Annotated in this window: 99 protein-coding genes and 2 pseudogenes (1 of these 101 running past the window's edge); 34 read left to right on the forward strand and 67 right to left on the reverse strand. The window is 67.9% G+C overall.

Annotation, left to right across the window (positions count from 1 at the left end):
- Positions 1-305: 305 nt before the first annotated feature.
- The 14 genes from ACIBCN_RS09370 to ACIBCN_RS09435 all read right to left on the reverse strand — a co-directional run bounded on the left by ACIBCN_RS09370 (position 306) and on the right by ACIBCN_RS09435 (position 17779).
- Positions 306-3266, reverse strand: coding sequence for a hypothetical protein (locus ACIBCN_RS09370; RefSeq protein ID WP_396991178.1), 2961 nt, complete (start codon positions 3264-3266; stop codon positions 306-308).
- Positions 3267-3356: 90 nt separating this feature from the next.
- Positions 3357-4568, reverse strand: coding sequence for a methionine adenosyltransferase (gene metK, locus ACIBCN_RS09375; protein WP_396991002.1), 1212 nt, complete (start codon positions 4566-4568; stop codon positions 3357-3359).
- Positions 4569-4782: 214 nt separating this feature from the next.
- Positions 4783-6006 carry a bifunctional phosphopantothenoylcysteine decarboxylase/phosphopantothenate--cysteine ligase CoaBC gene (coaBC, locus tag ACIBCN_RS09380; protein ID WP_396991004.1) on the reverse strand — a complete coding sequence of 408 codons (1224 nt, stop codon included), beginning with the start codon at positions 6004-6006 and terminating at the stop codon, positions 4783-4785.
- A 40-nt stretch (positions 6007-6046) separates the two neighbouring features.
- Positions 6047-6328 (reverse strand): DNA-directed RNA polymerase subunit omega, encoded by a 282-nt coding sequence (gene rpoZ / locus ACIBCN_RS09385; RefSeq protein ID WP_396991005.1) that lies wholly within the window; start codon positions 6326-6328, stop codon positions 6047-6049.
- Positions 6329-6354: 26 nt separating this feature from the next.
- Positions 6355-6939 (reverse strand): guanylate kinase, encoded by a 585-nt coding sequence (gmk, locus tag ACIBCN_RS09390; RefSeq protein ID WP_396991007.1) that lies wholly within the window; start codon positions 6937-6939, stop codon positions 6355-6357.
- A gap of 8 nt (positions 6940-6947) precedes the next feature.
- Complete coding sequence (gene mihF / locus ACIBCN_RS09395) at positions 6948-7268, reverse strand: integration host factor, actinobacterial type (protein ID WP_014986450.1); 321 nt, start codon at positions 7266-7268, stop codon at positions 6948-6950.
- A gap of 611 nt (positions 7269-7879) precedes the next feature.
- Positions 7880-8704: an orotidine-5'-phosphate decarboxylase gene (gene pyrF, locus ACIBCN_RS09400; RefSeq protein WP_396991179.1), complete on the reverse strand. Its 825-nt coding sequence runs from the start codon at positions 8702-8704 to the stop codon at positions 7880-7882.
- Between the two features lie 19 nt (positions 8705-8723).
- The gene (gene carB / locus ACIBCN_RS09405; protein WP_396991008.1) at positions 8724-12050 is read right to left on the reverse strand and encodes a carbamoyl-phosphate synthase large subunit; all 3327 of its coding nucleotides are present in this window, start codon (positions 12048-12050) and stop codon (positions 8724-8726) included.
- Positions 12051-12055: 5 nt separating this feature from the next.
- Positions 12056-13222, reverse strand: a complete 1167-nt coding sequence (carA, locus tag ACIBCN_RS09410; RefSeq protein WP_396991009.1) for a glutamine-hydrolyzing carbamoyl-phosphate synthase small subunit — start codon at positions 13220-13222, stop codon at positions 12056-12058.
- Complete coding sequence (locus tag ACIBCN_RS09415) at positions 13219-13728, reverse strand: transporter (RefSeq protein ID WP_396991011.1); 510 nt, start codon at positions 13726-13728, stop codon at positions 13219-13221. Before ACIBCN_RS09415 ends, carA begins: the two co-directional genes overlap by 4 nt.
- Positions 13729-15114 (reverse strand): dihydroorotase, encoded by a 1386-nt coding sequence (locus tag ACIBCN_RS09420; RefSeq protein ID WP_396991012.1) that lies wholly within the window; start codon positions 15112-15114, stop codon positions 13729-13731.
- Positions 15111-16067, reverse strand: a complete 957-nt coding sequence (locus ACIBCN_RS09425; RefSeq protein WP_396991013.1) for an aspartate carbamoyltransferase catalytic subunit — start codon at positions 16065-16067, stop codon at positions 15111-15113. The genes ACIBCN_RS09420 and ACIBCN_RS09425 overlap by 4 nt, the downstream gene beginning before the upstream one ends.
- A gap of 67 nt (positions 16068-16134) precedes the next feature.
- Positions 16135-16767, reverse strand: a complete 633-nt coding sequence (gene pyrR, locus ACIBCN_RS09430; RefSeq protein WP_396991014.1) for a bifunctional pyr operon transcriptional regulator/uracil phosphoribosyltransferase PyrR — start codon at positions 16765-16767, stop codon at positions 16135-16137.
- Between the two features lie 157 nt (positions 16768-16924).
- Entirely contained in the window at positions 16925-17779 is an 855-nt protein-coding gene (locus ACIBCN_RS09435; RefSeq protein WP_396991015.1) for an SAM-dependent methyltransferase, read from the reverse strand.
- A 95-nt stretch (positions 17780-17874) separates the two neighbouring features.
- Between ACIBCN_RS09435 and ACIBCN_RS09440 the strand changes: the two genes are divergently transcribed.
- The 5 genes from ACIBCN_RS09440 (at position 17875) to ACIBCN_RS09460 (ending at position 21469) form a co-directional block, all read left to right on the forward strand.
- A complete protein-coding gene (locus ACIBCN_RS09440; protein WP_396991017.1) occupies positions 17875-18429 on the forward strand; it encodes a TetR/AcrR family transcriptional regulator in 555 nt (184 codons plus the stop codon).
- Positions 18430-18485: 56 nt separating this feature from the next.
- Entirely contained in the window at positions 18486-19112 is a 627-nt protein-coding gene (locus ACIBCN_RS09445) for an alpha-ketoglutarate-dependent dioxygenase AlkB (protein ID WP_396991018.1), read from the forward strand.
- A gap of 61 nt (positions 19113-19173) precedes the next feature.
- Complete coding sequence (locus tag ACIBCN_RS09450) at positions 19174-19623, forward strand: SgcJ/EcaC family oxidoreductase (RefSeq protein WP_396991020.1); 450 nt, start codon at positions 19174-19176, stop codon at positions 19621-19623.
- Positions 19624-19859: 236 nt separating this feature from the next.
- Entirely contained in the window at positions 19860-20573 is a 714-nt protein-coding gene (locus ACIBCN_RS09455) for an HD domain-containing protein (protein WP_396991021.1), read from the forward strand.
- A gap of 83 nt (positions 20574-20656) precedes the next feature.
- Entirely contained in the window at positions 20657-21469 is an 813-nt protein-coding gene (locus ACIBCN_RS09460; RefSeq protein WP_396991022.1) for a lysostaphin resistance A-like protein, read from the forward strand.
- 14 nt (positions 21470-21483) lie between these two features.
- On the opposite strand, the gene ACIBCN_RS09465 is transcribed toward ACIBCN_RS09460, so the two are convergent.
- Positions 21484-22059 (reverse strand): TetR/AcrR family transcriptional regulator, encoded by a 576-nt coding sequence (locus tag ACIBCN_RS09465; protein WP_396991023.1) that lies wholly within the window; start codon positions 22057-22059, stop codon positions 21484-21486.
- Positions 22060-22140: 81 nt separating this feature from the next.
- Here ACIBCN_RS09465 and ACIBCN_RS09470 point away from each other — a divergent pair, with 81 nt between their 5' ends.
- The gene (locus ACIBCN_RS09470) at positions 22141-23121 is read left to right on the forward strand and encodes a zinc-binding alcohol dehydrogenase family protein (RefSeq protein WP_396991024.1); all 981 of its coding nucleotides are present in this window, start codon (positions 22141-22143) and stop codon (positions 23119-23121) included.
- Between the two features lie 241 nt (positions 23122-23362).
- Here the strand turns inward: ACIBCN_RS09470 and ACIBCN_RS09475 are convergent, their stop codons facing one another.
- The 3 genes from ACIBCN_RS09475 to ACIBCN_RS09485 all read right to left on the reverse strand — a co-directional run bounded on the left by ACIBCN_RS09475 (position 23363) and on the right by ACIBCN_RS09485 (position 31133).
- Positions 23363-24595 carry an FAD-dependent oxidoreductase gene (locus tag ACIBCN_RS09475; RefSeq protein ID WP_396991025.1) on the reverse strand — a complete coding sequence of 411 codons (1233 nt, stop codon included), beginning with the start codon at positions 24593-24595 and terminating at the stop codon, positions 23363-23365.
- A 151-nt stretch (positions 24596-24746) separates the two neighbouring features.
- A complete protein-coding gene (locus ACIBCN_RS09480) occupies positions 24747-25307 on the reverse strand; it encodes a DUF4334 domain-containing protein (RefSeq protein WP_396991026.1) in 561 nt (186 codons plus the stop codon).
- Positions 25308-25394: 87 nt separating this feature from the next.
- Entirely contained in the window at positions 25395-31133 is a 5739-nt protein-coding gene (locus tag ACIBCN_RS09485) for a TIR domain-containing protein (protein WP_396991027.1), read from the reverse strand.
- Between the two features lie 27 nt (positions 31134-31160).
- Between ACIBCN_RS09485 and ACIBCN_RS09490 the strand changes: the two genes are divergently transcribed.
- Together ACIBCN_RS09490 and ACIBCN_RS09495 are read left to right on the forward strand one after the other, a co-directional pair.
- Positions 31161-32417, forward strand: coding sequence for an SLC13 family permease (locus tag ACIBCN_RS09490; RefSeq protein ID WP_396991029.1), 1257 nt, complete (start codon positions 31161-31163; stop codon positions 32415-32417).
- Positions 32418-32443: 26 nt separating this feature from the next.
- The gene (locus ACIBCN_RS09495; protein ID WP_396991030.1) at positions 32444-32962 is read left to right on the forward strand and encodes a Clp protease N-terminal domain-containing protein; all 519 of its coding nucleotides are present in this window, start codon (positions 32444-32446) and stop codon (positions 32960-32962) included.
- 1 nt (position 32963) lies between these two features.
- Here ACIBCN_RS09495 and ACIBCN_RS09500 read toward each other — a convergent pair whose 3' ends face one another.
- The 7 genes from ACIBCN_RS09500 to ACIBCN_RS09530 form a co-directional block, all read right to left on the reverse strand.
- A complete protein-coding gene (locus ACIBCN_RS09500) occupies positions 32964-33839 on the reverse strand; it encodes an inositol monophosphatase family protein (protein ID WP_396991031.1) in 876 nt (291 codons plus the stop codon).
- Positions 33821-34507: a hypothetical protein gene (locus ACIBCN_RS09505; protein WP_396991032.1), complete on the reverse strand. Its 687-nt coding sequence runs from the start codon at positions 34505-34507 to the stop codon at positions 33821-33823. The genes ACIBCN_RS09500 and ACIBCN_RS09505 overlap by 19 nt, the downstream gene beginning before the upstream one ends.
- Positions 34507-35397 (reverse strand): hypothetical protein, encoded by an 891-nt coding sequence (locus tag ACIBCN_RS09510; RefSeq protein WP_396991033.1) that lies wholly within the window; start codon positions 35395-35397, stop codon positions 34507-34509. Before ACIBCN_RS09510 ends, ACIBCN_RS09505 begins: the two co-directional genes overlap by 1 nt.
- Positions 35398-35695: 298 nt before the next feature.
- Positions 35696-35959 (reverse strand): YciI family protein, encoded by a 264-nt coding sequence (locus tag ACIBCN_RS09515; protein WP_396991034.1) that lies wholly within the window; start codon positions 35957-35959, stop codon positions 35696-35698.
- Positions 35956-36462, reverse strand: a complete 507-nt coding sequence (gene nusB, locus ACIBCN_RS09520) for a transcription antitermination factor NusB (protein WP_396991035.1) — start codon at positions 36460-36462, stop codon at positions 35956-35958. Before nusB ends, ACIBCN_RS09515 begins: the two co-directional genes overlap by 4 nt.
- 106 nt (positions 36463-36568) lie before the next feature.
- Positions 36569-37132: an elongation factor P gene (gene efp, locus ACIBCN_RS09525; RefSeq protein ID WP_396991036.1), complete on the reverse strand. Its 564-nt coding sequence runs from the start codon at positions 37130-37132 to the stop codon at positions 36569-36571.
- Positions 37133-37179: 47 nt separating this feature from the next.
- Positions 37180-38307 (reverse strand): M24 family metallopeptidase, encoded by a 1128-nt coding sequence (locus ACIBCN_RS09530; RefSeq protein WP_396991037.1) that lies wholly within the window; start codon positions 38305-38307, stop codon positions 37180-37182.
- 233 nt (positions 38308-38540) lie between these two features.
- On the opposite strand from ACIBCN_RS09530, the gene ACIBCN_RS09535 reads away from it, so the two are divergent.
- From ACIBCN_RS09535 to aroB, 4 genes and pseudogenes are all read left to right on the forward strand, one after another.
- On the forward strand, positions 38541-39008 hold the full coding sequence (locus tag ACIBCN_RS09535; RefSeq protein WP_396991038.1) for an A24 family peptidase: 468 nt from the start codon (positions 38541-38543) through the stop codon (positions 39006-39008).
- Between the two features lie 332 nt (positions 39009-39340).
- Positions 39341-40552, forward strand: a complete 1212-nt coding sequence (gene aroC / locus ACIBCN_RS09540) for a chorismate synthase (protein ID WP_396991180.1) — start codon at positions 39341-39343, stop codon at positions 40550-40552.
- Positions 40549-41067, forward strand: a pseudogene (locus tag ACIBCN_RS09545) (shikimate kinase); the annotation flags it as partial. The gene aroC and the pseudogene ACIBCN_RS09545, both read left to right, overlap by 4 nt.
- Before the next feature lie 693 nt (positions 41068-41760).
- Positions 41761-42879: a 3-dehydroquinate synthase gene (gene aroB / locus ACIBCN_RS09550; RefSeq protein WP_396991039.1), complete on the forward strand. Its 1119-nt coding sequence runs from the start codon at positions 41761-41763 to the stop codon at positions 42877-42879.
- A gap of 110 nt (positions 42880-42989) precedes the next feature.
- Here aroB and ACIBCN_RS09555 read toward each other — a convergent pair whose 3' ends face one another.
- The 7 genes from ACIBCN_RS09555 to ACIBCN_RS09585 all read right to left on the reverse strand — a co-directional run bounded on the left by ACIBCN_RS09555 (position 42990) and on the right by ACIBCN_RS09585 (position 51159).
- On the reverse strand, positions 42990-43241 hold the full coding sequence (locus tag ACIBCN_RS09555) for a hypothetical protein (RefSeq protein ID WP_396991040.1): 252 nt from the start codon (positions 43239-43241) through the stop codon (positions 42990-42992).
- Positions 43242-43439: 198 nt separating this feature from the next.
- Positions 43440-43898 carry a B-4DMT family transporter gene (locus tag ACIBCN_RS09560; RefSeq protein ID WP_396991041.1) on the reverse strand — a complete coding sequence of 153 codons (459 nt, stop codon included), beginning with the start codon at positions 43896-43898 and terminating at the stop codon, positions 43440-43442.
- Positions 43899-44061: 163 nt separating this feature from the next.
- Complete coding sequence (locus tag ACIBCN_RS09565; RefSeq protein ID WP_396991042.1) at positions 44062-44877, reverse strand: shikimate dehydrogenase; 816 nt, start codon at positions 44875-44877, stop codon at positions 44062-44064.
- Positions 44867-46405 carry an endolytic transglycosylase MltG gene (gene mltG / locus ACIBCN_RS09570; RefSeq protein ID WP_396991043.1) on the reverse strand — a complete coding sequence of 513 codons (1539 nt, stop codon included), beginning with the start codon at positions 46403-46405 and terminating at the stop codon, positions 44867-44869. Before mltG ends, ACIBCN_RS09565 begins: the two co-directional genes overlap by 11 nt.
- The gene (ruvX, locus tag ACIBCN_RS09575) at positions 46402-47019 is read right to left on the reverse strand and encodes a Holliday junction resolvase RuvX (RefSeq protein WP_396991044.1); all 618 of its coding nucleotides are present in this window, start codon (positions 47017-47019) and stop codon (positions 46402-46404) included. Before ruvX ends, mltG begins: the two co-directional genes overlap by 4 nt.
- Positions 47019-49682, reverse strand: a complete 2664-nt coding sequence (gene alaS / locus ACIBCN_RS09580) for an alanine--tRNA ligase (RefSeq protein WP_396991045.1) — start codon at positions 49680-49682, stop codon at positions 47019-47021. Before alaS ends, ruvX begins: the two co-directional genes overlap by 1 nt.
- A gap of 130 nt (positions 49683-49812) precedes the next feature.
- The gene (locus ACIBCN_RS09585) at positions 49813-51159 is read right to left on the reverse strand and encodes a replication-associated recombination protein A (protein WP_396991046.1); all 1347 of its coding nucleotides are present in this window, start codon (positions 51157-51159) and stop codon (positions 49813-49815) included.
- A gap of 624 nt (positions 51160-51783) precedes the next feature.
- On the opposite strand from ACIBCN_RS09585, the gene ACIBCN_RS09590 reads away from it, so the two are divergent.
- Complete coding sequence (locus ACIBCN_RS09590) at positions 51784-53448, forward strand: alkaline phosphatase D family protein (protein ID WP_396991047.1); 1665 nt, start codon at positions 51784-51786, stop codon at positions 53446-53448.
- Between the two features lie 318 nt (positions 53449-53766).
- On the opposite strand, the gene ACIBCN_RS09595 is transcribed toward ACIBCN_RS09590, so the two are convergent.
- Positions 53767-54123, reverse strand: a complete 357-nt coding sequence (locus ACIBCN_RS09595; RefSeq protein WP_396991048.1) for a hypothetical protein — start codon at positions 54121-54123, stop codon at positions 53767-53769.
- Positions 54124-54481: 358 nt separating this feature from the next.
- Positions 54482-55651 (reverse strand): phosphotransferase family protein, encoded by a 1170-nt coding sequence (locus ACIBCN_RS09600; RefSeq protein WP_396991049.1) that lies wholly within the window; start codon positions 55649-55651, stop codon positions 54482-54484.
- A gap of 731 nt (positions 55652-56382) precedes the next feature.
- On the opposite strand from ACIBCN_RS09600, the gene ACIBCN_RS09605 reads away from it, so the two are divergent.
- Positions 56383-57108 carry a hypothetical protein gene (locus ACIBCN_RS09605; RefSeq protein ID WP_396991050.1) on the forward strand — a complete coding sequence of 242 codons (726 nt, stop codon included), beginning with the start codon at positions 56383-56385 and terminating at the stop codon, positions 57106-57108.
- Here ACIBCN_RS09605 and ACIBCN_RS09610 read toward each other — a convergent pair.
- Together ACIBCN_RS09610 and aspS are read right to left on the reverse strand one after the other, a co-directional pair.
- Positions 57097-58083, reverse strand: coding sequence for a DUF389 domain-containing protein (locus ACIBCN_RS09610; RefSeq protein WP_396991051.1), 987 nt, complete (start codon positions 58081-58083; stop codon positions 57097-57099). The two genes, ACIBCN_RS09605 and ACIBCN_RS09610, sit on opposite strands and share 12 nt — an antisense overlap.
- Before the next feature lie 75 nt (positions 58084-58158).
- Positions 58159-59985: an aspartate--tRNA ligase gene (gene aspS / locus ACIBCN_RS09615; RefSeq protein WP_396991052.1), complete on the reverse strand. Its 1827-nt coding sequence runs from the start codon at positions 59983-59985 to the stop codon at positions 58159-58161.
- A gap of 958 nt (positions 59986-60943) precedes the next feature.
- On the opposite strand from aspS, the gene ACIBCN_RS09620 reads away from it, so the two are divergent.
- Positions 60944-61873: a neutral zinc metallopeptidase gene (locus ACIBCN_RS09620; protein ID WP_396991053.1), complete on the forward strand. Its 930-nt coding sequence runs from the start codon at positions 60944-60946 to the stop codon at positions 61871-61873.
- Between the two features lie 185 nt (positions 61874-62058).
- On the forward strand, positions 62059-62592 hold the full coding sequence (locus ACIBCN_RS09625) for a hypothetical protein (protein ID WP_396991054.1): 534 nt from the start codon (positions 62059-62061) through the stop codon (positions 62590-62592).
- 298 nt (positions 62593-62890) lie between these two features.
- On the opposite strand, the gene ACIBCN_RS09630 is transcribed toward ACIBCN_RS09625, so the two are convergent.
- Together ACIBCN_RS09630 and ACIBCN_RS09635 are read right to left on the reverse strand one after the other, a co-directional pair.
- Positions 62891-64543, reverse strand: coding sequence for a hypothetical protein (locus ACIBCN_RS09630; protein ID WP_396991055.1), 1653 nt, complete (start codon positions 64541-64543; stop codon positions 62891-62893).
- Positions 64540-64869 (reverse strand): type VII secretion target, encoded by a 330-nt coding sequence (locus ACIBCN_RS09635; RefSeq protein WP_396991056.1) that lies wholly within the window; start codon positions 64867-64869, stop codon positions 64540-64542. Before ACIBCN_RS09635 ends, ACIBCN_RS09630 begins: the two co-directional genes overlap by 4 nt.
- Positions 64870-65100: 231 nt before the next feature.
- Here ACIBCN_RS09635 and ACIBCN_RS09640 point away from each other — a divergent pair, with 231 nt between their 5' ends.
- The gene (locus tag ACIBCN_RS09640; RefSeq protein WP_396991057.1) at positions 65101-66102 is read left to right on the forward strand and encodes an NAD-dependent epimerase/dehydratase family protein; all 1002 of its coding nucleotides are present in this window, start codon (positions 65101-65103) and stop codon (positions 66100-66102) included.
- Between the two features lie 75 nt (positions 66103-66177).
- Here the strand turns inward: ACIBCN_RS09640 and ACIBCN_RS09645 are convergent, their stop codons facing one another.
- The 4 genes from ACIBCN_RS09645 to ACIBCN_RS09660 form a co-directional block, all read right to left on the reverse strand.
- Positions 66178-66834, reverse strand: coding sequence for an alpha/beta fold hydrolase (locus ACIBCN_RS09645; protein WP_396991058.1), 657 nt, complete (start codon positions 66832-66834; stop codon positions 66178-66180).
- Positions 66835-67111: 277 nt separating this feature from the next.
- On the reverse strand, positions 67112-67765 hold the full coding sequence (locus tag ACIBCN_RS09650; protein WP_396991059.1) for a response regulator: 654 nt from the start codon (positions 67763-67765) through the stop codon (positions 67112-67114).
- 2 nt (positions 67766-67767) lie between these two features.
- Positions 67768-68970: a sensor histidine kinase gene (locus tag ACIBCN_RS09655; protein ID WP_396991060.1), complete on the reverse strand. Its 1203-nt coding sequence runs from the start codon at positions 68968-68970 to the stop codon at positions 67768-67770.
- Positions 68916-71069 carry an MMPL family transporter gene (locus ACIBCN_RS09660; RefSeq protein ID WP_396991061.1) on the reverse strand — a complete coding sequence of 718 codons (2154 nt, stop codon included), beginning with the start codon at positions 71067-71069 and terminating at the stop codon, positions 68916-68918. Before ACIBCN_RS09660 ends, ACIBCN_RS09655 begins: the two co-directional genes overlap by 55 nt.
- Before the next feature lie 520 nt (positions 71070-71589).
- Between ACIBCN_RS09660 and ACIBCN_RS09665 the strand changes: the two genes are divergently transcribed.
- On the forward strand, positions 71590-72138 hold the full coding sequence (locus tag ACIBCN_RS09665; protein WP_396991062.1) for a GNAT family N-acetyltransferase: 549 nt from the start codon (positions 71590-71592) through the stop codon (positions 72136-72138).
- Positions 72139-72181: 43 nt separating this feature from the next.
- Positions 72182-72580 carry a hypothetical protein gene (locus tag ACIBCN_RS09670; protein ID WP_396991063.1) on the forward strand — a complete coding sequence of 133 codons (399 nt, stop codon included), beginning with the start codon at positions 72182-72184 and terminating at the stop codon, positions 72578-72580.
- A 151-nt stretch (positions 72581-72731) separates the two neighbouring features.
- On the opposite strand, the gene ACIBCN_RS09675 is transcribed toward ACIBCN_RS09670, so the two are convergent.
- Positions 72732-73844 carry an FAD-dependent monooxygenase gene (locus tag ACIBCN_RS09675; protein WP_396991064.1) on the reverse strand — a complete coding sequence of 371 codons (1113 nt, stop codon included), beginning with the start codon at positions 73842-73844 and terminating at the stop codon, positions 72732-72734.
- Between the two features lie 132 nt (positions 73845-73976).
- Between ACIBCN_RS09675 and ACIBCN_RS09680 the strand changes: the two genes are divergently transcribed.
- From ACIBCN_RS09680 to ACIBCN_RS09705, 6 genes are all read left to right on the forward strand, one after another.
- Positions 73977-74678 carry a GntR family transcriptional regulator gene (locus ACIBCN_RS09680; RefSeq protein WP_396991065.1) on the forward strand — a complete coding sequence of 234 codons (702 nt, stop codon included), beginning with the start codon at positions 73977-73979 and terminating at the stop codon, positions 74676-74678.
- 273 nt (positions 74679-74951) lie between these two features.
- A complete protein-coding gene (locus ACIBCN_RS09685; RefSeq protein ID WP_396991066.1) occupies positions 74952-75968 on the forward strand; it encodes an Rv2578c family radical SAM protein in 1017 nt (338 codons plus the stop codon).
- Positions 75969-76100: 132 nt separating this feature from the next.
- The gene (locus ACIBCN_RS09690) at positions 76101-78053 is read left to right on the forward strand and encodes a 2-oxoacid:acceptor oxidoreductase subunit alpha (protein ID WP_396991067.1); all 1953 of its coding nucleotides are present in this window, start codon (positions 76101-76103) and stop codon (positions 78051-78053) included.
- Positions 78050-79129 (forward strand): 2-oxoacid:ferredoxin oxidoreductase subunit beta, encoded by a 1080-nt coding sequence (locus ACIBCN_RS09695; protein WP_396991068.1) that lies wholly within the window; start codon positions 78050-78052, stop codon positions 79127-79129. The genes ACIBCN_RS09690 and ACIBCN_RS09695 overlap by 4 nt, the downstream gene beginning before the upstream one ends.
- Positions 79130-79252: 123 nt before the next feature.
- Entirely contained in the window at positions 79253-79471 is a 219-nt protein-coding gene (locus tag ACIBCN_RS09700) for a hypothetical protein (RefSeq protein WP_396991069.1), read from the forward strand.
- Positions 79471-79881, forward strand: a complete 411-nt coding sequence (locus tag ACIBCN_RS09705) for a type II toxin-antitoxin system VapC family toxin (protein WP_396991070.1) — start codon at positions 79471-79473, stop codon at positions 79879-79881. Before ACIBCN_RS09700 ends, ACIBCN_RS09705 begins: the two co-directional genes overlap by 1 nt.
- Before the next feature lie 15 nt (positions 79882-79896).
- Here the strand turns inward: ACIBCN_RS09705 and ACIBCN_RS09710 are convergent, their stop codons facing one another.
- Both ACIBCN_RS09710 and ACIBCN_RS09715 read right to left on the reverse strand, forming a co-directional pair.
- The gene (locus ACIBCN_RS09710; protein WP_396991071.1) at positions 79897-80907 is read right to left on the reverse strand and encodes a malate dehydrogenase; all 1011 of its coding nucleotides are present in this window, start codon (positions 80905-80907) and stop codon (positions 79897-79899) included.
- Positions 80908-81127: 220 nt separating this feature from the next.
- Complete coding sequence (locus tag ACIBCN_RS09715) at positions 81128-81775, reverse strand: hypothetical protein (protein ID WP_396991072.1); 648 nt, start codon at positions 81773-81775, stop codon at positions 81128-81130.
- A 585-nt stretch (positions 81776-82360) separates the two neighbouring features.
- On the opposite strand from ACIBCN_RS09715, the gene ACIBCN_RS09720 reads away from it, so the two are divergent.
- Complete coding sequence (locus ACIBCN_RS09720) at positions 82361-83245, forward strand: hypothetical protein (protein WP_396991073.1); 885 nt, start codon at positions 82361-82363, stop codon at positions 83243-83245.
- A 15-nt stretch (positions 83246-83260) separates the two neighbouring features.
- On the opposite strand, the gene hisS is transcribed toward ACIBCN_RS09720, so the two are convergent.
- Positions 83261-84538, reverse strand: coding sequence for a histidine--tRNA ligase (hisS, locus tag ACIBCN_RS09725; protein ID WP_396991074.1), 1278 nt, complete (start codon positions 84536-84538; stop codon positions 83261-83263).
- A 185-nt stretch (positions 84539-84723) separates the two neighbouring features.
- Here hisS and ACIBCN_RS09730 point away from each other — a divergent pair, with 185 nt between their 5' ends.
- Together ACIBCN_RS09730 and ACIBCN_RS09735 are read left to right on the forward strand one after the other, a co-directional pair.
- Positions 84724-85602, forward strand: a complete 879-nt coding sequence (locus tag ACIBCN_RS09730; RefSeq protein ID WP_396991075.1) for a peptidylprolyl isomerase — start codon at positions 84724-84726, stop codon at positions 85600-85602.
- 403 nt (positions 85603-86005) lie between these two features.
- Entirely contained in the window at positions 86006-86566 is a 561-nt protein-coding gene (locus tag ACIBCN_RS09735) for a hypothetical protein (RefSeq protein WP_396991076.1), read from the forward strand.
- Positions 86567-86636: 70 nt separating this feature from the next.
- On the opposite strand, the gene ACIBCN_RS09740 is transcribed toward ACIBCN_RS09735, so the two are convergent.
- From ACIBCN_RS09740 to ACIBCN_RS09825, 18 genes are all read right to left on the reverse strand, one after another.
- Positions 86637-87023, reverse strand: coding sequence for a DUF4913 domain-containing protein (locus ACIBCN_RS09740; protein WP_396991077.1), 387 nt, complete (start codon positions 87021-87023; stop codon positions 86637-86639).
- A gap of 73 nt (positions 87024-87096) precedes the next feature.
- Positions 87097-88932, reverse strand: coding sequence for a type IV secretory system conjugative DNA transfer family protein (locus ACIBCN_RS09745; RefSeq protein ID WP_396991078.1), 1836 nt, complete (start codon positions 88930-88932; stop codon positions 87097-87099).
- A gap of 38 nt (positions 88933-88970) precedes the next feature.
- On the reverse strand, positions 88971-89612 hold the full coding sequence (locus ACIBCN_RS09750) for a hypothetical protein (RefSeq protein ID WP_396991079.1): 642 nt from the start codon (positions 89610-89612) through the stop codon (positions 88971-88973).
- Between the two features lie 47 nt (positions 89613-89659).
- Positions 89660-91381: a peptidoglycan DD-metalloendopeptidase family protein gene (locus ACIBCN_RS09755; RefSeq protein ID WP_396991080.1), complete on the reverse strand. Its 1722-nt coding sequence runs from the start codon at positions 91379-91381 to the stop codon at positions 89660-89662.
- Between the two features lie 157 nt (positions 91382-91538).
- Positions 91539-91847, reverse strand: coding sequence for a transposase (locus ACIBCN_RS09760; protein ID WP_396991081.1), 309 nt, complete (start codon positions 91845-91847; stop codon positions 91539-91541).
- A gap of 55 nt (positions 91848-91902) precedes the next feature.
- Complete coding sequence (locus ACIBCN_RS09765; protein ID WP_396991082.1) at positions 91903-94227, reverse strand: hypothetical protein; 2325 nt, start codon at positions 94225-94227, stop codon at positions 91903-91905.
- Positions 94228-94234: 7 nt separating this feature from the next.
- A complete protein-coding gene (locus tag ACIBCN_RS09770; RefSeq protein WP_396991181.1) occupies positions 94235-95725 on the reverse strand; it encodes an SCO6880 family protein in 1491 nt (496 codons plus the stop codon).
- Positions 95726-95727: 2 nt separating this feature from the next.
- Positions 95728-97200, reverse strand: a complete 1473-nt coding sequence (locus ACIBCN_RS09775; protein WP_396991182.1) for a hypothetical protein — start codon at positions 97198-97200, stop codon at positions 95728-95730.
- 65 nt (positions 97201-97265) lie between these two features.
- A complete protein-coding gene (locus ACIBCN_RS09780; protein ID WP_396991083.1) occupies positions 97266-98081 on the reverse strand; it encodes a hypothetical protein in 816 nt (271 codons plus the stop codon).
- Entirely contained in the window at positions 98078-98689 is a 612-nt protein-coding gene (locus ACIBCN_RS09785; RefSeq protein WP_396991084.1) for a hypothetical protein, read from the reverse strand. The genes ACIBCN_RS09780 and ACIBCN_RS09785 overlap by 4 nt, the downstream gene beginning before the upstream one ends.
- Positions 98686-98970: a hypothetical protein gene (locus tag ACIBCN_RS09790; protein ID WP_396991085.1), complete on the reverse strand. Its 285-nt coding sequence runs from the start codon at positions 98968-98970 to the stop codon at positions 98686-98688. The genes ACIBCN_RS09785 and ACIBCN_RS09790 overlap by 4 nt, the downstream gene beginning before the upstream one ends.
- Entirely contained in the window at positions 98970-99266 is a 297-nt protein-coding gene (locus ACIBCN_RS09795) for a hypothetical protein (RefSeq protein WP_014351788.1), read from the reverse strand. The genes ACIBCN_RS09790 and ACIBCN_RS09795 overlap by 1 nt, the downstream gene beginning before the upstream one ends.
- A gap of 51 nt (positions 99267-99317) precedes the next feature.
- Complete coding sequence (locus ACIBCN_RS09800; RefSeq protein WP_396991086.1) at positions 99318-99986, reverse strand: hypothetical protein; 669 nt, start codon at positions 99984-99986, stop codon at positions 99318-99320.
- Positions 99983-100861 carry a MinD/ParA family protein gene (locus ACIBCN_RS09805; protein ID WP_396991087.1) on the reverse strand — a complete coding sequence of 293 codons (879 nt, stop codon included), beginning with the start codon at positions 100859-100861 and terminating at the stop codon, positions 99983-99985. Before ACIBCN_RS09805 ends, ACIBCN_RS09800 begins: the two co-directional genes overlap by 4 nt.
- 16 nt (positions 100862-100877) lie before the next feature.
- Positions 100878-101840 (reverse strand): hypothetical protein, encoded by a 963-nt coding sequence (locus ACIBCN_RS09810; protein ID WP_396991088.1) that lies wholly within the window; start codon positions 101838-101840, stop codon positions 100878-100880.
- A gap of 54 nt (positions 101841-101894) precedes the next feature.
- Entirely contained in the window at positions 101895-103523 is a 1629-nt protein-coding gene (locus ACIBCN_RS09815) for a cutinase family protein (protein ID WP_396991089.1), read from the reverse strand.
- Between the two features lie 424 nt (positions 103524-103947).
- Positions 103948-106359, reverse strand: a complete 2412-nt coding sequence (locus tag ACIBCN_RS09820) for a RelA/SpoT family protein (RefSeq protein WP_396991090.1) — start codon at positions 106357-106359, stop codon at positions 103948-103950.
- Positions 106360-106667: 308 nt separating this feature from the next.
- Complete coding sequence (locus ACIBCN_RS09825) at positions 106668-107561, reverse strand: alkaline phosphatase family protein (RefSeq protein WP_396991091.1); 894 nt, start codon at positions 107559-107561, stop codon at positions 106668-106670.
- A 367-nt stretch (positions 107562-107928) separates the two neighbouring features.
- Between ACIBCN_RS09825 and ACIBCN_RS09830 the strand changes: the two genes are divergently transcribed.
- From ACIBCN_RS09830 to ACIBCN_RS09845, 4 genes and pseudogenes are all read left to right on the forward strand, one after another.
- Positions 107929-108687 (forward strand): metallophosphoesterase, encoded by a 759-nt coding sequence (locus ACIBCN_RS09830; RefSeq protein WP_396991092.1) that lies wholly within the window; start codon positions 107929-107931, stop codon positions 108685-108687.
- A gap of 53 nt (positions 108688-108740) precedes the next feature.
- Positions 108741-108952 (forward strand): annotated as a pseudogene (locus ACIBCN_RS09835) (respiratory nitrate reductase subunit gamma); the annotation flags it as partial.
- Positions 108953-108999: 47 nt separating this feature from the next.
- Positions 109000-109332 (forward strand): YnfA family protein, encoded by a 333-nt coding sequence (locus ACIBCN_RS09840; RefSeq protein ID WP_396991093.1) that lies wholly within the window; start codon positions 109000-109002, stop codon positions 109330-109332.
- Positions 109333-109557: 225 nt separating this feature from the next.
- Positions 109558-110409 carry an isocitrate lyase/phosphoenolpyruvate mutase family protein gene (locus ACIBCN_RS09845; RefSeq protein ID WP_396991094.1) on the forward strand — a complete coding sequence of 284 codons (852 nt, stop codon included), beginning with the start codon at positions 109558-109560 and terminating at the stop codon, positions 110407-110409.
- Between the two features lie 599 nt (positions 110410-111008).
- Here ACIBCN_RS09845 and ACIBCN_RS09850 read toward each other — a convergent pair.
- From ACIBCN_RS09850 to ACIBCN_RS09860, 3 genes are all read right to left on the reverse strand, one after another.
- The gene (locus ACIBCN_RS09850; RefSeq protein ID WP_396991183.1) at positions 111009-111635 is read right to left on the reverse strand and encodes an NUDIX hydrolase; all 627 of its coding nucleotides are present in this window, start codon (positions 111633-111635) and stop codon (positions 111009-111011) included.
- A 579-nt stretch (positions 111636-112214) separates the two neighbouring features.
- On the reverse strand, positions 112215-113471 hold the full coding sequence (locus ACIBCN_RS09855; RefSeq protein ID WP_396991095.1) for an adenylosuccinate synthetase: 1257 nt from the start codon (positions 113469-113471) through the stop codon (positions 112215-112217).
- A 125-nt stretch (positions 113472-113596) separates the two neighbouring features.
- On the reverse strand, positions 113597-114544 hold the full coding sequence (locus ACIBCN_RS09860) for a hypothetical protein (RefSeq protein ID WP_396991096.1): 948 nt from the start codon (positions 114542-114544) through the stop codon (positions 113597-113599).
- Positions 114545-114647: 103 nt separating this feature from the next.
- On the opposite strand from ACIBCN_RS09860, the gene ACIBCN_RS09865 reads away from it, so the two are divergent.
- Both ACIBCN_RS09865 and ACIBCN_RS09870 read left to right on the forward strand, forming a co-directional pair.
- Positions 114648-115034 carry a RidA family protein gene (locus ACIBCN_RS09865; protein ID WP_396991097.1) on the forward strand — a complete coding sequence of 129 codons (387 nt, stop codon included), beginning with the start codon at positions 114648-114650 and terminating at the stop codon, positions 115032-115034.
- Positions 115035-115087: 53 nt separating this feature from the next.
- On the forward strand, positions 115088-115343 hold the 5' portion of the coding sequence (locus ACIBCN_RS09870; RefSeq protein WP_396991098.1) for a YbaK/EbsC family protein. It continues 224 nt past the right edge of the window; only the first 256 of its 480 coding nucleotides appear in the window; the start codon lies at positions 115088-115090; its stop codon lies beyond the right edge, outside the window.

A 115343-nucleotide genomic window follows, 5' to 3' on the forward strand; every position in this document is an offset into this window, starting at 1 on the left:
GCCCGGTTGCGCCAAATGGCGCACCCGTGGCTCGGAGGAGGGCGCTGTCTTCTCTGGCACCGATGAACTGCTCGGCCGAGTCAACGGCAGACCCGAGATCGACAAGGCCCCAGCAATTGCCACACGCTCGGGCCAGCCCCCGGGATGCCCTTGACCGGACCGCGGCCAGCTTGCCAACCGGTGTGCGCCCCAACTCCCCACGCAAGCACCAGAATCCGCACCCTTACTCGGCATCCGCCAAGTGCGGATCCCGAGTAAGAGTGCGGATTTATTGCGATAACGGTCTGGCAGCGTTTCGCAGGGTGTCAGCCGATGTCGACCGGGTCGATCTGTACTCGTAGGGGGGCGTCGGAGCGGTGCGTGCTGCGGATGGCTTGGGCGGCGGTGAGGGCGCGGGCTAGGGCGGCGCCGGATTTGCGGTCTACGCGCAGGAGGATTCGTTCTACTTCGGCGGGGGTGTCGCCGGAGGAGAAGGGTTTGCGGGCGCCGGGAGGCAAGGGGACTGGGCCGAGCACCTCGACTTCGGTGGGAAGGTCGGTGGCGGAGAGTAATTCGGCGATGGAGTCGGAGGTGCCGTCAACCGCCGCCATGCGGACGGCGGGCGGGAAGCCGACCTCGGCGCGGGACGCGCACTCGACCCTGGCATGGCCGACCGGGTCCCAGCGGACCAGGGCTTGCACGGTGGGGATGCCGGGATCGGCCATCACGATGACCTGACCGTGCGAGCGCACCAGAGTCGCGGCGGTCATCCAGCGGCGCAGCGCGTCCTCGGAGGCTCGCAGGTCGGCGCGGCTGAGCAGCGCCCAACTGTCGAGCAGCAGCGCAACACCGTAACCACCCGGCAGGACCGGTTCGGCGCCAACGGTCGCGACCACCACCTGGGGGCCGGGTTCCACCGTGTCGAGCATCGCGCCACCACCAGACCCGCGAATCGGCACGCCGGGGAACGCCCGGCCGAGTTCCTCGGCGGTGCGGGTCGCGCCGATCACCACGGCACGCAGCGCCCGCGAACCGCAGGACGAACAGCGGAACGCCGCCTCGGTGATGCCACACCAGCGACAGCTCGGACTGTGCGCGGCATCGCCCTGCGAATCACTGTGCCGCGCACGACCATCCGGCAGCGCCAGCGGTCCGTTGCAGTACCTGCACCTGGCGGGGGTCCGGCATTTCGCGCAGGCCAGCGACGGGACGTACCCGCGCCGAGGCACCTGCACCAGCACGCCAGCGCCCTCCTTCAGCGCCGCCCGCGCAGCCGCGTAAGCCACGCCGGGAATGCGGACCGCGCGCGCGACCGGGTCTCGCTCCATCGCGAGATCGGTATCGCCGGGCACGCTGATCCGCGGCGCCGCATCGCGCACCACCATCCGGTCAGCCACCAAGTCGTGCGCCCAGCCGGACTCGACTACCGCCTGGATCTCCGCGGTCCGCGCGAATCCGGCCGCGACGAACGCCGCCCCCGTCTCGTGCGACCGCAGCATCGCCACCTCGCGCGCATGCGGATACGGCGAACGCGGCTCGGCGTAGGTGTCGTCCCCGTCATCCCAAATCGCGATCAGCCCAAGATCTTTCGCCGGCGCGAACACCGCACTGCGCGTCCCGACCACCACCCGCGCGGTGCCCCGCAACACCGCGAGCCACCGCCGATACCGCGCCGCCGGACCAAGCCCCGCCGACAACCCGACCGCCGAATCCCCCATCAGCCGCGTACATTCCACCAGCACCCGGTCCAGATCGCGCTGATCCGGCACCATCAAAATCGCGCTACGACCCTCCCCTACGACAGCCGCCGCCAACTCCGCCAGCCGCCGCGGCCAGTCCTCCCCGGGCAACGCCTGCCACGCCGCCCGCGGCCCCTTCCCACCCGCCAACGCGGTCAGAAACGCCGGGCCGTGAATGTATCGCCCCCAGGGCCCATGATCGACGGGAGCAGCAACCTGCTCAGCACCGTCCGACCCCGACTCTCCCCCGCCATCCCCGGAGCTCGCCGCCGACGCCGAGCCAGGCTCGCCATCACGCGTGCCCTCCGCCTTACTCGCGTCAGCTACTGAACCAGCGACCACCGATTCGGAGGCAATCCCCTCGCCATCCGAGGACACCGAATCCGACAGCCGCGCCGAGTTCGACGCATCGGACGACGCAGGCTGAACCCCTTGCGCCACTGAGGAGCTAGCCGAAACCGCCTCCGACGCCGAGTTACCACCACTCCCCGCGCCAGACGTCTCGCCCTTATCCGAGGCCGAACTGGTTTCGGCCCCCTCGGCATTCGAGAAGACCGATCCCGGCAGCTGCTTCGCGGAGCCTGGTGCGCCCGACGATTCGGGCAGATCTCCTTGCACCCCTGCGGAACTAGCTGCATCCGCGGTGTCTGCGGCGGAACTCTCAACCGCGCGGCTACGCGTCACCGAATCAGACTCGACGCCAGCTGAGTCGACGTTAGACGGGGCAGCGGATAACTGCTCAGACGGTGCGACACCGCCCGACCGCACGGACGGAAATTCTTGCGTCGAGGCCGCGACCACGGCCGACGCGGAAGCCAGTTCGGGCGTGGCCTCGACTGTCCCATCGACTTCGACCGAATCAGCTTCGGCGCCAGCGAAATCAGCGGTCGAGGGCACCGATTTCGATGACTTCGCCGACTGTATTGGCGCATTCGCGCCGGACGGCGCGGACCGGACAGGTTGCGACCCTGCGGAACCTGCCGCATCCGAAGCGGCAGTGCTGGAACTCGCATCGATCGCAGGGTCCTGCGGCACCGAATCAGCCTCAGCATCAGCGGAATCGACAGGAGATGTCGCATCGGGCAGGGGGTTGATCCGGAGTGGGGCTTTCGCGGTCGAACCCTTTTGCCGCAGTTCGGGACTGGATGCCGCCGCGGCGTCATCCGCCGAATCCTCTTGCTCGGCTTCAGAATCCGCCGACTTCTTCTTCGCCCCACCGATCTCGGTACGCGCATGACGCGGCGGGATGGCCAGGCGCAGGACGTCGGCGCGGGTGCCTGCGTAGCGGGCGGCCACCGCAATGGCCAGCTGCACGATCTCGGGTGTCAGGACGCGCTCGCCGGAGACGACCCGTTCGAGTTTCACCAGTTTGCCGCTGTGGTCACTGTGCGCGCGACGTTCCAGCAGGTAACCGTCTACCAGTCGTCCCGCGAAGCGGACGCGGACGCGGACACCGGGCTGGGCGATGGCGTCCAGCTCGGGCGGGACCAGGTAGTCGAAGTCGCGGTCCAGGTGGGCCGGAGACAGCAACGGGAGCACCCGAGCGATCGGGTGCTCCACGGCTGCGGGGTCCGCCTGCGGGACCCCCGGGATGGCGGGGGTTTCCGCCGCGGGTTTGTTCACTCGGTGCGGTCGGGCCTACAGGCCGACTGCGGCGCGGAGTTTGTCCGCTCGGTCCGTGTGCTCCCAGGGCAGGTCGACGTCGGTGCGGCCGAAGTGGCCGTACGCGGCGGTCGGTGCGTAGATCGGGCGCAGCAGGTCGAGGTCGCGGATGATCGCGCCGGGGCGCAGGTCGAAGACCTCGGAGATGGCGGCCGAGATGCGGGCCGGGTCGACCTTCTCGGTGCCGAAGGTCTCCACGAACAGGCCGACCGGCGCGGACTTGCCGATGGCGTAGGCCACCTGGACCTCGACCCGGTCGGACAGGCCGGCCGCGACGACGTTCTTGGCGACCCAGCGCATGGCGTACGCGGCCGAGCGGTCCACCTTCGACGGATCCTTGCCGGAGAAGGCGCCGCCGCCGTGGCGAGCCATGCCGCCGTAGGTGTCGACGATGATCTTGCGACCGGTCAGGCCCGCGTCGCCCATCGGACCGCCGAGCACGAACTTGCCGGTCGGGTTGACCAGTAGCCGGATGTTCGAGGTGTCCAGCGAGGGCAGCTCGAGGTCGGCGATGACGGCCTCGACGACCTTTTCCTTGATGTCGGGCGCGAGCAGATTGTCCAGGTCGATGTCGGCCGCGTGCTGGGTGGAGATGACGACGGTGTCGAGCCGAACCGGGCGGTCACCCTCGTATTCGATGGTGACCTGGGTCTTGCCGTCGGGCCGCAGGTACGGCAGCACGCCGGACTTGCGCACCTCGGTGAGCCTGCGGGAGAGCCGGTGCGCGAGCGCGATCGGCAGCGGCATGAGCTCGGGGGTGTCGGTGGTCGCGTAGCCGAACATCAGGCCCTGATCGCCCGCGCCCTGCTTCTCGATCTCGTCGTCGGACCCGCCGACGCGTGCCTCGTGCGAGGTGTCGACGCCCTGCGCGATATCGGGCGACTGCGCGCCGATCGCGATGTTCACGCCGCAGGAGTTCCCGTCGAAACCCTTTGCGGACGAGTCGTATCCGATTTCCAAAACTTTTTCCCGGACGATGCGGGGAATGTCGGCGTACGCCGAAGTGGTGACCTCACCCGCGACGTGGACCTGGCCGGTCGTCACGAGGGTTTCCACGGCGACCCGGCTGCGCGGGTCCTCGGTCAGTAACGCGTCGAGAATGGAATCGCTGATAGCGTCACAGATCTTGTCCGGGTGACCTTCGGTCACGGACTCACTGGTGAATAGCCGGCTGCCGGACGTGCGCACAGTTCTTCCCTCTCCCTCAACGGGTATTTCGTCTCGGTTTGCGACAGTAACGCGATGCCGTTGCCGCGCAACCCTTCATTCCAGACTATGGCAAACCACCGACGTACCGCGGCCCAAGAGACCACTATCTCAGACAGTTCGTCCGATTTGTCTCCCGGATAGCGCGCCGTCGATGGTTGATTACTGGGTCATCATCCCAGTCTCACAACACTTTTCAGCGCAACAGCGGGCCGAGCGCGTCGAGCACCCGGCTGGCAAGCAACGCCTTCGACCCATGGTCGAGCGACTGTTCGGTACCGTCCGCACCGAGCAGCCAGCCGTTGTTGGTGTCGACCTCGAACGCCTTGCCCTCGCCGACCGCGTTGACCACCAGCAGGTCACACCCCTTGCGCGCCAGCTTGGCCCGCGCGTAGGTGAGGACGTCGCCGTGCTCGTCGCCGGTCTCGGCGGCGAAGCCGACGATCGCGGTGCCCGCCAACTGCCCGTCGCTACGCGCCTGCACCAGACCGGCGAGGATGTCGGTGGTCTTGGTGAGCGCGATGACGTCGGGTTCCCCGGCGCCCTTCTTGATCTTGGCCGCGGCCACGTCGGTGGGCCGGAAATCCGCCACCGCCGCCGCCATGATCACCGCGTCGGCGCCGACCGCGTGCTTGTCGACGGCGGTCTTGAGCTGTTCGGCGGTGGTGATGTGCACGAGGTCGACGGCCGCAGGCGCGGCCATCTCGATCGTGTTGCCCGCGATGAGCGTGACGTGCGCGCCGCGCTGCGCCGCGACCCTGGCCAGGGCGTAACCCTGCTTCCCGGAGCTGCGGTTGCCCAGGAATCGCACCGGATCCAGCGGTTCCCTGGTACCGCCCGCGGTGATGACCACCCGGCGGCCTTCCAGGTCGCGCGGGATGGCGTCGGCACGTTCCAGCAGCAGCGTGGCGAGCCCGAAGATCTCCTCGGGCTCCGGCAACCGCCCGGGACCGGTGTCGGTGCCGGTGAGCCGGCCCGACGCGGGTTCCATCACGATCGCGCCGTGCGCGCGCAGCGTCGCGACGTTGGCGATGGTCGCCGGATGCTCCCACATCTCGGTGTGCATCGCGGGGGCGAACAGGATCGGACATCGGGCCGTCAGCAACGTGGCGGTGAGCAAATCGTCGGCGCGGCCCTGGGCCGCGCGCGCCATCAGGTCGGCAGTCGCCGGGGCGATGACCACGAGGTCCGCCTCCTGGCCCAGCCGGACATGCGGCACCTCGGGCACATCGGTGAACACGTCGGTGTGCACCGGGTTCCCGGACAGTGCCTCGAAGGTTGCCTTGCCGACGAACTGCATCGCCGCCTCGGTGGGGATCACCCTGACCTGGTGTCCGGTCTCGGTGAACCGTCGGACCAGCGAACAGGCCTTGTACGCGGCGATCCCGCCGCCGACACCGACAACAATCCGTGTGGTCACTACGCCTCCGGCCTAGTTGTTATCACAGCACTCGGCCTGGCTACTCGCCTTCGACGTGCTCGAGCAGGTCGGAGTGGATCTCGCGCATGGCGACCGAGAGGGGCTTTTCCTGCAGGCCCGGCTCGACCAGCGGGCCGACGTACTCGAGGATGCCGTCGCCGAGCTGGTTGTAGTAGTCGTTGATCTGACGCGCGCGCTTGGCGGCGTAGATGACCAGGGCGTACTTGGACGAAGTGCGCTCCAGCAACTCATCGATCGGGGGGTTGGTGAGGCCGATCGGGGTGTCGTATGCGGGAACGACTTTGCTGTCCGTACTGCTCACTAGGGATGCTCCTGCGGGTGGAAGGGTTAGGAACTCGAATTTGTGCTAACGAACAAGGATACCAACTGCTCACAGGCGCTGGTCACCTCGTCGTTCACGATGACGATGTCGAACTCGTCACAGGCCGCTAATTCGATCCTGGCGGTTTCCAGCCTGCGCTCGATCACTTCCGGTGATTCGGTGCCCCGCGAGGTGAGCCTGGAGACCAGTTCGTCCCAGCTGGGCGGGGCGAGGAAGGCGAGAATCGCTTCGGGAATGGCCTTGCGTACCGATCGCGCGCCTTCTAGATCGACCTCGACCAGTACGGGCAGACCCTCTGCGAGGGCGGCCCGTACCGGTGCGGCCGGGGTGCCCGAACGTTGCAAACCACCGTGTATATCAGCCCACTCGAGTAGTTCGCCCGCCGTGATCATGGCGTCGAACTCTTCCCTGGACACGAATCGATAGTCGAGGCCGTCGACCTCTCCGGGCCGAGGGGCCCGAGTCGTTGCCGACACACTGAAGATCAGGTGCGGCAGTCGCTCGCGGACACAACGGACCACGGTCGACTTGCCAACGGCCGAGGGGCCGACCAGTACAACCAGCCGACCCTTTCGCGTATGTTCGACCACCCTCGTTATCAGGCGTCGAAGTCGAACCGGGCGAGCAGCGCCTTACGCTGCCGATCGCCGAGTCCGCGCAGACGCCGGGTGGGGGCGATCTCCAGTTCACTCATGATTTCCGCTGCCTTGACCTTGCCCACCTTCGGCAAAGCCTCCAGCAGCGCCGACACCTTCATCTTGCCGAGAATCTCATCGGACTCGGCATCGGTGAGGACCTGCTTCAGGTTGGTGCCGCCTCGCTTCAGGCGCTCCTTGAGCTCCGCCCGAGCGCGGCGAGCGGCAGCCGCCTTCTCCAAAGCAGCGGCGCGCTGCTCGTCAGTCAGCTGGGGAAGGGCCACGGTTCCTCCGTCTCATCGTTCATTGCATCAACTCCTGCCGGTAACCCGGCAGTCTCAGCGACCGTACCCACGGCATCCGCAGATTGCGAACCCACCCCCCAGGTCAGCGCATGATTCCGGATGCCGTAGACGCGAGAGCGGCGCGATCCGCACTGCTCCTCTGTCGCTGCGCAGATCGTACCGCCGAAATCACGAAATGCCTCCTCAGCAGGGAGTTTTCACGATTGACACAGGTTAGCGGGAGGGTTGCTATGACGTGACATGTGGCGCCAGCAAACCCATGCCTGCCCGACCAGGAACTTTCTCGGAAATTCCCGCGTGTCGCGTTGTCCTTCAGCGTGTCGTGGGCCACAGACAGGTCGAACGACCGATTCGGATGGACTCCGGCATCGATCGATTGTCGAAGTGCACGGCCGAGTTTGTCGACCTGCACTGATCACATCGCGCTTCTGGGCCGATCCGAGCCCGTCAGCCCATCCGGGCACCGTTTGGGCGGGAAACGGGCGCAGCAGGGCACCCAGACCCCGCTACGGGCCGCATGCACGCGTGCACATGACCGCACCCGGCCGGGAAAAGGGCCGAGACCGGCGCGATCGCGCCGGTCTCGGTGGTTATTCGCGCAGGAACGCGAACGTCTCTTGGAGTTCGCTCACTCTCGCGCGTAGCGCGGGGACCGCCGGTCCGTCGCGCAGCACCTCCCGCGAGGCGGTCGGTACCGCCGCCGCGAACATCGCCTCCGGGACCAGGTCACGGACGTTTTCCGGGCCCCCGCCCTGGGCGCCGACGCCCGGCATCAGGATCGGCCCGTTGAGCGCGGACAAGTCCGGCGCCTCGGTCAATGTCGCGCCGATCACCACGCCGACCGATCCGAATTCCGCCCCCGCGTTGCGGGCCGCGGCCTCGTCGACCATTGTCTGCGCGATGGTGCGGCCATCCCCCGCGACGACCCGTTGCACCTGCGCCCCTTCGGGATTCGAGGTCGCCGCGAGCACGAACACGCCACGGTGGTTGTCCTCGGCCAGCTCCAAAGCCGGTGCCAGCGAGCCGAATCCGAGATACGGCGAGACCGTCACCGCGTCCGAGCCGAGCGGCCCGTCGCCGAGCCAGGCGTGCGCGTAGGCGTCCATGGTGGAGCCGATGTCGCCGCGCTTGGCGTCGGCGAGCACCAGCGTGCCCGAGGCCCGCAGCACCTCGATCGTGCGCTCCAGCACCGCGATTCCGGCCGAGCCGTAGGTCTCGAAGAACGCGACCTGCGGCTTCACCAGCGCGACGCGACCGTCGAAGGCCTCGACGCAGATCTCCGCGAACTTCTCCAGTCCGTCCGCGTCGGCGGCGAGGCCCCACGACTCCAGCAGACCCGGATGCGGATCGATGCCGACGCACACGGGGCCGAAATGCCCCATGGCGTGCTGCAATCGAGCGCCGAAGCTCTTCACCTCATCGACTCCGTCCAGGTCAGCCACGCAGCACCGAATGCAGTTCCTGCAGCGAACGCACCCCGATCCCGCCGTTGATGCTCGCCTCGATGCCCTGCACGGCGGCGGCCGCACCCTGCACCGTGGTGATGCACGGGATGTTCACGCCGACCGCGGCGCTGCGGATTTCGTAGCCGTCCACGCGCGGGCCGGAGTTGCCGTACGGGGTGTTGAACACCATGTCGATCTCGCCGTCCCTGATCTGTTCGACGATCGTCGGCTGCGGCGCATCGCCATTGGCGTCCACCGTGTCCGGGTCGGAATGCTTGCGCACCCGCTCGCAGGGAATACCGTTGCGGCGCAACATCTCCGCGGTGCCCTCGGTGGCCAGGATGCGGAACCCGAGGTCGTGCAGGCGCTTGACCGGGAACACCATGGCGCGCTTGTCCCGGTTCGCGATGGAGACGAACACGGTGCCCTCGGTGGGCAGCGAACCGTAGGCGGCGGTCTGGCTCTTGGCGAAGGCGGTGCCGAAGTCGGCGTCGATGCCCATCACCTCGCCGGTGGACTTCATCTCCGGGGAGAGCAGCGAATCCACGCCGCTGCCATCGGCCTTGCGGAACCGGTGGAACGGCAGCACGGCCTCCTTCACGGCCACCGGCGCGTCGAGCGGGACGTGCCCGCCGTCGCCCTCGCCGGGCAACATGCCTTCCTTGCGCAGGTCGGCGATGGTGGCGCCGAGCATGATCCGCGCGGCCGCCTTGGCCAGTGGCACCGCCGTCGCCTTGGAGACGAACGGAACCGTCCGGCTGGCCCGCGGATTCGCTTCCAGCACGTACAGCACGTCGTCCTTGAGTGCGTACTGCACGTTGAGCAGGCCCTTGACGCCGATGCCCTTGGCCAGCGCGACGGTCGAGCGGCGCACGGCCTCGATGTCGCTGCGGCCCAACGTGATCGGCGGCAACGCGCAGGCCGAGTCGCCGGAGTGGATGCCCGCCTCTTCGATGTGTTCCATCACGCCGCCGAGGTAGACCTCGTCGCCGTCGCACAGCGCGTCGACGTCGATCTCGATGGCGTCTTCCAGGAACCGGTCGACGAGCACCGGATGCTCGGGGCTGAGCTCGGTGGCCCGGGAGATGTAGCCCTCCAGGGAGTTCTCGTCGTAGACGATCTCCATGCCGCGCCCGCCGAGCACGTAGGACGGGCGGACCAGCACCGGGTAGCCGATGCTCGCGGCGATCTTCTTGGCCTGCGCGAAGGTGGTGGCGGTGCCGTACTTCGGCGCGGGCAGCCCGGCCGCGGTGAGCACGTCGCCGAATTCGCCACGGTCCTCGGCCAGGTCGATGGCGGCGGCGCTGGTGCCGACCACCGGAACACCGGCATCGGTGAGCCGCTGCGCCAGGCCGAGCGGGGTCTGCCCGCCCAGCTGCACGATGACGCCCGTGACGTGCCCCGACTCGCTTTCCGCGTGGTACACCTCGAGCACGTCCTCGAAGGTGAGCGGCTCGAAGTAGAGCCGGTCGGCGGTGTCGTAGTCGGTGGAGACGGTCTCCGGGTTGCAGTTCACCATCACCGTCTCGTACCCGGCCTGCGAAAGCGTCTGCGCCGCATGCACACACGAGTAATCGAACTCGATGCCCTGGCCGATCCGGTTCGGGCCGGAGCCGAGGATGATCACCTTGTCGCGCTCGCGTTGCGGCGCGACCTCGGATTCCGCGGCGGGATCGAGCTCGTAGGTCGAGTAGTGGTACGGGGTCTTGGCCTCGAACTCGGCGGCGCAGGTGTCGACCGTCTTGAACACCGGGCGGACACTGAGCCGGTGCCGCAGCGCGCGAACGCCGGTCTCCCCGGCCAACTCCGGGCGCAGCGCGGCGATCTGCCCGTCGGACAGGCCGTAGTGCTTGGCCCGGCGCAGCAGCGTCTCATCGAGCACGGGCGCCGCCATGAGCTCCGCGCGCAGCTCGACCAGACCGGCGACCTCGGCGACGAACCACGGGTCGATTCCCGAAGCGGCGGCGACGTCTTCGATGCTCGCACCGAGCCGCAGCGCGCGCTCGACCTGGTAGATACGTCCCTCGATGGGCGTGCGCAGGTCGGTCAGGATCGCTTCGACGTCAGTCCATGCGCCGTCGTCCTGGGTCCAGAACCCGGCGGCCTTGGTCTCCAGCGAGCGCAGCACCTTGCCGAGCGCCTCGGCGAAGTTGCGCCCCAACGACATTGCCTCGCCGACCGACTTCATGGTGGTGGTCAGCGTCGGGTCGGCGCCGGGGAACTTCTCGAACGCGAACCGCGGCGCCTTGACCACCACGTAGTCCAGCGTCGGCTCGAAGCAGGCCGGGGTCTCCTTGGTGATGTCGTTGACGATCTCGTCCAGGGTGTAACCGATGGCCAGCTTGGCGGCGATCTTGGCGATCGGGAAACCCGTTGCCTTGGAAGCCAATGCGGACGAGCGCGAGACGCGCGGGTTCATCTCGATGACGATCAGGCGGCCGTCGGCCGGGTCCACCGCGAACTGGATGTTGCAGCCGCCGGTGTCGACGCCGACCTCACGCAGGATGTCGATGCCGAGGTCGCGCATCTTCTGGTACTCGCGGTCGGTGAGCGTCATGGCGGGCGCGACGGTCATCGAGTCGCCGGTGTGCACGCCCATCGGGTCGACGTTCTCGATCGAACAGACGATGACCACATTGTCGTTGCGGTCCCGCATCAGCTCGAGCTCGAATTCCTTCCAGCCCAGGATGGATTCCTCGATGAGCACGTTCGCGGTCGGTGAGGCGGACAGGCCGCCGCCGGCGATGCGATCGAGATCCTCGTCGTTGTAGGCCATTCCGGAGCCGAGGCCACCCATGGTGAACGAAGGGCGCACCACCACAGGGAAACCCAGCTCGCGGACCGTGTCGCGCACCTCGTCCATCGTGTAACAGACACGGGAGCGGGCACTTTCGCCGCCGACCTTGGCGACGATGTCCTTGAACTTCTGCCGGTCCTCACCGCGCTGGATGGCGTCGAAGTCGGCGCCGATCATCTCGACGTTGTACTTCTCCAGCACCCCGCTCTCGTGCAGCGCGACCGCGGTGTTCAGCGCGGTCTGGCCGCCGAGGGTGGCCAGGACGGCGTCGGGACGCTCCTTGGCGATGACCTTCTCGACGAACTCCGGCGTGATCGGCTCCACGTAGGTGGCGTCGGCGAACTCGGGGTCGGTCATGATGGTCGCCGGGTTGGAGTTCACCAGTGAAACCCGCAGGCCCTCGGCCCGCAGCACCCGGCACGCCTGGGTGCCGGAGTAGTCGAACTCGCAGGCCTGTCCGATGACGATCGGGCCGGAGCCGATCACCAGGATGTGCTTCAAGTCATTACGACGTGGCATCTGGATCAGATTCCCTTCCGCTGCGCGGCAGGGCCGCCTTCCATGAGACCGGCGAAACGGTCGAAGAGATAAGCAGCGTCGTGCGGTCCGGCGGCGGCCTCCGGGTGGTACTGCACGGAGAACGCGCGGCCGTCGATGAGGCGGACGCCCTCGACCGTGCCGTCGTTGGCGCAGACGTGGCTGACCTCAGCCTTGCCGAACGGGGTGTCGAACTGCTCGCCCTGCTCGCCTTCCAGCGCGAAGCCGTGGTTCTGCGCGGTGATCGCGATGCGACCGGTGCCGTGCTCGATCACCGGGACGTTGATGCCGCGGTGGCCGAACTTCATCTTGTAGGTCTTGCGGCCGAGCGCGCGGCCGAGGATCTGGTTGCCGAAGCAGATGCCGAACAACGGCAGGCCACGCTCGAGCACGCCCTTGGTCAGCGCGACCGCGCCGTCCTGGGTGGCCGGGTCGCCGGGGCCGTTGGACAGGAAGACACCGTTCGGGTTCAGCGCGAGGATCTGGTCGATCGAGGTGTTCGACGGCACCACGTGCACCCGCATGCCGCGCTCGGCGAACATGCGCGGGGTGTTGGTCTTGATGCCGAGGTCGACCGCGACCACGGTGAAGCGGGGTTCGGCAGCGCCTTTCCCGCCCGCCGCCCCCACGGCTTCGATGGTGTAGATCGAGTCGGTGCTCACCTCTTCGGCCAGGTCGGCGCCGAGCATGGACGGCTGGCCGGTGACCCGGCCGAGCAGCTCGTCGGTGCCGGCGAGGGCGGCGCCGGAGAAGATGCCCGCCTTCATCGAGCCGCGGGTGCGCAGGTGACGCACCAGGGCGCGGGTGTCGATGCCCGCGATGCCGACGATGTCCTGGCGTTGCATCGCCTCGGGCAGCGTGCCGGTGGCCCGCCAGTTGGAGGCGCGGCGCGCGGGGTCGCGGACCACGTAGCCGGCCACCCAGATCTTGCCGGACTCGTCGTCCTCGTCGTTCCAGCCGGTGTTGCCGATCTGCGGCGCCGTGGCAACCACGATCTGGCGGTGGTAGCTGGGGTCGGTGAGGGTCTCCTGGTACCCGGTCATCGCGGTGCAGAACACCGCCTCACCGAGCGTCTCGCCCACGGCGCCGTAGGCCGAGCCGCGGAAAACCCGGCCGTCCTCCAGCACTAGAGCTGCGTCTTGTCCTATCGTCACTCGTCGTCTCCCGTCATCGTGCCGGCGTCCGTCTGCCGCGTCCAAGCCGGGTACACCGACTTGTCGTCACCTCGGAAACCGGTATCTATCTCGGTTCCGGTGGGCAGCTTCCAGCGAACTACCAGCACACCATCTGCTGTCATTACTTTGCCCGCATGCCCGCGCTCGGTGCGCACCGCGGTGATGGATTCCTGCGGGATCCAGATCACCGTCGCGCCGTCGCGCTCGAGCAGAATTCCTCGTTCGAACCGGGTGAGTTCCGCCGTGGCCCGGAAACCCAAGTCGCCCACCGCGATCCGGTTCTGCCAGCTGGGCGCCATGGTGCTGCCGAGATACAGTCCGGTGGTCGGCTCGAGCACCTGCGCGCCGAGATCGGCGGGCACGGTGGGCAATGCACCGATGCTGGACTCTTGGCGCGCGGCCCGGTTCTGCCAGCCCCGGTACATCAGCCAGATGCACAGGGCGAACAGCGCGAGCAGCCCGATAACCCACAGTGTTCTCTCCACTTACGGACCTCCTGCGTCCAATCGACGGTGCTCCCGGTGCCCTGCGTGGTCATGTTGTGCAACCGCCTCCGGGCCCGACGCTCGCACCGCGGGGATCCCCACCGCTTTACCGTCGCGGGCGGTTACCCGACCCCGGAGCAACGTCGTTGTCACTCGGGCCGGAAACGTCATGTCCTCGAACGGGGTGTTGTTCGAGATGCTGGCCAGCTCCTTCGCACGCACCGTCCAGCTGGCTGCGGGGTCGACCAGCGTCAGGTTCGCGGGCTCACCGACCTCGATCGGCCTGCCGTGCTCGTCGAGGCCGACGATCGCGGCGGGCTGCTCGCTCATCACCCTGGCGACGCCGCGCCAGTCCAGCAGGCCGGGTTCGACCATGGTCTGCACGATGATCGAGAGCGCGGTCTCCAGGCCGAGCATGCCCGGGCGGGCCGCGGCGAACTCGCAGCACTTGTCCTGTTCGGCGTGCGGGGCGTGGTCGGTGGCGACGCAGTCGATGATCCCGTCGGCCAGTGCCTGGCGCAGCGCGGCGGCGTCGGACGCCTCACGCAGCGGCGGGTTCACCTTGTTGACCGCGTCGTAGGTCTCCAAGCGCGAGTCGTCCAGCAGCAGGTGATGCGGGGTGACCTCGGCGGTGATCGAAATACCTTGCGACTTGGCCCATTTCACCAGCTCCACGGTGCCCGCGGTGGAGGCGTGGCAAATGTGCACGCGCGCACCGGCATCGCGGGCGAGCAGCGCGTCGCGGGCCACGATGGACTCCTCGGCGGCGCGCGGCCAGCCGGCCAGCCCGAGCCGGGCCGCCGTAGGCCCCTCGTGCGCGACCGCACCCTGGGTGAGACGCGGCTCCTCCGCGTGCTGGGCGATAAGTACGCCGAGGGTGTTCGCGTATTCCAGGGCGCGCCGCATGAGCAGCGGGTCGTAGACGCAGTGGCCGTCGTCGGAGAACATCCGCACCGCACCGGCACCGCTTGCCATGGTGCCCATTTCGGCGAGCTGCTTGCCTTCGAGACCGACGGTGACCGCACCGACCGGGTACACGTCGACCAGGCCGACCTCCTGGCCGCGGCGCCACACGTGATCGGTGACGACGACCGAATCGGCGACCGGGCTGGTGTTGGCCATCGCGAACACCGCCGTGTAACCGCCCAGTGCGGCTGCGGCGGAACCGGATTCGATGGTCTCGGTGTCCTCGCGGCCGGGCTCGCGCAGGTGCGTGTGCAGGTCGACGAAACCGGGCAGCAGGATTTGGCCCTGAGCGTCAATGACTTCCGCGTCGTCGGCGCCGAGATCGGTACCGATCTCCCGGATCACACCGTCGGCGACCAGCACATCGACCGGTTCATCCGCGCCGTAGATCCGGGCGCCCTTGATCAGAAGTTGCGTCATGCCACCGCCTCCTGCGTACCGACCAGCAGCCGGAACAGGACGGCCATGCGCATGTGTACTCCGTTCGTCACCTGTTGCAAGATCGCGGCCTGCGCGGAATCGGCTACCGGCGAGGCGATTTCCATGCCGCGCAGCATCGGGCCGGGATGCAGCACCGTCGCGTGTTCGGCCAGCAGGGCGAGCCTGCGTTCGGACAGTCCGTAATTGATCGAGTATTCGCGGGCCGACGGGAAGAAGCCGCCGTTCATCCGCTCGGCCTGCACGCGCAGCATGAGAACCGCGTCGGCACCGGGCAATTCGGCGTCCAGCGAGTGCGCGATCCTGGCCGGCCAGGCATCGACGCCGACCGGCAGCAGGGTGCGCGGGGCGACCAGCACCACTTCCGCGCCGAGGGTGTCCAGCAGGAAGACATTGGAGCGGGCGACCCGGCTGTGCAGGATGTCGCCGACGATGATGACCCGCTTGCCCTCGATATCGCCGAGCCGCTGACGCAGGGTCAGCGCGTCGAGCAATGCCTGAGTGGGGTGCTCGTGGGTGCCGTCACCCGCGTTGATGATGGCCGGGCCGGAGTTGCCCGACGAGAGCGCCCAGGCATCCATCCAGCGCGCGATCTGGTGTGCCGCACCGGAAGCCGGGTGCCGCACGATCAGCGCGTCGGCGCCCGCGGCGTGCAGGGTGAGCGCGGTGTCGCGCAGGGATTCGCCCTTGGAGACCGAGGAGCTGCTGGCGCTGACGTTGATCACGTCGGCGCTCATCCACTTGCCCGCGACCTCGAAGGACACCCTGGTGCGGGTGGAGTTCTCGTAGAACACCGTCATCACGGTGCGTCCGCGCAGGGTCGGCAGCTTGTGTACTTCGCGGCCGAGTAAGGCCTGCTCGAAACGTTCGGCCTCGTCCAGCAACTCCGTCGCGGTGGGGCGATCAAGATCACCAACCGTAAGCAGATGTCTCACGACTCCACCTCGCTGACGCTCGGCTCCGTCGTTCGGCACCGGGCCGCTGTGTTGTTGGTTCGCTCGCTCACGCTTCAGCCTCCTGACGCAGGTAAACGCCGTCGCGGCCGTCGTGTTCGGTGAGCAGGACCGAGATGTCTTCGGAGCGCGAGGTCGGCACGTTCTTGCCCACGTAGTCGGCCCGGATCGGGAGTTCGCGGTGACCGCGGTCTATCAGCACCGCGAGTTGCACGGCGCGGGGACGGCCGAGGTCGCGCAGCCCGTCGAGTGCGGAGCGGACGGTGCGACCGGAGAAGAGGACATCGTCGATCAGCACGACCAGCGCGTCTTCGATGCCGCCCTCGGGGACCGAGGTGCGCTCGAGCGGCCGGTGCGGCCGGGTGCGCAGATCGTCGCGGTAGAGGGTGATGTCGAGCGAGCCGAGGGACGGGCGGACGCCGGAGAATTCCTCGATCTTGTCCGTGAGCCGCGCCGCTAGGGAGGTGCCCCGGGTGGGAATGCCGATGAGCACGACGCGCGGAGCGCCTTGCTCGCCCGCGTCCAGCGCGGTCTTTTCGATGATTTGGTGCGCGATGCGCGCGATGGTCCGACTGACATCGGAAGCCGACAACAGCTCCCGCCCCGCCTCCACCCCCTCGGGGGTGTGTCGCTGCGATGTTTCGGCAGCGCCGGACTTGGCGGCCCGTTCGGGCACGGCCATGCCGACCTCCTTCCCCGCCTCACCGGACGGTCCGTTAAAGGATGTCTTACGGCAAGCAGCGTAACAGCGGTCGGAGCCTGGCTTTCACCAGGTGCGGTGCGGTGTGAGCCGAGCCACGGGACGGGAGTGGGCCCGGCCACACGAGCGGGCGTTCCGGCTACTCGCGAACCGCGAGGACGAGGCCGACCCCGGGGTCGCCGATGGCGGCGGGCCTACCAAGCGGAGCGACGAGGTCGTCCCAACTCCGGAAGCTGGTGCGCCAGCCGCGCGCGGTGAGCCAGCTCTCGGCGTCCGGTCCGAGTCCGCTGAGGTCACGGCCTTCGCCGCGGTGCTCGCCACCGACCAGCCGCCCGAGTTCGGTGTAGTGCGGCAGATTTCTGTCGACGTGGAACCGGCCCGCGCCGAATTGGCTTCCGGGAGCGGAGAGTTCGGTGAGGGTTTCGGCGACCCGCAGTGCGTCGTCGCGGTTCAGATAGCCGAGCGATCCTTCATCGACCCAGTATGTCGGTAGGTCGGCGCGAAAGCCGTTGGCGCGCAGCGGCTCCGTCCAGTTCCCGCGGAGATCGCCGGCGATGACGCGGCGGTCGTGCTTCGGCGCCACGCCCGCGGCGGCCAGCACCGGCTCCTTGAACGCGAACAGTTCCGGCAGATCGATCTCGAAGAACCGAACGTCCGCGGGCAGCGTCAACCGGAAGGCCCGGGTATCCAACCCCGCGCCGAGGATGACGATCTGACGGCAACCGGACGCCACCGCCTCCACCATCCGATCGTCGACCAGCCGGACGCCGACGCTGCGCCCCTCGAAGAACGTGTCGGCCAGCGCTTCCAGCCGCGCCCATCGCCGCTCCCCTTCCGGCGTCGCCCCGAAGCTGCGCCGCGCGGCGTCGGCGAAATGCCGCGCCAACGGGTCGTCGTACAGCCGGTCCGGCCTGATCGATTCCCGCGCCCGAATCACCGCCACCCCGATGGCCGTCATCGCCACACCTGCCGTCGGTGCTTCCGGCTCCGTCATGATCCCTCCACAATTAACTTGTCGCCCGGCTAGGTATCTCGCCGCAGCCGTCACGCTAGGCTCCAACTAGCCGGTCGTCAAGCAAAAGGAGAATCATGGATCGCCGTCGCAGCGACATGCGCGAACGAATCCGCGCGGTGGCGATGGAGTTGTTCTCCGAGCGCGGCTACGAGAAGACGTCGCTGCGGGAGATCGCCGAGCGCCTCGACGTGACCAAAGCCGCGCTCTACTACCACTTCCGCACCAAAGAGGACATCGTCGCGAGCCTGTCCGACGACCTGCGGCGCGGCATCGACGACATCGTCGCGTGGGCCGAGACCGCACCGACGGGATCCGAACGCGCGCAAGAGATTCTGGACCGCTATGGCGCATTGCTGCACGGCATCGGCCGCGACATGGTGCGCTTCATGGCCGAAAACCAGCCCGCCTTCCGGGAACTCGGCTTCGGCGTCAGCCTGCGTTATCAGTTCCGCGTGCTGGCCGACGTGATGACCGAACCCGACCACGCGCCACGCGCGGTCTTTCATGCCAGGCAGGCGCTGCTGGCTATCAGCTGGAGCACGGCCATGATGGGCGATCTGCCGCTGAGCGACGACGAGTGTTACGCGGCCTCGGTCGACATCGCGCGCGACATCCTCGCCAGGAATTGACCGTCACGTCCGATTGTCGCTAGCACATACGTTCGATTACGAGTAGATTCGCTCGCATGTCGACACCGCTGCAGGGATCACTGCTCGACGGGTTCGGTGATACCGAATTCGGGTCGCTTCGCGCCGCGCACCGCACGGTCCTCGATCACGGGGCCTGGGTGGATGTGCTGCCCGGCTGGCTGTCGGGCGCCGACGCGCTGTTCGATCGGCTGGTCGGCGATGTGCCGTGGAAAGCCGAGCGACGTCCGATGTACGACCGCGTGGTGGACGTGCCCCGACTGCTGAAGTTCTACGAAGAGCACGAGCCACTGCCCGATCCGGTACTGGCCGACGCGCGGGCGGCCTTGAGCGAGCACTACCGCCGCGAACTCGGTGAGTCGTTCCGCACCGCAGGGCTCTGCTACTACCGCGACGGACAAGACAGCGTCGCCTGGCACGGCGACAATTTCGGCCGCGGCGCGACCAAGGACACCATGGTCGCGATCGTGTCCATCGGCGCACCGCGCGCGTTGCTGCTGCGTCCGCGCGGCGGCGGCGAGAGCCTTCGATTCCAGGTGGGCCACGGCGATCTACTGGTGATGGGCGGCTCATGCCAGCGCACCTGGGAGCACGCGGTGCCCAAGACCCGAAAGCCGACCGGACCGCGGATCAGCATCCAGTTCCGCCCGCGCGGGGTTCGCTGAGCGCCGGGCGGTGCGAGCCACGCTTGACCTAAAGCGATGTTCAGGTTCAATGCTTGACACCATGAGCACCAAGACTTCTCAGCCGCCGGTGGTCGGCGATACGACCGTCGACCACACCGCCGATATCGCGGCCATCAAGCGGATCATCGGCAACGTCGAAGCCGCGTACAACACCAACGACCCTGAATTGATGACCGCCGATTTCACCGCGAACGCCGCCGTCGTCAACGCGGTAGGCGCACTGATGACCGGTCGCGACGCGCTCCTCGAAGCGAACCGGCGCGGACTGTCCGGCTTCCTGAAGGACGAGTACGTCCGCTACGAGGTCACCGACATCACCTTCCTCCGCCCGGACGTCGCGTTCGCCCACAAGGTCGCCCGAGCCACCACCGCCGACGGCGAACTCGTCGACATCGATCACGCGATGATCGCTCTCTATGTCCTGGTCAAGGAAAACGACCGCTGGTGGACAGCGGCCAGGCAGAACACCTTGACCCCCAAGACCGAATGACCGCACGTCCAACCCCCAGCGCCGCGACATCTCCGAGGGGTGCGGCGCTGGGACGTTGGACCGAGGAAATCCGCACTCTTACTCTGGATCCGTACTCGGAATAGGGACTCGGACTACTGCCCTAGAGTCGGTGCGGATCCCGAGTTAGAGTGCGGATTCTTCGGTAGCGGGCGAGTGGCAGGCGGTGGCGGAATTTCCGCGCGACGTGGGGCGCGCGACGCCGTTAGATTGACAGGATGAGCAATCCTGGGGCGGGAGTCCTGGCCGTGATGCCGCTGCATACGATCAGCGAGGTCTATGGCGAGGCCGGTCTGCGCGAACGATTACTGCTGGAAATCGCGGAGCTGCCGGACGCGGATCGGGTCACCGAGGCACTCGAGCTGGCCACGGAATTGCATCGCGACGACCGCTACGGCCGCGAACCGTATCTCAATCATCTACTGCGAGTGGCGATTCGGATCATCAGCCACTACAAGGTCGCGGACGGCGAGCTGGTCGTCGCCGGCCTGCTGCACGACTCCGTCGAGGATCATCCGGCGGAACTGGCGGGCGACCGACCGGGTCCGCCCACCGAGGCCGCCCTCGCCGAACTCGCCGACCGGTTCGGCGAGCGCGTGGCGGGGCTCGTCGCGGCCGTCACCAATCCCGAACCCGACCCGTCGATCGACCGGCACCTGCAATACCGCGAGCACGTCGCCGCCAACCTCGACCGGGACCCGTGGGCCAGGATCATCAAGCTGTCCGACTTCACCGACAACGGCGTCGGCATCCTGTACGCGACCGGCCCGGCCATGCACCGCCTCGCCCTTAAATACCGCCCGCTCACCGCGATCTACCGCGACCTCGTCACCCGCCCTGACACCTCCTTGGCCGACGACGTCAAACAGCACATCCTCGACCAACTCGACAGCGCGGACCAACGATTCGAGGCCATCCTCGCCAGCGATTGATCCGTCGTCCTTTCGGAGGACATTCGGCCGATATCCGGCCCGCCGGGGCCGAACGCGCCGCCGCTGATGACATCGTGATGCGCATGCGATCAAGGTCCGGCGACTTCCTGCTGGCAGCGGGGCTCCTGGTGTTCGCCGCAGCGGGGGTGACGCTGCTCTGGACGGGGCACACCGCGCTGCGCTACTCCGCCGACTCCGACGACACGCTGCCGCTGTGGGTGATCTGCCTGACGGTGTTCGGTGGACTCGCCGTCGCCCGGCTGGTGCCGCCGAAACACCGCGACGACAGCTTGTTGCCGAAGGATCCGCGCACCACGCGTCAGGCCTGGTGGCTTTTCGCACTCGGCCTGGCCTTCGCGGTCGGCTACTACCTCTCCCCCGGCGGCAACGCGTGGTTCCTAGGCCTGAAACTGACTGTGCTGCTTGTCATTCCGCTGCTCTTCCGGCTGACGTCCTGGCGCGAAGGGTATCGAATCGGCACCCGAGGCCGCTGGCTTCGCCCGGCGCCCGCGGTGCTTGCCTTTCTGGCCCTGTTCACGCTGTTCGGCCATGACTACACCGGCGCCCGACCGGATCCGGTCGTCGTACTGTCGGTGTTCCTGCTGAATGCCGTGCTGGAGGAAACCTTCTACCGAGTCTGGCTACAGACCCGGCTGGAGGCAAGCTACGGCCGCTGGCCCGCGATTGTGCTGAGCTCGCTGCTGTATGCGGCCTGGCACGTAGCGATCCACGGCGGCAACGGTTTCGGCATCGACCTCGCCACCGCCCTCGTCCATCTAGGCGGCTATGGGGTATTCCTCGGCTACTTGTGGTCTCGGTACCGAAATCCCTGGCTGCTCTTCCTTGTTCACGGCATCATCAACCTGCCCATCCCCATGCTTGCCGCAATGTGGTGATGGCACAGGCTGTTTCATGGTGTGCGCACCACCGACTCGATCAGTTCGCGAACAGCGGCGAGCAGCCGCTCGGTCTCGCCGGAACGAACCATGACGTGCACCAATTCGCCGCCGATCGCGCCGAGCAGCAGCCTGCCGACCGCTTCGGCGTCGAGATCGGGCCGCGCCTCGCGCAGCAGTGCGGTGATGTGGTTGTCCCAGAACGCGTGGAACTCCCCCGTGCGCGGATGCGGTGGCACCGTGCGGTAGGCGACCATGAGCTCGGAGTTATCGATCACCAAGCGCGTCATCGCGTCGAAATAGGCGAGCAGCCGCGCATCGGCCGACGCGCCGGGCCCCAGCGGCGGCGGCCCGCTGGTGATCGCGTCCATCAGCGTGAGCGCGCTCTCCTCGACCATCTCGTGCAGCAGCCCGGCGCGATTACCGAAGCGATGAAAGATGGTGCCCTTCCCCACGCCGGCCGCGACGGCGACCCGGTCCATGGTGATCGCCTCGGCCCCGTGTTCGGCGAGCAGCGCGGTGGTCGCGTCGAGAATCGCGCGCCGGTTACGCGCGGCATCGGCCCGTTCCTTCGGACGCCCGTCGGTCATCGCACTCGCTTTCGTTGACAACTTGACCGCCGGTCCATATTGTTGCGGGACAACTGGACCGACAGTCAACTTATGGAGTTCATGATGAAGGCAATCGTAATGACGAGCACCGGCGGGCCCGAGGTACTGGTCCTCCAGGAGGTCCCGGCGCCGCAGGCCGGACCCGGCGACGTCGTCATCCGCGCCGAGGCGATCCCGGTCCTGTTCCCGGAGACCATGCTGCGCTCCGGCGCGTTTCCGCTCGGCGTCGAGCCGCCGCTGGTTTTCGGTTTCCAGGCCGCCGGCGTGGTGACCGAGGTGGGCGCGGACGCGGATCCCGCGCTGATCGGCCGCCGAGTGGCCGTGGCCACCATGGGTTTCGGCTCCTACGCCGAATTCGTCAGCGCACCAGCCGCTTCCGTAACCCTGATCCCGGACGGCCTGTCCTCGGTCGACGCGGCCGCGGTCCTGATGAGCGGTTCGGTGGCCCTCCCCCTGCTGGAAACGGCCGCACTCACCGGCACCGAAACAGTGCTGATCGAGGCCGCCGCAACAGGTATCGGCAGCTACCTCACCCAACTCGCCAAGGAGTACGGCGCGGCCCGCGTCATCGCCACAGCGGGCGGCCCCGCGAAAGCCGAACAGGCACGCAAGCTCGGCGCCGACGAAGTAATCGATCACAACGACCCCGAATGGCCCGCCCGCCTACGCGAAATCCTCAGCGGCGTAACACTGGACGTAGTCTTCGATTCGATCGGCGGCAGCACCGCCCTGGACCTCCTCGACGCCATGACGCCCCTGCGCGGCCGAATGCTCAGCTACGGCTGGCTTTCCGGCGCCCCCGCCCAACTCACCGCCACCGACCTGATCACCCGCGGCCTGACCCTCACCGGCTGCGCGGGCCCCGACTGGCTGTCCCGAGTAGCCGACGCCCGCGCCGCAACCCTGCACCGCGCCGCCACCGGCACCCTGAACCCATTGATCGAAGCGGTCCTCCCGCTGGACCAAGCCGCCCACGCCCATCAACTCATCGAAAATCGCGCCCCACTGGGTAAGTACATCCTCCAACCCACCCACTCGTAGCCGCGCCAGACACATTGCCGCGCAGAGGTTCTCATCAAGCGCACGAAATTGCCAACTGATTCGTGCGCCGCAAGACAAGACGTGCGCGGCGGCCCGCACGAGTTGGGTTTCACCGCAGGCAAGCAGAACTTGCGCACGGTAGCGGTCAGTCGGCCCAGCACGGTGCCGCGCACCGACTCTCGCGCCGCGCACGGAATTGCCAACTGATTCGTGCGCGGGAGAATAGCTGGCACGCGGCGGGTTAGGCGGGGCGGCGGGCGAAGGTGGGGGCGTGCTCAGGGCGGATGCCCCGGGCGACCAGGAAGGGTGGGATGCTGCGGATTACGGGGATGCGGCGGAGGATGCGGATCGGCCGTGGCGCTCGGGGAGAACCGGCGATGTCGACGCTGCCCGCGAGGGCCGGTTGGATCGCGCGGGCATGCAGGAAGCGTTGGATGCCTTGGGTTACCGCGGTCGGCAAGGATCGGCGGCGCTGGACACGAGCCAGGTCGCGGGTGCTGACGGTGCCCGCGATCAGCGGCGCGGCCAGGATTCTCGCCGCGGCGACGGCGTCCTGGACGGCGAGGTTGATACCGACGCCGGCCACCGGGGACATGGCGTGCGCGGCGTCGCCGATGCAGAGCAGGCCGTCGGTGTACCACGTGGTCAGGCGATCGAGTTGAACGTCGAGGAGTTTCACCTCGTCCCAGCTGGTGAGGGCGTCGACACGGTCTTTGAGCCAGGGCACCGAATCGGACATGGTACGCATGATTTCCTCGACCGGCCCGCGCCGCGTTGCCTCATCGGTGCCCTTGGCGATGAGGGTGGCGCACTGCCAGTAATCGCCGCGGTCGAGCATTACCGCGGCGCGGTGCGCGGTGACGATGGGGATGGCGCCCGCGGGGTCTATGTCGGTGCGCGGCAAGCGGAACCACCACACGTCCATCGGCGTCGGCCAACTGCGCGACGGCAGTCCCGCCGCCGCACGCAGTACTGAGGCCCGCCCATCGCAGGCAACGGTGAGGTCGGCGACGATCTCGCCGACCGCGCCGTCGGTGGTCCGGTAGGCGATGCCGGTGACCTTGCCTTCCGACCAAACCAGTTCGGTCGCTTCGGTATTCATCCGCAGGTGGAAGCTCGGTTCCTGGTCGGCGGCGCGGGCGAGTAGATCGAGTAGATCCCACTGCGGCACCATGGCGATGTACTTGTGCTTACCCGGCAGATTCTTCAGAGAGGCCAGGGTCTGCAGTCCGCCGAGGGTCGGCAACGCGACCTGATCCAGTTTGCGCGCGGCCAGTTTCGCGAATTCCGCTCCGAGCCCGAGCTCATCGAGCAGGTCCAGGGTGGTGGGATGCACGGTGTCGCCACGGAAGTCGCGCAGGAAGTCTTTGTGTTTCTCCAGGACGGTGACGTCGACCCCGGCGCGGGCCAGGAGCAATCCGAGGATCATCCCGGCCGGGCCGCCCCCGACCACCAGGCATGTCGTCTGTTCCATCGACTGTCCCTCCTCGGTCACCGCAAGGTCCCCCCTGCACCAAGAATTCTACGCTTGGTGAATTCCGCGCGATGCCGATTCGGGCCGAAATGGGTTGTCGCGGCCCGCAATCCGAGGCGGACCACGATCGACGGCCGTCAAGTGCCGTTGATCAGGAAGCCACATCCTGCTGCAGGATGAAGAAATACGGCTCGGTCATCCCCCGCATATCCATCACCCCGAGCAGCGTGCGCTCATCGACCCGCCGGAAGTGATCGACGATCGGCAGGTGGTCATAGATCATCGCGGCACTGACCACGCCGCGATACTCCACATTCCGCAAACGCGCTGTCGGCCGCTGGGTTTGGAACGCGAACCGAAGGTAGCCGAGCACCTTCTTGCCCGTGCGCACCCCCGCCATCGGCAGCCGCCCGGCCAGGCCGAGCGGCACCCGGCGCGGATCGACCGGAAAGACGACACCATCGACGGCGAACAACAGCGGATGCACGGTGTCCGCGTCATCGAACTGCTTGCCGTACCACCCCGACGCGACCAGCACACCGGCCAACGCGTGCCCGGTATCGAGCTCATCGCCCGTCCAGCGCCCGGTGGTGATCTCGGCGAACGGCACCGCGGGCAAGCTGTCGAACAACGCCAACGCCTGCTCAGCGGTGCAGCGGTGAGCCCGGAGCGTCGCCAACTCGGCTGCTCCCGTCCCCTTCGTTTCGGCCATGCCAGGTCTCCTCACTACGGGGGCAACGTTGCACCGATGACACTATCTCTGTGTCATAGCCGACGTCGATACAGCTCGAGGCAAACCTCAGAAGGCCGCGTCCAGCGGCAGCTGCCGCACCTCCGGCAGATACGGATCCAGCTCGCCGGACTCGAACCGCGACATGCCGATCACCTGCCAGAACTGACCCGCGATATTGCCTTCGAACTTGTATCGCCCGTCGGGCGCGAGGGCCGCCCACCCTTCCGACAGGCCGAGCAGCTCCGCGCGAATGGTCGGCGCGGTCTCCACATCCGGATAGTCACCGCCCGGCACGGTCCACAGGATCGTGTTCCCGTCGTCGCCACCGCTGGCCAGCAGCCGCCCGGACGGGTGGAAGGCCAGCGACCACACCTGCCGCTTGTGCCCCTCCATGGTGTGCAGATGACGCCCAGTTGCCATGTCCCACAGGCGAACCACCAGATCCTCGCCACCGGTGGCGAGGATGCCGCTCTGCGGGTCGACCGCCGCCGCCCACAGTCGCCCGGTGTGCCGGGTCAGCTCGTGCAGGCTCGCGCCGGAGTCCACGTCCCAGATCCGCACCGTCATGTCCCACGAGACGCTGGCCAGTCGGTCACCGTGAAAGACCACCCCGTAGACCCGGTCGCGGTGGCCGTCCAGCTCACGCAGTAGCCTGCCGGATTCGACGTCCCACAGCCGCACCACCGAATCGTCACAGCCGGTGGCCATCACCGTGCCCTCGGCGTTGAACGTGATCGACCGCACCCGTCCGTGGTGCTCCGCGCACACCATGTGCAGCGCGCCGGTGGTCCGCGACCAGATGATCACCGTGTCGTCGTCGTTGGCGGTGGCCACGTAGTGATCGGTGGGGTCGAAGGCGATCGCCCAGACGGGCGCGGCCTCGACATTGATGTGCCGCTGGAACTGCCCCGTATCGAGGTTGAGCAGGCTGAGCTTGCCGTCGTTGCCGACCACCGCGAGTTGCTGCGGCTGCTTGCGGCTGAACAGCGCCGACTCGAAGGTCACCAGCCGGTCCGCGCTACCCGCCAGGCGCCGAATCTGCTTGACCGTCACCGGATCCCAGAGCCTTACCAGGCCGTCGTTGCCACCGGTCGCCAACAGCGTGCCGTCGGTGTTGAAGGTCACCGACCTGACCTGCCGACCGTGCCCGGTGAGTACGTGCCTGCACACCCCGGTCACCGGATCCCAAAGCCGCGTGGTGAATTGGTCGTCGGTGACGGCGAGCTGCCCACCGTCAGGCCGGAAGGCGAACGGCCAGATCGATCCGGTGTGCGCGGTGATGCGGTGCCGCAGTTCAGCTGTCGTGCTGTCGCGCAGGCAGAGCAGGCCGGCGCTGTCCCCGGAGGCGAGCAGATCGCCGGTCGGATCGAAGGTGACCCAGTAGATGGCGGCGTTGTGATCGGCCGGCGCATGCTTCGACCGGCCGGTCTCGACATCCCAGATGCGCAGCCCGCCATCGGTATCGCCGCTGGCCAACAGCGGCAGCCGCGGATGGAAGGCCAGCGTGTACACCCGTCCGGTGTGGCCGGGCAGCTGGCGAATCAGCTCGCAGCGCACCGGATCCCACAGCGCGACCATGCCGCGGACATCGCCGACCGCGAGCAGGTCACCGGCCGGATTGAAGGCGATCCGGAACACCGCGCCCGTCGCGCCGACGAATTCGCCACGCTCGCGACCGGTTCCGGCATCCCACAACCGAACCTTGCCGTCGCGATACGCGGCGGCGACCACGCCGTCGTGAAAAGCCAAGCTGAAGATCAGTTCCCGGCTGCCGTCCGCGGGCGCGCACTCGTGCCGCAGATCGCCGCCAGGCAGCGACCACAGCCGCAGCATCCCCTCGGCGTCGCCGGTGGCCAGCAGGTCACCCGTGCGATTCAGCATGACCGGCCACGGCCATTGGCTGTGCCCGTGCAGGATTCGGCGCAGCTCACCGGTCGCCACGTCCCAGATGCCGACGGTGCCGTCGCTGGAACCGCTGATCAGCACGGTATCGGTGTAGGCGACCGCGAACGAACGGTTGCGATGTCCCTGCAGGGTGCGCAGCGGCCGCCCGGTCTCGCTGTCGCAGATCAGCACACCGCCGTCGTCGCTGCCGATGGCCAGGGTGCCGCCGTCCGGGCTGTAGGCCAGCGGCTGCGGCAACCTGCCGTGCCTGGCATGAAACCCGTGCCTGACCCCGATTGCGGCAGGGGCGAATTCGGTCTTGGCCACCGCGCCCGGCACCAACGCCGCGCCGCGCAGGTCGGTGCCCGCCGGGGTGCCGATGACATCGAGCAGTGCCGCGCGGTTCCAGCGGCTGCCGGTCCCACGCGACCCGGTCAGGTCCGCACGGGCCAGCCGTGCCCTGGTGAAGTCGGCGTCGGTCAGATCCGCGCCGACCAGGCTCGCCTCGTCCAGCCGAGCCCCGATCAGGCGCGCGCCGCGCAGTATCGCCCGGTCCAGGTTCACCCCGACGAGGCGGGCACCGGTCAAGTCCGCGCCGGTCAGGTCGACCTGCTGCATGTCGCGATAAGAAAGGTCCTCGCCCACCAGGATCGCGCCGCGCAGGTCGGCGGTCGACGCGGTCCGCAGGCGGGTGGTCAGCCGAATCGCGTTGGTACGGGACACCTCATCGGCGGCCGGGTCGTCCAGCACGCCGTCGGCCCAGGCGCGCGCGACCCGGACATCGGCGAGATCGCAGAGGAAGTCGATGGACAACTGCGACAATTGGCCATGCGCGAGCTGCGCCGGTGCGGCCGCACCGGCGGCGAACTGCTCCGCGATATGGTTCGCGACAAGCCATTCGGTCACCGACGAGTGGATGAAGCCGAACAGATTGTCCTCGGTCCGCACCAGCAGACTGCCGGAACCGATGGCATGCGCGGACTGCTGCACCGACATCCGGTTGGCACCGGTCATCTCCATGAGACCCTGTGCCACCTCGGTCAATTCGGCGAGACGCAGATACGGCTCGCCGGTCTCCCAGATACGCAACGCGAATTCGGTGACCGCGAGCCACAATTCGTGCAGACCGAGGCCGGGCAGCGAGCCCGCGGTCGCCGCGGTGCGACCCGTCTCATAGGACAGCCAGGATTCGAGGATCTCCCGATACAGTCCGGCCGCGCCGACGGCCTGCTGGGCGCCCGCCGCGGCCCGCAGCCGCCGCTCGTCCAGATCGGCGATAAAGCTGAGCATGCGCGGGTTCTGGGCCAGTCCGAGCAGGTCCTCGATGCCGGTGATCAGCCGCAGTCTGGCATCCGCGCGCCGCACGTCGCCGCCGTAGCGATTGGTGAGGAAGGCGTGCACCTGCGCGGGCGCGAAGTCCTCGATATTGAGGATCTGCCGGTCTTGGAGCAGCCCGACCCGCTCCCCCAGCGCGGTCAGCACCTGCGCACGCGACTCGAAATGCTGCGTGCGGCTTGCCACAATGATCTTCGCCTTGCCGACGGCGGCCTGCAGCAGGGTTTCCAGATGGTCGGCGGCGAACTCGTAGCTGATCCGGGTGACGAGTTCGTCGAAGCCGTCGAACAGCAGCACCACGCGGCCCTCACGGAGCATGTAGCGCAATGCTTTCAGGTCGATCCGGTCCTCGCCGTGATTGGCCAGGTGCGCGGCCACCAGGGCATCCACCGAATGCGTCTTGTCCAGCGTGCGCAGGTCGATCAGGATCGGGATCAGCACGGGCATGGATTCGGTGATGCGGCGGGCCAATTCGTGCAGCGCGAAGGTCTTGCCGCGCCCGAAATCGCCCAGCACCAGGACGAATCGGCCGTGATCCGCCGCGACCAGGCGCAGTAGCTCGGCGACGAGATCGTCGTTGACCAGTTGATCGCCGTGTTCGAGCGTCCGGAAACGTTGCGGCACATAGAGATCGGGCGGGTATCTGCGGTCGGTACGCAGCCGCTCGACCTGCTGGGCGAGGTAGTCGTCCAGATCGAGCAGTCCCTGGAATTCGGTGAAGCTGCGCACCCGCAGGCCGTGGCTGGCGGCCTCGTCGCGCAGCGAACGTGGCGGCGGCGCACCGCGATAGACGAGTTCGGAGCCGTATTCCGGGTCGTTGCCGAGGAATTCCTCGACCACCTGCCTGGTCATGTCACCGACGTGCACGCCGACGCGCCACTGCGCGGTGACGTCGTCGCGCTGATGGGTGATGAACAGATGCGGCGGATCGGTCTCGACGCGGCGAATCCTGGCGTCCGGGTAGCGGGTTTCGCACACCTCGGCCACCCGTTGCAGCAGGCGCCCGTGCGGGTCGACGATGGCGGGGGCGTCCGTGGCCGGTTCGTCGGGCCCGGTGAGTTCCGGCATCGTGTTGGCGGCCAGTGCCGCAACGGCATTCGTCCATGGCGAGGCCAGGCGCGCGGTGGGATCCGCGGGATGTGCCGCGGTAGCCGAGTATCGGGCGAGGCCGTCGGTGGTCAGGTGGATGATCTCGTCGCGGCCCGCCGCCCCCGCGGGGATGACGGGCAACCTGCCGTCCAGCCGATCCAGGTGCGGCCCACCGGGACCCGGCCCGTGCAGCAGCAGGTTCAGCCGCCCGCCGAGCAGCCGGGACAGCGTGTCCGCGTCGCGCAGCAGGGCCGGATCGCGCGGCGAGGCCGCAGGGCCGGGCAGCGGGTCGTGTCGGACAACGCCCAGTCGCAGCCAGCCGTTCTCCTCGAACGCTCGCAGGCGCTCGGCGAACCAGGCGGCCTGGGGTTCGCCGATCCGGCCGTAGTCGTCGTCGGGCAGGTGGGTCGCGGCCATAGTCGAGTTCAAACCCGCTACCACCACCCGCAATTCGGGGATCGGGAACAGCGTCCACGGCTGGCCGACGTCGAACACGAGATGGTCCAGGCCCTGATACAGCTCGGCGAACAGCCGCGCGTACTGCTCGAGCTTCGGGAAGTACGGCGGCTGCGGCTTGCGGTCGCGCGCTTCGCAATTCAGGAAGTAGGCGTGACACGCGACCTTGGAGACGTCATGGTTGCCCGGCACCACGATCAGCCGGTCCGGTTCGAGTCCGAGCAGCACGCGCAACCCGGTCAGGAAAATGAGCGCCTCGTCGACCTCACGCGGGCGGCCGGATTCGGTGAGATCACCGGTCACCACGATCATGTCGGGTTTCGGCACGCCCTGATCGACCAACTGGGTGACGTTCGCGTAGATGCGGGATTGTAGTTCGCGCGCGGTGCTGGGCTCGTCCTGCGCGAACAGGCCACGGCCGAAGCGGGGACCGGCCACATGCAGCACGCTGACGCCGGAGCGGTGCTCGTCGCGGCGCGCGCCGCCGGGAAAGGCCGGGGCCGCAACGGGAGTGCGCCGGTTCAGCGGCGATTCGACGGGACCCGCGTCGTCGTCGGCGTAGCGGTCCGGTAGCGCGGCGGTGCCGAGTTCGTTCGGGAACCGTGGTTCTTGCTGCGGTTTTCCACGGCCCGCGAGCAGGTGGCGCACCCGCTCCATCAGGATGCGCCGCGCCTGCTCGTCGGTCGGCACGTCCACCAGGTCGATGTAGGTCAGGGTGGCGAGCAGACCCTCCAGCGCGCAGTCGGCGACGCGGATCGGCAGCAGCTTGCCGGGGTCGGTGCGGAACGCGGCCTGCCATTCCATTGTCCCGTAACGCGATTCGAGGTAGTTGTCGGAGAGCACCGCGAGCACCACGGCCGAATCACGCACGCCGCGATCCATGAAGTCGATGAAGTTGGTGCCGGGCACGAAGTCCCAGGCCTGGATCAGGGTGCGATAACCGGAACTCTCCAGTTGCCAGGCAAGCCAGGTGGCCCACCGTTCATCCGCCGGGGAATAGCTGATGAAAAAGTCCCGCGCCCGCCCGCCCTGCTGTGTCACGCCCCCAGTATGGCCTAGGCCAATAACATGGCAGGCGTGCCCGAACAGGTCGACTCCTCCGAACGGAACGCCACGGCGGCGGTGCGGCGCCCGCGCTGGGGCCTGAGCGTGCTGGACTTGGTCCGCATCGGGCTGCTGCTCGCCGGACTGTTGTGCGTGCTCACCGGGCTGCTGCCCAGGGACGAGGCCGCCGACAACATGCGCCGCATCGGCCCGCTGCTGCTGTTCCTCGGCAGCGTGATCGTGCTGGCCGAGCTCACCCGTCAGGCCAAGGTATTCGACGTGATCGCGCACCGGCTCGCCATCCTCGGACGCGGCTACTACCCGGCGCTGTTCGTGCTGTGCGTGCTATTCGCGTCCGCCACCACGACCCTGTTGAACCTCGACACCACGGCCGTGCTGATCACCCCGGTCATGCTCGCGCTCGCCGTGCCCGCGCGCATCCCGCCGCTGCCACTGGCCATGACCACCGTCTGGCTCGCCAATACCGCCAGCCTGCTGCTCCCGGTCTCCAACCTCACCAATCTGCTTGCCGCCGATCGGGTCGCGCTGACGGCGACCGGATTCGCCGCGAAAATGTGGGCGCCCCAGCTCGTTTCGGTCACGGCGACGATGCTGTGCCTGTGGCTCTGGTATTGGCGGCGCGGACGCCGCGACACCGACCGATACCTGCCGCCCGAGCCGATCCGACCGCAGAACGCGAAAGAACGGGTGCTGCTGTATACGACGGCGGGGGCCTGCCTGCTGTTCATCCTCGCGATTCCGTTCGTCGGCAACAGCATCGGTGTCGCCGCGACCATCGCCGCCGCCATAGCGGTCATCGCCTTCGCGGTGTTCGACCGTGCGTCGCTGCGGTTCTCGCTGATTCCTTGGCGGTTACTGGTTTTCGTCGTCGGCCTATTTCTGGTTGTGCCCACCCTCGGCCGTCTCGGCCTCTCCGACTTGATGCATACGTTGATCGGATCCGATTCCGGTGCGGCGGGTGCCTTCCGCGCGGCCGGCGCGGGCGCGACCCTCTCGAACATCGCCAACAATCTCCCCGCCTACACCGCGGGTGAGGCGGTCGTGCCGCCCGAGAACCACAATCAACTACTTGCCTTGCTCATCGGCACCAACATCGGCCCGATCGTCACCCCGTGGGCCTCCCTCGCCACCCTGCTCTGCCTGGATTTCTGCCGCACCCACCACGTTCGCGTGCCCATGCTCCGCTTCGTCCTCACCGGTCTCGGACTCGCCGTAATCGGCACTACCGGCGCCGTCGCGGCACTGCTTATCATCGGATAAAAGCAGTTTCGGAGGGGGAATCAACAATGGACAACGTCGACTTCACGGTGACCAATGTGTTCGATATCAGCGGACGCGGCGTAATAATGGTCGCGGGCCGCCTGGCTTCCGGCGTTATCGAGGGGGGCGATATCCTCTACGACTCGATTACCGGCGCCCGAATCACCGTGGCGGGCTTGGAATTTCACGGCGGCCGCGAACCCGACGAACACGTGCTCGTCGTCCCCGCCGACGAGGCCGACCGCATCCACATCGACCAGCACCTGACCGACCAACGCCCCGACGACGGCCTCACCCGAACCCCCCGCCTGCTCCGCATCCTCGACGCGGCCCCCGACATCGCCAAAGCCCAGGGCCACGACTACGTCGGCGTCGAACACCTGATGCTCGCCATCCTCGCCGACCCCGACGCGGTGCCCACCCAGCACCTACGCAAGCTGGGCCTGGATCCGGACAACATCGCCCAGACATTGCAGGAGTACCTGCGCGAGATGGTCAGCAGCGCTGAGGATTTCACCGACGGGTATAAACCTCCGTCGCAGTGACTCAGCCGGGTAGGCCGGTGACGGTCACTGCCGCGGCGGACTTCACCAAGAGAGTGAGGTCGGACATCATTTCGGCGCTGCCCGCGATGAAATCTATTTCGCCGGTCGGTAATTCGAGGCGCTCGTCAAGGGTGGTGCCGTGGAAGTCGGTGATGTGCATGCCCGCTTCGCGGGCGAGCAGGGCGCCGGCGGGGAGATCGATGAGGCCCGCTCGGTAGCCGACGAAGCCGTCGATGTCGCCGTTGCTCAGCATGACCCAGCACAGCAAGGGTGACCAGAGTTGGATCAGGCGGCGGGAGGCCGATTCGAGGGTGAGGCGCAGGGCGCGGGCGGTGGGATCGGCGCGGGCGACCGGGTAGCCCTGCAGCCACGCGAGGACGGGGGCGGAGGCGGCGGGGCGGTGCGCCGGGTGCCACAGCGGGCCGCTCGGGCCGTGCGCGCCACGGCCGCGGATAGCGGACCAGGTGCGGTCGGCGATCGGTTCGTGCACGACGCCGAGGACCGGTGTTCCGTTGTGGCACAGCGCGATACCAACGGTGCAGACCGGCAGGCCGATGGCGATGTTGTTGGTGCCGTCGAGCGGGTCGATGACCCAGCACCAGGCATCGTCGACACTGTCGATGACGCCGGACTCCTCGGCGAGGATGCGGTGGCCGGGGAAGGCGGCGCGAATGTGGCGCAGGATGATGTCTTCGGCCAGGAAGTCCAGGTCGGTGACCACGTCGCCGGTCGGGTCCTTGGTGCTGATGGTCAGCGCGTCGAGCAGCCCGGCGCGGATCGCGTGCCCCGCTTCGACGGCGGCCGCGGCGGCGACACCGGCCGCGCGGTCGAGCAGCGTGTCCGGCAGTACCTGGTTCATCACGTCGCCCGCTCGCATCGGTTCTCCAGTTGCTTCGGCAGGGGTTGATCCCGCAGATGGGCGAGCACGGTGTGCGCCGCGCGCCGGGTTTCAATGGCGGTGCACACCGTGCGGTGCACCCAGTGGTCGGTGGTGGCGAGCAGGCCGAGCGACAGATCGGGGCGGCCGCGGTTGTCCTCGCCGAGGACGACGGTAGCCGCCTCGCCGTGCACGTCGGACACGTGGAACGCACCGTGTGGCAGCGTATACACCTCGCCGGTGTGGAAATCCTCGCGGGAGCGGGTGCGGTAGGTGACCAGCTGTGGCGTCGCGCGCACCAGATCTCCGGCCGCGGCGCTCTGGATCTCGAACAGGCGATGGGTGGGATACGCGGGAGCGCTGAGGATTTCGATGATCTCGTTGCCGACGGTGCCGTACAGCACGGTGCTGAGCAGGTCCCAGCTGTGCGCGTGCATCTTGGACGTGGTCGGGTCGGCGCGCACCCCCTCGGTCCAGACGTGCACGCAGATGCCGAGACCGTCACCGCGCCAGGCGGGAAAACACAAGAAGCCTAACGGATGTCGCACCGCGAGCAGCTCGGAACTACCGTCGACGACACCCGCGAGCACGTCACGGGCCCACCTCCGCACCGCGGCCCCGGTGCTATCGGAGCCGATCAGCGTGCGCAGGCGGGCATATTCGTTCACTAATACGGGTTCCTCGGTTGCAGCGCGCGACGCACGATGTCGGCGACGTCGCGATCGGTGAACGCGGCCGGAAGTTCCAGCGAGAGCAGCTGGAACAGGCTGCGCACCTGGTCGACGGTCGGCTCGTCGGACAGCGGCAGTTCCTCGCTGCGGCTCAGCGCGACCTGATGCGTCTGCTTGAAGCTGGCGACCAGTTCGCGGTTGAAATCGCGGTAATACGGCTTGTCCCGCTCGAACATCAGCGCAGGCGTGTTCGGATTGTCTTGGGTGACAATGACGCAGCTGGACGACAGGTCCCAGCGGAATGTCGTCATCACCGTCGACAACCCCACGTCGATCGTCAGGAACGTGAACCGCTGCCGGTACCAGCAGGCGGCCAGCACCGTCGCGAACGCCTCCTTGCGGGTGCGCTCGGTGGTCCACAGCTCGCCGGTGCGATCGGCCTCGGGCGAGAGCGAGGAACGGAACTGGGCGTAGGTCTTGCACAGCACTTCGTTGGTCGGGTCGAGGATCTCCAACTGCATGCGCAGCGGCCGCTGTTCGCGCCGCGCGTTCTCCACGCACTCGCGCAGCGTCACCGCCCGGATGTAAGTTCCGGTGCCGCCCTTGAAGATCCACTGCTCGGTGCCGCGTCTGGCCAGGGTGTGCGCGTGGCCGATCTCGGGCCCGTACAGCAGCTGCACCGACGTCGCGTCCCGCATCGCCTTCGAGGACAGATGCCGGTCACGCAGCAACGTGGTCGCCAGCAACGCGAGGACGAGCAGCACCGCCGCGTTCACGTTGTCCACGGGAATCACGTCGATGACCGTCAGCAAGCCGACGGTCACGGCGAGCACCAGCGCGACGAAACCGTCCACGTTGTTGCGCAACCAGATCAGCAACCGCGCCATGCAGCCCTCCCCTCTGTTCCACCCAGGATAGAGGCAGCCGGACATCCGACGCGAAGGAAACCAGAAGTCGTGCGCGCCAACGGCAATGCTCGCGGGCGTGGTTCAGGCCACAATCACTCGACTTGACCTCGAGTGCGGTTGAGGAACCAGGATGGGACGCGGTCGTCGAACTACCCATTCGATGACAGCAAGCCCGGATGCCACGGCATCCCGCTCCCGCCGGTTCCCCGTACACCCCCGGCGGGAGCGCAAGGGCAACGAAACAGCCGCACACTTTCGGTGTGCGGCTGCGTTGTGCTCAGTTCGGGGTGGTTGGTTCCCACTCGTACACGGTGACGTCCGAGGAGCCGGTGGTGTGTACCGGGTCGGCGAACGCGAGTTCCCGTGCGGCGTCCAGGTTTTCGGCGGCGATGAAATATGCCCCGCCGGTGCCGTCGGTGAAGCGCGCGCTTTCCACCAGGTGACCGCGCTCGCTCAGCTGCTTCAGGAAGTCCTTGTGCGGCTGCAGCACGGCGGCGTCGAAGCCCGGCGTGCGCATCGCCATCACCAGATACTTCTTCACGCGTCGGTCTCCGGACGCGACGCGCGGGTGGCCGCCGCCGCGGCGCGGACCTGCGGCGCGATCAGCACGACCTGGCCGAGCACGCCGTTCACGAACGACGGGGAGTCGTCGGTGGACAGCTCCTTGGCGAGCTCCACCGCCTCGTCCACCGCGACGACCGGCGGAACGTCGTTGGCGTGGAACAATTCCCACACCGCGATCCGCAGGATGGCGCGGTCGACGGCGGGCAGCCGGGACAGCTCCCAGTCCTTGAGGTAGGACTCGATGGTGCCGTCCACCCGGTCGAGGTCGTCGGCCACGCCCTCGACCAGCGTGTGCGTGTAGGCGTGCACCGGCGCGACGGCCTGATCGCGGGTGGCCAGTTCGACCCGCTCGTCGAGCAGGTCGGCCGGGTCCACGTCGCGTGCCTCTGCCTCGAAGAGCAAATCAACGGCTCGGCGGCGGGCTTTGTGCCGCGTGCCGAGCTTCTTGAAGGACTTCTTGTCTACCGGCTGTTCAGCCACAGTCACCATTATCTCAGTCGCTGTTTCTCATGGCGGTAGGAGCGGGCCCTGCGTGGTTACGCTGCGCTACCGCCTCCGGGCCTGACCCTCCCACCGCGTGCGGCGATCAGGCGTTGACTCGGCCGAGGTAGCTGCCATCACGCGAATCGATGCGCAGCTTGTCGCCGGTGTTGATGAACAGCGGGACCTGCACCTCGGCGCCGGTCTCCAGGGTGGCGGGCTTGGTGCCGCCGGTGGAGCGGTCGCCCTGCAGGCCGATGTCGGTGTGCTGGACCTGGAGTTCGACCGTGACCGGAAGCTCGACGTAGAGCGGGGCGCCCTCGTGCGTGGCGACCTGCACGGTCATGTTCTCCAGCAGGAAGCGCGCGCCCGGGCCGATGGTCTCCTCGGAGATGGAGATCTGGTCGAAGGTGTCGCCGTCCATGAAGACGTAGTCCGAGCCGTCGTGGTACAGGTAGGTCATGTCGCGACGGTCGACGGTCGCGGTCTCCACCTTGACGCCCGCGTTGAACGTCTTGTCGACGACCTTGCCGGACAGCACGTTCTTCAGCTTTGTCCGCACGAACGCGGGACCCTTGCCCGGCTTGACATGCTGGAATTCGATAATCTGCTGCAGCTGATTGTCGATTTTCAGCACAAGGCCGTTCTTGAAGTCGCTGGTGTCCGCCACTGTCCTCGGATCTCCTAGTTCGTAAACAACATGTTGGTCAGCCGACGTCAGTCGACGACGGTCAGGTCTTTGCTGGTGTTGGTGAGCAACTCCGGGCCCCCTTCGCGCACCACGAGCGTGTCCTCGATCCGGACCCCGCCGCGGCCGGGAAAGTACACACCGGGTTCGACGGTCACCGCCACGCCAGCAAGAAGTGTACCGGTTCCGTTTTTGGCGATGCCCGGCGCTTCGTGGATCTGCAGTCCCACCCCGTGCCCGAGGCCGTGCACGAACAGCTTGCCGTGCCCGGCCGCCTCGATCACCGAGCGCGACGCTGAGTCCACCTCGTCGACCTTGACACCGGGGCGCAGCGCCTCGCATCCGGCCCGCTGCGAGGCCTGGACCAGCGCGTACACCTCGCGTTGCCAGTCACTCGGCGGGCCGAGCACGAGGGTGCGGGTCATGTCCGAGTGGTAGCCGCCGATCATCGCGCCGAAGTCGAGCTTGACGAAATCGCCCGCGGCGAGCACGGCGTCGGTCGGCCGGTGATGCGGCACAGCCGAATTGACGCCCGCGGCCACGATGGTCTCGAACGACACCGCGTCGGCGCCGTGCTCGAACATGGCCCATTCCAAGTCCCTGGCCACCTGCTTTTCGGTGCGGCCCGGCCGCAGCAGGCCGCGCTCGAGCAGGGTGGCGAGTCCGCTGTCGCCCGCCGTGCAAGCCGCCCTGAGCTGGGCGACCTCGTAGGCGTCCTTGACCATGCGCAACTGCTCGACCAGGCCGGGAGTGGCGACGAACTCCAGTCCGGTGCACTGATCGACGAAGCCGCGGTGCTCGTCGACGGTGACGATGTGGCTCTCGTAGCCGATCCGGCCGAGCTGCCACTCCCCGGCCAGCTCGACGATCCGGCGGGCGGTGGCCCTGGCGATCTCGGCCCGCAGGTCGGGTACCTGCTCGGCGACCTGGGTCAGGTAGCGGCCGTCGGTGCCGATGACCGTGCGCTCTTCGGCGTTGCGCATGTCCCAGGAGTGCACGAGTAGCGCCGCGTTGGATCCGGTGAACCCGGTCAGGTACCTGAGGTTCACCAGGTCGGTGACCAGTAAGGCGTCTACCCCGTTTTCCACCAGCAGACTCCGCAGCGCGCCACGCCGCGCGGCGTAGTCGGGCGCCTGGCCCGCGTGATCAGCACACATGGTTCAAAGCTACCGCCGACACGCCGTATCTCCGCATGCAACACGTGTACCGGCCCGCGCCACCGCGCTGACCCGGTGGTGACGATCTTGGTGACGATCACGGAATGCCGTTGGCGCTGGCGAATTTCCGTACCGGACGGCATGCGGAGGGCGGTTGTTCACATGTCGCAAAGCTATCCACATTCGGGTGAAGAGGGGTTGTCTCGCGCCACGATCGGACAAGAGTGGACGGCATGCCGATTGTTGCCTTCGCCGCCCTCCTCGCGTGGTGTGTTGTGTTGAGCGTCATCGATTTTCGGCGGCGGCGACTGCCGAATCCGCTGACCGGAGGGGGTGCCGTCGCGGTGTTCGGGTACGCACTGTCCACAGCTCAATACACAGCCGCGCTCCTGGGTGCGGTGCTACTCGCGGTGCCCTATCTGCTGGTGCACCTGGTGCTTCCGGCGGCCTTCGGTGCCGGAGATGTGAAGCTTGCCGTCGGGTTGGGCGCGGCGGCGGCACTCGGTGGTGGACAGGCGTGGGTGTGGGCGGCACTCGCTGCGCCGTTGCTCACCGCGTGCGCCGGGATTGCCGTGCTCGGACTGCGTCGAATCCGAACGCCTACCGACTTGCCCGAAGCGCCCCACCGAATCGCGATACCGCATGGACCTGCCATGTGTCTGGCGACGATATGCGCGCTGGCCACCGCGGCTGCCGGATGATCGGGCTGACTCGAATGCGACCGCCCGCCGAATATCCGCACCGCGCGGACCCGCCCATCCGCCTGCCCGCATCGAATCCGAGTCCCGCCGACTTGCCCGATGCGTCTCACCGAATCGCGATACCGCATGGACTTGCCATGTGTCTGGTGACGGTATGCGCGCTGGTCATCGAATGCCTGATGAGGCGCGGGTTCCGCCGCCACCGCCTGGCACCCGCGGTTCGCGGAGAGGGGTCGGCACCGCGCGGGTCGAACAGGGGTGTGCCGAACGTGCCAGCGATCACTGCGGGCCGAGTGCCTGAGCAGCCGCGCCGACATGGGAAGATGGACGGCGTGTTGCGCTGGATAACTGCCGGAGAATCCCACGGTCCCGCTCTTGTCACCATCCTCGAGGGGATGGTGGCCGGTGTCGAGGTCACGTCCGACGAGATCTCCGCGCAGTTGGCGCGCCGCAGGCTAGGGTACGGCCGCGGCGCCAGGATGAAGTTCGAGGCCGACAAGGTGACCGTCGTCGGCGGTGTCCGGCATGGCCGCACCATGGGCGGTCCGGTCGCCATCGAGATCGCCAACTCCGAGTGGCCGAAGTGGACGACGGTCATGTCCGCCGACCCGGTCGATCCGGACGAGCTCGCCGAATTGGCCCGCAACGCCCCGCTCACCCGGCCGCGCCCCGGGCACGCCGACTACTCCGGCATGCTCAAGTACGGCTTCGACGACGCACGCAACGTGCTCGAGCGAGCCAGCGCCAGGGAGACCGCGGCGCGAGTGGCCGCGGGCACCGTGGCACGGAACTTCCTGCGGCAGGCGTTCGGCGTCGAGGTGATCTCGCACGTCGTCTCGATCGGCACCGCGCAGAACACCACCGGTGTGGTACCAACCGCGGGCGACCTCGCCGCCATCGATGAGAGCCCGGTGCGCTCGTTCGACAAGGACGCCGAGGCCGCGATGATCGCCGAGATCGAGGCCGCCAAGAAGGACGGCGACACCCTCGGCGGCGTCGTCGAGGTGGTCATCGACGGCCTTCCGGTCGGGCTCGGCTCGTTCACCAGCGGCGAGAACCGGCTCGATTCGCGGCTCGCGGGCGCGCTCATGGGCATTCAGGCCATCAAGGGCGTCGAGGTCGGCGACGGTTTCGAGACCGCGCGCCGGCGCGGCAGCCAGGCGCACGACGAGATGAAGCCCGGCACCGACGGCGTGCTGCGCTCCACCAACCGGGCCGGCGGCCTGGAGGGTGGCATGACCAACGGCGAGGCGCTGCGCGTGCGCGCCGCGATGAAGCCGATCTCGACGGTGCCGCGGGCGCTGGCGACCGTCGACATGACCACCGGCGAGGAAGCCGTCGCCATCCACCAGCGCTCGGACGTGTGTGCCGTGCCCGCCGCGGGCGTGGTCGCCGAATCGATGGTCGCGCTGGTCGTCGCGCAGGCCGCGCTGGAGAAGTTCGGTGGCGACTCGCTCGGCGAGACCCTGGAGAACATCACCAGCTACGTCAAGCGGATCAGCGACCGCCCGCACAACGCGACCGCTGACACCAGCACGCCATGATCGTGCAGACCGATCCGCGCGCGCCGCGCGTGGTGCTGGTCGGACCGCCGGGCGCGGGGAAAACGACGATCGGCCGCAAGCTCGCCAAGGAGCTCGGCGTCGAGCTGTACGACACCGACGCGGGCATCGAGCGCGAGACCGGTCGCACCATTCCCGAAATCTTCGCCACCGACGGCGAACCCGAATTCCGCAAGATCGAGGAGCGGGTGGTGCGCCGCGCGATCCTCGCCGAGCGCGGCGTCGTCTCGCTCGGCGGCGGCGCCGTGCTGTCCCCGGACACCAGGGCGCTGCTGCGCAATCGCACCGTCGTCTACCTGGAAATCAGTGTGGGCGAAGGACTCCGCCGCACCGGGGCCAGCACCAACCGGCCACTGCTCAACGGCGCCGACCCGGCCGCCAAGTACCGCGAGCTGATGCGCATGCGCCGCCCGCTCTACCGCGAGGTCGCCTCGATCCGGGTGCGCACAGACGGTCGCAGCCCTGGCCGCGTCGTCAAAATGGTCTTGGCCAAGCTCGGCGTCGAACCCGCCGATCCGGGCAACGGAACGGACGTCGACTGCACGGATCTGCCCGCGACTCCGCAGGCAACGACCACCGAGAACACCGGAACACCACAGGGCAGCAGCCGGTCTCGGGCCCGGCGTCGGGCGCGGGCACGTGCCGCCGCTCGCCGAGCGGCGGCTGTGGAAGCGGCAGGCGAGGCGATTCCGACCGGGAAGGCCGCCTCGAACACGGGTGGCCGCAGCTGGCGCACGCGTCGCGCCGAGGCGGTCGCCCAGACCGGCGAGACCGCGGCGGCGGACGGCTCGGCAGCCGGAGCGCCTGCGACCGACGGAACCGCGGCGGCGAAGTCCACGGACGGCTCGAGCTCGACCGGGCGAGGCTGGCGCGCTCGTCGCACGGCCGCGCAGGGCGAGACCGACACACCCGCCGAGTCGGACGGCGCGGAAGAACCCAGCAAGAGTTCGCGATCCAGCGGACGAGCCAGGCGGGCCAGGGCCAGGCGCGCTCGCGTGCGGGCCCGCAAACACCAAGAAGCAGCAACAGAATCGGAGCAGACGTGAGCGAGCGTAGCGAGAGAACCACAGCACCGGCTGGCGCGACGGAGCCGAGCGTTAGCGAGGCGCAGCTGTGAGCGAGCGTAGCGAGGGAACCACAGACACAGCACCGTCTGGCGCGACGGAGCCGAGCGTTAGCGAGGCGCAGTCGTGACAGAGCCGAATCGTCTGGAAGTTCGGACCGCCGATCCGTATCCGGTGATCATCGGCCGCGGATTGCTCGGTGAGCTCGTCGAGGCCGTCAGCGGCGCGACGAATGGCGTGCGGACGGTGGCGATCTTCCATCAGCCGCCGCTCGCCGAGACCGCCGAGGCGGTGCGGAAGGCGTTGGCCGACACCGGCATCGACGCGCACCGCATCGAGATCCCGGACGCCGAAGCGGGCAAGGAACTCGCCGTCGCAGGCTTCTGCTGGGAGGTGCTCGGCCGAATCGGCTTGACCCGCAACGATGTCGTGGTGAGCCTCGGTGGCGGCGCCGCCACCGACCTGGCCGGTTTCGTGGCCGCCACCTGGATGCGCGGCGTCCAGATCGTGCACGTGCCGACCACGCTGCTGGCCATGGTCGACGCGGCCGTCGGCGGCAAGACCGGCATCAACACCGAGGCGGGCAAGAATCTGGTCGGCTGCTTCCACGAGCCCGCCGCCGTGCTCGTCGACCTGGTCACGCTGGAAACGGTGCCGCGCAACGAGATCGTCGCGGGCATGGCCGAGATCATCAAGGCCGGTTTCATCGCCGACCCGGTCATCCTCGATCTGGTGGAGCGCGACCCGGCGGCTGCCCTCGACCCCACCGGCGAGGTGCTGCCCGAGCTGATCCGGCGCGCGATCCAGGTGAAGGCCGATGTCGTCGCCGCCGATCTCAAGGAGGTTAGCCTCCGCGAGATCCTCAACTACGGTCACACCCTCGGCCATGCCATCGAGCGCCGCGAGCGCTACCGCTGGCGCCACGGCGCCGCCGTCTCCGTCGGCCTCGTCTTCGCCGCCGAACTCGGCCGCCTCGCCGGCCGCCTCGACGACGCCACCGCCGACCGGCACCGCACCGTCCTGGAAAGCGTCGGCCTGCCGACCACCTACGACGCCGACGCCCTCCCTCAACTCCTCGAAACCATGCAGACGGACAAGAAAACCCGCTCCGGCGTCCTCCGCTTCGTCATCCTCGACGGCCTCGCGAAACCCGGCCGCCTCGAGGGCCCCGACCCCACCCTCCTCGCCGCGGCCTACTCGGCAATCCTCCGCGAAGGCACCCCTAGCACCGGCATCCTGCTGTAGTCAGACAGCAGTAACGGCGCACCCCGCGATCGGAGTGCGCCGTTACTTGCGCCCAAGGTTCGGCCAGTACACCGCCCTGGCCGGGCCTTCGCACGGTCAGCGGGGGCGTCTCACGGCTGCGGAATCCAGTAGTCGTACCGATCGTTGTCCCAACGCGCGACGCATTCGCCATTCGGATTCCAATTCGGGCCCTCTTTCAGGCAGTACCCCAGCGAAACGTTCGCGACGGAGGGCAGGCACACGTAGTTCCAATGCGGCGCATTCGACGCACAGCCGTTGTCCTGCGCTGCCGCCTGCCCGGCGAAGACGACCGCGGACGCGGCGACCGCCATTGCGGCGGCGACTCCAACTCGAATCAACATGACAATTCCCTCCCGTTGAAATGCATTGGATAGCAACAGAATATCGAGGGGTTTGCCAGCGACAGGGACGGTAGCCAGAGGTTGGCAGGGACCGCCAAAAGTTGGCAGTGAAGCCGTCGACGACAGTCCAGGTGCGCCGCGCGGTCGAGGGTGGACAGCAAAAACGGCGCACCCTAGGAGTGCGCCGTTTCGCGAATGTCAGGCGGGGGTGTGTACCGGAGTCGACTGCTTGTTGTGCGAGCGGTCGGCGAAGATGCGGCCGAGGCCGACGCCGATCAGCGCGGGAATGAAGATCAGCAGGACGATGAAGGCCGCGCCCGCGGTGAGTTCGAAGAGGATGCCGTTGTCGCCGAGGTCGAACTTGGGCAGCCAGTCGATGATCCAGGCGCCGAGGCCGCTGCCCAGGCCGCCCGCCGCCGCGGCCTTGAGCCACAGCAGGGTCAGGTCGGTGCCGCGTTCCGGATCGGGCTGGGCCGACCGATCCTTGCGTCCGTCCAGCACACCCCAGTACAGCACGGCGGCCACGAGCACGATCAGGCAGAACACCCGCATCCAGACCCCGTGGGTCGGCCAGTTCACCATCGCGAACCCGAGCACCGTACGCAGCAGCACGACCAGCGCACCGAGCACGACCGCCCGCAACACCCAAGCATTCATGCGCACCACCATAACCCTGCGCATCGCCGAACCAAACTAGAACCGGTATCAGTTTCTGGACAGCGGGCCGCCACCCCCGCGCGCGACGGAATCGCCTGCCGTCACGAACGCCGAATGCCCCGGCTCGGTCGCGAGGTTCGCGGGGCGACCGAGGAGCGCGGGCTCAGGCCGAATTCTCTAGCGCCGCCGCCATTTCGGCACGCGGGGCCGGACTGCCGGTGAACAGTTCCACTTGCCTATACGCCTGGTTCAGCAGCATCTGCAAACCGCTGATCACCGTGTGCCCCGCCCGCGACACCGCCTCGGCCAGCGGCGTCGGCCACGGATGGTAGATCGCGTCGAGCACCACCGGGGCCGTCGCGACCGCGTCCGCGACCACCGCGGCGGCCTCGGCCGGGATCGTGCTGACCACGGCGCCCGCCCGCTCACAGAGTCCGGCGAGCGCGGCCGGATCGAAGCTGGTCACCGCGGCGTTCATGCCGAGACGTTCCGCGAGATCCAGCGCACGGCTGGCCCGTCCGGCGTCCCGGGCGATCACGGTCACCGTCTTCGCCCCGAGTTCGGACAACGCGAGCAGCGCGGGTCGCGCGGTCCCACCCGCGCCGAGCACCACGGCCTCGGCCACATCGGTGACCCCGCCGCCGCGCAGCGCACCGAGCACGCCGTCCACATCGGTGCAGTCGGCCCGCCAGCCGCCCTCGCCCCGGACGAGCGTGTTGGCCGAGCCGACCAGCACCGCCCGCTCGGTGCGCTCGGCGGCGTACGCGAGCGCGGCTTCCTTGCCCGGCATGGTCACCGACAGCCCGACCCATTCCGGTCCGAGCCCGTCGACCAGCCCGGGCAGCTGCTCACCGGTGCATTCGATGCGCTCATAGCTCCAATCGAGCCCGAGCGCGCGATACGCGGCCAGATGCAACTGCGGCGAGCGGGAATGCGCGATGGGCTTACCCAGCACCGCCGCTTTACGTTCAGCGGCCACTGTCGAGGATTCCGCTCGCCTGCGCCTGCTGGATGTAGCGCTGGTGCTGCTTGTAATCGTCGGTGAACAGGGTGGTGCCCTGCTTGTCGACGGTCACGAAGTACAGCCACGACCCGGCTTCCGGATTCTCCATGGCGCGCAACGCGTTCAGCGACGGCGCGGCGATCGGCGTCGCGGGCAGCCCGAGCTTCGCGTAGGTGTTCCACGGCGTCTCCGCGGCGCGGTCGGTGTCGGTGGTCTGCACCTCGGTGCGGTCGAGCGCGTAGTTCACCGTCGAGTCGAACTGCAGCATCTGCGGGACCCGGAGCCGGTTCACGATCACCCGCGCGACCTTGCCCATGTCCTGCGGCTTGGCCTCGCGTTCGACGAGCGACGCGGCGATCAGCGTCTGGTACGGCGTCAGCTTGGTCTCGCCGCCGGACTGCGGCAACCCGGTGGATTCATACATCTTGGCGCTCTGCGCCACGACCTGCCGCAGCATCTGCTCCGGCGTACCGCTCGGGTCGAAATCCAAGGTGCCCGCGGCGATCAGGCCCTCGAGCTGCCGGGTCCGGTCCGGGCAGTCCTTGACGCCCTGCGCGGCCCAGGCGGGCACGCCGAGCGCGGCCAGATCGACGTTCGCGCCCGCGGCGTCGAGTTGTTCGTAGGTTGCACACTTCTGGGTCGGTCCGGTGCCGATGCAGCTGGCCGCCGCCATCATCCGGTAGATGCCGTCGGTGCGCCTGCCGGTGCCGCCCACCTCGAACTGGTCGTGCAGCAGCCGTCCCTCGGGAATGACCAGGTTCCCGACGCGTGCTTGCTTGCCGAGCAGCGCGGTGACCGCCTGCGCGGCGGGGATGCGGCTCGGGATCGCGTAGAAGCCCGGCTGCACCGAGTTCATGTTCGAATTCCGCACGGCCGCTTCGAAGAACGCGCCCGTGCTGGCGACGACGTCGCGCTCCTTCATCGTCGAGGCGATCTGCTGCGAGGTGTCCCCGTCGTGCACCTGCACCACCACCAGCGGACCGGGCTGGCCGCCGGTGGCGTAGTCCTCGGGGCTGCCGAGCGACTTGATCAGCTTCATGCCCGCGAATACCGCGGCACCCGCGAACAGCAGCACGAAGACACCCGCGACGAGCCACAGGGTGCGGCGACGACGCTTGCGCTCTTTGGCTTTGCGCGAGGCGGCCCTGGAGCGCCTGCCGCGCTGCGGGCTCTTCGACCGGCGCCGCGTTTGGGGCTCATCATCGTCGTCGTCTACCGGTTCCCGGCGGCCGACCCGCGGGCGTGCTGCGTCGCGCCGCTCCCTGGACCGCGACGCCGGGGCGGGCGGCGGCTGGTCGTCCATGTCGTCGGTGTAGCGCGGGATGACCGTCGTGTCGTCCTCGTAGTCGTCCCAGGCGTCCTGCTCCCGGCCGACCACGCGGTTCGTCTTGCCGCGGTTGTCTCTGCTGTTCTGCCCACCCCAGGCTCGGTCGTCACGCCGGTAACGCCGATCAGCTTCGCGCTGTCGGAACCGTTCCTCGGCCCGCGCCCATCGATCCGTCATGCGTCGTCCTCAGACGACGCATGACGCACCGCTTCAACCGACCTCAACACCGCACTCCGTTCGTCCAACCATCCTTGCAGGATCGAGACGGCCGCCGCCTGATCGATCACTTGCCGCTGGCCACGCGCGCGAACTCCACTGTCCCGCAATGCACGTGCAGCTGACACCGTAGTCAACCGTTCGTCGGAAAGTCGTATAGGTACCGGCGACACGGCGGCCCGCAACTCCTCGGCGAATGCGGTGGCAATGGTAGCGGCAGCGCCCTTCTCCCCGCGCAATGTTCGCGGCAGACCGACGATTACCTCGACTGCCTCGTACTCCCGCACAATTTCAGCAATTCTGGCGATATCGGGTGCGGGGCCGACCGAGCGCTTGTTCGGCTTCGCACGAGGCACTGTTTCCACGGGCGTGGCGAGGACGCAGTCGGGGTCACTGGACGCGACACCGATACGGACACTCCCGACATCGACGGCAATTCGTCTGCCACGACCGGGATCTGAATCGGGACGGGGCCGGTCGGTGCCGTGCGACACCGACCTCTCGGAACTATCAGGGTCCGACAGCCCACCCGTCTCCCGGCCACCGCCCCCCGCGGAATCGCTTCGCGATGCCATCACTTCGCCAGTTCGGCCACCCGAGCACGGACCGCGGCAAGACCAGTCGGAATCCCCGAGGGATCAGATCCAGCGCCCTGCGCCATCTCCGGCTTGCCGCCGCCACGACCGGCGATGCTCGGGCCGAAGGCGCCGACCAGATCACCGGCTTTGAAACCGAGCTCCTGGGCGCCCTTGTTGACGGTCACGACGAACGGCACCTTGCCGTCGGCATTGCCGAGCAGCACCACCACGGCAGGTAGCGTGCCGAACCGGCCGCGGATATCGGTGGCCAACGTCCGCAGATCGCCGGCCGGAACACCCTCGGGCGCGGCGACGGCGACCAACAGCACAGCACCGATCCGCTCGGCCTCCTCGACGAACTTGCCCGCCGAAGACAACACCGCGGCCATCTTGGTGCGCTCGAGTTCCTTCTCAGCAACCTTGAGTCGTTCGACCAACTGCTCGACTCGCGCGGGCACCTCATCCGAGGGCACCTTCAGCGACGACGCCACACCGGCCAGCAGCGCGCGCTCCTTGGCCAGGTACTGATACGAGTCCAGGCCGACGAAGGCCTCGACGCGGCGGATACCGGAACCGACCGAGGACTCACCGAGCACGGTGATCGGGCCGATCTGCGAGGAATGCTGCACGTGCGTGCCACCGCACAGCTCCATCGAGAACGGGCCGCCGATCTCCACCACGCGCACTTCGTCGCCGTAGTTCTCGCCGAACAGCGCCATCGCGCCCATTTCCTTGGCCTTGGGCAGGTCGGTGACGAAGGTGTTCACCGGGAAGTCGGCGCTGACCGCGTCGTTGGACACGGCCTCGATCTCGGACTTCTGCTGCTCGGAGAGCTGGCCCTGCCAGTTGAAGTCGAACCGCAGATAGCCCGGCTTGTTCAACGAACCGGCCTGCACGGCGTTCGGGCCCAGGATCTGACGCAGCGCGGCATGCACCATGTGCGTGCCGGAGTGACCCTGGGTGGCGCCGCGACGCCACGCCGGATCCGCTTGCGCGAGAACGACATCGCCCTCGGTGACCTGTCCCTGCTCCACCGTGGACTTGTGCACCCACACCTTCTTGGCGATCTTCTGCACGTCGTTGACGCGCAACTTCAGCCCGTTCGCGGTGATCGAACCGCGGTCGGCGATCTGGCCACCGGACTCCGCGTAGAGCGGGCTGCGATCCAGGATCACCTCGACGTCCTGACCGGCCGTGGCGACGGGAACCCGCACACCATCGGCGATCAGCGCGAGCACGTGCGCCTCGGAGGTCAGCTCGTCGAAACCGGTGAACTCGGTAGCACCGCGGTCGACCAGTTCCTTGTAGACCGTGAGGTCGGCGTGCGCGTGCTTGCGGGCCTGCGCGTCATCCTTGGCCCGCTTGCGCTGCTCGGCCATCAACGAACGGAAGCCGTCCTCGTCCACCGAAAGGCCCGCCTCGGCGGCCATTTCCAGGGTGAGATCGATCGGGAAGCCGTACGTGTCGTGCAGCGTGAAGGCGTCCGTACCCGCAATCGTGTTGCTGCCCTTGGCCTTCACGGCGGCGGCCGTGTTGTCGAACAGGGTGGAACCGGTGTTCAGCGTCTTGAGGAACGCCGTCTCCTCGCCCACCGCGACCGTCTCGATGCGCCGGAAATCGGTGGCGAGTTCCGGGTACGACGGCGACATCAGGTCGCTGACGACCTTCATGAACTCGCCCATCACCGGCTTCTCCGCGCCGAGCAGGCGGGCCGAACGGACGATCCGGCGCAGCAGGCGGCGCAGCACGTAGCCGCGGCCGTCGTTACCCGGGTTGACGCCGTCGGCGATCAGCATCGCGCCGGTGCGCGCGTGGTCGGCGATCACCCGGAACCGGACGTCGTCCTCGTGCGTGACGCCGTAGGACCGGCCGGTCAGCTCCTCGGCCTTGTCGATGATCGGACGCAGCAGATCGGTCTCGTAGACGTTGTCGACGCCCTGCAGCAGGAACGCGACGCGCTCGACGCCCATGCCGGTGTCGATGTTCTTCTTGGGCAGCGGTCCGAGGATCTCGAAGTCGTCCTTGCTGGTGCCCGCGCCGCGCTCGTTCTGCATGAACACGAGGTTCCAGATCTCGATGTAGCGATCCTCGTCGGCCTCGGGGCCGCCCTCGATGCCGTATTCGGGGCCGCGGTCGTAGTAGATCTCCGAGCACGGGCCACACGGGCCCGGGATGCCCATCGACCAGTAGTTGTCGGCCATGCCGCGGCGCTGGATGCGCTCAGCGGGCACACCCATCGAGAGCCAGATCTGCTCGGCCTCATCGTCATCGAGATAGACGGTGGCCCAGAGGCGCTGCGGATCGAAGCCGTAGCCGCCGTCCTCGACGCTGTTGGTCAGCAGCGTCCAGGCGAAGGTGATCGCCTCGCGCTTGAAGTAGTCGCCGAAGCTGAAGTTGCCTGCCATCTGGAAGAACGTGTTGTGCCGGGTGGTGATGCCGACGTTCTCGATGTCACCGGTGCGCACGCACTTCTGCACACTCGTCGCGGTCGCATACGGGGGTGTCTGCTGACCGAGGAAGAACGGCACGAACTGGACCATGCCTGCGTTGACGAACAGCAGGTTCGGGTCGGCCAGGATCAACGAGGCACTCGGTACCTCGGTATGCCCGGCACGGACGAAATGGTCCAGGAAGCGCCGTCGAATCTCGTGGGTCTGCACGAATATCCAGCCTACCGGTGCGGTGCACATGGTTTTTCATCGACTGGGGTGGTGTGGGCCACCGGGCTACCTTGCGGCGATCTGCCCGCCGAGTCGGTCGAATGTCCGGTGACGGCGGCGCATGGTGCGGCTACTTGCCGCGGATGATCCGGCGCAACTTGTCCACCCGGGGGCCGACCTCGCGTTCGTTGCCGTGGTCGGTGGGTTGGTAGTAGTTCACGCCGACCAGCTGGTCGGGCGGGTACTGCTGGGCGAGGACGCCGTCCTTGTTGTCGTGCGGGTACTTGTAACCCTGCGCGTTGCCGAGTTTGGCCGCACCCGCGTAGTGACCGTCGCGCAGATGCGGTGGCACCGCGCCCGCCTTACCCGCCGCGACGTCGGCCATGGCGGCACCGAGCGCGGCGATGACGGCACCGGATTTCGGGGCGCTCGCCAGATGAATCGTGGCCTGCGCCAACGCGAGACGAGCCTCCGGCAGACCGACCAGCTGAACCACCTGCGCGGCGGCGGTGGCCGTTTGCAGCGCCATCGGATCGGCCATCCCGATGTCCTCGCTCGCATGGATCATCAGCCTGCGTGCGATGAATCGCGGGTCCTCCCCCGCGGTCAGCATCCTGGCCAGGTAGTGCAGCGAGGCGTCGACGTCGGAGCCGCGGATGGACTTGATGAACGCGCTGATCACGTCGTAGTGCTGGTCGCCGGCCCGGTCGTAGCGGACGGCGGCCTTGTCCACGCTGGCCTCGACGAGCTCGACGCCGACCGTGCCGTCCAGCGACGATTCCGCCGAGGCCTCCAACGCGGTGAGCGCGCGGCGGGCGTCACCGCCCGCGATGCGGACGATGTGGTCCAGTGCCTCGTCGGACACGGTGTACTGGTCGTCCAGCCCGCGCTGATCGTGGATCGCGCGCTGCAACACCTGACGGATGTCGTCCTCGGTGAGCGATTGCAGTTGCAGCACCAGCGAGCGGGACAGCAGCGGTGACACCACGGAGAACGACGGATTCTCGGTGGTCGCGCCGACCAGCAGCACGATCCGGTTCTCCACCGCGGCGAGCAACGCGTCCTGCTGCGTCTTGGAGAACCGATGCACCTCGTCGATGAACAGCACGGTCTGCTCGCTGGACGACAGCCTGCGCCGCGCCACGTCGATGACCGCGCGCACCTCCTTCACCCCCGCCGACAGCGCCGACAGCGCCTCGAACCGCCTGCCCGTCGAGTGCGAGATCAGCGAGGCGAGCGTCGTCTTGCCGGTACCCGGCGGCCCGTACAACAGCACCGACGCCGCTCCCGACCCCTCGACCAGCCGTCGCAGCGGCGATCCCGGCCCGAGCAGATGCTGCTGCCCGACCACCTCGTCCAGCGACGCGGGCCGCATCCGCACCGCGAGCGGCGCGCCCGAATCCCGCCGCACCACACTGTCGATGCTGTGCTCCGCGGGGACGCCGTCGCCAGGCACGTCGAACAGTCCGTCACTCATGACCGCACCCCACACCCGCGCGGACGCACAGCGCACGAGCGCACACCACACCCCTGGTCAGCTCGCCGCATTCGCACACCCGCCAACGTTACCGAGGCCCACTGACAACCTCACGCCCACTCACCGATTAGTACATCGTGGGGTGACACACGAGCCGGGCCACCATCATGTCCGAAATTTGAGAGTTGCGTGCAGTGCACGCGGGTAGCGCGTTCTGTACACTACTTACGTCACGCAAGTGATGCTGGGCGGTGGACGCCGATGCCAGTCGACGCCCACCTGATGGGTCTAGCTAGCCCTTAACCAGCGGACCAGCATGAGCGCCCCGGCGACCACGGCAGCTGTTGTCAGCAGGATGCCGTAGTCGACCGGGGCCTTGCTCTTTGCCCGGCGATGTTTCGCCATTCCCCATCACCCCCATCCTGGGCGCGGTGTGTGGACCATGTCCACCGCCCCTCGGAATGAGGTGGCATCACTCTACGTCAGCCCTCCGACGGGAATCGTTGGACCACAGTCACTTCCAGGATCGGTCGCGGGCGATACCGGACTGGCGATCTCCAGCTCGATCACGGGTGGGGATCGGTGGTCTCCGGCGAGCCGATTTGCGTGGCGGCCGGACATCGGATGGGATCAATAGTCGTGGCTGAAAACGTGGTCGTTTCAGATTCTTCGTTCGGGCCGTTCGCGCGGCGCACGCTGCTGAAAGGTAGCGCGGTGGCGACCGCGACGGCGCTGCTGACCGCCGCACCCGCGCGGGCGGCGGGTGTGGTGTTCCGGCACGGGGTCGCGTCCGGTGATCCGCTGCCGAACGGTGTCATCCTTTGGACCCGGGTGACCGTGTCCGACGACGCGGCGCCCGGTTCGGGCGTGGGCGAATCGGCAAGCGTGCGTTGGGAAATCGCCGAGGACGAGCGGTTCGGTACGCTCACGACGTCTGGAACCGTGACGGCCGCAGCGTCTTCCGACCACACGGTGCAGGTCGACGTGTCCGGGCTCGCGCCGGGCACTGTCTACTTCTATCGATTCACCGCGCTCGGCGAAACGTCCGCGATCGGCCGTACCCGGACCGCGCCCGCGATCTCCGACGCACCGGAGCGCCTCCGCTTCGGGATCGTGTCCTGCGCGAACTGGGAGGCCGGGTACTTCGGCGCCTACCGGCACCTGGCCGCGCGCACCGACCTCGACGCCATCGTGCACCTGGGCGACTACATCTACGAGTACGGCCGCGGCAAGTACGGCGGCCGCAACGGCGTTGTGCGCCCGCATGATCCGGCGAACGAGACCGTCAGCCTGGCCGACTATCGAATTCGCCACGCGCAGTACAAGACCGACCCCGATCTGCTGGACTTGCATGCCCGCCAGCCGTTCATCTGCACCTGGGACGATCACGAGTCCGCCGACAACTCCTGGTCCGGCGGGGCGAACAACCACGATCCCGCCACCCAGGGCGACTGGCAGGATCGCCGCGCCGCCTCCGCGCAGGCGTACCTGGAGTGGATGCCGGTGCGCGCCAAGGGTTCCGGTGCGGAACTGCAGATCTACCGCAGGCTGCGCTTCGGCACACTCGCCGAACTGTCCATGCTGGACCTGCGCAGCTACCGTGATCAGGAGGCGAAGCCGGGCGCGGGCTGGCGCGCGGCGGACAACCCGGCCCGCACCATCACCGGGAAAGCCCAAATGGATTGGCTCACCGCCGGATTGGCCTCCGCGTCGGTGCGCTGGAAGCTGGTCGGCAACTCGGTGATGATCGCGCCGCTGGTCTTCCCGCCGCTCGAACCGGCCACCACCGCGGCGATCACCAGCACCCTCGGCGTGCCGCAGTCGGGCCTCACCGTGAACGGCGACCAGTGGGACGGCTACACCGCCGACCGGCAGCGGTTGTTCCGCGCGATCACCGACCAGCAGGTCTCCGACGTGGTCTTCCTGACCGGCGACATCCATTCCTCGTGGGCCGCCGACCTGCCCGTCGACGCCGCGAACTATCCCGCCGGAGCCACCGCGGGCGCCGAATTCGTCGTGCCGTCCATCACCTCGACCAGCGTCGGCGACCTGCTGAAGCTGAACTCGGCACCGATCGCGGAGTCGATCAAGGGCATCAACCACCACCTGCGCTACGTCGAACTCGATTCGCACGGCTATGGCGTACTCGAGGTCACCCCCGACCAAACCCAAATGGACTGGTTCTACCTCGCCGACGTGACAGATCCGAATTCCGGTGTGCGCCACGCCAATTCACTCGCGGTTCGATCCGGCGGCCGACTCGAGCCACGCCCAGCGCCGGTGAGCTGAAAGCCGTTCAGGCGACCGGGCACCTCGACCAGCACTCGACGCCATCGAGCCAACGGGACACCTCGGCAGTACTCGAACCGAACTCAGCGCCAATGGGCCGACGGCGTTCACGCGCGGACGATGGGAGCCACGCCCGGTGCCAGTGAGCTAGCGGCATGTTCGGGCGGGGCCGGGCACGTCGAACCCGCCCGACGCCAGCGAACGAGAGGCCGGGCGAATGGGCACCTCGACTCACGATTGACGTCAGTAGCCGAGAGGACAGTTGGGCGCGCGAGCACCTCGAGCCGCACTCAGCGCCAATGAGCTGGTCGGAACGTTCTACGACCCGCCCCCGCAGCCGCCACCACCGCCGCCGCAACCACCGCCACCACCGCAGCCGCCGCCGTGGCCACCACCACAGCTGCCGCCGTGACCGTGATGGCCGCCGTCTCCGCCGCTGCCGAACAATCCGATACTGCCCATGGACCATCCGCCGCCGCCCACGGCCCCCTTCTTGCGACGCCGCTGGCTGCGTGGACTGCTGATCTGCGCGCTGAGCACGCTGCCGGACTGTCGGGCGCGCGTCAGCGGGTCGATGTCCTCGGCTCGACGAAGCGTCTGCCGCCGCATGACCAGCAGTGCCAGCACGACAGCGACGATGACGCTCGCGATGACTATCAGCAGCACAGTGTTCACCGTGACCACTCCTCTCCAACCCCGTGGTCTAGAACACCCCAGCGTACTGCGGCCGACACCCGAGCACCGGCCCCCGATTACAGGGGCGCTGGTGATTTTCCGGCGCAGACGCGCACCTTCTGACATCCGCACGCGTGTCAGTGCGGCGGGTTGGTGTGCGGGAAATCAGAAGGTGTGCGGCGGCTGGCTAGTTGAACGCAGAACTACCAGCGGCAGCCGATGAGTCAGGTAGCGCCTCTTCAATACCTTCAGTCCACCTGAAATCAGATTCTGTGCATTATCTATTCACCGCAAACCCAGCGGCAGACAAAAACTTTCAGGCAACGTCAACAGAACGAATTCCGGCAACCCGCGAATTCTATTCGGACCAGCGCTCTTCCAGCATCGCCGAAACATCCTCGGCGAAGTCGCCGACGCTATCGTCACCGGTGCACCGAGCGTCCTCGGCCAACGCGGCCCAACGATTGATCAACGCCTCCGACCGCGGCACGGACAGCCCGTGCTCACGTGCGGCCGCGATGCGGGCGTGGTCCGCGGGCAGGAACCAGTAGGTGGACAACCACACCCAGATCAGCCGAGCCTCGAGGATCCGCTCGGACATCACCTCGTCATCGGCCAGCGCGGGCCACACGCCGACCACCTCGGAACGCCACGCCTCGACCATCTGGCTGGCGCGTTCCCTGGACAGTTCGAAGTCGCACAGGCAGCCGGGGAACGACACCAGCGCATAGGCGATGTCGAGCGTGGCATCGCGGAATCCGCCCCACTCGTAGTCGAGGAACCGCGCGCCCTCCTCGTTGAGAATGACGTTGTCGGGGCACAGATCCGACGGACTGAACGCCCGGAATCGCCCGGCGGAGAACAACCGGTTACCGCGCACGATCCGCTCGGCGATCTCGCCGGGCACCTCGATACCCAGCTCCCGCTGCAGCAGGCCCGGCACCTCGGCGATCGCGGATTCGGCCTGCTGGGCAATGCCATCCACCCGATGCACCACGTCGACGCGCCGCAGCAGCGCCACGAAATCGGCCTCGCGGCCGACGGTCGCCGCGTGCATCCGGCCGAGCGCCTGCGCGAACGCCATCAGCCCGTTCCTGGTCGCCGGCTCGGCACCGGACTGCAGCATCTGGGTGAGCAGCGAGTTCTCGCCGAGGTCGCTGAGGATCAGCAAACGCTCGGGCAGGCTGTGTGCGATCAGGTACGCACCGGGCCGCTGTTCGCGGCTCAACGCGGTGGTGAATTGATACGACACCGCTTCACGTAGGAACGCGGAGTCGATGCTGGCGACTCCGGGCGCGAGACCGCCCGTGGTGCGGTCATGCGAGTGTCCGCGAACTTGTTTCACGATCAAGGTCCGCGGCAATGAGAAGGCGTTTTCCGCAACACGCACACGGAGAACCGTCGTTCTACCACTACCACTGAGTTCGATCGGATCGCTCAGCTTTACCGGAGCACCCATTCGCTTTGTGAGCAACTGTTGCGCTGCGGACACGACTTCGGCGGCGCGTTCGGCCAATAGTGCGGTCATCGCCCTTCAAGTTACTCGCATCAGGTCACTTCTAGCGAGCGGATACACAACCTTTCCGCGTCGTTCGGCGTGTCTCCCTCGAGGTTACGGGACGAGCGCGCGTTGCTTGACACGATTACACCCGTCAGGTTTTCTCATCGTCAACTGCTCTGCGCCACACCGCAAACCAGTTGAGTGGAAAGGTCTATGGCATGACTGGCACACCGCCTCCCCCGCCCCACGAATCAGCTGGCGACGCTCCCGACCACGGAGACGACGAACGCCACGCGGCACGGCCAGGGCAACACGAGAGTCACACTCCACAAGCACCGGGCACGAGCGCCGGGCAGGGTCGCCACGAGATGGCTGGGCCCGCCGGATACCCGCAGTTCGAGGGTCCGGGCGCGGCGCAGTACGGCAACGAACCCGTCGAGCCACCACCGCCGGTGGCGCCGCCGCAGCACTCGGCGCAGCCGGGTTATGCTGCCCAGCCTTGTCATCCGGACCAGCCCGGCGCTGCGGCCCAGCCCGGTTACTCGGCTCAGCCCGGTTCAGCTCCTCCGCCCGGTTACTCGGCTCAGCCCGGTGCAGCTCCCCCGCCCGGATACTCCACTCAACCGGGTTCAACTCCCCCACCCGGTTACGCGTCTCCGCCCAGTTATGGTCCGCCAGGAACGGGTCCCGGCACGCCGCCACCTGGCACTATGCCGCCGGGATCGATGCCGCCGCAAGGGAACCTGCCCTACGGTTCGATGCCACCACCGCAAGGCATGCAACCAGGCATGATGCCGCCGCCGGATGCGGACCCGGGGCAGCAACCGACCTACGGTTACCAGCAGTCCGCCGCCTCCGCCCCCGGCACCCTCGATGTCGGTCAGGCGCTCAGCTACGGCTGGGAGAAGTTCCGCTCGAACCCGGGGCCGTGGATGGGCGTGATCGCGGCCGGGCTGGTCATCTATCTCGGATTCGTGCTCGTCGTGCAGCTCACCGACCCGACGACGATGCTCCCGCTGCTGCTCATTTTCCTCGCGGTGCTGGCTGCTGTGTGGTTGCTGCAGGCCGCGATGGTGCGTGGCGCGCTGTATGAAACCGACGGCAGCAAACCCCATTTCGGGTCCTATTTCCGTTTCGTGAACGCGGGCAATGTGCTGATCACCGCCCTGCTGGCGTTCGTCCTGACCTTCATCGGGTCGGCGATCTGCATCCTGCCCGGCCTGGTCGTCGGCATACTGTGCATGTTCTCGCTGCATTTCGTGGTCGATCAGAACGAGGGTCCGTTCGAGGCGCTCAAGTCCAGCGCGACGCTGGTGGTCACCAATGTGTGGCCGGTGCTGTTGCTCGCGCTCTCGGTGCTATTCGTGACCTTCGTCGGCGCGCTGCTGTGCGGACTCGGCCTGCTGGTCGCGGGGCCGGTCGCGGTCATCGCGGTGACCTACGCCTACCGCACGCTGACCGGCGGCACCGTCTCACCGATCTGAAATGCCGGATTTGTCCGTCTGCGAACGCATTCCGATCCACCGCTGAAACCGCGCTACCGGCCCGGCCTCGCTGCCCGCGCGAGGCCGGAGCTCGAGTACGATCACCCCGGCCGCGATGATCCCCGCCAGGTTCACCGCGAGCTGACCCGCGGACATGAACGCGATATGCCACTGCCCCAAAGTGGCCGCGACAACGGCGAATCCGGCCGCGGGCACCGTCGTCACCGAGATGAACACGCCGATCAGCGCCGCCGACTTCGCGGTCACCAGCGAGAGCATGCCCGCCGCGCCCGCCAGCAGCGCGACGACCAACGAGAACGGTCCCACCTCATAGATGAAGTCGACATTCTTGACGCTCTCCACCCCGTTCAGCGTGATCCAGCCGAACTGCTCCCACACCAGCGTCGCGGCGAGGGTGACCAGCATGGCCACCGGGAACCCCACCGCGAGCGCGATCGCCGACCGGCGCGCGAGCCGAAAGTCGCGGCGCACCAACCCGACCGCGAACGCCGCGAGCGGACCGAACTCGGGACCGACGACCATCGCGCCGACAATGGTCACCGGCGAATCGGTGGCAACGCCGATCGCGGCCAGCAGGCACGCGATGGCGAGGAACGCGAGGAAGGTGGAGTTGAGCGTCGACTCCTCGTGCACCTGCGCGAGCAGTTCGTCCCACACCACCGCGTCGGTCGGATCGCCGGGCGCCGCCTCGACCGCCCGGTCCCCCGCGTCGGACAGCACGGTCTCGACCGGACCGAGCGTGATGCCACCGGTCTTGCAGATGCCGAGCTCGGTCAGCTCGGCAAGCACCTCGTTGGCCGCCTCCCGCGCGACATCGGCCTGCACCAGGTCGCCGGCGGGTTCCACCGCGACGCCGCGAGCCAGGGTCACATGCGTGGCACCTGGGTTCGCGGCGAGCACGGCCAGCACCTGGTCGGTCGTCTCCGGCGGGCTGATCATGCGCAGATGCAGCAACGGATCCCCTCGTGGTCAGTGCCGCCCGGCGCGGGTCGACGGATCGGAACTGTCCGAAAGGTACCGTTCGTCCGGCTATTCGGCCGACTTGTCCGCCTTCGCGTCGGCCTTGTCGCCCTTGTCGTCGGCGTTGTCGCCCTTCGGCGCGGGCTTGGCGTCCAGGCCCGCTTCCTTGCGCTGCTGCGCGGTGATCGGGGCCGGGGCGTCGGTCAGCGGGTCGACGCCGCCGCCGGTCTTCGGGAAGGCGATCACCTCGCGGATCGAGTCGAGCCCGGCGAGCAGCGCGACGATCCGGTCCCAGCCGAACGCGATGCCGCCGTGCGGCGGTGCGCCGAAAGCGAAGGCGTCCAACAGGAATCCGAACTTCTCCTGCGCCTCCTCCAGGCTGATGCCCATCACCTTGAAGACGCGCTCCTGCACATCGCGGCGATGGATACGGATGCTGCCGCCACCGATCTCGTTGCCGTTGCAGACGATGTCGTAGGCGTAGGCGAGCGCGGCACCGGGGTCGGTGTCGAAGGTGTCGACCGACTCGGGCTTCGGCGAGGTGAACGCGTGGTGCACCGCCGTCCACGCCGAATGACCAAGCGCCACATCGCCACTCGCGGTGGCCTCGGCGGCGGGCTCGAACATCGGCGCGTCCACGATCCAGACGAACGCCCACGCGTTCTCGTCGATCAGGCCGACCTTGCGGGCGATCTCGGCGCGCGCGGCACCGAGCAGCCCGCGCTGCGCCTTCGCCGGACCGGCCGCGAAGAACACGCAGTCGCCCGGCACCGCGCCGACATGCTTGGCCAGTCCGTCACGCTCGGCGTCGCTCAGGTTCTTGGCGACCGGGCCGCCGAGCGTGCCGTCCTCGTTGACGAGCACGTAGGCCAGGCCCTTGGCGCCGCGCTGCTTGGCCCACTCCTGCCAGGCGTCGAGCTGACGCCGCGGCTGGCTCGCGCCGCCCGGCATCACGACCGCGCCGACATACTCGGCCTGGAACACCCGGAACGGGGTGTCCTTGAAGTACTCGGCACACTCGGTGATCTCGATGCCGAAGCGCAGGTCCGGCTTGTCGGAACCGAAGCGGCGCATGGCTTCCGCATAGGTCATGTGCGGAATCGGGGTCGGGATCTCGTAGCCGATCAGCTTCCACAGCCCGGCCAGGATCTGCTCGGCGAGCAGGATCACGTCGTCCTGGCGGACGAAGCTCATCTCGATGTCGAGCTGGGTGAACTCGGGCTGGCGGTCGGCGCGGAAGTCCTCGTCGCGGTAGCAGCGCGCGATCTGGTAGTAGCGCTCGATGCCGCCGACCATCAGCAGCTGCTTGAACAGCTGCGGGCTCTGCGGCAGCGCGTAGAAACTGCCGGGCTGCAGGCGCGCGGGCACCAGGAAGTCGCGAGCGCCCTCCGGGGTGGACCGGGTCAGCGTCGGCGTCTCCACCTCGACGAACTCGTGGTCCGCGAGCACCGCGCGGGCGGCGGCGTTCGCCTTGGACCGCAACCGAATCGCGTGCGCCGGGCCTTCGCGGCGCAGATCCAGGTAGCGATACTTCAGCCGCGCCTCCTCGCCGGGCTGCTCGTCCAGCTGGAATGGCAGCGGCGCGCTCTCGTTGAGCACCTCGAGCTCGGCGACGTTCACCTCGATGGTGCCGGTCGGCAGGTCCGGGTTCTCGTTGCCGTCGGGTCGCAACTCCACCACGCCGGTGACCCGCACGCAGTACTCCGCGCGCAGCCGATGCGCCTGCTCGGCCGGCTCGCCCTCCCGGAACACCGCCTGCGACACTCCCGACGCGTCGCGCAGATCGATGAAGATCACGCCACCGTGGTCACGCCGCCTGGCCACCCATCCGGTGAGGGTCACGGTCTGACCGGCATGCTCGCTTCGCAGCGAACCAGCCAAGTGGGTGCGCAGCACAAGGTTCCTTTCGACGACTCCGGCACCGGCAGGCAATGGCCAGGTGCGGTAGTCATCGTAGCCAGCCCGACCGCTCAGCCGAAAACCGATATCCGCGCTGTTCACCTCGGGCGCGACGGACTGCGGCCGGCACCTCGGTGCGACGCGTCCACGGAGTCCATTATCTGGTGTCGGAATACCCGAATTCTCAACGTTTCACTCAGTGCATTATTGCGCACCAAGTGACTAATTCCCGTCCTGGATCAGACCGATTCGCTGCGGTTGACCAATGTGGATCCGCCGGCAATATTCCTAAATTTCCAAACCGAACGGCGCAAAAGAAATATCAGCAAGATCCTCACCAGAGCAAACGTGGATAATTATCGGGTTGAAGCGATGTCGACATAGACGCATAGGCAATGGGCCGCAGGAGGCTGCGACACGGCCGACCATAGCATTCATCCGTATCGTGGCGGCACCACGTCTCGCCCATTTTTTCGCCGCCGATGAGCGCAGGAGTGCAGTAGCAGCCCGAGACTTGGGCTCGGCAGGGCTCGGGTTCGATGCCAGGTTCAAAGGTCATCTGGACGCATCTTCTCCAATTCACATTCTTCAGATGACGCAAATTCCCACCCCCGTAAGATAAACAACTCCCTTGACAATGGACTCTAGCAATCGCACCGACCGAACACGAGAGTTGACGATTGCCCCGCCAACGCTCTAGGCCACGACAAACCGTTCCTTATGCCATTTATCTGACAACATCCATGACGTAGCTTCCCGCCGCGTCCGATGTCGCCCTCGCCGTTACCTTCCCTCACGGGCTCCGTCACACCACCCGCGGTTGAATCGCCCCGAACGTGGCATCCCCAGGTCGTAGCGAAACACGTCCGCCGGGTGGAAACCGACATCGCCCTGCCTGTGTCAAGCTTTAGACCACGCGGCGCCTGTGCAGGCGACAACACAGAGAGCGACGACGATGACCTTCAACGAGGGCATGAAGATCGACCCGGACCGGGTTTCCTGGGGTGGCGGTGGCGGCCCAGGCCGAGGCGGCAAAATCGCGCTGGGCGGCGGCGCGGGCGGACTCATCATTCTGGTGCTGGCACTGCTGCTCGGCGGCGATCCCGGTTCGCTACTCGGCGATCTCACCGGCACCCAAGACTCCCAAGTAGATTCGGGGCCCGGCACTTTGCCGGCACACTGCACCGATGGTGCGAGCGCCAACACCTACGTCGACTGCCGGGTCGCGCTCACCATCCAAAGCCTGGACGCGGTGTGGTCCACCGAACTCCCGAAGCAGACCGGCAAACGCTACGTGGAGCCGAAGGTCAGGCCCTTCTCCGGCGCTATCGGCACCGGATGCGGCAACGCCACCAGCGCGGTCGGCCCGTTCTACTGCCCGGCCGACCAGACCGCCTACTTCGACGTCAGCTTCTTCCAGGAGCTGGTCGACCGCTTCGGTGCCAGCGGCGGGCCGCTCGCCCAGGAGTATGTGGTGGCCCACGAAATCGGCCACCACATCCAGAATCAGCTCGGCGATATCGGCCGCGCCCAACGCGATCCGCAGGGCGCGAACTCCGCCGCGGTGCGCACCGAGCTGCAGGCCGACTGCTACGCGGGGCTCTGGGCCCACTTCGCGGACAAGACACCCGCGCCGGGCGCCACCCAACCGTTCCTGAAGCCGCTGACGGACACCGACGTCAACGACGCGCTGTCCGCCGCGGCGGCGGTCGGCGACGATCGAATCCAACGCGCCGCGCAGGGCCGGGTGAACCCGGAGAAGTTCACGCACGGCGATTCGGAGGAGCGGCAGAAGTGGTTCCTCGCCGGATATCACACCGGCCAGGTGAAGGCGTGCGACACGTATTCGGCCACGGACCTGAAGAATCCGCCCATCCCGCGCTGAAACTCGCTGCCGCACTGCGATAATCGACCGCGCACACCCTGTTCGACCGGTGCCGTTCGGCGGCGGCCATCGAACAGCGCGATAATCGACACGGCAACGCGCCGAACCGATCCCGGTCCGGCGCGCTGCCATGCGGCGGATCGCTGGCAGCCGCAGCCGGGCACGGATAGCAGGAGAGTGGATTGATGCGAGGAACGAAAGCGGCACTGCTGGTTGCCATGTCGGCGCTCGTGATCGGCGCGGGCACCGCGACCGCCGATCCGGCCGACCGGCCGAGCGTGCACGGACCGGTGTCCGCGCCGTTGGCGCTGCTCACCCTGACCAAGATCCCGAACGGCTGGCAGACCCGGGTCGACCTGCGCCCGCAACTGGAGGTGTCCGGCGACGGCCGGGCCGTAAAGACCCCCGATGCCGTTGCCGCGGAACGCGATCCAGACAACCTGCCACAGAAACTCAACGGCCACATCCCACCCGACGTACTCGCAGCCGCACTCACCGAGACCAGGGCCCTCGCCACCGTCGATTTCGGCATGCCCACCATCACCGACCAGGGCAGCCAAATCATCGATCTCATGCCGCAAGCCCCCGAAGAAGACGCCCACCTGGTCGTCTACGCCCCCGAATCCACCGAGGGCCTCGCCCCCGAACAACAAGCCGCCCGCAAACGCTTCACCGACCTCTACCGCAAACTCCTGGAAGCCTTCACCCAAGACGCCTGACCCCAACCAACAGCCGCACCCTCTCTCAGGACCCGCACCCTTAATTCGGACGCACAGCCAGTGCGAATCCCGAGAGAGGGTGCGGATCTTCGTTGCGCAGTGCTCGTGGCGCGAGCAGCCCGGCGCCCACGAAGTTGCGTGCCGTGCGCAGCGTCCGGCTGTCCCTGCGCGAGCTGACAGTTCGTGCCAAACAGCAGACTTCGGCGGCAGGATCAGGCCGAGCCCTACCGCGAACGCCAGAAAGCCCGGCTCGAGCGAAACTTTCGCTGCTCGGGCCGGGCTCTGCGGGACAATCGCGCTAGAACTGGTCCTGTTCGTAGTCGGAGGTGACGATCTCGTCGGAGTGGGTGGCGCCGATGACGTCGGGGGTGGATTCGCCGAGGGGGCCGGTGAGGTCGTCGTTGCCGATGGCGCTTTGGTAGGGCTGCACGGTGCGGGAGTGTTCGTCCTCGCCGCTGCGCTGAGCGCCCGCGGCACCGGCGCCGCCGCCCATGAAGCTGTTGCCCGCGCCGGCCGTACTGGTGTTCGGGGAACCAGTGGTGCCGGGGCCGAAGCCGGTGCTGCCGGGGACGCCGCTGATCGGGCGGATCGGCATGCTGGTGCCGGGCAGGGCGCTTACCTTGGGCATCGACGGGACGCCGGGGATGCTGGGGCGACTGCTCGGGCTGCCCGTGCCGGTGCGGCTCGGGACGCCGGGCACCCCGGTGGGGCTGTGGCTGGTGACGCTCGGGTTGCTCGGGCTGTTCACCGACGCGGCCGTGGTCGAGTTCTGGGTGCCGGTGGGCGAATTGAGGCCCGCGGCCTGGGTCGCGGTGTCCGACGCGGCCGACTGTGCCTGCTCCAGGATCGGCTGGCCGACGTTCTGCGCCAGCGCCTGCGCGACCTCCTGCGGCGCGGGGCCACCACCGGGGGCGACCAGCTGCTGCACCATGCCGCTCAACTCGCCCGTCTTGCCTGCGAGATCGCCGCGGGTGGCATTGACGATGCCGACGGCCTGACCGAGATGCTCGGTGGCCGAGGCCATCAGCGTGGCCTGGGCGGGTGGGGTCAGGATCACCGGTGCCATCGCGGTCGCCTGGGTGGCGAACGACGAAGCGACGGTGAGCAATTGCGCGTTGCCCTGCTGCACCACCGCGGCGGCCTTCTGGGTGAGGTCGGAGATGTCGATGCCGCGCTTGCTGGTCTCCTGGCCCTCGACGTTGTGCTGCTGGCTGGTGGCCTGCGCGTTGCGCGCGGCCTGGCTCTGCCAGAGTTGCTCGACGGTGGTCATGCTGCCCTTGCCGACCTGCATGGCCATGTCGATGACCTTGGAGGACTGGCTCAGGATCGCGGTCGGGTCGAGCGCGCCGATGACGCCGGTGCCGAAGCTGCTGAGCAGATCGAGGATCGGCTTGATCAGCATGTCGACGCCGGGCAGCGCGGGCACGGAGATGCCCTGCATGAGCGCGGCGACCGGGTCGGCGGGCAGCGCGGGCAGCGAGGTCGGGATGGCGGCGGTCGCCTGACTCACCGCGGCGGCGACCGTGCTCGGCGCCGAGCCGACGGCGCCGTTCAAGACACCGGTGGCCTGGTCGATCGCCTGGTTCACCGGAGCGGCGACGTGCTGCAGCGCGGTGTGCGTATCACCGAGCAGCGCCGAAACATCGGACGGGACACCGGAGATGCCCTGCGCGTCCGGCGATTGGTTGCCGTTGAGCCCCGGCATGCCGCCCGGCATACCGAGCGCGTTGTGCTGGTCCTCGCTGAGTCGCTTGGACAGCACGAAATCCGGCGGCTCGTACGGCGGCATATCGTCGGGCACCTGCCCGAGCGGCACATCGAGCACCGCCTGGGCGGCCGAGTTCTGCGTCGCGTCGAGCACGGCCTGCTGGCTGATGGCCACGTGCTGATCGGCGGAGTGCGCCATCGCGAGTTCTTCGGGAGCGATCACCCCGGTGTCGAGCGGCTTCATACGGCGCCGCCGATCTGGTTGCCGATGGCATCGAGCGCGCCCGCGCTCGACCAGTCGGTCGCGTCGTAGGCCGCGGCGGCGCTGAACGCGGACTCGGAAAGCTTGTTGTATTTGGCCGAAAGATCGTTGATGTCCTTCGCCTGCAGCACCTGTGCCGCGGCGAACATCGCCAGGTAGTCGACCCCGATCAGACCGAACACCGGCACGAGTGCCGAGACGTTCTTGACCGCGTCGAAATTACCTGCCCCCGCAAGATCACCGGCGATGCCCGCGTTCGTGGCGGCGAACGCCCGGACCGCGTCGGTCTCTACCGAGAGATCACTCATCGAGTTGCCCCCCAAATCGTCGTGCACATCAGTGTCGTGAACTTCTTCGTCGTCACCGTCTGCCCATTGCCGAACGGCATGACCGCTACGGATGGGCCCAATATAGCGGACGGTACCGGCAACTTTCGAGCCCATCGGGACGTTCACAGTGGGAATGCGAAGGTTGGCAGGGGGAATCGGAAGGAACTGGAACGTGTTGCAAATTAGAACAAGTTCTATATTGTCGATGCCATGAAGGTCGCAGTGACCGGCGCAGCCGGCTACCTTGGCACGAATCTGCTCCGCCTGCTCGTCGCGCGCGGCCACGAAGTCACCGCCATAGATCGGGTGGTGCCACCAACGGCCACCGAACCGAACATCACCTGGGTGAGCGCGAGCGTGCTCGATCCGGCGTCGATGCGGGCGGCGCTCGACGGCGCCGAGATCGTGTATCACCTGGTCGCGGTGATCACCCTCGCCGAGAAGAACGACCTGGCCTGGAAGGTGAACACCGAAGGCGTCCGGGTGGTCGCCGAGGCGGCGCTCGAGGTCGGTGTGCGGCGCATGGTGCACGCCAGCTCGATCCACGCGTTCAACCAGTACAGCTGCGGCGGCAGTATCAATGAGAGCGCCCCGCGCTCGACCGAATCCGCCCTCCCCGTCTACGACCGGTCCAAGTGGGCGGGCGAGGTCGCGCTCCGCAAGGTGATCGACCAGGGCCTGGACGCGGTGCTGTGCAACCCCACCGGCGTGTTCGGCCCCCTCGACTACAGCAAGCCGCTGTCCCGCATCAACCGCACACTGCGGGACGCCGCGCAGGGCCGCATTCCGGCGATGATCGGCGGCGGCTTCGACCTGGTCGACGTGCGCGATGTCGCACAGGGCCTGATCCTGGCGTCCGAGCGCGGCCGCACCGGCGAGAATTACCTGCTCGGCGGCGAGATGATCTCGATGCTCGACCTCTGCCGACTTGCTGCCAACCATGGCGGCAAACGCGGCCCGCGCTTCGCCATTTCCCCCAAGCTCGTCGCGGGCGCGATCCCCGTGCTAGCGCCGATCGGCAAGCTCTTCAAATCCGATATCGTCTCGAAAGCCGCACTGGGCGCACTTATTTCGGCCCCGATGGTGGATCACGGCAAGGCCGAACGCGAACTCGACTACCGCCCTCGGCCCACCGACGAGACCGTCCGCGACCTGGTCGCCTTCTTCGCCGACCCGACCCCGGCGACCCCGGACACCCGGCAGATCGCCTGACTCCTTCCTCGAACAGCACCCGGAGCGGCTGGTCGAATTCGCCTAGCCGCCCACCGGACGCTGCTACGAGTGCGTTCAGAGGTGGTCGCGGATGATGGTCACGACGTCGTCGGGTCGGCTCAGGAACGGGCAGTGACCGCCCTGCCAGGTCACGGCGGTGCCGCAGCGTTGGGTGAAGTAGGCGACCATTTCGGGCAGGATCGCCCGGTCCTCAGTCGCCGCGATGTAGGTCGACGGGGTGTCCTTCCATGCCGCGTGCGCGGGTGACTCGGTGAAGATCGAAGCGGGTTCGGGGCGCAGGAGCTCGATCGCCCGGTCCGCGACTTCGGGTGTGCAGTCGGCGAAGAGGCCCTCGCGGGCACCGGCCGGATCCAGCCGGGTCATGCCCGCGTCGTCGACGGTGAGTGGCAGCGGGGCACCTTGGCGGCCGGTCTCCTGTTCGATCCGCGCGATCCACTGTTGCGCGTTCTCGCCGACATCGAAGACGAAGCTCGACAGATACAGCAGATGCGAGATCCCCTTCAAACCCGTCGCGGTGACACCGCCGAAGGAGTGGGCCAGCACCACCGGCGGCTCGGCCGCCTGATCGATGAGCTCCTGGACAAGGCGAGTGCTGTCGGCCAGGGAATGCCCCGCCAGATCGGGCACCGTGACATCGATGCCGTCGCGGCGCAGTCGCTGAGCGATCTCATCGTAGTGAGCCGGTTGCAGCCAGGCACCGTGCAAAATCATCAAGGGGCGCATAACTCGTCGTTATACCCGTAGCGACATAATTTCTGCGTCAGCCTGATGCCGGCTCCTGCCGAACCGAGCACCGAACCTCCGGCACGAGTCTGTCGAGATTCAGCTTCGGACCCATGAGCGCAACGCTCGCTCGGCGGCGGCGATCCGCAAGCTCGGCGCCATCGATCTCGGCGCGCCAGGACACCCTCATCCGTCGCGACGGCAGCCTCCGCCCGAGCCGCTTTTTCCGTCTCGAACCTGGCTCGACATAGCTGCTGGCCCGGGGTCACTCGGTGTTCCAGCCATGCGACCGGAGTAGCCCCTGCTCCAGCGCCACTACCACCGCGCGGGTTCGGTCGCTGACCTCGAGCTTCGCGAATACCCGCAGCAGATGGGTTTTCACGGTGGCCTCCGCGATGTGCAGCCGAGCGCCGATCTCAGCGTTGGACAGTCCGTCCGCCACCGCCGTCAGCACAGCCGCCTCGCGCGGCGTGAGCGCCGCCGGTGCCGGCCGCCGCATCCGCGCGACCAGACGCTGCGCCACCCGCGGCGCCAGCACCGTCTCGCCGCGCGCGGCCGCGTGGATGGCCGCGACCAGTTGCTCGCGACTGGCGTCCTTGAGGAGATAGCCGGTGGCGCCCGCCTCCACCGCGCGCTCGATCTCGGCGTCCGTGTCGTAGGTGGTCAGGATCAACACGCGGGTGCCAGGGTGGGCCGCGGTGATTTCCGCCGTGGCGCCGACACCGCCGAGGACCGGCATGCGCAGGTCGAGCACCGCCAGATCCGGCCGCAGCTGAGCTACTAAACCGACGGCCGCGCGGCCGTCGCCACAGTCGCCGACGACGTCGATGCTCGGTTCGTCGGCCAGCAATGCGACCAGTCCGGCGCGCATGACCGTGTGGTCGTCGGCGACGATAATCCGGTGCCGCACTTCGGACATGGTCACACCTGAACTTTCGTCGGCAGCGCGGCGTGGATTCGAGTGCCGTCGCCGATCGAGCTGGTGATGGTGAGCTCGCCGCCCAGCTCCCGCAGCCGGGCACGCATACCGTCGAGTCCGAAGCCGCGCGGGCCGTCCATCGCGAAACCGCTTCCGTCGTCGGTGATTTCGAGTTCGACGGTGCCCGGCTGCCGGGTCAGCAGCACGCCGACAGTGGAGGCGGCGGCGTGCTTGCGGACGTTCGCGAGGGATTCCTGGGTGCAGCGCAGCAGGGCGATGCGGGTCAGCAGGTCGCAGTCGATGTCGGCGAGTTCGGCCTCGACCACGATGCCGGTGTCCTGCGCGAATCGATCCAGTGTGCGGCGCAGCGTATCCGCGACCGTCCCGGTGGTGACGCCGTTCGATGAGGCGGGGCCGACCAGGGCTCGGGCCTCGGTGAGGTTGTCCCGCGCGGTCTGTTCGATGGAATCCAGCCGTTGCGCGCTGCGCGCCGGGTCGGCGCGGGCCGCTTCGGCCAGCACGATGATCGAGGCGAAGCCCTGCGCCAGCGTGTCGTGGATATCGCGGGCCAGCCGCTCTCGCTCCGCGGCGGCACCCTCCCTGCGGTGCGCCTCGACCAGTCGCCGCTCGGACTGCGCCAGCTCGGCGGCGAGCCGAGCCGCGCGCTCGTTGCTCTGCCCGAGCAGGCGATCCATCCACAGACCGACCAGCACGCTCGCGGCGTAACCGATCAGTGCGGCAGTCACATTGCCGGTCCGGAGGTCCTGGCTCCAGGCTTGGCCGGCCACGCCGCCGAACGCGGTGACCAGGGTGGCCAGACCGCTGACGACGATCGCTGGTCGTGGGCCGCTGGTGTAGATCCAGAACAGCGGCAGCGAGACGATCAGCAGCGACGCGGCACCGCCGAGCAGCGCGGACATCGCGCCGAGCACGACGACGAGGCCGAACAGGAAGACGCGCGGAGACAGCGCGCCCTGCCGCAGTGCCGCGTAGCCGAGGCCGAGCACAGCGAGCAACACCCAGGACAGGTAGACCGACGGTCCCTCACCCACCAGAGCGAGGGCCGACGGGCCCAGTCCGAACAACACCCAGCAGGCGTCGTACAACCGCCGCAAAGATCGCGGGGCGGACCGGTTTTCGAGCATGCTGATCAACCTACGGGTGCGGGGGCGGCGGCCGGTCGGCGTCGCCGTGGCATCCACCATGCCCGATCCCCGAGCAGCAGCAGCGCGGCGGGCAGCACCAGCATCCGGATCACCACCGCGTCCAGCAGCACCGCCACCGCCAGGCAGAACCCCATTTGTTTCATCTCCGTCAGCTGCAGCGCGACGAAGCCGCCGAAGACCGTCACCATCACCACCGCCGCGCTGGTGATCACCTTCGCCGAACGGCCGATGCCCTCCAGCACGGCCGCACACGAGGACAGCCCCCGCTCCCGCGCCTCCCGGATCCGGCTCATCACGAATACCTGGTAGTCCGTCGACAACCCGAACAGGATCACGAAAAGGAACAGCGGTACCCGCGAGACGATCGCCCCCCGCGAATCGAAGTCCAGCAGCGCCTCGGCCCAGGTGCCCTGGAACACCACCGTCATCAGACCCAGTGCCGCTGCCGCGGACAGCAGGTTGAACACCACGCCGAGCAGACCGATCACCACCGACCGGAACACCCACACCGTCATCACGAACGTCACCAAGAGCAGCAACCCGACGACCAGCGGCAGTATCTCGCGCTCGTGCCGCACGTAGTCCCGCCCGCGGGCCACATCGCCGCTCACCGCGGTCTCGACGCCGCTCAGTCGGCCGATGGTCGCGGGAATGTAGTCCGCACGGAGCTTGTGCAGGGATTCGATAGCCTCCGGTGACTGGGCGGGGTGCGGCACCGGGAGTTCCAGCACGCTGGTGCGGCCGTCCGCGGCGGTGCGCACCGCCGCCGCGCCCACCGCGAACAGCGAATCCGCCTGTGCGCGTTCGTTCAATCGACCCAGTGCCGCGCGGACCTCGTCCTGCTGCTCAGCGGAATTCCTTACCACCACTTCGTGTTTCACGAGCAGTTCCGGGAACGCTCCGGTCAGCCGGTCGTAGACCTGCATCGCTGGAATGTCCCGGGAGAAAGTGTCCCGGCCCGGGTCCATCAGCTTCAATCCCAGCATCGGCGCCGCCAGTACCAGCATGAGCAGCAGCGATACACCCAGCGTCCGGCCGGGGCGGCGCTGCACAACACGCAACAGAGGCGCGGTGCGGAATCCGAGCTCGGGTCGTTCGCGCCGGGCGACCTTGCCGCGCGCGGCCCGCCGTTCGGCGCGGCGGCCGATCCACACCAGCAGCGCGGGCAACGCCGTCATGGAACTGGCGACAGCGACCGCCACCACCAGGATAGTGCCGGTGGCCAGCGAGGAAAATATCACGTCGCTAGCGAAGTAAAGCATTGCGGTAGAGGCGATTACCGCGATCCCGGACACCGCAATGGTGCGTCCCGCGGTGCGCGCCGCCAACTCGACCAGCGCCTCAGCGCTGAGCCGCCCACCGGATCGCGCCCGCTCCTCCCGCTCCCGCTCCACATAGAACAACGTGTAGTCGACGCCGACCGCCAGCCCGATCAGCAGAATCATGTTCGTACCCACCCCGGCATCCGGAACCAGATGCGAGACAAGCATATTCAGCCCGACCGCAGCGCCGATCGCACTCAACGCCAGCAGCACCGGTACCCCGGCGATCACCACCGAACCGAAGACCACCAACAGCGTCAGCAGCGTGATCGGTATCGAAATCCGCTCGGACAGAGCCAGATCCACGCCGCGCTGATCATTGACGCCCTTGCTGATCGACGCGGAACCGGTCTGCTCCACCACCACAGACGGATGCGCCGCTTGAACTGTCGCGGTCTGCGCGAGCAGCGGCACAACATTCTTCTTGCCCTTCAACTCGGGCCCACGCAACGTCACGGCCACCCGCACCGCGCGGCCGTCGGCCGAACGCACCGGCTCCGCCACCCTCTCGACCTCGGGCAGCTCCATCATCCGGGCGGCAACCTCACCGACGACCGCCCGCTCCTCGTCGACCCGTCCGCCGTCGGCTGCCCGAATCAAGGTGTACTCCAACGGTTTACGCTGCAACCCGGCCTCGGTGGCCAGTGCCTCAGCACGGCCACCCTCGCCCACCCAGAAATCTTCCGTGGTCGCTTCATGCGTGCCCGCGGCGAACCCCGCCCCCAGACAGACCACCACGAAGACGAACCATCCGATCATTGCCCGCCAAGGGTGCGTCGCACTCCAACGTGCCACGCGCACAGGGATTTTTGTCATGCCGCCAATCGTGTGCGCCGGACCACCCCTGCCGACAGCATCACCTGGTTGAACCTTCGTCCACCGATCGGTGGACAAATCTACCCACTACGGCGTGACTCCGAGCTGGTCAGCGTGGAAGCTGGCGGTCCAGTTCTCCGGCGGTGGTGTGTGCGGCGGCACACCGTCGTCCTCGAGCAGAAAGGCGCATTACCACCGCTTTCTCCGATCCGATTCGCACGGATGGATCACCAACCCATCATTTCACCTCGGAGCCGAGGATTGTGTCTTCACTGTCAACCGGGTAGCCGGGTTCGGTCGACGGTTGAGTCAACGGTCCAGCCGAAGGCCCAGCGATGTAAACGTCCTGTATAGCCGCTGGGCGGTCGAGCGGAGCGCAGATCGTCTGCCGCGCTGGATATCCTGTAGTGCTGACTATGTGGTGCGCGGTGCTTGCCTGGTGAACTCCCAGTAATCGCACCGGTGCTCGCGCGAACCTGATGGCGAACGCGCGTGATGCAGGCCCGAGATACTCTCGCTGTTGTCACCGCGCATCATCGTTGCGGAGCCATTCTCGATAAGGGGCAGACGGCACTTGAATGAGCGTCCAGTGCTTGGCTTCCGGCGCGCACGAGCCGACGAGACCGCTCTCGTTTTGGATATCCTCGCCGAGGCGGCGGCATGGCTACACAACCGTGGCATCCACCAGTGGCCGGAGCGGTTTCCGGCAGAGTCGACCCGATCGCAAATCGAAGCACGAACGTTGATGCTGGCCGAAGCCGGACCGGTGGTCGCGACATTCGTCATGGTCAGAAATGGTGACTATTGGACCGATGGTCACAAGGCTCTGCACGTGTCGCGGCTCGCAGTTCGTCGGTCCGCAGCCGGACAGGGTGTGGGCTACCGAATCCTGGACTGGGTACAAGCTCGCGCACGCATCGCGGGTATGTCCCGGATACGGTTGGCGACGGCCCGTGACAACCTGGCGCTGAGGGCGTATTACGAGGCCGCTGGCTTTCGGCACGTCGCCGACCCGCAGGACGCGAAGTGGCCGACCAGTCTTTACGAACGGATACACGGTTACCGATAGGCCGAGTTCCGCCAGTTGGCTACGTTCCAGCGAGCCACAGCCGTTGGCGTGCAGTCGATCTCGAGAACATCCGCTTCTGCCGAATACAAGATGGGTCGGTGGCGGGCGTGGGCGACCCTCCGGCGGCCTTCAGCGAACCCGCCTCCAGAACCATGACCCCCGCCTGCGGCTGATAGCGGCCGTACCGTCGCTGCAGGCGCGCTACGCCGCCAACGAATTCGCCATGGTGGCGCTGTTCGCCCGCGTGCTCGCCGACCGCACCAGCCGTCCGGCCGAGGACTACCAGGTCGAGCTGGCGGCCGCCGCGGTAACGGCCGTCATGTTCACTGCGGCCCGCCGCTGGGCGGCGAACGGCGGGGCCACGCCGATCAGTGTGCTGACCGATCAGGCCATCACGGCCATCGAACCGACCCTGACCGCGCTGGCCACCGCCAGCCGGTAATCGCGGTCTAGGGCTGGTAGCGGTGGAATGGTGAGGTTGGCCGCCCCGCTGTCCGCCGCTCAGCGCCGAGCCGCTACTCGGCGGTATTGCCCAGCAACGAAACCGGCACTCCGGCAGCGGCGTTCAGGCTCGTGTCGGTACTCGACCGGAATCACCGTATCGGGGGCCACTGCTGGTTGCGGGCCTCGATCGCTTCCCGGGTTGCTGGCACGACCCGGTCCCGTGCCTGCGGAACGCCTCCCTGGGCGCGGTCCACCTGAGGTCGCATTGCCTGTTCGTAGCGGCCGAACGCCCGGTCGAGGTTTCCGTCGCAGGTGGCCCATTCGGTGGCCAGGACGTCGGCGCCGATCATAGCCAGCGGTGTTCCCTGGCCGGAGAAGAACGACGGTGCGAACGCCGAGTCACCGAGCAGCACCACCCGTCCGCTCGACCACCGGTCCATATGCACCTGGCTGGCCGAGTCGAAATAGAAGTCCTCGGATTGTTTGAGTGCGTCCAGCATCTCGGCGATCTTCCAGCCCCGAGCGGAGGAGTACTCGTCGAACACCAGCTGCCGTTGTTGCTCGACGTCGTGGTAGTCGTATGCGATTTCCGGAGACCGGAAGAGGAAGCCGCCCATCGCCCGAGCCGCGTAATCACCGATCAAGACCGACCGGCCGGGCACGCTGTACAGGAAGGCCTCCCCGTCGGCACCGAGTTCGGCCGGCAGGGACAGGATGCCGTAGTACACACCCAGGTGCCGCCGGAACCGCTCCTCCGGGCCGAAGACCAGACGCCGGGTGCCGGAGTGGATCCCGTCCGCTCCCACCAGCACCTCGTAGCGGCCGCTCCGGCCGCTGGCGAATCCGACCTCCACCGCGTCACCGGTGTCGGTCACCTCCTGGATGGAGTCCCCGTATATGAAGGTGACCTCCGGGCCGACCGCCCCGTGCAGGATGTCGATGAGGTCGCTGCGGAAGATCTCCAGGTCGTCCGGGCTGTCCTGGGGAAGTTCGGTTGGCAATGCGCCGACCTTCTCGCCGTTCTCGTCCACGATGTGCGTGAAAGCGCTCCGCTGGGCGGCGCCGGTCTCATGTGCGGCGAGCATGTCCCGGATGCCCATGTCGGCTGCCACGTCGAGTGCCGCACCCCGGACATCGATCGGTGCTCCGCTGCGGCGCAGCTCCAGCGCCCGTTCCACCACGGTGACCTCGGCGCCCCGTGCGCTGAACCGCTGCGCCGCGGCCAGACCCGCGATGCTGGCCCCGCTGATCAAGATGGACATAACATCACTTCCTTCCTAAAATTGCATGCAATCAAGTCCATAGTGCATGAAAAGTGGCATGTGGTCGACTTGTGGTGCCCATGGCGGAGCGCAGGTACGGCCGATACGCGAGGGACGAGCGAGGAGAGGGTGATGATGTCGGACAACGACCGCACACGGCAGAGCGTGCAGATCGTCGAAGACCTGACGACATCGCTGGCGGACCGGATCGCTAACGGGGAGTTCCCGCTCGGTACCTGGATGCGCCAGGCGAAGGTGGCGCAGGACTACGGCGTGAGCCGGACGCCGGCGAGCCTGGCGTTGAGCAGGCTCGAGGCAATGGGCGTCCTGGAACGTGTGCCCAACCGCGGGTTCCGGGTCCGTTACCCATCACTTCAGGAGATCATGGAGCTGTTCGAGGTTCGCGCGGTACTGGAGGGACATGCCGCTTACCGCGCGGCGAGCCGGATCACCGAGGCACAGCTCCAGCAGCTCTGGGACCAGGTAGCCGGCCTCCGGTGGGTCGTGCAGATGATCCGCGACGGCGCGGACCCCGAGGCTGTCGGCGCGCCGTGGCAGCAGTCGTTCAGCACCTTTCACCGGGTGGTCTTCGAGGCTGCGGGCAACAGACAGCTGCACGAGGCGGCCGACGCGTTGTACCGCAAGCTGCCACGCAAGATCTCTTGGCGGGTACTGCGGGGCGACCCCAGGTCGCTCGCCCAGCACGCCGACGAGCACGAGCACATCGCCAAGGCCATCGAAACGCGCGACGGGGCGAAAGCCCGGGAACTGACCGTCGCGCACATCGAGGCAGCACGCGAACTCATCTTCGCGCACCTGCCGATTCCGGACTGAACCTGCGGACCGTCCTGCGTGATTGTTCCACTTCCTCGGAACGGAACGATTGCCTGGCAGCGCCTGCCGCACTTGTGGCGGCAAGACCGCCGCGAAGTACCGTCGATGTCGACACCGGGAAGCCGTCGGCGCGCATCAGTGCCGCGATCTTGCGGTGTCCCCACGCAGGCCACGCCTCGGCTCATGGGTCCAGGACCTTAAACCTGACGACCCTGCCAAGAATCTCGGCGCACTAGGATTGCCAACCAGGCGAACATATGTTCGACTGGTTGGGTGCGGTGGCAAAGCCAGACCCTGGACGCCGACGACGGCGCGCTGCCCGGGCTCACCCGGGCGGGTTTGACGCGCACCGTGCAAACCCCCGAGTTCGAGGGCATCACTTTTCACGAGGTGCTGTGTAAGAGCGCGCTGAACAAGATGCCGGAGAGCTCGACGCTGCCGTTCCACTGGACGATCAATCCGATGCGCGGCTGCTCGCACGCCTGCCGCTACTGCTTCGCCCGCCCGACGCACGAATACCTGGATCTGGACGCGGGCAAGGATTTCGATTCGCAGATCGTGGTGAAAACGAATATTGCCGCCGTGCTGCGCAAGGAACTCAGCCGGCGCTCCTGGCAACAGGAACCGGTCGCGCTCGGCACCAACACCGATCCGTATCAGCGGGCCGAGGGCCGATACCGGTTGATGCCGGGCATCATTCGCGCCCTCACCGACGCGGGCACGCCGTTCTCCATCCTCACCAAGGGCACCCTGCTGCGCCGGGACCTGCCGCTGCTCACCCTGGCCGCGCGCGAGGTACGCGTGAGCGTGGCCGTATCGATCGCGATTTTCGATCTGGACCTGCATCGCAGCCTGGAAACCGGCACCCCGTCGCCGAAGGCCAGGCTGGAGATGGTGCGCGCGCTCACCGATGCCGGTTTCGACGTGAATGTCATGGTGGCGCCGGTGATTCCATACCTCACCGACAGCAAGGCACACCTCGACGAGCTGTTCGGTGCGATCGCCGGCGCCGGTGCGCGATCGGCCGTCGCCTTCCCGATGCACCTGCGCGGCAGCACCCGGAACTGGTTCCTCGGCTGGCTCGCCGAGCACCATCCGGCGCTGGTCCGGCGCTACCGTCAGCTCTACGGCCGTGGCGCTTATGTGACGCCCGAATACTCGGCCTGGCTACGCGGCCGCCTCGATCCGCTGCTCCAGCGACACGCCCTGCAGCGGGAAATACCGGTCGAACCGGAGACACCACCGGAAAGTCCGCACGCGGCCGACCCGCAACTGGCATTGTTCGGCTGACGCCAAGCGCACCGGCTGCCGGTGATCTTCACGACTTACCTATGAACCTCTCATATCGGGCGGACGCGCCGCACGGTGCGGAGTACGTTGGCGATGGCACCCCTCTCATGGACGAGGAAGTGAAGCAGGCAGATGGTTTCGCAGAACAACGAGGTCGGTACAGCCCAAAACGCTGCCGGCGCAGCGAAATTGGAAAAGGTAGTCATTCGGTTCGCCGGCGACTCCGGTGACGGTATGCAGCTGACCGGTGATCGTTTCACGCACGAAGCGGCCGCGTTCGGCAACGACCTCGCCACCCAGCCCAATTTTCCCGCCGAGATCAGGGCGCCACAGGGCACGTTACCTGGCGTTTCGTCGTTCCAGATCCAGATCGCCGACTACGACATCCTCACCGCGGGCGACCAGCCGGACGTGCTCGTCGCGATGAATCCGGCCGCGTTGAAGGCGAACCTGGAGGATCTGCCGCGCGGCGCGACGGTGATCGTGAACACCGACGAGTTCACCAAGCGCACGCTCACCAAGGTGGGCTACGCCGCCGACCCGCTCGACGACGGCACGCTCGCGGATTTCGTGCTGCATCGCGTCCCGATGACCTCGCTCACCCTGGGTGCGACCGAGTCCACTGGCGTCGGCAAGAAAGACGGACAGCGCGCGAAGAACATGTTCGCGCTCGGCCTGCTGTCCTGGATGTACGGGCGGCCGATCGGCGGCACCGAAAAATTCATGCGGGAGAAGTTCGCCGCCAAGCCGGACATCGCGGAGGCCAATGTGCTGGCGTTCCGGGCGGGCTGGAACTACGGCGAGACCACCGAAAGTTTCGCCACCACCTACGAAATCGCGCCCGCGAAGCTCCCGCCGGGCACCTACCGGCAAATCACCGGCAATACGGCGCTCGCGTACGGGCTGGTCGCGGCGGGTCAACTGGCCGGGCTGCCGATCTTCCTCGGCACCTACCCGATCACCCCGGCCTCGGACATCCTGCACGAGCTGAGCAAGCACAAGAATTTCAGTGTCACCACCTTCCAAGCCGAGGACGAGATCGCGGGAATCGGTGCGGCGCTCGGCGCTTCGCTCGGCGGCGCGCTCGGCGTCACCAGCACCTCGGGGCCGGGGCTCGCGCTCAAGAGTGAAACCATCGGTCTCGCGGTGATGACCGAACTGCCGCTGCTGGTGATCGATGTGCAGCGCGGCGGGCCGTCCACCGGCCTGCCGACCAAGACCGAGCAGGCCGACCTGCTGCAGGCGCTGTACGGGCGCAACGGTGAATCGCCGGTCGCCGTGCTCGCGCCGCGCTCCCCCGCCGATTGTTTCGCCACCGCGGTCGAGGCGGCCAGGATCGCGCTCACCTATCGAACGCCGGTGCTGCTGCTGTCGGACGGTTCGATCGCGAATGGTTCTGAGCCGTGGTCGATTCCACGGGTCGCCGACCTCGCGCCGATCGATCCCGCGTTCGAGCCGGAAGGCGACGACGCCGACCCGTTCCAGCCCTACGCCCGCGACCCGGAAACCCTGGCCAGGCCACTGGCCGTGCCGGGGACCAAGGGGCGCGCGCACCGGATCGGCGGGCTGGAGAAGGCCGACGGCAGCGGCAATATCTCCTACGAACCGGCCAACCATGAACTGATGGTCCGGTTGCGGCAAGCCAAGATCGACGGCATCAGCGTGCCCGATATCGAGGTCGACGATCCGGACGGCAAGGCCGAGCTGCTGATCATCGGCTGGGGCAGCTCGTACGGTCCGATCGGTGAGGCCTGCCGTCGCGCCCGCCGCCGCGGGGTTCCGGTCGCGCAGGCACACCTGCGTCACCTGAATCCGTTGCCCGCCAACCTCGGTGCGGTGCTGCGGCGCTATCGCACGGTGGTCGCGCCGGAAATGAACGGCGGCCAGCTCGCGCTGCTGCTGCGCGGGAAATACCTGGTCGATGTGCGGCCGTGGACGAAGATCGCGGGCACCGCGTTCTCCGCGCAGGAACTCGTCGGGGTGATCGACGCCGCCTTGGACGGCTCGATCGAGGAGATGGAACAGGACAAGGCCTTCGCCGCTCGTGCGCGGGCCACCTACGTCACGACCGGGGGTACCGAATGACCATCGTGGAAACCTCGCTTGTCGGCACCGATCTGGGCCTGACCGGACTGTCCGGCGTGCCCGCCGCGCCGGGTCCACAGAAGGTGAAGGACTTCACCACCGATCAGGAGGTGCGCTGGTGCCCCGGTTGCGGTGACTATGTGATCCTGGCGACCGTGCGCGGCTTCCTCGCCGAGCTCGGATTGCGCAGGGAGAACCTGATGTTCGTCTCCGGGATCGGCTGCTCCAGCCGCTTCCCGTATTACCTCGAGGCGTACGGCATCCACTCCATCCACGGTCGCGCGCCCGCCATCGCCACCGGCCTCGCGGTGACCAGGCCCGACCTGTCGGTCTGGGTGGTGACCGGCGACGGCGACGCGCTGTCCATCGGCGGCAACCATCTCGTGCACGCGCTGCGCCGCAACGTGAACATGACGATCCTGTTGTTCAACAACCGGATCTACGGACTCACCAAGGGCCAGTACTCGCCGACCTCGGAAGAGGGCAAGGTCACCAAGTCGACCCCGCTCGGCTCGGTGGACCATCCGTTCAACACGCTGTCGATCGCGCTCGGCGCCGAAGCCACCTTCGCCGCACGGGCTTTGGACTCCGACCGCGCGGGCCTGACCGAGGTGCTGCGCGCCGCCGCCGAACATCGCGGCACCGCATTCGTCGAAATCCTGCAGGACTGCCCGATTTTCAACGACGGCTCGTTCGACGCCCTGCGCCGCGACAACGCCGCCGACCACCTGATCCCGCTGCACCACGGCGAACCCATCCGATTCGGCGCCGACGGCGAATTCGCTGTCGTGCAAAGCGGTTTCGGCCTCGAGGTGGTCGGCACCGACACCGTCGCCGAGTCAGACATAGTCGTGCACGACGCCTACACCGACAACCCCGAATACGCCTACGCCCTCTCCCGCCTCTCCGACCAGGGCTTGAACCACGTCGTCACGGGTATCTTCCGCAGCGCCACCCGCCCCACCTACGACGACGGCGTACGCGCGCAAACCACAATGGCGCGCGAACGCAAGCCGGTCGAGCAGGACTCCCTGCAGTCCTTGCTCTCCGGCCAGGAAACCTGGACCGTCGCCTAAGGCGAGAATCCACTGGCAGCACGTGATACCACACGGTATCATTGAGTTGTGGCTATGACTCTCCGTCTAACCGATGAACAAACCGAGGCACTGCGCCGCCGTGCCGAGGCTGAGCATCGGTCGATGCAGCAAGTTGCGTTGGCGGCGATCGATGCTTACGTCACCCAACCGGATCTCCGGCGACGCCGCAGCGCCGTTCCGGTCACCGAACTGCGCGAGATATTCGCTGACCTTCCCTCCGTGGATGCCGCGAAGTTTCGCGCGGATCAGGACCGCTACGTTGACGACGAGGCGCACTTCGATGCCTACCGCCGTGCGCAGAGCAGCGAGGATTCGGAATAATGCCGAGGTACCTGCGCGGTCTCGCTGATACCAACATCCTGATCCATCTCGAGCATCTCGCCATCGACCTCCTCCCGGCCGAATTACTTACCAGCGCAGTGACGCTCGCAGAACTTTCAGCAGGCGTACACCAAACCGATGACGTCGTCGAACGCGGCAATCGGATCGCTCGCCTACAACGGGTCGAAGCTACGTTCGAGCCCTTACCCTTCGATACTGAAGCAGCGCGGCAGTATGGACTGATCGCCGCAGGCGTCGTCGCGGTTGGACGGAAACCGCGGCGACGTGAAGCCGACCTCATGATCGCTGCGGTCGCGGCCGCCCATCGTCTTCCTGTGTTTACCACCAATCCCAGCGACTTCTACGGCACCGAAGGCGTGGTGACGGTGGTGGCCGTGCCAAGGCCCTGAGCGGTTTCCCGGTCGTCAGGCGCGCTTGGCGAAGCCGAGGTCGATGACGGCGTCGCGTTCCTGGGTGAGTTCGGCGACGCTGGCGTCGATGCGGGTGCGGGCGAAGGCATCGATGGGGAGGTTGGGGACGATGGTGTAGTTGCCGTCGGCGCAGGTGACGGGGAACGAGCTGATCAGGCCCTCGGGGACGCCGTAGGAGCCGTCGGACGGGACGGCCATCGAGACCCAGTCGCCGTCGGCGGTGCCGCGGACCCAGTCGTGGATGTGGTCGAGGGCGGCGCTGGCCGCGCTGGCCGCCGAGGAGGCGCCGCGGGCCTGGATGATGGCGGTGCCGCGCTGCTGCACGGTCGGGATGAAGTCGTCGCTGAGCCAGGCCGGGTCGCCGATGCGGTCTAGGGCCGGGCGGCCTTCGATGGTGGCGTGCGCGATGTCCGGGAATTGGGTCGCGGAGTGGTTGCCCCAGATGGCAATTCGCGCGATGTCGGCGGCGGGCGCGCCGGTCTTCTCGGCCAGCTGCGCGATCGCGCGGTTGTGGTCGAGGCGGGTCATCGCGGTGAACCGTTCGGCGGGCACATCGGGCGCGTTGTTCATCGCGATGAAAGCGTTCGTGTTGGCCGGATTCCCGACCACGAGCACCTTCACATCGTCGGCGGCACTCGCGTTGATCGCGGCGCCCTGCTCGGTGAAAATGGTGCCATTGGCGGCCAGCAGATCCGACCGCTCCATCCCCGCCGTGCGCGGCCGCGCGCCCACCAGCACCGCCACGTTCGCCCCCGCAAACCCCACCCACGGGTCATCGCTGATGTCGATGGACTCCAACAACGGAAACGCCCCGTCCTCGAGCTCCATCGCTACGCCCTCCAGCGACGCCACCGCGGCCGGAATCTCCAGCAACCGCAACCGCACCGGCGTATCCGCGCCGAGCATCGCCCCGGACGCGATCCGGAACAGCAGCCCATAGGCGATCTGCCCCGCGCCTCCGGTCACGGCGACGGTCACGGGTGCGGTCCGAGCTGCGGTGTTCACGACAAAACTCCTAGCGGTAGGCGGACTCTCAAATCTCACCCTAACGACTCGCACCGCCCCCGAAACCACACGGTGAGCAACACGACAGTCACCCCCGAACCCCGCCCCGTGCCCAGCACAACGGCCGCGCGCCACGGTCGACCCCGCGCACGAACTAGCCCCGCGCGCACCGAATTGCCAGCGATTACACGCGCAGCGGGCGGCTACGTGCGCGGCAGGGTCAAGTGAGGGCGGCTACTTCGCGGTCGGTAAGTACCACCGGGGAGACGGTGTCCTTGGTGCGGGCCATTTGGACGGCGCGGTAGAGCGGACGTTCGGGGAGACCGGCGTCGCGGGCTTCCGCCCGGAGCTGGTGGATCAGGAGCGCCGAGACGGCTACGGCGGCGGCCAGTTGGCTGGTGGCCAGCGCGTCGGCTAGGCGACGGAGGCCGAGCAGGTGCATTTCCCGCCCGCTACCCGCGTCGGTGTACATAGCCAGGGGAACGATTTGGGAGATCTCGCCCGCGGTGACCCGCAGGACGATCCGGCTGAGGCGGGCGGGAAAGATCAAGACCTCAACGCCGGTGGCCGCGGAGACCTCGACCTGGCGCTCACCGAAGAGCCGGCGAGCGTGGATCATGGTGCCCGCCATCCACATTCGGCGCCGACGCACGGCGACCGCATAACCGACGGTCGGTGCGCCGACAACCAGGCCGATGGCTACCGCGACCGGCCAGCCGACGACGGTCGCGGCCAGCAGCGCGGATCCGATCCCGATACCGGCGGCGGCCAGCGCCAGCCGCCGCAGCATGGGCGCGTACATTTCGGGCGCGACGAGGTCGAGTCCGATGGGTGGGTCCGGGTGCTGCTCACCAGAATTCGACGACACAGGGCCCACCTCTCCGTGACTCCGGCGCCACGTCGTGCGCGCAGTTACGTTACCCCCGCACCCGCGGTCGAGTGCGCCCTTCGGGGACGTTGTCACCGCTTCCGTGTGTCCACACCCAAACTGTGCGAGCGCCGCGCCGCGATTCCTGACCTCATGATCGACGGGACACGGCGACATGTCGCGAGTAACGCCCCCGTTGATCGTGCAGCTCGATCGCTGATGACAACCCGGCGAATAAACGGCGAGAACGGCTCGGGAACGCTTCGGCTCTGCGAGAATTGGCGTCCTCGAATCGAGGTGCGCAATGAGAAGCAGCAGGTCAGCCGCTGGGTTCGCGGTCAGCGTCGCCCTCGGGGCGTGTCTGTTCACGGCGGGCTGCCCGAGCGGCGACCCGGCAACGCCCTCGCATACCGTCGAACCCGCGCCCGCCGGGACGACCGGCGCGCCAACCGTCCCTAGGATCATCCCGCCGACGGCCGCTCCGGTGACCCGTGAGACGACGAAAGGCAAACCGGCCCCGCCTTTTCCGACAACCCCGAAGCCACCGAAGTCCACGACGTCACCTACCGTGCCGACGACCACCCGGTGACGCGGCCGAACATCCCAGCCCCGTCGCTGCTGTCGATCCCCGCCGCGATCGCCTCGCAGGCGGCCGCGGTGACCGCCGTCCTCTACTACTTCGGATGGGCTTACAGCCGAGCGTTTTTCGGCTACTTCGGCGTGGACGTCACCATGCTCAGCTTCTCGACCCAGGACTATGTACTGCGCAGCCTAAATGGCGCTTTCTACCCGGCGACGGTCACCCTGTTCGTGGTCATCGTGCTGATGACCCTACGGCAGCTGCCCGAATGGCACGCGATCCGCAGCCGCCGCCCACGGCGCACGCTGCGCCGGTGGGTCGCGCTCACCGGCATCGTCGGCGCGACGCTGCTCGCGGCGGTTTTGCTGGCGATGCTGCTGTCGTTCGACTTCGGCGGAGCGCGAATCACGCTGCCGCTGCTGCTGATCGCGGGCGCGACGCTGGTCGGCTACGCGGGACTGCTGCGCCGCAAGTATCCGGTGTTGCTGCGTTCCCGCCGCCGAGTCCCTGGCACCACGGCCGGGTTTCAGGCCCAACCGTTAGTGCTGGTCGCCCTCATCGCCCTCAGCTACCTCTGGGCGGTCGGCGCCGCCGCGGACCACCAGGGTCACGGCGACGCGCAACGCGCCGAGGCAGCCCATTTCGTCGACCGTTCCTCGGTCCTGATCTTCAGCACCGAACGACTGGCGATCGAGGGTTCCGGCGCCACCGTCGGCGAGATCACCGCACCGGGCGAGAAGTACCGCTACGTCTACAGCGGCCTGTGGCTACTCGCCAGCACGCCGGACCGGTATTTCCTTATCCCGCAACGGTGGTCGGTGGCACAGGACCGGGTCTTCATCGTTCGCGACAGCGACACCATCCGCATCGATATCGCCCGGAATCCGTAGACCCGGTCCCGCGACCTAGGACGAAACGTCGAGCGCCTCGCGAATCGCGATGACCACCTCGTCGATCGGGATCTGGCGCTGTTCCCCGGTTGCCATATCCTTCACGCCGATCGTCTCCTCGGTAAGATCGCGATCCCCGAGCACCAGGGTGAACTTCGCACCGGACCGGTCGGCCGCCTTCATCGCGCCCTTGACGCCACGCCCGCCGTAGGCCAGATCGACGCTGATCCCCGCCGCCCGCAGCCGCGCGGCGAGCACCACCAGCCGCTGCTTGGCCGCATCGCCGAGCGGCACCCCGAACACCTCGCAGCGCGCGGCCTCGCCCGCCGCCTTGCCTTCGGCCTGCAACGCGAGCACGGTGCGATCGACACCGAGCCCGAATCCGATGCCGGACAACGGTTGTCCGCCGAGCTGCGCCATCAGCCCGTCGTACCGCCCGCCGCCGCCGATGCCCGACTGCGCGCCGAGCCCGTCGTGCACGAACTCGAAGGTGGTCTTGGTGTAGTAGTCGAGCCCGCGGACCATCCGCGGGTTCACCACGTACGGCACGCCGAGCGCGTCCAGGTACCCGAGCACCTGATCGAAGTGCGTCTTCGCGGATTCGGAGAGGTGATCGATCATCAGCGGCGCGTCCGCGGTCATCGCGCGCACCTCGGGCCGCTTGTCGTCGAGCACCCGCAGCGGGTTGAGCTCGGCGCGCCGCTTGGTCTCCTCGTCGAGCGGCAGCCCGAACAGGAACTCCTGCAACAGTTCCCGATACTGCGGACGGCAGGTCTCGTCGCCGAGCGAGGTGAGCTCCAGCCGGAAATCCGTCAGCCCGAGCCCGCGGAAGCCCGCGTCGGCGATCGCGATCACCTCGGCGTCCAGCGCGGGATCGTCCACCCCGATCGCCTCGATGCCGACCTGCTGCAGCTGGCGGTATCGACCGGCCTGAGGGCGCTCGTAACGGAAGAACGGCCCGTTGTAGACCAACTTCACCGGGAGCTGCCCGCGATCGAGTCCGTGCTCGATTACGGCCCGCATCACCCCGGCGGTCCCCTCGGGGCGCAGCGTCACGCTGCGGTCGCCGCGATCGGGGAAGGTGTACATCTCCTTGCTGACCACGTCGGTCGACTCGCCGACGCCGCGGGCGAACAGCCCGGTGTCCTCGAAGACCGGCAGCTCGATATGTCCGTACCCGGCCAGTCGGGCGGCGCGAATGAGTCCGTCGCGCACCGCGACGAATTCGGCCGAGCCGGGCGGGACGTAATCCGGTATCCCCTTCGGGCCGGAAAAGCTGCTGGTCTTGGTCACGATGGTCCAGTTTTCACCACCACGCCCTGTCAAGTCCAACCGGTTACGCCGTTGGCCCGTCGTTGTCCGTTATGCGCGCTTCGGACCGACTGTGAGGCGCACCGCTCTCAGGAAGTGTCGAGCAGTCTCAGGAATAAATGGCAGACTCTCATGCCGTAACAACCGGACACGGGAGGAACGTGGTAGTGCCGAGCAACGAACAGCGGCGAGCAGCGGCGAAACGTAAGTTGGAGCGCCAGCTCGCCAACCGGGCCGAGCGCGCACGCAGGCGCAAGCAACTCACGATCGCCGGGTCGGTGCTCGGTGTTGTCGTTTTGGTCGCGGCGGTCACCGGCGTGTATTTCCTGACCAAGAGCGACGACAGCAGCTCCGACGCCAAGGACACGCCCTCGTCGAGCAGCGCACCGTCCGCGGCGGCACCGCCCGCGGCGGCGGCCAAGCCCGCGATGGTCAACTGCGTCTACAAGGACAGCCAGAAGCCCGCCGACAAGCCGGTGACCAAGCCTGCCAAGGCCGACGGCATCCCCACCACCGGCAACGACGCGAAGGTCAGCGTCAGCATGGAGACCAATCAGGGTCCCATCGGCCTGACCTTGGCCAACGCCGAATCACCATGCACGGTGAACAGTTTCGTCAGCCTGGCGTCGCAGAAATTCTTCGACGGCACCAGCTGCCACCGGATGACCGCGAGCGAGGGCCTGAAGGTGCTGCAGTGCGGTGACCCGACCGCGAGCGGCATGGGCGGGCCGGGCTACGAGTTCGAAAACGAGTACCCGACCGACCAGCTCGACGCCAACGATCCGATGGCCGCCCAGCAGCCGATCGCGTACAAGCGCGGCACGCTCGCCATGGCGAACGCGGGTCCCGGCACCAATGGCAGCCAGTTCTTCATCGTCTACGGCGATTCGCAGCTGCCGCCGAACTACACCATCTTCGGCACCGTCGACGAGAACAGCATGGGCACCCTGGACAAGATCGCGAAGGCGGGCCAGGACAACTCCAACGGCCCCGGCGACGGCAAGCCGAGCCAGCCGGTCGACATCCAGTCGGTGCGCATCGACTAGCGATCCGCGAAACGCGTTCGGGCCCCGCGCCGATTTGTCGGTCCGGGGCCCGACACGTGTCGTGATGGTGAAGGGCACCCTAATAGTCCGGTAAGGGTTGGCTTAGACCGGAGATCCTCCGGCGAGTTACCAAGCCTGTCGGAATTGTGCGATATATGCTGATAAGCGGCACGGCCGTACGGTTGCGGCAGTGCTTTCTCGGGTAACCTCGAAACACGGAGTTCGCGTAGCGTGGCAACCCCTCCAACGGGCGACCCCCGAGCAAGGGAAATGCGGCGACACGAGTTCTCCCGGTGTCCACGTTTGCAGCCGGGGCATCGTCGGACGGACTACAGTCCCCTGGCGGTGTCCAGACGAAGCACCACAACATCCATAGTGATCACTGCAGCATCGGGGAGCAGCCATGTCCGAGGAACTGGACGACATCGGCCGCGAGACAGCGGCCATGATGAGGACTATGTTGCAGCTTGCGACCCTGGTCGCACTGCGGACCCGCGAGCGTGGTCAAAAGGAAGCCGAAGCGCGCGTCAAGGTCACCGAAGCTCGCATGAAAGAGGCCCGCGAGATGCAAATCCGCGAGGCCCGCGACTCGAAGGCCAAGGACCCACGCAACACCGAACTCGCCCGGATGATCGAGAAGCCGATCCCGGAACGTGGTGTGTCGCTGGAGAAGGACCGCTTCACGGCGCAAGCCGAAGCGACCCGCATGGCGGGCATCGCCGCCGCGGCGCACGCCAAACCCAAGGTGCTGGAGTACGACTCCCCCGAACGCCGCATGGCGATCGCCGCGCATCTGGCGAAGATGGGTGTCGCACCGGAACTCGCCGCGGTCCGCATGTTGATCGAGGTAGGCCAGGGCCAGCCACCGATCGAGGCGGTGCGCACCCGTCCCGAGGAGGCGCCCGCGGTCACCAGGGCCAAGGAGCAGGACGACCGTTCCCGCGGTCTGGAGCGCACCCGCTAGTCCGCACTACAACGTAACGAGCCGAGGTGCTTACGGAGCATGCTGTCCCGTAAGCACCTTCCGCTTTATCTCACCGGCGGAAATCGCCCATGGTCGGATCACCGAACATCCCGTGCTGCGGCGACTTCAACGGCAACGGGCTCAACATGTCCTTGTGCCCGTTGCGCACGCTGCAGTATTTGAACGGCCCCTTGGGATCGAACAGCTTGGCCATGTGCGGATCGGCGTGATCGAGGAACCACACGCTCAATCCCGTTGCACCGTTGAGCCGGAAGTACTCCCACGCTCGCCACATCGCGTCCAAGCGAGCGACCGCCTCGGCGTGCTGAAACCACTCCGGGCACCATACGGTGTCGCTGAGGTCGGTGACCTGACGCCGATAAACCAGGCTCAGATAGTTCTCGACGAACTCCACCACGCTCGCGTAGATCATGGGTTGCTGCTGCTGTTCGGTCACGACTTCGCCTCGCTACCGCTCGTCATGGTCGCGACAGACGGCCCGGCACCCGCGGCTCGCTCGCTGGGCTTGGTCACAGTGGCCTGACCTCCTCGATCTGCCCGTACTCCGCTGGCTGTGTGCCCTTGCTCAGCGAGGGTGTGCCGGGAATCAGGTCACCGATTTCCGTCTTGCGCTGCGGATCATGGTGCGAGATGGACTTCGTCACCTCGGCAGCGTACTCGCCCTCCCACCAGGGAACGGTGCGAACCAGCACCGGCGGCGCGCCGGACGGGAAAACGATCACCCGCCCGCGCGGCAACTGCGCGAGACCCTGCACGCTGAAGGTCTTCGACGAGCCGAGCGAACGCGAATAGCTCTTGCCGCCTGAGGATTCCGACACCGACGCCGAGACGACCTCGTAGTCGCCGATCGCCTCGGAACGCTCGCGCAGGAAGTTCGTGTCGTCAACCCCACTGCCGAGCACCTTGATGTTCGCGGCGGCCCACAGCGCGTTCATGCCCGGCTCGCCCCAGCAGCGCACGCCCTGCGCCCACGACTGCAGCACGGTCATCACGACGATGCCCCGCGAGCCGAAGTGGCTGTACTGCTTGGGCAGATCCTTCCAGCGCACCACGTTCGCCGCCTCGTCGAGCACGGCGAGCAGCGGGATGGGCAGCCGCCCGCCGAGCGACTGCGACGCCTTGCGCATCGCCACATCGATCACGGCCTCGGTCAGCGCGCTCACCAGCGGCGCCGCCGAGCCGCGGCCTTCCAGCGACAGGCTGTAGAGGGTGCCGTTGCGCTCGATGAATTCCAACTCGTCGAACTCCCGGCGATCGCCGCCGCGGGTGATCCACGGGTGCACATTCGACAGCTTGAGGCAGCGGATCATCTTCTTGGCCGTCCCGAAAATGCCGCTGCGCGTGCGCTGATCCGCGTTGTACTGGGACGCGAGGCCCGACGCCGTGTAGTGATGCCTGGCCGCGCGCAACAACAGGAGCGGCTCGGTGTCACCGGGATTGGTCACCCATTCCCACACCTGCACGATCGGCCTGCTGCCGTTCTGGTCGCCGACGGCCGCCGCCAAGAACAGCCCGGCCAGCAGATCCTCGGCCTCCGGGTCGAAGAAGGCGTCGGTCTTCGCGTCGGAACCATCGTCGCCGTCGGCGAAATGGCCGGCCAGTCGCGCCGCCCGCATCTCGCAACCCTCGCGGCGGGCATCGACCCAGGCCAGCGGATCCCAGAACCAGCTCGTCTCCTCACCGGCGACCCCCTGCGGGTCGAAGACGAACGTCGGACTTCCCTTGGCTTCCCGCACATCCCGGGTCGCGTCCACCACGTCGCGCTTGTTCGAGGTGGCCAGCACCGGGCCGATCGCGGTGAGGATGGCCGGGATCACCCGGGAGGTCGACTTGCCCTGGCGCGGACCCCAGATGTCGAGATGCAGGTCTTCGTAAGAGCCGTACAGCATCTCGCCGTCGGCGATGCCGATGCCGATCGGCACGCCGGGCACATCCTCGCTACCGAGCCGCACCCCTAGCTGAGTGGCCTTCTCCCGCACACCCTTCGCGGTGAGGTGGGCGATGGCATCGCCCTGGCCCATCACATCGGCCTTGTCGTCGACCGGCAGCCTGCCCACCGACTTGCGCTTCTTCAGCCGCTTGCGGATGACCACCCAGGCCACCAGCGCCAGGACCACCAGCAGCACGATCACCGTCGACGCGCGCGGCCACTGCAGTTTGCCCTTGACCAGATCCGCGACGATGGCGATCGGGTTGATCGGGATGGACTGCGGGGTCACCGCGAGCATGTTGCCGAGATGCAGCGCGACCCAGAGCGTGGCCACCACCGCGATGCCGGCGTACAGCAGGATCATGGTCGTGTCCGGTCCGATCGCGGCCGGATCCTTCACCACCTTCTTCGCCATGTCTGCCTCCTACTTTCGGTACGGAAATGTCTTGGTGTTCAGCGGAACGCGTCGAGCCGCCAGCCGTCGGGCGTGCGCACCACGGTGGCGATGACCGTCGCGGGCGGCAGCGGCTCCTTGCGGCCGTTCGGGTAGACGACGGTCTGCTCGATCCCGATCTTGAACTGCTGCATGTTCGGATCGCCGCCGCCGGGCGCTTTTTCGCCGGAGGCGAAGGTGAACGCTTCGACGTTCGCCTTCGCGGCGGCCCAATCCGCCCACTGCAGCGTCGTCTTCGGCGCCTCCAGCCCGGTCGGCGAGCCGTCCAGCATGCGAACCAGGCTGGGGCCCAACCACTTCCGAGCACGCGCCAGCGACGCACCCTGGGTTTCGGTGGCGGGCTGCCAGGTGTAGATCTCCTTCAGCGCGGCCACCGCGACACCGTCGGGCGTGACCGGATCGGGTGCGGGCACGCCCTCGAGCATCCGGGTCGTTGACGTGGCCGGGTGCGCCCCACCGGATCCCGCGTCCTCGCGGTCTCCGCGACCGCAGGCCGCGCCCAGCATCGCGACGCTCACCACCAGCATCACCACCAGTTTCGCGCGTACCTGTGCATTCGAGGTGCGGCGCGCTCCGGGCCCGGCGTGGTTACCGCCGCCGGGCCCGTCGTTCGCGCCGCCGTCTTTCCAGGCTAACCGCACGGACCGACAGTTCGGCGGTCTCGGCGGAGCGTGTTCGGATCGGGGCCTCACATCACCCTCCTCGCCCGGCTGTCTCCCGGCACTTGCACCTCACCGACCCCACCGCCACCACGCGTGCCCGGCACGGCCTGGATCATCCGCCCGTTGCCGGAGTAGATGCCGACCTGCGCGGGCCCGCGCGGACCGAACGCGCTGAACACCAGATCCCCCTCCTGAATCTTGCCCATCGGCACCTCGACACCGGCCTCCCACTGTTGTTCGGCGGTGCGCGGCAAGGTCACCGAGCCGGACGAGGCGGCGAACACCGCGGCCGATGTCAGGCCCGGCCCGTCCATGCCGCCGCCACTCGGCCCCTGCGGGCCGCCGCCACCCCACACGTAGGGCTGTCCGAGCCAATCGTGCGCGGCCTCGACGATCTGTTTTCCGCCGCCGCCCTCCTTCGGGTCGAACCGGCCGAGTGCGCCGGGCGCGCGGAACTGCGCCTCCATCGCGAGGATGTTCGCCACGTAGGGCTGGGTCTCGGACAGGTGCGCCGCCACCTGATTCGGCATGCCGCCGGACGCGAGCACCGCGCCCTCACCGGCGTTGTAGGCGGCCAGGGTCAACGCGGTCACGTCGCCGCGCACCTTGCCCTCGGCCTCCCACTGCACGATCTTGTGCGCGATGGCGCACATGTAGCGGCCCTGCCCCACGATCGCGTCGCCGTCGTCCCACAGGCTGGCGGTGCCGTTGCCGTCGGCGTCGAGCACGTAGGGCTGGCCGTCATCCGGGTCCACGCTGACCGCGGTGCTCGGCAGGAACTGCGCCAGGCCCTGCGCGCCCGCGGGCGAGGTGGCGCCGCGGCGGAAGCCGGATTCCTGCTTGCCCTGCGCGGCGAGCAGCGAGGGGGTGACCTGCGGGCAGAGCGAACCCGCACGGCGATACCAGATTTCGAGCTCCGGCGGCACCTTGCCCGCGGCCAGCGCACCACCCGCGCTGCCGAAGCCACGGCTGCACCTCGGGTCGTTGGAAAAGGCTTGCGCGCCACCGACATCCGGGGTCGGCGCACCGTCGAGCCAAGGCAGCGGATCGATCTGCCGCCCGCCGGTGAACCGGCCGCCGGGGACGATCTCGAAATGCAGGTGCGGGCCGCTGGATTCGCCCGCCGAGCCGACCTGCGCGATGGGCTGGCCCGCGGTCACCGTATCGCCGACGTGCACGTGCACACCGGTGTCCCACATGTGGCCGTAGACGGCGGAGTACGCGCGGCCGTTGGTGTCCACCGAGTCGATGACGACCCAGTTGCCGAAACCCGATGCGGGACCGGCGGCGACGACCCGGCCGTCGGAAACCGAGTAGATGGTGGTGCCGTCGGCGGCGGCGAGGTCGACGCCGAGGTGCGTGCCACCGCGCGCGCCGAAGACATCCGACACCGTGAAGGTGCCCGCGGCCAGCGGCATGGTGCGACGGATCGGTCCGGCGCCCCCGGCCAGCGACGGCGCACCGGCACCGGTCGGATTCGCCTGCGGCCCCGACGGTGCCGCCCCGGCGGCCGGACTCGCCTGAGTGCCGAACGGATACTCGGTCGGCGGATTTGCTGATGTCCCCGACGGAGTCGCGCGCGGATCACCCGGCGGATACCCCCCCAGCGGCGGCAAGTTCGACTGCGTACCGAGCAACCCCGCCCCCTCACAAGGGTCATCGACCGACGGCAACACGATCACCACCACCAGCGTCATCAGCGCGAGTACCGCACCGAGCGCTCCCCACAGCAGCGCCTTCCCGGTCACCGCTGCCCCGCCGCCCCCGTACCGCACACCCGACCAAAGGCGCCCTTCAGTCGGTCAGACCGACCCAAGGCGCCCGTCGCCCGGACCGGCCGCGGCGACCGAAGGGCACCCTCGGTCCGGTAGACGGGGTGCAGGGGGCCTTCGGTCGGGTCGGGGGTCACTGGCCGCGCCGGGATTGGTTGAGGGTGTCGGCGAGGGTGCGGTTCATTTCGGCGGCGGCGGCCAATTGTTGTTGCAGGAGGGCTACTTTGCGGCGTAGGGCGGAGGCATCCATTCGCTCCAGGCTTGGGCCTTCGGCCGCGCGCACCCAGTTGCGGACCGAGTTCGTGTGCACGCCGATCTGTTCGGCGACCACCCGGCAGGCCTCCGACTCACTGCTCATCTGCGCGGCGAGCGCGACGACCTGCTGGACGGCGGCCTGGCGCACCTCCGGCGACACCCGGCGGTAGGAGCGGTGCGGCATCATCCGACACACCTCCCGATGCGGCGGTCCATCGATAACCCGCGTCTGGGCTGATCTCTCATGCGGCGCTCCCGCTCGGCGAATCCGTCCCTCGGGCAGTCGATTCGGTGAACTCGCTGAACCTCTGGTTGGTGTCGTGAATGCCGCTCTCCTTCTCGGTGAGCGTGAACTCCATGTGGAACGGAATGCCCGGCCTGCGATCCTCACCGATCTTCAGCAGGAACTTGCCGGTGCCCGGCGGCGACGGGCGCTGCTGACCCGGCTTGAGTGCCTCACCGGTCAGTGCCTGCGGCGCGGACCAGCCGGTCACCATCTGTTCCTCGGCGGAGGTGAACGGCACAATGCTGTCGAGCCGCTTGACCTCCTCGCCGGGCAACGCACCGAAGATCTTGGCGCGCGCGCGTTCCAGGAAGCCGAGCGCCTTCGCGATGGCGGCTTCGGAACCGAGAGCCTGCAAGTCCTTGATCGTGTGGCTGATCATGATCAGCGAGGTGGCGATACCGCGCTGCAGACGCGTCAGTTCGTCGACGCGGTCGATCATGAAATCGCCGAGGCCGAGCACCTGCCACAACTCGTCCATCACCACCTGGAAGTAGCGCTGCGGCCCGAGGTCGGCGTCGGACAGCACGTGCGCGGCCTCGACCGAGGCGAACCCGTCGGCCCAGCAGGCAAGCATCACCGCGGCTTTGAGCTTCTTGTCGCCGGACGGGATGTGCGACACGTCGATGCAGACCGCGACCGCGCTGGTGTCGATCGGCACCGAGGTCTGCCCGTTGAAGATCGCGCCGAACGGGCCCTGGGTGAGCGCGCGCAGCGAGCGACGCAGGTTCTTGATCGCGTTGTTGTACTCGTCGGCGTCGTCAGCGCCCGCGTCGAGCATCAATTCCTCACCGCCCGCGACGATCACCTCGAGCAGGTTCTCCATGATCGGCGGCTGGTCCGGGGTGTAGCCGCTGCCCGGCTGGTAGAGGATGCGCAGCGAGGTGGCGATGAGCGTCTCCTCGTAGTCGCGCACCCGGGCGCCACGGACCAGCTCGACCAGACCCGCGATCAGCGTTACCTGACGCGCCCGCAGGTCTTGCAGCACCTGAATCTGCAGCGCGGGATGGTCATCCAGGCGCGGCACCACCGCGCCGAGCACACCTGCGGCGAGCGGGTTGAGCTTGCCGTGGCCGTAGCCGAGATCGATCACCTGGCCGCCGACCAGCTCCACCATCTTGCGATAGTCCGGCTTGACGTCGGCCAGGATGAGCGGCGTGATGCCCTGGGCGATGCCGCCGAGCACGATCCGGCGCACCAGCGACGACTTACCGAAACCGTTGAGGCCGAGCACGAAAAGGCTCGGCGCGGTGATGAAGCTGCCCCGCATGAACCAGTTCATCGGATCGAAGCAGACCGGCGCACCGGTGTGCAGATGCGAGCCGAGCGGGGTGCCGATGAGCGGCGCACCGGCACCGACCGACCACGGCCACAGGCCGGCGACCTGCGCTGTGGTGGCGCGGTATTCGACGGGACGGCCGACCACGTTCATCCGGCCGCCGCCCTCCCCCGCATAGCCACGATCGGTGAGTTGTGCGGTGCTGCGGTCGAATCCGTCCTCGAAGACCTGTTCGGCGCGCGCGGCGTAGTTGCGGCGGCGGATGTCGTCGGTGCGAATCCGGAACTGCGCGAACGCCGCCCGGAGGCCGGTCTGCTCGCGGACGATCATCTCCAGCTTGGCCCGGGTCGGCTCGTCGAGCAGCGCCGGGCCGGAGGTCTTGCGCCGGTCGGCCTTCGCCTTCGCACGCAGGGCCGCCTTGTCCATCACCGGCGTGCCCATGGCGCGGTCGGCGGTGTAGTCGGTCCTGGTGGGGCGCTGCGCGTTACGACCGGCACGCGCACCGTTGCGGTCCTGCACGCCGCGCTCCGGCTTGCCGTTGCGGGCCGTGCGCCCGGCCCGCGGATCCTGCGATCGCGACGGACGCTCACCACGCGCAGGCCGCTCACCGTCGCGCGCCCGTGCCGTCCTGGCCGCGTCCCCGCGGGCCCGGTCCGAACTGCGCTCGCCCCGGCCGTTTTCGGCGCGTGACCGTTCGGCACGTGACCCGTCGGCGCGGGCGCTCTCGGACCGCGCCCGGCGCTCGGCCGCCTCCCGCGCGCGGTCCCGCTCCGTCGCCTCGTCCAGTCCCGTACGGTCATCGCCGCTCATTCGCGCCGCGCCCCTGCCGAATCGCCGTGCGCGGTCGGGCATCTCCTCGATACCGGAGCGTTCGCGCACGCGACGACCGCGCTCGGCCGCCGGGCGCTCGCCCCATTCGTCCCGCTCGGCCTCGTCGCGCCGCCTGCCGCGCCGAGCCGGGGGCTCGTCGCGGTCCCGTACGGGTGGCTCGTTGTCACGTGCCATGTATCACTCACCCCGCCAGTGCCTTCGGAATAGTCGCGTGCTCCGGCAGGATCACCCCGCAACCGAGCGAGGCCGCGAAGGCCGCCGCCTGGTAGCGGTAACACCGCCGAATCTTCAACCGCGCCTGCGTGGACAGGTCGCGGGTGATGGCTTCGATACGCGGCAGGTCGCCGCGCAGGGGCTCGGTGATGGTCACCAACGCCCCGAAGCGGGTCACACCGTGACCCCTGGCCTGCTCCTCACGGGCCTGCTGGGTGGCGCCCACCCGCAGGGTCGCCGCCGCGGAAACCACGCCACGCTCGCTCTGCTGGGCCACCAGCGCGTTCTTGAAGTCGTCGTCGACGATCTCGGCCGCGTCGGCGGCCGAATGCGGCCGGTACACGATGGCGATGCGCTTGCGTGGCACTTCGGGATTGGGCGCGAGCAGGCGTTGCAGCACCCGCTCGTCCACCGCGCCCTCGGGGGCGGCGTCCATCTCCCAGGTGACCGAGCGGCCGCCGTCGTGCACGAAGTGATCCCACTTCTCGTCGTGCGACACCGGGCCCGCATCGGCCCAATCCAGGCCGTGGCCATCGGGTTCGCTGGACGCGACTTCCAGGTCGGCCTGCGAGGCCGGATCGTAACTGCGCCGGATGAACGAGATGACCTCGTCCGCCGACATCGGCTGGGCGCGCACGCCCGCCTCGGCCAGCGCCGCGCAGATGCCGGGCAGCCTGCGGCCGATCTCGACCGCCTCCTCGGCGGGGTTCTTGCGGCGCTCGGCGGTGGTGGCCTTGAAGGTGATCGCCACCCGCGGCAGCAGCTGCACCCGCTCCTGCGGCAGCTCGGTGGCGAGCTCGTACATCACCTGCTGCGCCAGCTCCGGCGCATCCGGCCGGGTGATCGTGGAAACCTCGGTGAGCAAACGGTTTCCGGTCTCCGGCACGGTGTCGATGACCGGGACGACCGCGACGATGTCACTGGTCTGGCCCACCGAGGCGAGGAAGGTGCCCCACGCCGATACCCAGCGATCGATCACCGGCTGATCCACCGCCTCGTGGCCCTGCGGCCAAGCCCGCAGCACCACCGTGTACTGGGCGAACTGCGGCAGGTGGATCATGCCGAAGCTGTACCCGCCCGCGTCGATGCCCTCGTAGAGCTTCGACGGCGCGAGCAGACCCGGCAGGCGGGTGACCCCGCCCGGTATCCGGGAGAACCGGCCGCCCCGGTACACGTGCTCGCCGTTCTTGCGCGAGCGCATCCAGTTGAACATCATCAATCCCGTCTCGTAGCCCGATCGGCCGCCCGTCCGCCACACCAGTGGAACCATGATCACGACGCCGGTGACGCCGACGATCAGACCCCATTTGAAGCCGCCGACCATCGCCGTGATCAGCGCGGTGATCACCACCACGAAGCCGATCACGGTCTCTTCCCAGCGCAGCCCGAAAAGGCCTGCGCTGCGGGGCTTTTGCCACAGCCCGTACGAGCGACGCTCGTAGGTATCGTTCGTCGTCATCGTCATCGCGGAATGGTGCTCCTCCCGAGGTCGGGCGAGCGATTCGCCCAACGGTCACCGGCCACATCACCCATTGCCTGGTCCGCACGGTTCAGGCTGCTCGTCGCGGCGCGGGCCGCGCCGATCCGGCCCGCCGCCCGTGCCGCACCGGACGGTACTCCCGCCGCGCCGCCGGGCCCGGAGGCGCGCGGTGCCGCACCACCGGCCGGTCCGCCGCCACCGCGCGGCGGGGTCGGGCGTGGTGCGCCGCCGCCGCGTCCGCCCGCGCCACCCGGCGGACGCGGACCCGCGCCGCTGCCGCCGACGTAGCCCGGCGCGCCCGACGCCGCGGTGCCTTTGACGCCAACTGCCTTGGTGCCCATGGCGCCAAGGCCCGCAACGGCGAGCAGGGTACCGCCGGTCGCGGTGAGACCGGAACCGCCGCTGCCGACGATCGCGACCGCGGGCGTGACCAACCGCATCAGCGCGGGCAGCACGAACGCGACGCTGCACAGCAGCACGATCGCGACCAGCATGCGTTGCGCCTGTTCACCATCCGGCAGGCCGTTGGTGCTGGTCAGCGAATCCACATGGCCCGCAGTGGTGAACGCGATCATGTAGACGATCGCGGCCACCGGTTTCCACAGCATGAACGCGATGATCCAGCCGATCAGCTTCTGATAGGACTGTTTTCCGATGTTCATCCCGGACGCGGCCGCCGCCAGCGGCAGCACACCGGCCGCGATGATCAGCAGCCCCTGCCGGACGATGGCGAGCACGATCTGCGCGAGCGCGCCGAGCAGCCCGACGATCGCGATGATCAACACCAGGCCCGGCGAAAATGCCTGCAGCTTACTGGTTTTCACCATCAGCTCGGCCAGGTCCTTGGCGTTGCCGTTGGTCGAGTCGTTGATGATCCACTCCGAGAAGCGATCCGAGGCCTGGGTGCCCGCGACGATCACCGCGCCGAGCATCCAGGAACTGAACACCACTCTGGCGAACATGCGGAACGATTCGGCGGCCTCGTTCATCGTGGCCCCGCGTCTGGCTTCGGCCAAGCGGGCGCCGGACAGGATCACCGAGGCTATCAAGAGCAATATCTGCGCCTGATAGGTGTAATCGTTGATCTTCGTGAACAGCGAACCCGAGTCGCTGGCCGCCTCGTTGGGCACCTTCATCCAGAAGGTCAGCGCCAGGATGATGGCCTCGCCGAGGCCGTTCATCAGCGAGTCGACCACCTTGCCGAAGGTCGAGTCCCACGCCTTGTCCTTGACCGCGGTGGCCGCCTGACCCGGATGCGAAGCGGCATTGCCCGCCTTGCACGCGGCGGAGGCGGCGTCGCCGAGGGAGATGCCGGGCAGGCCGACATTGTCGAGCGTGTCGTGGATCTCGTTGCACGTCTCGTCGAAGCCGTACTGCTGTCCATAGGCGATGGTCGGCGTCGCCATCATCACCGTGAAGATGACCGCGAAGATCGTGAGTAGTCGCCTCACCATTGTCTGCACCCCTCGCTGCTCCGCAGGTCGGCCATCAAGTTCTCGTCGTGCCTTTCCCATCGTGCTCACCATTTCGTCCACCCGGTCAGCGATTCGACGTACTCGGTTTGTGCGGTATTGGACGTCGATGGCTTGAGTCGCCAGTCCCCGGCATCCCAGACCATCACCAGGCGGATCGCCGCCCATAACTGTTTGCCGTCGACCACCGGGCCGCGCGAGGCGAGCCGGACGATGGCCAGGTCGTCGGCGTAGTCGTCGACCTTGAACGCGTCCGAGGCGACGAAGTATTTGGTGACCTTCTCCGGCTGCTGCTCGGGCAGCTTGTTGCTGCCGAGGGCCTTGTCGTAGGCCGCGATCTGCTGGGCCGAAACGCGCACCTGGGTCACGTACAGATCGCGGTCGGCCGGACGGGCGTTGAGCCGGTAGGTGATCTGCGCCGCGGCCAGCACCGCGCCCTGCGGTGTATGCGAATAGCCAACGGCCAGGCCGTCTTCGATGCGGGCCGGGCCGTCCGAGGTGGAGAACGGCACGGAGGCGCCGTAGACCCGCTGCCAGCCGTGCGGCGCGGTGGTGCCCTCGGGGGCCTGGGTCAGCCAGTCCGAGTCGGACGGCTTGCGCTGCCGGGTTGGGTCCTGCGAAAAAGGTTGTCCGGCGGGGTTGTTCGGCACATCGACGCGCCGGCCGAGGATATCGACCTCGGCCGCGGCGAAGCCGGTGCCACCGGGCGATGCGGCGGGCGCGGGCGCGCCGCCCGCTGGGCCGCCGTCGTCGCGGGTGACGTAGATGACGATTCCGATGATCACGATGAGCGCCAGCACAGCTGCGGACGCGACAGCACCGAAGGAGACGCGATCACGCGCGTAAGACCCCTTCTCGGTCACTTCGGTGCCTCCAATTTCACTGAGTCATCAGGTATTACGTCGATCGCGTCGATAGGTCTAGCGGTGGCGCCCGGCTCGGGCAGGCGTAACCGCCAGTCCTGGCCGAACCATTCGACGGTGGTGTGGTTCACCGCCTTGGAGTTGTCCGAGTACTCGGTGTGCACGTCGACGGTGCTGCGCTGGTCGGTGTACCCGGTGACCCGGTAGCCGAGCACCCGCGGCGCGTAATCGGGGGTGGCCGGTCCGGTGATCGACAGCTGGATCCGGTTCACCGCCCACTCGTCCTTCGCGGTACCCGGAACCACCTCCCGCGCCGCGACTTTGGCCCATTGACTGTCCGAAGCCACCGCCAGCCGCACCGCGTGGGTGATCGCGGCGACCCCGGCACCGCGCGGCGAATGCTCGAAACCCGTTGCGGCACCGTCGGCTTCCGACTTCGGCCCCTGATCGGTATGCGGCAGCGGCACGCCTTGGAACGGCTGCCACCGCACGCCGGTCGGCGCCGCCGACAGCTCCGGCCCGGATCGGTCGTCGCCACCGCCACAGCCGACCGCCGCGATCAGCAACACCGCGCCGACCGCGCCCGCAGTCCCCCGCTGATTAATCATGTCGGCAAGAAAGCCAGCGCGATTCCCGACGCTGTGCTCGCCACGATCGCCCCGAGCAGGCTCATCAGCACCCCGTGCGAGGCGTCGTTCATCGCCAGGTCGCTGCGGAACGAGATCCACAGCTTGCCCGCGGAGACGATCATCCACGCCAGACACACCAGCAGGACGAACCACAGCAGCCAGTTGAGCAGCTGCATGAGTGGTTCCAGTACCTCGGCGGGCATCTGTTTGTAGGCCAGCAGCTCGGCTGCCGACGCGCGCACGGTAGATATGTCGGACATCAGGTTCCAATAACGGCGTTCATGATGGTGCCGGCGCTGGTCGCGACGACGCCGCCGATCATGGCGCCGGCCACCATCTTCGGCGACTCGAGTCCGCCACCCGTCCACTTCTCCCACGCGAACTTGCCGCCCGCGTAGGTGATTCCGCAGATGCCGGACAGCAGCACGAACCAGGTCAGGTAGCGCACCAGCTGCAGGATCTTCTCCGAGCCGGGCGGCGCCTCGGGCGTCGGGTTACCGACCTGCGCGAGTACGGTGCCGTACGTGTCCTGCACGGCGAGGAGAATCGTGCTCATCGGGTGCCTTTCTCGAAAGTAGTTGAGTCGTCGCCGATTCGATGCATATGTTCACTGATCGGGTGGCTTTCTGCTGGCCCGGTCCTGCGCCGGATCGTCGAGTTTGGCCTCCTCCAGTGCCGTTCGAGCCGCCGCGACGATGTCGGCACCGAGCTCCCTGACATCGAGCGGTACCTCTTCCAAGGGGTCGATCTTGCGTTTCTTCGGTGGCAGCGCGTCACCGGGCGCCCACACGGGCAGCTTCTCCGGTTCTACCAGCGTCCATTCCTCATACCACGGGACCTGCCACAGCTGGCCGGCCAGCGAACCGACCACGTCGCGGTAGCGGCGGATCTCGGCGGGCAGCCGACCGGGTCGCGCGGCGACGGTGATCAGCCCGAGCACCTCGCAGGACCCGGCGAAACCCGAATGATGTTGGCGCAGTGAGTCATGCGCGCGGGTGAGGCCCGCGATGGTCTCTCTGGCCACCAGCACGACGAAGGGGGACTCGCGGTCGAAGACGCCGGGCCAGCGGCGGCCCGAATCCGCCGCGGGCGCAAGCACATGCGCGAGGCTACTGGCTCCGGCACCGCCGTGCACGCCCATGATCCACACCAGCGGCGCCCGGCCGACCCCGGGCACCGGACGGTCCCAGATCGCCGCGCGGCGCGACTCCGGCGGGGCGACCACGCCCGCGGGCGCGGATTCGGTGTGACGTCGAAACTTCATAGCGGCCGTCATGATGCCACCCCGGCAAGCAGGCGCCCATAAGCCCGGCGCGTATCGAGGGCCAACGATGCGTGCCGGACCAGTTCGCCCCTGGCCAGGTGCGGGTCGTAGGGAATCTCTCGAATATCGCGGACCCAGCCGGACAGGTGCTCACGCAAATGCTCGGCTACGCCCGACTCGGTGCCCGGATGCTGGTGTGAGACAACGATTGTGGTGTCGCCGACGATGCCGCCGCCCTGCCCCTCGGCCGAGTCGCCGAACTGGTCGTCGAGCCATTCCAGGGTGACCCGGAGCCGGTTCGCGGCATCGGCGCGGGCCGGAATGGCAAGTACCAGAGCGACATCCGCGTCGTCGAGCAGCGGGCGCAGCTGCCGTCCGGCTATCGGGCTGCCGCCGTCGTAGACCGCGGTGAAGCCCGCGTCGTAGACCGCGCGGGCCACCGTGAGATAGGTCGCGCGCCTGCGCAGCGGCGCGGAATCGCGCCACAGTAAACCGATTCCGGAAGTCGCGCGCGACAGGCATTCCTTCAGCGGTGCCGGTTCGTCGTCGCCACGCCCGTACAGCCACGATTGCAGGCTGATCGGGTGCAGGTGCTCGTCCGCGCCGCGCAGCGCGAGGTCGCTGCCCGCCTGGGTCGCGTCCACCGCGACCGTCGGGGTGCCTGCCATGCCGAGCTCGCCCGCGATCCCCAGCGCCGTGGTGGTGGTGCCCGCGCCACCACAGCCGCCGACCACCAGGATGGGGCGCTGCAACGGTTGTTCCGCGCCGGAACCGCCGCCCTTGCCGCGCCGCAATCGCACCACCGGAGCCTTGGAGCGCACGGGCCGGCCCGACGGTTCACCCTGTTCGGGTGCCTCGTCGAGCCAGCGGCTCCAGTCCTCGCCCATCGCTTCCTGCTCTCCTCTATCCGGCCGCGATACCCGTGATCAGGGTGCGCCCGTCGATCACCGCGGTGGTGACCGTCTGCTTGTTGTACGTGGCGGGCACGCCGCCGGGGCGGTACTCGGTGACCTCCACCGAGTACCTGTTGTCCGAGAGGGTCACGATCCGCACGCAGTGCGTGGTGCCCGCGGGGATGGTATCGATGCCGCGCTGGATGGTCGGCGCGGGCGAGACGGTGGCCTCCGGCGCGACGACCTGCCGGACCTGTTCGCCGGAGCGCTCGACGTAGTACGCGTACTGGAACGCCAGGATAGCGTCGGGACCCGTTGTGGTGCTGCCCATTTCGGCGCCGCGCACGGTCGTCGCGGTGCGCTCGGTCGGGCAGGCGCCGGTCGGCCGCGGCGTGCTGACCCCGGCCTGCGACTTGCCGCGCAGGCTGTCGGTGCTCACGCCCGCCTGCGCGCTACCCGCGGTGAACTGCACCGAGGCCGAGGAGGCGGGCAGTCGCGGTGCCGCGGCCCGGCTGTTGGCGGAGTGCAGCAGGAACAGCACGCCCGCGGCGGCCGCGCCGAGCAGCAGCACCGCGATGACCAGCACGACGAACACCCGGACGCGGCGCGAACCACGGGCGCGGGCCTCCCCCCGCAAGGCGCTGGAGGAGCGCGGTCGCGGCTCGTCCAGCGGGTCGTCGTAGTCATCGTCGTCGGGCCAGGGGAAACGCACCAGGTCGGCGTCGCGCGGGGTGTAGTCGTCGTCGGGGCCCGGTGCCCGGCCTACCCAGTCCGACCAGCCACCGGTGAATTCGCTGCGCTGCGCCGACAGGTCCGCGGGGACCTCGGGCTGCGGCTCGTCACGAATGTAGTGCGGGAACCGGGCCGGACCCTCGTCGTCCAGGTGCACAGAATTCGCCGCGGGCGGCACCGGTGCCGTCTCCGGCTCCAGGGCGGCATACCAACGAGACAGTTCTTTGTACGACTTCAACATTCCCCCATTCCCGCTGCGCGAGGCACATGGCTCATCGTCGGACCCTCTCGGCGATCAGTTCGTGGAGAACGGGTAGGTGTTGGGTGTGCCGGGTCGATCGGTGGGCGGAATCGACGTCGCGCCGCCGGATGAGGCGCCTTCGGCTCCTGTCCCGAACGGAAATTGTCCCGTACCGGACACATTCGGCGTAGTCGACGCGCCGGATTGCTCGCCGAAGAATCCCGTCGGCGGCTTGTCCGCACTGCCGAGCGGCCTGCCGTTCGCGCCGAATTTACCGGCGATGTCGCGGGCTATCGCGGCGAACCAGTCGGCGACGAAGGTTGTCGGCGCGTCGCCGTTGGCGGCGACCGTCGCGGTGCTGTACGCGCCGTGTCGCTGGACGGTGTCCCAATACCGCACCCAGGTGGCGGTGTTCAGCAGTTCGCTGTTGTCGGTGATGTTTTGTACGACCGCGTCGAACGCCTGGGTGACCAAGCGGGCGCCGGTGGTCGGCGGGACGAGCTGGGCGACCGCGCCTGCCAATTTCGTGCCGAGCGACAGCAGCGCGGCGGGCGGGTTCGCCAACCCCGCGGTGGCCAGTTCGGCGATGGTCGACGGGTTGATGACCGTCTTGACGACGCTGACGACCGCGTTCAGGCCGATCGTGCCGACCTTCAGCAGCGCCTGGAGCGCACCGGGGAGGTCGAGTGGGGTGCGCGGGTCGGCGGCATCGGCGAGCCGCTGGGAGATCGACTTCTTGGGCGAGATGGCCAGCGTCGCGAGCGAGTTGCCCTGCACGTCTTCGTTGGCGACCTTGGTCGCGGTCTTGATCGACGTGTAGGCCAGCGCCTGGGCGATGGAGGTGAGCGAGGCGATCGGGTCGCCGCCGCTCAATGTGGATTGGCCGACAACATTGGTGACGGCCTTCAGGATCGGTGCGCCCTGCGGTGCGTCGCAGGCGAGGTCACCTGCCGCGCAGAAACTGGCCACGCGGCCGGTGAGGGCGCCGAAGTTGGCGGCGATGTCGCGGTCCGGGCCGATGCCGCCACCGGTGGCGGGCGCTTGCGGCAGCGCGGCGATGGCGGCGAGATCATCGCCCTGGGTGCCAGGGGCCGGATCCGGCGAGGCCTTGCCCGGCGAGCCAGGGAACAGCGGCGCGCCCGGGTTGCGGGTCGGGTCGGCGAACAGCGCCACCGCCGCGACCTTGTCGGCCGGGAGCACGCCTTTGCCCTGCCCGATCTCCTGCGCGAACATCGACGCAACGTGTGCGCCTTGTGAATAGCCGACCACCGCGAACCTGGTGTCGGCGCAGCGATCGGCGACGGCCTTGGCCATCGTGCGCAGCCTGGCCAGTCCGCCGGTCACCGATTGGGAGTAGGGCGCCGGGCCTCCCGGCGTCGCGCCGCCGAAGCCGGATTCGTAAGGCACGTAAGCCCGATCGACCAGCCCGGGAGCGGTGGCCTTGGCCAACATCGGGCGGAAGACGGTGGACAGCATGCCGGTGTCGGTAGACGGTGCGGCATCCGGTGACGATTCGCCGGTGCCCTGAATTCCCAAGGCGTATAATGCCGGACACGCACTGAGCGCGATGTTGGTCGAGGGGCCTGCGGGATTCGGCGGACCGGCCACGGCGGTACCCGCCGTAGCCACGGTCACGGTGAGTGCTGTCAGCACCCCCGCAACGCTTTCCGCATACTTTGTCATAGCGATCCGCAATCAATCCGTGTTGCCGCAGTTACCCTCAACGCCATGAAACGCAATAGACCGTAACAGATTCCGACTATTGCTGGGGCATCGCCGAAAACTTTCCATGAACTGCCGAAACGGGTTTCACACATTCCCGCGTGCCGAGCAACATCGCCCGGCAACTTTCCGATGGTCCGAAAACGAGAGCAACCGCCTGGCGACCCGCCGGTCACCCGAATTCCCTACCGGGACTCCATCTTCCGTTCGCCCGAAGGCTTCGGCATTCGTGCAGATATCTCGGCCTTCGCGGATGGTTCGCCGAGAGGTTGCCGAGCACAGAACAATTGACACGTCAAGGGGAGATGACCACCCCGGACTATTTCAAGCGGCCGCGCGCATTCGCGACTCGCAAGCGCTCCGAGCGACCTAGGGCATTCGCGCGCTACGCGGCGGAGGTGACGCGGTAGACGTCGTAGACGCCTTCCACATTCCGCACCACATTCAGCAGATGCCCCAGATGCTTCGGGTCGCCCATCTCGAAGGTGAACTTGCTGATCGCGACCCGGTCGCCGTGGGTGGTGACCGACGCGGACAGGATGTTCACCTTCTCGTCGGCCAGCACCTTCGTCACGTCGGACAGCAGGCGGGTGCGATCGAGCGCCTCGATCTGGATGGCCACCAGGAACACCGAGGACGGTGACGGCGCCCAGGACACCTCGATGATGCGTTCGGCTTGATCGCGCAGCGATCCGGCGTTGGTGCAGTCGGTGCGGTGCACGCTCACCGCGCCGCCGCGGGTCACGAAGCCCATGATCTCGTCACCGGGCACCGGCGTGCAGCACTTGGCCAGCTTGGCGACGGTGCCGGACGCGCCGGGGATCAGCACGCCCGCGTCGCCGGTGGTCCGCTGCCGGTTCGGCGTGGTGGACGGGGTGGACCGCTCGGCGAGCTCGTTCTCCACGTCGCCGATGCCGCCGAGCTGCGCCATCAGGCGCTGCACCACGTGGTGCGCGGAGACCTGATGCTCGCCGACCGCGGTGTAGAGGGTGGAGATGTCGGTGTAGTGCAGTTCGTGCGCGACCGCGGTCATCGCGTCGACGCTCATCAACCGCTGCAGCGGCAGGCCGACGCGGCGGACCTCCTTGGAGATCTGCTCCTTGCCGTTCTCCAGGGCTTCCTCGCGGCGCTCCTTGGCGAACCACTGGCGGATCTTGGCCTTGGCGCGCGGCGAGACCACGAAATTCTGCCAGTCGCGGCTCGGTCCGGCGTTCTGCGCCTTCGAGGTGAACACCTCGATGACCTCACCGTTTTCCAGCTGCCGTTCCAGCGCGACCAGACGACCGTTCACCCTGGCGCCGATGCACTTGTGCCCGACCTCGGTGTGCACGGCGTAGGCGAAGTCGACCGGGGTCGACTTCTGCGGCAACGTGATCACGTCGCCCTTCGGGGTGAACACGAAGATCTCCGGCGACTTCAGGTCGAAGCGCAGCGACTCCAGGAACTCGGCCGGGTCGGCCGCCTCCCGCTGCCAGTCGAGCAGCTGACGCATCCACGCCATGTCGTCGACCTCGGTGGAGTCGTTCGAGTGCTTGCCGCGGGTCTCCTTGTAACGCCAGTGCGCGGCGATGCCGAACTCGGCGGTGCGGTGCATGTCCTGGGTGCGGATCTGCACCTCGAGTGGCTTGCCGTCCGGGCCGACGACGGTGGTGTGCAGCGACTGGTAGACGCCGTAGCGCGGCTGGGCGATGTAGTCCTTGAACCGGCCCGCCATCGGCTGCCACAGCGAGTGCACCACGCCGACGGCCGCGTAGCAGTCGCGCACCTCGTCGCAGAGGATGCGGATGCCGACCAGGTCGTGGATGTCGTCGAAGTCCTTACCCTTGACGATCATCTTCTGGTAGATCGACCAGTAGTGCTTCGGCCGACCCTCGACGATCGCGTTGATCCGCGATGCCGCAAGGGTATTCACGATTTCCGCGCGCACCTTCGCCAGGTACGTGTCGCGCGACGGCGCCCGGTCGGCGACCAGCCGCACGATCTCGTCGTACTTCTTCGGGTGCAGAATCGCGAACGCGAGGTCCTCGAGCTCCCACTTGACCGTCGCCATACCGAGCCGATGGGCAAGGGGCGCAATGACTTCGAGGGTTTCCTTGGCCTTCTTCGCCTGCTTCTCCGGCGGCAGGAAGCGCATCGTGCGCATGTTGTGCAGCCGGTCGGCGACCTTGATCACCAGCACGCGCGGGTCGCGCGCCATCGCGATGATCATCTTGCGGATGGTCTCGGCCTCGGCGGCCGCGCCGAGGTTCACCTTGTCCAGCTTGGTGACGCCGTCGACCAGGTGCGCGACCTCGGGGCCGAAGTCGAGGGTGAGCTGCTCGAGGGAGTAGCCGGTGTCCTCGACGGTGTCGTGCAGCAGCGCGGCGACCAGGGTGGTGGTGTCCATGCCGAGCTCGGCCAGGATGTTGGCGACCGCGAGGGGATGGGTGATGTACGGGTCGCCGGACTTGCGGAACTGGTGCTTGTGCCGTTCGTCGGCCACGTCGAACGCGCGCTGCAGCAGCGTCAGGTTGGCCTTCGGGTACAGCTCACGGTGCACGCTGGCCAGCGGCTCGAGTACCGGCTTGACCGCGGCGATGCCGCGCTGACCGGTCATCCGGCGGGCGAGGCGGGCGCGCACTCGGCGCGACGCGGAGGACGGCACGGCCGCGGAGGTGCCCGGCTGACGCGGCGGCGTGGCATCGCTAGCCGGCGTGCTCGGCGGCGTATTCGGCTGCTCTGACCCGTTGGCGGCACCATTCGGCTGCGGGGCGTCCGCCGATTGCCCGACATTCGCCTCGCCCACGTGCTGAGTCATGCCACCACCTCTCAGTGCCCGCTTGCGGCGCTCACGGTCCCTCCGTGGGTACGCCGACTGCCGCCTCCGGGCCTGACGTTCGCGCCGCGTGCCTCGATCGAACCACCCTATCCGACCGCCGCAACCGCCCAGACCACCAACTTTAGTCCCGGCCGCGCAGCAACGTCCGGCGCGTGGTTGCCGCGGGCGCGATGCGGGTTCTCCCTCCGGGATGGCGCTGGGTTCGCTGGCCTTGGCGAGGCGTACCGGAAAGCGTGACATATCAGGCGTCGCGGCGGTGTCGTTGCGACCAAACCGCCGCGTTGGGACTAGCGGATGGTGGACGGGCCGGCCGGCTCGCGGTTGAGCATGGACTGGCCGTCGAAGTCCGGGCTGGCCGGGACGTGCAGGAGGTCGACGATGGTGGGGGTGATGTCGACCAGGGTGTAGCGGGAGGAAGTGTCGCCCGCGGCGAAGCCGGGTCCGCGGGCGATGACGAAATTGGTTGTCTCGTCCGGGGATTGGCCGCCGTGGCCGCCCTTGGGCCGGTGGCCGTGATCGGCGGTGACCAGGATGGTCCAGCGTTCGGCGGGGTTGGCCTCGGCACGGGCGTCGACGGCGGCGGCGATCCGGCCGACCTGTTCATCGATGCGCCGGACGGCGTCGAGGTACTCGTCCGACGCGGCACCGTCGCTGTGACCTGCGTGATCGACCTGGTCGAGGTGGGTGAAGAGGAAGTCGGGGGCGAACTTGGTGATCGCGGTGACCACGGCGGTGGCGGTGGCCGCGTCGGTCTTGGATTCATCGGGGTCGTCGGGCACCGGCGCGGTGGAGACGACCACGTCGGCGCGCGGGTTGCCACTGCCCGTCATGGTGGCGATCTGATCCCAGGTGGCGATCGAGTGGGTTTTGAGCGCCGGGTTGGCACGTTCGAGCTGGGTGAAGACGGTCGGGTACTTCGCAAACGGTGCCGCGGTGAAATTGTTGTCCTTGATGCCGTGCTTGCGATCCCACACACCGGTCAGCACGGTGGCCCAGGACGGGCCGGAGATGGTGATGTGCGGCGCGATCGAGGAGCGGCTGAGCATGCCTTCGGCGCTGAGCCGCAACAGGTTCGGTGCCCGCACCTGCACGACCTTGTCGAACATCAGTCCGTCCAGGCCGATCAGGACCACCTTGTCGACACGCGCGTCCGCGTGCGCCCCGCCCGCGGCGACCGTCATGGGAAGAACGGAAACAGCCAACACGGCAAGCGCTTTCGACCAAAACCGGCTCATGCTCGCGTCCCCTCGATCACGCCCGGCGGTCCGGCAACGCCCTCATCGCGCTGCCCGCCGCCGGGACGATGATCCGCTCGCTTGTCGCGCTCGTTCATAGTCCGAACCATGCGGGGCGAGCCGACCCGACGGATAGCCTGTCGCGGCACTGTTCATTGACGTTTCATCGGTCTCGCCATCGCGCGTTGCCTCGCTGAACACCGATTGAACCCTCGATAGCCAGGAGCTATGCCAGCAGCTCACGGGCGGGTGGCTGGCGGATGAACGTCAGATTGCGGTTGACAGCGCGGCGCCGATGTGGCTGGCTGACGCCATGCCTGCCGTTTCCGCGCAGCGGGGTATCCGGATCGCGGCCGTCGCCGATACCCACCTGCGGCCCGCCGTGGCCGGCCGCTTTCGCCCCGACTTCCTACGTTTGGCCGAGCACGCCGATGTGCTGCTGCTGGCGGGCGACCTGACCGAGGGCGGCAGGCTCGCCGAAGCCGACCTGCTCTGCGCCGAAATCGCCGACCTCCCAGTACCGGTCGTCGCCGTACTCGGCAACCACGACCACGACCACAAGCTCGGCTTCCGAATCTCCGCCCAGCTCACCGACATCGGCGTGCACATGCTCGAAGCAACCGCGATCACGCTGGAACTGAACGGCATTCGGGTCGGCATCGCGGGCGTGCTGGGCGGCAGCGGCGGCTTCCCCGGCCATCCCGGCACCCCCGACGAAGGCACCGAAGAACACCGGTGCCGGATGCGCCGCGGCCCACTCGACGGCCTGCTGCTGCGTCAGGCCCTCGACACCCTGGACACCGAGATCCGGATCGCCCTGATGCACTTCTCCCCTGTCATCGACACCCTCGTCGGCGAGCCACCCAAGATCTACCCCGGCCTCGGCTGCCACGCCCTTGGCGAAGCCGTCGACGCGGGCCGGGCCACCCTCGCCGTGCACGGCCACGCGCACAGTGGCACCGAAATCGGTTGCACCGCAGGTGGAGTTCCGGTGCGCAACGTCTCGTTTCCGGTGATCGGCCGCGCGTACGCGGTGTACGAGGTCGTGCCCACGCTCACGCCCGAGCACTGAGTGATCGTGGCGCGGATACGCTGCTGACACTTACCCGGCAACTGGTATCAAGGCTCATGGTCGGCACGCCGTGGACATTCCAGGTACACGGCCTCGTCGACCTCGCTCTCTGGCCTTACACCCGGCTGGTGCACATGTTCAGCGCGCCCGTGGGCTATCTGACCGTCCCTACATCGTCTATCGCAGTAAGGAATCCATGGCCACCGTTACGAGCGGGTACGGCCGAGCCTGGGACGCTCCGGTCACCCCGGAACATTGGCGCTGATCACCGCCCGACGTGGTGGGCGGCGCGGCGGTCGGTAGGTTCCTCTCATGACCGTCGCCCGCTCCCTGCTGCTGTTCGCCATGGCGGCCCTCGCCGAGATCGGCGGGGCGTGGCTGGTGTGGCAGGGCTGGCGGGAGCAGCGCGGCATCCTCTGGATCGCGGCGGGCATCGTCGCGCTCGGTGCGTACGGATTCGTTGCGACGTTCCAGCCGGACCCTAACTTTGGGCGCATCCTCGCCGCCTACGGTGGCGTCTTCGTCGCGGGCTCGCTTGCCTGGGGGATGCTCGTCGACAAGTTCCAGCCCGACCGATGGGACTATCTCGGTGCGGGTCTCTGCCTCGTCGGCGTCGCCATCATCATGTACGCGCCGCGACGCTGAACGGCTGGCGTGGTCTCGATGTCGGTGCCGACGAGTGTGGTACGCACACTGCCTATTTCGACCTCAGCACGGGACTGGTCGCGTGCTCCCTCCTCGGGTTTCGGGGCCGAACTCCGGACATTCGATGTTCGTTCGTTCGAGTCCCGGAAATCGGGATGGCTGAGGAGGTTTCCGGCGTTACCTTCATCGCGACCAGTCATCGAAATAATCTCGCGAGGAGCCTCCGTGGCACACGATAGTCAGCCCATCACCGACAGCCAGCACCACGCGGCGGCCGCCTTCCGGGCGCTGCACGAGCAAGGCTTCTTCGTGCTGCCGAACGCTTGGGACGCGGCCAGCGCCGCGGTGATCGCGGGGTCGGGCGCGCCGGCGATCGCGACAACCAGTGCGGCTGTCGCCTGGTCGCTCGGCACCGGCGACGGTCAGCAACTCACCAGAGACGACATGATCGGCGTCATCCGCAGGATCGCCGCCGTCGTCGACGTGCCGGTGACGGCCGACATCGAGGGCGGCTACGGACCCGCACCGGAGGATGTCGCCGCCACCGTCCTCGCCGTCGTGGCAGCCGGTGCCGTCGGCGTGAACCTGGAGGACTCGACAGCACCCGGCGGCCCGCTCTTCGACACCGCCGCCCAGTCCGACCGCCTGCGCGCGGCACGCGACGCCGCACAGCAGGCCGGCTTGCCGGAACTGGTGATCAATGCCCGAACCGACGTGTACCTGTTCGGCATCGGCGCGCCCGAAACCCGATTCGACGAGGTCCTCACCAGAGCCGCCGCCTACGCCGCCGCCGGCGCGGACAGCCTCTTCGTCCCAGGACTCCTCGACCTGCCAACCCTGACCGACCTGGTCGCCAAGTCCCCACTGCCGATCAACGTCATGGCCGGCGCCGGAGCACCATCCGTCGCAGAACTCGCGGCGACCGGCATACGCCGAGTCAGCGTCGGCTCGGCAGTGGCCCAAGCCGCCTACAAACTGGCCGAAACCGCAACCATCGAACTCCTCGAGCACGGCACCTACACAACCTTGGAGAACGCCGTCGACTTCGGCGCCATCCAATCCTTACTGAGTCGCTGACCCGCCCGGCCGTTGAGTGGCACACCAGGCTTGCCTCGAGCCACAGCACTGTGCCACACACCGGCCACCTCGGCGCAGGCCACCGACCCGGCCGAGTCGGTCGACGCTGAACCTCGACGGCGTCGCCAACCTCGGCCAGCCGGTAACGCGCCTTGCAACGGCTTCAGGCGCAGCACGACTCTTTACATCAGCGCCGTCACCGCAGCGCCGCGGTACGGCCGGTCGCCGCTGCGCCGCGGCAGCAGAAGCGACGAATCTACCCACCTCGCCCCTGTGGCGACATCCGTTGCAGAACAACATTTTTCAACTAGTAGTCAACGCGAAGCCCACCCGCTGCGAGTCGCCCGCCGCGCTTTCGCGCTGCGGCGCTTGATCGTACGAGCCAACTAGGGAGGCGGCGAGGGCACGGTTGACAATCGGAGGGATGGGGCAGGCGCAGTTGTGGCCACGGTGGTGGACGCAGCCGGAGCACAACGCTTTCCAGCTAGCAGTCGATGTCGAAAGCCCAGACCGCGGCGGGGCGATCGGTCGCCGAGTCGCCCGATGCTCGGCCGCGTCATCTGATCGCGGCAGCGCCAACTACAGCACAACGCTTCCAGCTAGCAGTCAGTATCGAAGGCCCAGACCGCGGCGGGGCGACCGGTGGCTTTTACGCGGCGGCGTTCGGTGGTGCGGGCCAGGCCGGGGACCGCGGCGAGGGTGCGGTTGAGGTTTGCGGGGTCGGGACGGGCGCCTGCTAGGGCGGTTGTCGCTGTCACGGCCCTGGTGGCGGCGAATTCGTTGCCGAGCAGGGCTCGAGTGAAGGGGAGGTCTTTCCACAGGAGGCTGGCGAGGAGGGTGCGGGACGCGTCGAGGATGCGGTTGTGGTCGAAGGCCAGGGCGGGCATCTCATCGAAACTGATCCATTGGGCGGGCCCCTCGTGCGGTCCGACTACCGCCCACATCGCGATCGATAACGTGGGACCGCGCGGGTCGCGGTTCGGTTCATCGAAGGTCACGAGCTGACCGACCGCCCCTATCGCAGCCTCGGGAACCCCCAGCTTCGTGTGCACTGCCCGGCGAGCAGCTCCGACCAGCCGCTCGCCACGCCCGAGCAAAACACCGGGCAGCGCCAACTCTCCGGTGAACGGCGCCATCGCGCGCGGCGCAATCCCCACCCTCACCCCGGCGTCGTCGCCCCAAAAGCGCAACGCCACCACATCAACCGACACCACGGACTGCTCCACACCCACCAATCCTGCCGCACCCAACCCGAACCCCCGACCGGCACCCACCCCCCGGCTCCCCCTCCTCACATCAGCACACACCCGCACCCTCTCTCGGGACCCGCACTCGCTCTGCGCCCGAATGCAGGGTGCGGATCCCGAGAGAGAGTGCGGCTGTTGGCAAGAGCTGTTCGGGGGTAGTCCTTGGGCGGGGTCGCCAACGGTAGATGCTGTATCGCGCGAATTTTCGCGCTGCGCACGACGTTGCCGACGACTTCGTGCACGCCGTACAACTTCGTACGCGGCCGGCCCTTCGCCCCGACACACGAGCACCGCGCAACGAAGATCCGCACCCTCTCTCGGGACCCGCACTGACTCTGCGCCCGAATTGAGGGTGCGGGTCCCGAGAGAGGGTGCGTGAAGGCAACGCCTCGTCCCGACATTGACTCCGCCGCACCCGTTCGCGGGTAGTCGAGGTTGGTAAGCAGCGGTTTCGGCCGCCGACACGACCCCGCGAAGGCGGCTCGTCGGTATCACCGGAGGCCCGCGCGGTCTGTCGGGATCCGCACTTGTTGTGGGGCTCTGGCGGCGGGGTGGATCTCATGCGGCAGCGGATGTTGTGGTGGTTGGGGTGCGGTGGGTTCGGGTGGGGCCGTTCGAGGTCAGTATCACTGGGGTGCCGAGTTTCTGGGTCAGCCAGGGCACCACGTCGTCCGGCATCTCAGTGAGCATCGGGTGGGCGGTGGACAGCAGTTCGGTGAGGTGCTGCTGGTAAGCGAGGTCCTGCCAAACGCCCGGCTCCACGTCGTCGATCACACCGTTGTCGGTGGCGTATCCCGTTGTCGCGTAACGAGTTCCCGGGGTGTCCAGGTGGGTGAGGGCGAGGCCGTCGATGCCGCCGGAGACCGCGATGGCGTAGCGCAGCAGGATCGGGTCGAGGTGGCCCAGGCGGAATTCGCCCTGGTAGCGGCCGGTGGTGTTATGGGGTTCCGGGAAGTCGAGGGCGCGGTCCTCGGTGGGGAGCGGGCCTGCGCCATGGCGGGTCATGTAGGTGCGGGTGACGCCGAGAACGTAACCGGCGGCGCCGATTTCGGACAGCATGGCACGAGCGTTCCGTGGCTCCACGGTGGACCAGGTGGTGTGCGGATGGAAGCCGCGCCACTCGTCGAGGAGGACACCTTGGGCACCCTCGAAGACCAGTCGGCCGCGCCGGGCGAAGCCGGCGAGCTGTTCACCGCCGCCGATGCGGACGGCGGCGGCGAATTCCCGATACATGTCGACCAGGATGTCGATCGGCTCGTACCGGTGGTCACTCGGCGCGACCAGCTCGCCGTAGTGCGCGGCCAGCGCCTGAAGTTTGTCGCGAAGAACCCTGGGGCGCAAGCAGTCCGATACGGTCGGCGCGTCATGCGTCAACGCGTACGAGACGGTTTCGCCGATCCCCCGTCCGCACGAACCGTGCCGCGAGGAACCCCTCGCGTCCTCGCGGGCACGGTTGGCGGCGATGTGGATCGGCGTGGTGAGCAATGCCCGACCGTCGATGTGCAGCAGCGCCAACGGATCCAATACACCGAGAGCAGCCAACTGCCGCGCCTCCCCGGCCAGCGCGATCGGCTCGACCAGCACATGGTGCGACAGCAGCGTCGGCACACCCGAGAACGTGCCCGATCCGAACTGCGCGAACGTGTGATGCCGCCCGTCTGCGATCACGTTGTGCGCGGCCTGCGCACCTCCGTTGAATCGCACCACGGCCGAGACCCCGAGCCCCGCCTCCGCAGAGCATAACCAATCGACCGTCGCACCCTTCCCGGCATCGCCGAAACCCAGGTCGACCACCACAATGTGCGATCGAAACATGTTGCACTCCTCCCTATCTCACGAGCCGCACCGCCAGCCTGCGGTCGCCGCGATCGGGGCTCAACCACACCGATCGGCTGCGGCGTATCGGATGGCCGACGCCGCTCTGTCAGGCCTGGCACAGCTCAGCTACGCCCACTGGGCAACGCCCGCATCCGCGGCCCCTTGGCCGCCAACGCCTTACCGACCGACGCTGCCTCGGCCGCCGAACCCACATCACGGAGATCCGCGAGACCCGCGTCCACATCGACGCGTCCCTCCTCCAAACCGATTGTCAGCGCGATGAGTTCGCATACGGCAGCAGGGTCGTCGAGCTTCAGGAACCCTTGTCCGAGCAACCCACGCCAGTGGTCGGCGATCTCTGGATCGTCGTAGTAGCTCGACTGATTCGGCAGGATGTAGTAGATGTGCCAGCGCTCGGCGAGCTCGCGGTAGATGGATTCCACCGAAACATCGCGCCGCACACCGTCACCGATGACGCTGCGGATGTGCCGCGAGGCCAGCTTCGGCTTGTTCAGCTCGTCGCCGATCAGGAACAGGTAGCCCTTCTTGCCCCGCTTCTCCCACGCGTCGGTGACGATGTGGGTGGCCATGAAATATCCGGCCAGTTCATAACTTTCGGACTTCTGTCCACCACCGCCGCCTTCCAGCAGGATGGCGCGCAACTGCTCGTCCATCCGGTTGTCGGACTCGAACTGGCCCACCTGCAACGGAACTCGGTCGCAGTCGGCGTCGCCGATGGCGCCGAACAGGATCTGTGGGTCGTCCGCGTAGCCCTTGCGCCGCAACAGTCCGTGCAGCTTGCCGAGCTTGCGCTGCATGATCCGCGGCACCCGGCCCATCGAGCCGGTGACGTCGAACAACACCGCGATGGGCAGCGAATTTTCGTGGTCGGCCGAGTCGCGGCATTCGCGCGCGGCGACGCCGAAGGGGTCGAGGGTCGGGTGCGCCTGCCAGACCGCGTATGCCACAGAACGCATTTCGGCGGTGTATCCGAAGTCGTCGAGCCCCCGGCTGGCACGGAAGGTCTTGGCTGTCCGATAGGCGGTGTCGTCCCAGTTTCCGTATCCCATGTGATCACTTCCTCTCGTGAATCTAGTTTTAGTTTAAGCGACTAAAACTACGGCCGTCAAGGAATCACCTCGGTAAACGCCGTTCCCTGGCAAGATCGAGAGGGTGGATCTCCTAGCGCACAATCCGACCGAAGGTATCTACGCCGCCACCGACGACTACGTGCACGCCATGGAGGTCCGAGGCGCCCAACGACTGCTATTCGTTTCCGGCACAATGGGTCTCGATCCGGACGGCAAGCCCGCCGAGACCCTCACCGAACAACTCGAACTGATCTGGTCGAACCTGCGCGCCATCCTCGCCTCGGCCGACATGACCGTCGACAACATCGTCCGCCTCACCAGCTATCTGCGTGACGCCTCCGACGCCGAGGCGAACGCGGCTGCCAGGGTCGCGGCGCTGGGTGGCCGTGCCGTGCCGACCACCGCGATCGTGGCGCAGACCCTGGACAACGACTGGCTGGTCGAAATCGAGGTCGTCGCCGCGGGTTGAAAGCGGCGAAATTCGCGGGCTTCGAGCGGCGCCACCGGTTTAGGATCGCCGCCATGGACGACATCGCCCGGAAGCCGACCGTGCTCGCCGTCGAGTCCGCCCTGCGCGCGGCGGGCCTGACGCCGCGGGTGCGGGTACTACCGGCGACCGCGCCGACCGCGACCGCGGCGGCCGAACAGCTCGGCTGCTCCGTCGCCGCGATCGCCAACAGCCTGATTTTCGACGCAGAGGGGGCGCCGCTGCTGGTACTCACCAGCGGCGCGCACCGAGTGGATACCGGCAAGGTCGCCGCGTACCTCGGCATTGCCG

Source organism: Nocardia sp. NPDC051052, assembly GCF_044456045.1.
Lineage (GTDB): Bacteria > Actinomycetota > Actinomycetes > Mycobacteriales > Mycobacteriaceae > Nocardia.

Excerpts from the sequence above, each read along its gene's own strand:
- ACIBCN_RS09680 (WP_396991065.1), top strand. The coding sequence starts at position 73,977 with ATGATGTCGGACAACGACCGCACACGGCAGAGCGTGCAGATCGTCGAA.
- ACIBCN_RS09765 (WP_396991082.1), bottom strand. The coding sequence starts at position 94,227 with ATGGCACGTGACAACGAGCCACCCGTACGGGACCGCGACGAGCCCCCG.
- ACIBCN_RS09735 (WP_396991076.1), top strand. The coding sequence starts at position 86,006 with ATGTCCGAGGAACTGGACGACATCGGCCGCGAGACAGCGGCCATGATG.
- ACIBCN_RS09555 (WP_396991040.1), bottom strand. The coding sequence starts at position 43,241 with ATGTTGATTCGAGTTGGAGTCGCCGCCGCAATGGCGGTCGCCGCGTCC.
- ACIBCN_RS09585 (WP_396991046.1), bottom strand. The coding sequence starts at position 51,159 with ATGAGTGACGGACTGTTCGACGTGCCTGGCGACGGCGTCCCCGCGGAG.
- ACIBCN_RS09630 (WP_396991055.1), bottom strand. The coding sequence starts at position 64,543 with ATGAAGCCGCTCGACACCGGGGTGATCGCTCCCGAAGAACTCGCGATG.
- ACIBCN_RS09435 (WP_396991015.1), bottom strand. The coding sequence starts at position 17,779 with ATGACGGAGCCGGAAGCACCGACGGCAGGTGTGGCGATGACGGCCATC.
- ACIBCN_RS09825 (WP_396991091.1), bottom strand. The coding sequence starts at position 107,561 with ATGACGGTCGCCGCGGGCGGGGCGCACGCGGACGCGCGTGTCGACAAG.
- ACIBCN_RS09860 (WP_396991096.1), bottom strand. The coding sequence starts at position 114,544 with ATGGGATACGGAAACTGGGACGACACCGCCTATCGGACAGCCAAGACC.
- ACIBCN_RS09745 (WP_396991078.1), bottom strand. The coding sequence starts at position 88,932 with ATGGCGAAGAAGGTGGTGAAGGATCCGGCCGCGATCGGACCGGACACG.
- carB (WP_396991008.1), bottom strand. The coding sequence starts at position 12,050 with ATGCCACGTCGTAATGACTTGAAGCACATCCTGGTGATCGGCTCCGGC.
- ACIBCN_RS09480 (WP_396991026.1), bottom strand. The coding sequence starts at position 25,307 with ATGGCCGAAACGAAGGGGACGGGAGCAGCCGAGTTGGCGACGCTCCGG.
- ACIBCN_RS09805 (WP_396991087.1), bottom strand. The coding sequence starts at position 100,861 with ATGGGCGAGGACTGGAGCCGCTGGCTCGACGAGGCACCCGAACAGGGT.
- ACIBCN_RS09640 (WP_396991057.1), top strand. The coding sequence starts at position 65,101 with ATGAAGGTCGCAGTGACCGGCGCAGCCGGCTACCTTGGCACGAATCTG.
- ACIBCN_RS09840 (WP_396991093.1), top strand. The coding sequence starts at position 109,000 with ATGACCGTCGCCCGCTCCCTGCTGCTGTTCGCCATGGCGGCCCTCGCC.
- ACIBCN_RS09675 (WP_396991064.1), bottom strand. The coding sequence starts at position 73,844 with ATGTCCATCTTGATCAGCGGGGCCAGCATCGCGGGTCTGGCCGCGGCG.
- ACIBCN_RS09590 (WP_396991047.1), top strand. The coding sequence starts at position 51,784 with ATGGGATCAATAGTCGTGGCTGAAAACGTGGTCGTTTCAGATTCTTCG.
- ACIBCN_RS09490 (WP_396991029.1), top strand. The coding sequence starts at position 31,161 with ATGGCAGGCGTGCCCGAACAGGTCGACTCCTCCGAACGGAACGCCACG.
- ACIBCN_RS09760 (WP_396991081.1), bottom strand. The coding sequence starts at position 91,847 with ATGATGCCGCACCGCTCCTACCGCCGGGTGTCGCCGGAGGTGCGCCAG.
- ACIBCN_RS09830 (WP_396991092.1), top strand. The coding sequence starts at position 107,929 with ATGCCTGCCGTTTCCGCGCAGCGGGGTATCCGGATCGCGGCCGTCGCC.
- ACIBCN_RS09815 (WP_396991089.1), bottom strand. The coding sequence starts at position 103,523 with ATGACAAAGTATGCGGAAAGCGTTGCGGGGGTGCTGACAGCACTCACC.
- ACIBCN_RS09695 (WP_396991068.1), top strand. The coding sequence starts at position 78,050 with ATGACCATCGTGGAAACCTCGCTTGTCGGCACCGATCTGGGCCTGACC.
- ACIBCN_RS09460 (WP_396991022.1), top strand. The coding sequence starts at position 20,657 with ATGCGATCAAGGTCCGGCGACTTCCTGCTGGCAGCGGGGCTCCTGGTG.
- ACIBCN_RS09700 (WP_396991069.1), top strand. The coding sequence starts at position 79,253 with ATGCAGCAAGTTGCGTTGGCGGCGATCGATGCTTACGTCACCCAACCG.
- ACIBCN_RS09600 (WP_396991049.1), bottom strand. The coding sequence starts at position 55,651 with ATGACCGCACTATTGGCCGAACGCGCCGCCGAAGTCGTGTCCGCAGCG.
- ACIBCN_RS09855 (WP_396991095.1), bottom strand. The coding sequence starts at position 113,471 with ATGTTTCGATCGCACATTGTGGTGGTCGACCTGGGTTTCGGCGATGCC.
- ACIBCN_RS09495 (WP_396991030.1), top strand. The coding sequence starts at position 32,444 with ATGGACAACGTCGACTTCACGGTGACCAATGTGTTCGATATCAGCGGA.
- ACIBCN_RS09530 (WP_396991037.1), bottom strand. The coding sequence starts at position 38,307 with ATGTGTGCTGATCACGCGGGCCAGGCGCCCGACTACGCCGCGCGGCGT.
- ACIBCN_RS09650 (WP_396991059.1), bottom strand. The coding sequence starts at position 67,765 with ATGTCCGAAGTGCGGCACCGGATTATCGTCGCCGACGACCACACGGTC.
- ACIBCN_RS09500 (WP_396991031.1), bottom strand. The coding sequence starts at position 33,839 with ATGCGAGCGGGCGACGTGATGAACCAGGTACTGCCGGACACGCTGCTC.
- mltG (WP_396991043.1), bottom strand. The coding sequence starts at position 46,405 with ATGACGGATCGATGGGCGCGGGCCGAGGAACGGTTCCGACAGCGCGAA.
- ACIBCN_RS09560 (WP_396991041.1), bottom strand. The coding sequence starts at position 43,898 with ATGAATGCTTGGGTGTTGCGGGCGGTCGTGCTCGGTGCGCTGGTCGTG.
- ACIBCN_RS09470 (WP_396991024.1), top strand. The coding sequence starts at position 22,141 with ATGATGAAGGCAATCGTAATGACGAGCACCGGCGGGCCCGAGGTACTG.
- ACIBCN_RS09775 (WP_396991182.1), bottom strand. The coding sequence starts at position 97,200 with ATGGTGAGGCGACTACTCACGATCTTCGCGGTCATCTTCACGGTGATG.
- ACIBCN_RS09660 (WP_396991061.1), bottom strand. The coding sequence starts at position 71,069 with ATGACAAAAATCCCTGTGCGCGTGGCACGTTGGAGTGCGACGCACCCT.
- ACIBCN_RS09625 (WP_396991054.1), top strand. The coding sequence starts at position 62,059 with ATGCGAGGAACGAAAGCGGCACTGCTGGTTGCCATGTCGGCGCTCGTG.
- ACIBCN_RS09705 (WP_396991070.1), top strand. The coding sequence starts at position 79,471 with ATGCCGAGGTACCTGCGCGGTCTCGCTGATACCAACATCCTGATCCAT.
- ACIBCN_RS09455 (WP_396991021.1), top strand. The coding sequence starts at position 19,860 with ATGAGCAATCCTGGGGCGGGAGTCCTGGCCGTGATGCCGCTGCATACG.
- pyrR (WP_396991014.1), bottom strand. The coding sequence starts at position 16,767 with ATGGCCGTGCCCGAACGGGCCGCCAAGTCCGGCGCTGCCGAAACATCG.
- ACIBCN_RS09800 (WP_396991086.1), bottom strand. The coding sequence starts at position 99,986 with ATGACGGCCGCTATGAAGTTTCGACGTCACACCGAATCCGCGCCCGCG.
- ACIBCN_RS09690 (WP_396991067.1), top strand. The coding sequence starts at position 76,101 with ATGGTTTCGCAGAACAACGAGGTCGGTACAGCCCAAAACGCTGCCGGC.
- ruvX (WP_396991044.1), bottom strand. The coding sequence starts at position 47,019 with ATGGCATCGCGAAGCGATTCCGCGGGGGGCGGTGGCCGGGAGACGGGT.
- ACIBCN_RS09810 (WP_396991088.1), bottom strand. The coding sequence starts at position 101,840 with ATGTTGAAGTCGTACAAAGAACTGTCTCGTTGGTATGCCGCCCTGGAG.
- ACIBCN_RS09645 (WP_396991058.1), bottom strand. The coding sequence starts at position 66,834 with ATGATTTTGCACGGTGCCTGGCTGCAACCGGCTCACTACGATGAGATC.
- ACIBCN_RS09820 (WP_396991090.1), bottom strand. The coding sequence starts at position 106,359 with ATGACTCAGCACGTGGGCGAGGCGAATGTCGGGCAATCGGCGGACGCC.
- ACIBCN_RS09655 (WP_396991060.1), bottom strand. The coding sequence starts at position 68,970 with ATGGTGGATGCCACGGCGACGCCGACCGGCCGCCGCCCCCGCACCCGT.
- ACIBCN_RS09605 (WP_396991050.1), top strand. The coding sequence starts at position 56,383 with ATGCCACCACCGCAAGGCATGCAACCAGGCATGATGCCGCCGCCGGAT.
- ACIBCN_RS09770 (WP_396991181.1), bottom strand. The coding sequence starts at position 95,725 with ATGACGACGAACGATACCTACGAGCGTCGCTCGTACGGGCTGTGGCAA.
- ACIBCN_RS09445 (WP_396991018.1), top strand. The coding sequence starts at position 18,486 with ATGTCGACACCGCTGCAGGGATCACTGCTCGACGGGTTCGGTGATACC.
- ACIBCN_RS09535 (WP_396991038.1), top strand. The coding sequence starts at position 38,541 with ATGCCGATTGTTGCCTTCGCCGCCCTCCTCGCGTGGTGTGTTGTGTTG.
- ACIBCN_RS09785 (WP_396991084.1), bottom strand. The coding sequence starts at position 98,689 with ATGATTAATCAGCGGGGGACTGCGGGCGCGGTCGGCGCGGTGTTGCTG.
- ACIBCN_RS09620 (WP_396991053.1), top strand. The coding sequence starts at position 60,944 with ATGACCTTCAACGAGGGCATGAAGATCGACCCGGACCGGGTTTCCTGG.
- ACIBCN_RS09790 (WP_396991085.1), bottom strand. The coding sequence starts at position 98,970 with ATGTCCGACATATCTACCGTGCGCGCGTCGGCAGCCGAGCTGCTGGCC.
- ACIBCN_RS09420 (WP_396991012.1), bottom strand. The coding sequence starts at position 15,114 with ATGACGCAACTTCTGATCAAGGGCGCCCGGATCTACGGCGCGGATGAA.
- ACIBCN_RS09795 (WP_014351788.1), bottom strand. The coding sequence starts at position 99,266 with ATGAGCACGATTCTCCTCGCCGTGCAGGACACGTACGGCACCGTACTC.
- ACIBCN_RS09465 (WP_396991023.1), bottom strand. The coding sequence starts at position 22,059 with ATGACCGACGGGCGTCCGAAGGAACGGGCCGATGCCGCGCGTAACCGG.
- ACIBCN_RS09450 (WP_396991020.1), top strand. The coding sequence starts at position 19,174 with ATGAGCACCAAGACTTCTCAGCCGCCGGTGGTCGGCGATACGACCGTC.
- ACIBCN_RS09635 (WP_396991056.1), bottom strand. The coding sequence starts at position 64,869 with ATGAGTGATCTCTCGGTAGAGACCGACGCGGTCCGGGCGTTCGCCGCC.
- ACIBCN_RS09510 (WP_396991033.1), bottom strand. The coding sequence starts at position 35,397 with ATGGCGCGGTTGCTGATCTGGTTGCGCAACAACGTGGACGGTTTCGTC.
- ACIBCN_RS09475 (WP_396991025.1), bottom strand. The coding sequence starts at position 24,595 with ATGGAACAGACGACATGCCTGGTGGTCGGGGGCGGCCCGGCCGGGATG.
- ACIBCN_RS09440 (WP_396991017.1), top strand. The coding sequence starts at position 17,875 with ATGGATCGCCGTCGCAGCGACATGCGCGAACGAATCCGCGCGGTGGCG.